This is a genomic window from Halomonas aestuarii (assembly GCF_001886615.1).
In the GTDB taxonomy this organism is placed as follows: Bacteria; Pseudomonadota; Gammaproteobacteria; order Pseudomonadales; family Halomonadaceae; genus Halomonas; species Halomonas aestuarii.
Genome location: NZ_CP018139.1, coordinates 1,856,287 through 1,969,163 on the forward strand (window position 1 = coordinate 1,856,287; position 112,877 = coordinate 1,969,163).

The window sequence follows — 112,877 nt, forward strand, 5'->3', positions numbered from 1 at the left end:
GCGCAGGGGTCGTAGAGCGCGACCTTGCCCTCGGAGTACTCGGGGTTCACCCGCAGCCCGCAGGAGACCTCACGGGGGGCCTCGGCCACGGTCCGGCGGTGGCGCTGCCACTGGGCCGGGGAGTTGAAGCTCAAGTGGTCTGCGTACTGCAGCACCACCGCCATCTCCTCCTCGCTGAAGGCCGGCGAGTAGGCATGCACCTCGCCGCCGAAGGTCTCCGCGCCCAGCCGCGCCTCGTCCTGGCCGCTGGCCGTGGTGCCCACCAGGTACTGGCGCACCAGCGGGAAGGTGTCCCACATGGCGAAGCCCTTCAGCGCCAGCAGGATCCGCGCGCCGCTCTGCTCCTGGACCTGGCGCAGCAGCTCCAGGTTGCGGCGCAGCAGGGCGTCGTCCACCACGTAGGCGGGCGAGGGGCAGGCCTCGATGTCGAAGGGGTAAGCCGTCTCGGACATCGTGGATCAGGCCAGCGGGTCGGCATCGGGGTCGAGCTCGACCATCTGCCACGGCAGGCCCATGTCGCCGATGCGCTCCATGAAGGGGTCCGGGTCGAGCTGCTCGACGTTGAACACGCCGTCGCCCTTCCACAGGCCCTCGAGCATCAGCATGGCGCCGGTCACCGCCGGCACGCCGGTGGTGAAGGAGATCGCCTGGGACTGTACCTCTCGGTAGCAGGCCTCATGGTCACAGATGTTGTAGATGTGCACCTTGCGCCGCTTGCCGTCCTTGATGCCGTCGAGGATCACGCCGATGTTGGTCTTGCCCTTGGTGCGCGGTCCCAGCGAGGCCGGGTCCGGCAGCACCGCCTTGAGGAACTGCAGCGGGGTGATCTGGCGCCCCTGGAACTCGATCGGCTCGATGCTGGTCATGCCGACGTTCTCGAGCACCTTGAGGTGGGTGATGTACTTCTCGGAGAAGGTCATCCAGAAGCGGATGCGCTTCAGGCCCTTGATGTTCTGGCTGAGGGACTCGAGCTCCTCGTGGTAGAGCAGGTAGAGGTCCTTCTCGCCGATGCCGTCGAAGTCGAAGGTGCGCTTCTCGGCCAGCGGCGCGGTCTCCTTCCACTCGCCCTCTTCCCAGTAGCGACCGTTGGCGGTGATCTCGCGGATGTTGATCTCGGGATTGAAGTTGGTGGCGAACGGGTAGCCGTGGTCGCCGCCGTTGGCATCCAGGATGTCGATGCGGTGGATCTCGTCGAACAGGTTCTTCTGGCCCCAGGCGCAGTAGATGTTGGTCATGCCCGGGTCGAAGCCGCAGCCCAGGGTGGCCATGTTGCCGGCCTTGGCAAAGCGGTCCTGGAAGGCCCACTGCTCCTTGTACTCGAACTTCGCCTCGTCCGGGTGCTCGTAGTTGGCGGTATCCAGGTAGGGCACCCCGGTGCGCAGGCAGGCCTCCATGATGGTCAGGTCCTGGTAGGGCAGGGCCACGTGGATCAGCACGTCGGGCTGGAAGGACTCGATCAGCGCGACAAGGGCCTCCACGTCATCGGCATCCACCTGGGCCGTCTGGATCGGGCGATCCAGCTGGGCCGCGATGGCGCGGCACTTGTCTTGGTTGCGGCTGGCCAGGCAGATCTCCGAGAACACCTCGGGGTGCTGGGCGCACTTGTGGGTAACGACGCCACCGACGCCGCCGGCGCCGACAATCAGGACTTTGCTCATGGGGTTTCGAATCCAGATCGAGAAATGTTCAACAATGATGGGGCCTTATCGGTGGATGGACCGCCTCGGCGAGCCCGGACCCGATGCCTCCCCGGTCGTACTCATGCGCGGGCCCGGCAGGGCAGGCACGTGTGCGCGATGATGGCGGCGAAGCGAGTCGGGGGCAAGTGCTTTTCGCGGTCGGCCTCAGACGAAAGGCTAGGGCGCGGGCCCGGTGCCCGGCCGGGAGGCCGGCATGGTGAACAGTGGGGGCAGAAACGAAAAAAGCGCCCGTAGGCGCTTGATTCGTCGACTGTTTGGTGGAGGCGGCGGGAATTGAACCCGCGTCCGCCGGCACTCACCCGTTGGCTCTACATGCTTAGTTTCGTCATTTGATTTAACGCCACTGGCTCCGACGAGCAGGATCCAGCCACGCGATTCTTCAGAGTTTTAACAACTGACGTGAAGACGCCGTCAGTCGCGATCCCATCAATCGTCGCTCGTATCCCCGCCGTGATGAATGGGCACATCACTTTGGGGCCAGGCTAGAAGCTAACAGCTGTTAGGCTGCCAGCGCGCCCTGAGCGTAGTTGTCGTCGTTTGCGACTATTTAATCATGATGTTGTATTTACGAGATACATCACGCTCTCGGCATGCACCTCAGGGATTGTCACCGGCGTCGAAACCGTGTCGCCCCCGTAACGCGCATCCTAACAGGATGTGCAGTTCTGTGACACCTCAGGCCTTGGTTTGTTCCCGCATGATGCGCCCTTTCTGGCGCTGCCAGTCGCGGTCCTTCTCGGTGGCGCGCTTGTCGTGCAGCTTCTTGCCGGTCACCAGGGCCAGCTCGCACTTCACCCGGTTGTTCTTCCAGTAGAGCTTGAGCGGCACGCAGGTGTGCCCCTTCTCCTGGGTGCGCGAGAAGATCTTGGCGATCTCCTTGCGATGCAGCAGCAGCTTGCGGGTGCGCGTCGGGTCCGCGATCTCGTGGGTGCTGGCGGTGTTGAGCGGCATGATGTGGCTGCCCAGCAGCCAGGCCTCGCCGTTCTTGACCAGGATGTAGGTGTCGGTGAGCTGCGCCTTGCCGGCGCGCAGGCTCTTCACCTCCCAGCCGGCCAGCACGAGGCCGGCCTCGAAGGTCTCGTCGATGTGATACTCGAAGCGTGCCTTCTTGTTCTGGGCGATGACGTTGCCGCCGGGCCCCTTGCTCTTGCCTTTCTTGTTGGCCATGAAACCTCGTGTCCTGTATCTGCCGGTGGCGCCTGCCCCTTCGATGTGGGGGGAAGCGTGGTACCATTCAAGGCCTGAAATAACCGCTCATGATACGCCCTGGGCACTGTGAAGTCAGCGGAGAGCTCAATGCCAACGGTCAATCGGTCCGCCATGGTGCGGCATACCCCCCAGGACATGTTCGATCTGGTCAACGACTTCGAACGCTACCCCGAATTCCTCCCGGGGTGCCGGAACGCTCGCCTGCTCGAGCGTGACGATTCCCACCTGATCGGCGAGATGACCCTGGGTCGTGCCGGCATCGAGCAGAGCTTCACCACCCGCAACGACCTGATCGAGCCCGAGCGTATCGAGATGTCGCTGGTCAGCGGTCCCTTCAAGCGCCTGCGCGGCCGCTGGCTGTTCATGCCCATGGGCGAGGGGGCCTGCAAGATCAGTCTCGAGCTGGAGTTCGAGTTCGCCAACCGCCTGCTGGGGATGGCCTTCGGCCGGCTCTTCCAGCAGGTGGCGGGGCAGCTGGTGGACTCCTTCACCCGCCGGGCGGACAGCCTCTATGGTCGCTAGCCCCCCCGGCCCGATCGAGGTCGAGGTGGCGTTCGCGCTCCCCGAGCGCCAGTGCATTGTCTCCCTCCGGGTGCCTGGCGGCACTTCCGCCCGGCAGGCCGTCACCATGGCGGGGCTGGAGGCGCGGTTCCCGGAGCTCCCGCCGACCACCTTCCTCGAGGCCGACCTCGGCATCTTCGGAAGGCGACTGCGCGACCCCGACGGCCAGCGGCTGAAGGCCGGGGATCGCGTGGAGGTCTACCGCCCCCTCGAGATCGACCCCAAGGCGGCGCGCGCCGCCCGGGCCGCCCGCGAGAAACGCTGACGCCCCGCCCGGCGAAAGCCGGCACGGGGCGTCGTCAGCCCCGACGGTGATGCCACGGGGCGAGGGGTGATGTCAGGGCCGGTCCGGGGTGACGTTGTCGAGCGGGGTGGGCTGGTCGGCCGAGGTGGCCTCGCTGTCGGGGCCGATGCCGCGCTCGTCGCCGAGCGGCGGGGCCTTCGAGAAGTCGCCCTCCCGCTCGATGTCCACGACCCGTCCGCCAGAGAAGGTCAGGGTGACGCGCCGCTGCTCCACGTCGCCGTAGGCCTCGTCGAGGCGGTAGACATAGTCCCACTGGCTGGCATCGAAGGGCGCCTCGAGCAGCGGGCTGCCCATCAGGTCGACCACCTGCCGTCGGCTCATGCCGGGCCGAAGCTGCTCGACCATGCCCTGGGTCACCAGGTTGCCCTGGGGCAGGTCGCGCTTGTACACGCCGAAGTAGCTGCAACCGCTGATCATCAGCAGGGCGATGGAAAGGATGATGATTCTGGTCAGCTTTTGCATTTGCGCCTGTTCTTCACTATCGTGGATTCGGTCGATCATAACCGACCCTACCCGATACTGCGAAGAGCGACCATGGCCGACCAGAACCATGAATTGCGCAAGGCCGGTCTGAAAGTGACCCTGCCCCGCGTCAAGATCCTCCAGATCCTCGAGAACGCCTCGGAGAAGCACCACCTGAGCGCCGAGGATGTGTACAAGACCCTGCTGGAAGCGGGCGAGGATGTGGGCCTGGCCACCGTCTATCGCGTGCTGACCCAGTTCGAGTCCGCCGGCCTCGTGATCCGCCACAACTTCGATGGCGGCCATGCGGTCTTCGAGCTCTCCCAGGAGGAACACCATGATCACATGGTGTGCCTGGAAAGCGGCGAGATCGTCGAGTTTTTCGACGAGACCATCGAGCGTCGTCAGCAGGAGATCGCCGAGGAGCACGGCTACGAGCTCGTCGATCACGCCCTGGTGCTCTACGTGAGGCCGCTGGGCTCTCGGGCGACCCGCCAGGAAGGCATCCAGAAGAAGTGATGCCCTCGGGCTGATCCTTCCCAGACACGCCGACGCGGCCCCGATCTCCGGATCGGGGCCGCGTTGCGTTGGTGGGGCCTGAGTGTCGGGCCGGGTCAGTGGTGGGCGCGCTGGCTGGCGTCGAGCATCTCCCGGGCGTGGGCCAGGGTGTGATCGGAGAGGTTCACTCCGCCGAGCATGCGCGCCAGCTCGCCGACCCGGCCGGCCTCGTCGAGCAGGGCCATGCGGGTCAGGGTGGAGGCCTCCCCGGCCTGCTTCTCGATGTGCAGGTGGTGGTGCGCCTGGGCGGCCACTTGGGGCAGGTGGGTCACCGTCATCACCTGGCCGTTCTCGCCCAGTCGGCGCAGGAGCTGGCCGACGATCTCGGCGGTGGCCCCGGAGACGCCCACGTCGACCTCGTCGAAGACCAGGCTGGCGATGGTGGAGTGCTGGGCCGCGACCACCTGGATCGCCAGGCTGATGCGCGACAGCTCGCCGCCCGAGGCCACCTTGGCCAGCGGGCGGGCCGGCTGCCCGGGGTTGGCGCTGATCAGCATGCGGGCCCCCTCCAGCCCCTCGGCGGCCTGGGTGTCACGCGGGGCGAGCTCGATTTCGAAGGTGGCCTTGTCCATGGCCAGGAAGGCCAGCTGTTCCTGCACGGCCCGGCCGAACCGGCGGGCGGCCTGGCGGCGGGCCCGGGAGATCGCCGAGGCCTGCTCCTGCCAGCTCGCCTTCAGGGCCTCGACCTCGGCGGCCAGCGTCTCGAGGTCGCCGTCGCCGCCCTCCAGGCCCTCGAGCTCGTCGGCCAGGCGGCGGTGCAGGGCGACCAGCTCCTCGGGCAGGACATGGTGCTTACGGGCGATGCGGTGGACCTCGCCGAGGCGCTCCTCGACCCAGGCCAGCCGTTCCGGGTCCAGCTCGACGCCGTCGGCGAAGTGGCCGAGCTCGCGCCCGGCCTCCTCGACCTGGATGCGCGCGTCCCCGAGCATGGTGAGGGTGTCGGCCAGGCTGCCGCGGTCGCTGCCCGGCAGCGCCGAGAGGTGCTGGATCGCCTGGTTGAGCAGCGACAGGGCGCCGCCCTCGTCGCCGTCGCAGCACTGGGCAGCGAACTGGGCCTCGCGCAGCCGCTCCTCGGCGTGGGCCAGTTCCTCCTGCTCCTCCTCGAGCCCCTTGAGCTCGCCCTCGGCTAGCGCCAGCGCCTCGAGCTCCTCCACCTGGTAGCGCAGCAGCTGCCGGCGGGCGCGGATCTCGTCGCCGTCCTCGGCCAGCCGCTCGAGGCGACGCCGGCTCGCCTGCCACTCGCGGAAGGCCACCCGCATCTCGGCCACTCGCTCGCGGTGACCCGCGAAGTCGTCGAGCAGGCGCAGGTGGGTCTCCTCGTGCATCAGCGCCTGATGGGCATGCTGGCCATGGATCTCGATGAGGTGCTCGCCCAGCGTCCGCAGGTCGGCCACCGTGGCCGGCTGACCGTTGATCCAGGCCTTGGATCGCCCGGAACGCGTCACCACACGGCGCAGCAGGCAGTCGTCCGTGGGCAGTTCGCGGGCCTCGAGCCAGGCCCGTGCCTCGGGCAGCGCCTGGAGATCGAAGCGGGCGCTCAGGTCGGCCCGTTCGCGGCCATGGCGGACGCTGGCGCTGTCGGCGCGCTCCCCCAGGCAGAGCCCCAGGGCGCCGAGCAGGATGGACTTGCCGGCGCCCGTCTCGCCGGTGATGGCGGTCATGCCGCCGGCAAGGTCCAGCTCGAGGTGGTCGACGATGGCGAAGTCGCGAATGGCGAGCTCTGTCAGCATGGTGCCTCCCGGGGCCTGTCTGGGGTCGTTCGGTACGGGGCGCGCTCGCACCGAGGTACTACTGTCTATCCATACACATATTGTGCGTTTATACAGTAGTCAACACCGCCCCACAATGCACGGTCGGATTCGTCTCGCGGTGATGCCTTGAGTTCGCCACGGCCAGCCCCATATACCCCGCAGACTGTCATTAAAGCCATCTTTCATGCCTTGCCAGCGGCCCCAGGCCGTTGATTGCCATTCAGGAGACCCACATGGCCAAAGACTCCCAGACCCCGTTGGACGACGAACTCGCTCGCGAGGAGCGGGAAGCCGAGCCGCAGGCCGAGCCCGAGACCGTGGAGGGTGAAGTGGAGGACGCCATCGAGGCTGCCGATCAGGCCGCCACGGAGGCCCAGGCCGCCGACAACCCCGAGGCCGAGGTGCTGGCCGCGCGCGTCGAGGAGCTCGAGCAGACGCTGGCCGAGACCAAGGACCAGGCGTTGCGCACCGCGGCCGAGGCCCAGAACGTTCGGCGGCGTGCCGAGCAGGAGGCCGAGAAGGCGCGCAAGTTCGCCCTGGAGAAGTTCGTCAAGGAACTGCTGCCGGTGGTCGACAGCCTGGAGAAGGCGCTGGAGTCCATGGGGGACGAGGCCAGCGAGGCGCACCTCGAGGGCGTCTCCATGACCCTCAAGATGCAGCACGACGTGCTCGCCAAGTTCGGCGTCGAGGTGGTGGAGCCCCATGGCGAGCCCTTCGACCCGCAGTACCACGAGGCCATGGCCATGGTGCCCAACCCGGACATGGAGCCCAACACCGTGATGGACGTCATGCAGAAGGGCTACCTGCTCAACGGGCGCCTGGTTCGCCCGGCCATGGTGGTGGTCAGTCAGGCCGCCGGCTGACGCCAGGCCATAGAAAAGCGGCCCTCGGGTCTTGAAATGATTCCGAGGGCCCCCAGATAGACGGCAACCCCGCGGCGAAAGCCGCACACGAATTCAACCGCTAATTCGAGGATTTCCTATGGGACGCATCATCGGTATTGACCTGGGGACCACCAACTCTTGTGTCGCCGTGCTCGACGGTGACCAGGCCAAGGTGATCGAGAACGCTGAAGGCGCCCGTACCACGCCTTCCATCATCGCCTACACCGAGGACGGTGAGACGCTGGTGGGCCAGGCGGCCAAGCGCCAGGCGGTGACCAACCCGCACAACACCCTCTACGCCATCAAGCGCCTTATCGGCCGTCGCTTCAAGGACGATGTCGTCCAGAAGGACATCAAGATGGTGCCCTACACCATCACCGAGGCCGACAACGGTGACGCCTGGGTGGAAGTGAAGGGCAAGAAGCTCGCTCCGCCGCAGGTCAGCGCCGAGGTGCTGAAGAAGATGAAGAAGACCGCGGAAGACTACCTGGGTGAGGAAGTCACCGAGGCGGTCATCACCGTGCCGGCCTACTTCAACGACAGCCAGCGCCAGGCCACCAAGGATGCCGGCCGCATCGCCGGTCTCGAGGTCAAGCGCATCATCAACGAGCCGACCGCGGCGGCGCTGGCCTATGGCATGGACAAGTCCCGTGGCGACAAGACCATCGCGGTCTACGACCTGGGCGGCGGTACCTTCGATATCTCCATCATCGAAGTGGCCGATGTCGACGGCGAGACCCAGTTCGAGGTGCTGGCCACCAACGGCGACACCTTCCTGGGCGGCGAAGACTTCGACATGCAGCTGATCAACTACCTGGTCGATCAGTTCAAGGCCGACAGCGGCATCGACCTCTCTGGCGACAACCTGGCCATGCAGCGCCTCAAGGAAGCCGCCGAGAAGGCCAAGATCGAGCTGTCCAGCGCCCAGCAGACCGACGTCAACCTGCCGTACGTCACCGCCGACAACACCGGTCCCAAGCACCTCAACGTGAAGGTGACCCGGGCCAAGCTGGAGTCGCTGGTGGAGGATCTGGTCAAGCGCTCCCTCGAGCCGTGCAAGACCGCGCTCAAGGATGCCGGCCTGTCCGGTTCCGAGATCGACGACGTCATCCTGGTCGGCGGCCAGACCCGCATGCCCATGGTGCAGAAGTCCGTGGCCGACTTCTTCGGCAAGGAAGCCCGCAAGGACGTCAACCCGGACGAGGCCGTGGCCGTGGGTGCGGCGATCCAGGGCGGCGTGCTCGGCGGTGACGTCAAGGACGTGCTGCTGCTCGACGTCACCCCGCTGACCCTGGGCATCGAGACCCTCGGCGGCGTGATGACCCCGCTGATCGAGAAGAACACCACCATCCCGACCAAGAAGACCCAGACCTTCTCGACCGCGGATGACAACCAGACCGCCGTGACCATCCACGTGCTGCAGGGCGAGCGCAAGCAGTCCAGCGGCAACAAGTCACTGGGTCGCTTCGACCTGGCCGACATCCCGCCGGCGCCGCGCGGTGTGCCGCAGATCGAGGTCGCCTTCGACCTGGACGCCAACGGCATCCTCAACGTGTCCGCCAAGGACAAGGCCACCGGCAAGGAGCAGTCCATCGTGATCAAGGCCTCCAGCGGCCTGTCCGAGGAAGAAGTCGAGCAGATGGTCCAGGACGCCGAGGCCCACGCCGACGAGGACAAGAAGTTCGAGGAGCTGGTCCAGCTGCGCAACCAGGCCGACGGCATGGTCCACGCCGCCCGCAAGACCCTCGAGGAGGCTGGCGACAAGGCCAGCGACGAGGAGAAGCAGGCCATCGAGAGCGCCGCCGCCGAGCTGGAAGAGGCGATCAAGGGTGACGACCAGGAGGACATCCAGGCCAAGCTGGACAAGCTGACCGAGGCCTCCGGCACCCTGGCGCAGAAGATGTACGCCGAGCAGGGCGACGCCGCTCAGCAGGCCGGTGAGGCCGGCAGCGAGGCTGGTGCCAAGCAGGAAGATGACGTGGTCGACGCCGAGTACGAAGAAGTCAACGACGACCAGAAAAAGCAGTAAACCACGACATCTGAACCACGGATGACGCCAGCGCGGGGGCCTGACTCCCGCGTTGGTGTTTCCGCAGAGTCACTACGGAGGCGGACAGACTCATGTCCAAGCGTGACTATTACGAAGTACTGGGCGTCGAGCGCGGTGCCGACCAGAAGGACATCAAGAAGTCCTACCGACGCCTCGCCCAGAAATTCCATCCGGATCGCAATCCGGATGATGATTCGGCGGCCGAGAAGTTCCGCGAGATCTCGGAGGCCTACGAGGTCCTGAGCGACAGCGAGAAGCGCGCCGCCTATGACCAGTTCGGCCATGCCGGCGTCGACGGTCAGGCCGGCGGCGGCGGCTTCGGTGGCGCCGGGGCCGGTGGCTTCAGCGACATCTTCGGCGATGTCTTCGGCGACATCTTCGGCGGGGGCGGTGGTCGCCGCCATCCCAACGCCCCGCAGCGCGGCAGCGACCTTCGCTACAACCTCGAGCTCGACCTCGAGGATGCCGTGGCCGGCACCAGCGTGGACATCCGCGTGCCGCGCCACGTCGAGTGCGAGCGCTGCGACGGCGGCGGCGCCGAGCCGGGCTCCAGCAAGGAGACCTGCCCGACCTGTAACGGCATGGGCCAGGTCCGCATGCAGCAGGGCTTCTTCGCCGTGCAGCAGACCTGCCCGACCTGCCACGGCAGTGGCCAGCACATCAAGGTGCCGTGCCACAAGTGCCACGGCGAGGGCCGGGTGCGCGAGACCCGCACGCTCTCGGTGAAGATCCCGGCTGGCGTGGACACCGGCGACCGCATTCGCCTCAACGGCGAGGGCGAGGCCGGCATCAACGGTGGCCCGCCCGGGGATCTCTACGTCCAGGCGGCCATCAAGCCGCACCACATCTTCCAGCGCGACGGCCGTCACCTGCAGTGTGACGTGCCGATCAACTTCGTCGACGCGGCGCTGGGCGGTGAGCTCGAGGTGCCCACCCTGGATGCCAAGGTCAAGCTGAAGATCCCGCCCGAGACGCAGACCGGCAAGGTATTCCGCCTGCGCGGCAAGGGCGTGAAGCCGGTGCGCGGCGGTCCCCCCGGCGACCTGCTGTGCAAGGTCGTGGTCGAGACCCCGGTCAAGCTCAGCGAGGAGCAGAAGGACCTGCTGCGCGCCTTCCAGGACAGCCTGGAGGGCAGCAAGAGCCACCACTCGCCGAAGAAGACCAGCTTCTTCGACGGCGTGAAGAAGTTCTTCGAGGACATGAAGCCGTAACGGCAGTCCCCGCGGAGACGGACAGGGCCCCGGCATCGTTAGATGCCGGGGCCCTGTCGTTTCTTGGCCTCCGGGTCAGCGCTGCAGGTGGTCCATTCTCCAGGCCAAGCCATCATCGTGGGGGCTGAACCGCGCGTCTCGGGGCAGTACTAGAGGCTTATTGTCCAGCCGCCATAGCCACTGATTGTCATCCTTCAGCTCATCGACACTGGGGCTGACGTGCCAATTCCGATCCGTCCCCGGTGCGATCAAGTGGTTGTCCATCGCCCAATGCAGATCCGGCGTGAGGGCCAAGCCATTGCAGGGGCGATCATCCTGACTCACAGCGAATGGAATCAGGTGGGCGGCCTCAACAAGGAAGCGAAAGTCCGGGGTGATGAATCGTCTTCGGCTGGCTGCGCAGCAATAATCGTAGGCTTCCAACACCAAGGAGCGGAAGGCTGCGGACCTAGCTTGATCCTGATCTGATTCGCGAACCTCGCCTGCCAGGAGTTCGGGGGCTTTTTCGTATTCGCCGCTGGCAAATGCCGTCTCGAGATATGCATTAAGCAGCGCATGGCTCTGCCTGTTCGAGGAAAGGTACCGGCTGCTCAGCAGCGCACAGGCTTCTCGGGCGATGGTGGTGTCCTCCAAGGCCGAGAATAGAGCCGGATCAAGCTGGGCAGCTTCGAAGCGTTGTTCAAGTTGTTTTATTGATTTCGGTTGCCCCAACTGATCTGCCACCCCCTGCACGGCCTGATGATACTCGGGGCACCAGAGCTTGCCGGTGGGGCCTTCCCGGTTTCTCAGTGCCCATATCGGCATCCATGGTCGGGCTCGGTAACGCTCTCCCGTCACTGTCTCGAAAATATCGTGGTAGCGAGCGATCAGGCGGGTATTTATCGGGATTCGTGGGGAGACGATATGGCCTGCCTGAATCTCGCAGATGATCGCCAACAAAAGGCAAGGCTGGTGCGGTGCGGGCCGTCCAGTACTCTGGTCGACCTTGAGCCGTGACAGGCAGTCAAGTCGCGTATCCATCTTTACTCCTTCTTGTTCTTGCATTCCCTTATTTACGCTGCCCCGGAACTCACTTTCTGCCTCGCCCTGCCGCTGAGTGATTGTTTATCCTATATCACTCATGTACTGGCTTGCAGACTGATGCCCTCGCTACAACCACCCGGCTCGCCGGAAGCGCTGGTAGAGCCAGCCGCAGGCGCCGCCCATCACCAGCAGGGCCAGGGGGTAGCCCAGGCGCCAGTCGAGCTCCGGCATGTGGGTGAAGTTCATGCCCCAGATGCCGGCGAGGATGGTGGCCACCGCGAAGATGGCGGCCCAGGCCGCCAGCCGCTTGTGCACCTCACCCTCGTCGATGGCCACCATCGAGAGGTTCACCTGGATCGCGGTGATGGTCATCTCGCGGACGGTATCCACCGCCGCCTCGATGCGGTTCAGATGATCGTACACGTCGCGGAAGTACTCCCGGGTCTTGTGGCACAGGGTTGGCACCCGCACGCCCGACAGGTGGCCGGCGGCCTCGCCCAGTGGCATGGCGGCATGCTTGAGCCGCATGGTCTGGCGCTTGAGCTGGTAGAGGCGTTCCAGGCTTCGGCGGGCCGTGCCCCTGATGAAGATCTGGTCCTCGATGCTCTCGAGTTCGGCCTGCAGGGCCTCGACCACCGGGAAGTAGCGGTCGACGATGGTGTCCATCAGGGCGTAGATCACGAAGGCCGGCCCATGCCGCAGCAGCGCCGGCTCCTGCTCGCAGCGCTGGCGGACCTCGGCGAAGCCACGGCCCGGGTGCAGGCGCACCGAGAGCACGTAGCCCGGGCCGGCAAACACCGCCACCTGCCCGGTCTCCAGCTGGTCGTCGCGCATCGTGATCATGTGCATGATCACGAACAGCGACTGGCCGTACTCCTCGAGCTTGGGCCGCTGGTGGCCGTTCAGGGCGTCCTCCACGGCCAGCTCGTGCAGGCCGAAGACCGCCTGGAAGCGGGCCATTTCCGCCTCGTCGGGTTCGTGCAGGGCCACCCACACGAAACGGTCCGGCTGGCCGAGGTAGTCGCCGATCTCCTCGGTCTGGATGTCGTGCAGGCGATGTCCCTTCTCGTAGGCCACGCAGTTGATGATCATTGCCGAACCCTCCCCGTGGGCGGTGGTGCCCTGTGCCACAGCATAGTGCCTGGGCGTGGTTGCCGGCCGGCCATGGCGGCTCGGCCGGCTGCCATGGCGAGCGATCGGCCGAAGCGGGGGTGGCGTTCGCGGGGGGCGTCGTCATAGGCTTGATGTTCACCCAACGAGATGCGGAGGCTGCCATGCCGATTTCACGAGCCGATATTCCCGCCGAGGATGCCAAGGGGCTGGTCGAGCGCCTTTGCCACGAGTGGGTGGACGCGCAACCGGTCGACCGGGAAGAGACCCAGGCGAGGGTGGGCTTCGACGAGGGCACCTGCCTGCTGGAGGCCCAGCCGGACCGACTGATCGTCGCCGTCGAGACGCTGGATGACGAGACCCTGGATCGGCTGGAGGGCCGGGTGAATGCCGCCCTCGAGGGGCTGACGGGCGTGACCCTGGACATCGTCTGGGAAAATTGAACGACCGCCGCTCCGTCCGTGCCGCCCACCTCGGCATGCTGCTGTGGGCGGTGCTGGTGGGGCTCTCCTTCCCCGCGGTGGGGGCGATGAGCGAGCTGCCGCCGCTCTCGCTGACCTCGCTTCGCTTCCTCATCGCCTGCGCCGGCCTGTGGTGGCTGGTCCGTCGCGCCCCGGCCTTCCTGCCCGACGGCCGCGCCCTGCCGCTCTATGCCCTGATGGGGCTCTGCCTGGCCGGTTTCTTCGGTGCCATGTTCTGGGCGGCGCACCATGCCACGGCGCTCTCCATGGCCACGCTGTTCGTGACGGTCCCCCTGCTGGCCTTCCTCATGGGGCTGCTCTTCGGCGTCGAGCGTCTGGCCTGGCGGCTGCCGGCCATCCTGGCGCTGGGCGCGGCGGGGGCGCTGGGCCTGGCCATCGCCGAATCCCTGGCGCAGGGCGGGCGCCTGCGGTTAGGCATCGGCGAGGCGGTGTTCTTCCTCGGGTGCCTCGCCACGGCGCTCTACCCCGTGCTCAGCAAGTGGGGGCTGGCCACCGGCCGCCTGCCGGAGTCGGCGGCGGTGCGTACCTTCTGGAGCCTGGGGCTGGGGGCCGTGCTGGTCGGGCTCGCGGGCCTCGCCGTCGAGCCGGTCGGGCGGCTGGCGGCCATGACCGGCCGCGACCTGCTGCTGCTGGGTTATCTCGGGCTCTTCTCCAGTGCCCTGACCTTCTGGCTGCTGCAGCGCGCCACCGCCGTGCTGACGCCGTCGGCGGTCACCGCCTACGGCTACCTGGTGCCCTTCGTCTCCATGCTGCTGCTGTTCGTCCGCGAACCCGGACGGGTCGGCTGGGTCTGGCTGCCGGGCAGCCTGCTGGTGATCGTGGCGATCGCGCTGCTGCTGCGCCATGGCCGCGGCGACGGCTAGCCGCTGCCGCCGTCGTCCTCGGTCCCGCGGGGGAAGGCGAGGCGGATCTCGTCGTGAAGGCGGCGGGTGTCGGTGATGTGTCGCCGGGAGAAGTGGAAGGGCACCAGGCGTTCCACCCCGGCGGCCGCGGCGATCTCGCCGCAGGCCCGGGCGGTCAGGTGGCCGGTGCGCCTGGCCTGCTCGGCCTCCGCCTCCAGGAAGGGGGCCTCGCAGAAGAGCACCCGGGCGCCCTGCGCCAGCGCGACCAGGCGTCGGCGATTCTCCGGCGTGTCGGCGAGGTCGGTGGCATAGACCAGTCGCTCTCCCGGCCGTGTCATCAGCAGCATCTCGGCGAGCTGGGCCGCCGTCCGGGTGGTGCCGTCCGGCAGCCGGACCCGGGCCTCGCCCTCGCCCGCCAGGACGTGATGCTTGAGCGCGCCGAGCCAGGGGCCCGGCGGCCAGCCATGGGCGTCCAGCCGCTCCTGACGCACCGTGACCTGCCGGTCGGGCTCCAGGGAAAAGGCCAGCACCGGCGTGCCGTGGTCGAGGGTCGTGGCGTGCACGCGAAAGCCGAGCTCCTCGCGCAGCAGGCCCCCGGGGGCGGGGCGTTCGGGCAGGCGCATGGCGCGCATCTCGCCGGCGACGATCCCCCAGCGCACCAGGCGCTCGCCATGCAGCTCGCCGACCTCGAAGCGGGGCGCCTTCTTGCCGACCCGGTCCCAGAGGATGCCGCGCACCAGCCCCTGCAGGTGTTCCGCCAGCCCCGGCGGGCCATAGAGCCGGCAGGGCGGATACTCGCCGATGCGCGAGCGCAGCAGCCACAGGAAGCCGCCGATGTGGTCGAAGTGGACGTGGCTGATGAAGACGTCGCTGACCTGGTGGGCGAGGCGTGCCGACAGGCGGCCGGGGTCGCCCAGGTCGAACAGCAGGCTGCGCGACTGGTGACGCAGCCGAAGGTGCAGCAGCGGGTCGCCGAAGACGCCGTTGACCAGGGTCGCGGTGACGGTGCCGAGGTCGACCCAGGGGCGCGGGCCGTCGCGATGTTCCAGGGGCTCGGGGGTATCGTCCGGCCCGGGCGTGCCGAGGGCGGAGGCGTGGGGGCGGGCGGTGCCCAGCCGTCCGTCGCGCCCGCGGAGGGCATCGCGAACCACCAGGGCATGGGGCGTGCCGGCAAGCCCGGGCGTGCGAAGCCGCAGCCGGTCGCCGTCCAGCGCCAGGATCTCCCCCAGTCCCAGGGTGTCGCCCCGCGCGTCGAGCAGTCCGACCTGGCGCCCCGCCCAGGCCTCGGGGGCATGGCGCGGCGGGGTGGTGCCGGTCAGGGCCAGCGAGGGCAGCGCGAGCACGACCTCGTCGGCCGTCGCCAGCCAGGCGTTCCAGTCGGCGCTGCGACGCTCGCGGCGCCGACGCTTTCCGGGAGGGCGGGCCCGCGGGTCCGGTGCCAGGGTGACGGTCGCCAGGCCCAGGGCGCGACATGTCTCGTGCAGCGGGAGGGGGGCGTCCTCCTCCGCCAGCAGCAGCAGGGCGCCGATGCCGGCGGCCTCCACCAGCGCCGGCAGCAGCTCGGCCCCGGCAACGCCGCGGACCACCCCGGGAGCATCCAGCAGCAGCACCCCCGCGGGGGCCTGCCCGGCCAGGCGCCGCACCGCCTGTACCAGCGGCAGCCGGAAGCGGGCGGCATCCAGGGTGGCCAGGGCGGCCAGGGCCTCGAGCCGCCAGCCCCCTGCCTGCCAGCGGCCCAGGCAGACCGCGCCGGGCGGCCCGACCCCCGGCAGCCCCGGGTCGGCGCTCAGGACGTGGCACTCCTGGCCCCGGTCGGCCAGGGTCGCGGCGGCGGCACGCACCAGGGTGCTCTTGCCGCTGCCCGGGGCGCCGGCCACCAGCACGCGGTCATGCCGCTGCAGCAGGGCCAGCAGGGGGTGGTCCGCGGGAAGGTGCTCGGTCGGTGCAGGCATGGTGACGGCCCTCGGCGTCGCTAAGCCCAGTGTGGGGGGATTGCCGTGCGGCGGCCACCCCGGGCGGTTGGCCCTCTGGTATACTGCCGCCATTCCGCAGCCATCGAATTCGCAGGAGTCCGCATGACCCGTATCGCCATTGTCGGTGTCGCCGGCCGGATGGGCCGCACCCTGGTCAACGCCGTGCAGGAGGATGCCGAGGCCTCCCTGGCCGGCGGCATCGTCGAGCCGGGCAGCTCGCTCGCCGGCGCCGACATCGGCGAGCTGGCCGGCGTCGGCAGGCTGGACGTGGCGGCGGTGGACTCGCTCGACGCCATCGTCGACGACTTCGACGTGCTGATCGACTTCACCTCCCCGCGGGTCACCCTGGCCAACCTGGCCTTCTGCGCCGAGCACGGCAAGCGCATCGTCATCGGCACCACCGGCCTCTCCGAGGACGAGCTCGTCGAGCTCGACGGCTACCGTGACCGGGTGCCCATGGTCTTCGCGCCGAACATGAGCGTGGGGGTCAACCTGACCCTCAAGCTGCTCGAGACCGCGGCCAAGGCGCTGGGCGACGAGGGGTACGACATCGAGGTGATCGAGGCCCACCATCGCCACAAGGTGGATGCGCCCTCCGGCACCGCCCTGAAGATGGGCGAGGTGGTGGCCGAGAGCCTGGGACGGACCCTCAAGGAGCACGGCGTCTTCGCCCGCGAGGGGCAGTGCGGGCCGCGCAGCGAGAAGGAGATCGGCTTCGCCACCGTGCGCGCCGGGGACATCGTCGGCGAGCACACCGTGATGTTCGCCACCGAGGGGGAGCGCATCGAGATCACCCACAAGGCCTCGAGTCGCATGACCTTCGCCAAGGGCGCGGTCCGGGCGGCGCGCTGGGTGGCCGGCCAGGGCAACGGCCGCTATGCCATGCAGGACGTGCTGGGCCTGTAAGTTGCGGGGGTAGTCGCCGGGCGCCATCTCCTGTAACATCTCCAAAATTTTGGCCGGGCGCACGGGCGAGAAGCCCTCTCGAGCGCTTGTTGTGGCGGCCCAGCATTCCGAGCGAATGACAACAAGCGGGATGAAACCGGTCTGTATCGGGTTTCGTCCCGCTTTTTTACGGGCCGACCACCGGGGCCGCGGCCCGGTGAGCAGGATTTCAAGACGCGCTAGCGCTTATACATGGGAGGACGTTGCATTGAACAGACCGGCGATACTGGCCCTGGAAGACGGAAGTGTGTTCCACGGCACGGCCATCGGTGCCGATGGACAGACCAGCGGTGAGGTGGTGTTCAATACGGCCATGACCGGCTATCAGGAAATCCTGACCGACCCCTCCTACACCAGACAGATCGTCACCCTCACCTATCCGCATATCGGCAACACCGGTGTCAACGCCGAGGACGTCGAGTCAGGCGCCATCGCCGCGGCGGGCCTGGTGATCCGCGACCTGCCCCTGATGGCCAGCAGCTTCCGCTCCGAGCAGTCGCTCTCCGACTACCTCAAGGGCCAGAACGTGCTGGGTATCGCCGACATCGACACCCGCCGCCTGACCCGGATCCTGCGCGACAAGGGCGCCCAGAACGGCGCCATCCTGGCCGGCAGCGAGGCCGAGGGAGAGGACGCCGTGGCACGCGCCCTCGAGGCGGCCAGGGCCTTCCCCGGGCTCAAGGGCATGGACCTGGCCAAGGTCGTCTCCTGCCAGTCGCCCTACGCGTGGTCCGAGGGCGAGTGGACCCTGGGCCAGGGCTATGCCGACGTCGGCGAGACCGAGCGCCCCTACCACGTCGTCGCCTACGACTACGGGGTGAAGCGCAACATCCTGCGCATGCTGGCCTCCCGCGGCTGCCGCCTGACCGTGGTGCCGGCCCAGACCCCGGCCAGCGAGGTCATGGCCATGGCCCCGGACGGCATCTTCCTCTCCAACGGCCCCGGCGACCCGGAGCCCTGCGAGTACGCCATCGTCGCCATCCGCGAGCTGCTCGAGACCGGGGTGCCGATCTTCGGCATCTGCCTGGGCCACCAGCTGCTGGCGCTGGCCAGCGGGGCCAGCTCGGTGAAGATGAAGTTCGGCCATCACGGCGCCAACCACCCGGTCCAGGACCTCGATTCCGGCAAGGTGATGATCACCAGCCAGAACCACGGTTTCGCGGCCGAGGAATCGACGCTGCCCGAGACCCTGCGGGCCACCCACCGCTCGCTGTTCGACGGCACCCTGCAGGGCATCGAGCGCACCGACCGGCCGGCCTTCAGCTTCCAGGGCCATCCGGAGGCGAGCCCGGGGCCCCGGGACGTCGCGCCGCTGTTCGACCGTTTCGTCACCATGATGAAGGAACGCCGCTAGGCACCAAGCGCCCACCATCAGATCGTCATTCATCGTTCAGCCGCGGAAACCGTCATGCCCAAGCGTACCGACATCAAGAGCATCCTGATCATTGGCGCTGGCCCCATCGTCATCGGCCAGGCCTGCGAATTCGACTACTCCGGCGCCCAGGCCTGCAAGGCGCTGCGCGAGGAGGGCTACCGGGTCATCCTGGTCAACTCCAACCCGGCCACCATCATGACCGACCCGGTGATGGCCGACGCCACCTACATCGAGCCGATCACCTGGCAGGCGGTGGAGAAGATCATCGAGGTCGAGCGCCCGGACGCCATCCTGCCCACCATGGGCGGCCAGACGGCGCTGAACTGCGCCCTGGACCTCGACAAGCATGGCGTGCTGACAAAGTTCGGCGTGGAGATGATCGGCGCCAACGCCGATGCCATCAACAAGGCCGAGGATCGCGATCTCTTCGACAAGGCGATGAAGAACATCGGCCTGGAGTGCCCCAAGGCCAAGGTGGCCCACAGCATGGAAGAGGCCTGGGAGATCCAGGCCGAGCTGGGCTTCCCGACCATCATCCGCCCCTCCTACACCATGGGCGGCTCCGGTGGCGGCGTGGCCTACAACAAGGAGGAGTTCGACGAGATCTGCCAGCGCGGCTTCGAGCTCTCGAACAACCATGAACTGCTGATCGACGAGTCGCTGCTGGGCTGGAAGGAGTACGAGATGGAGGTCGTGCGCGACAGGCACGACAACTGCATCATCGTCTGCGCCATCGAGAACTTCGATCCCATGGGCGTGCACACCGGCGACTCCATCACCGTGGCGCCGGCCCAGACGCTGACCGACAAGGAATACCAGATCATGCGCGACGCCTCCCTGGCGGTGCTGCGCGAGATCGGCGTCGAGACCGGCGGCTCCAACGTCCAGTTCGGCATGGACCCGACCACCGGGCGGATGGTGGTCATCGAGATGAACCCGCGGGTGTCGCGCTCCTCGGCGCTGGCCTCCAAGGCCACCGGCTTCCCGATCGCCAAGATCGCCGCCAAGCTGGCCGTGGGCTACACCCTGGACGAGCTGCAGAACGACATCACCGGCGGGCGTACCCCGGCGTCCTTCGAGCCGTCCATCGATTACGTGGTCACCAAGATCCCGCGCTTCACCTTCGAGAAGTTCCCCCAGGCCAACGACCGCCTGACCACCCAGATGAAGTCGGTGGGCGAGGTGATGGCCATCGGCCGGACCTTCCAGGAGTCGCTGCAGAAGGCGCTGCGCGGCCTGGAGACCGGCAACGACGGCCTCGACCCGAAGGTGACGGATTTCACCGCCGAGGCCATGGCGCACATCCAGGGCGAGCTGCAGGCCGCCGGCGCCGAGCGGATCTTCTTCGTGGCCGACGCCATGCGCGCCGGGATGAGCCTCGAGGAGGTCTTCGCCCTGACCAACATCGACCGCTGGTTCCTGGTGCAGATCGAGGACCTGGTCCGGACCGAGGCCGAGGTCGCCCGTCGCTCGCTCTCCGAGTTCACGCCTCGCGAGCTGTTCCTGCTAAAGCGCAAGGGCTTCAGTGACGCCCGCCTGGCGAGCCTGCTGGGCGTCGCCGAGAAGGAGTTCCGTCGCACGCGCCAGAAGGCCGGCATCCGTCCGGTCTACAAGAGGGTCGACACCTGCGCCGCGGAGTTCGCCTCCGATACCGCCTACATGTACTCCACCTACGAGGAGGAGTGCGAGGCCGATGTCTCCGACCGCCAGAAGATCATGGTGCTGGGTGGCGGGCCCAACCGGATCGGCCAGGGCATCGAGTTCGACTACTGCTGCGTCCATGCCGCCTTCGCCATGCGCGACGACGGTTACGAGACCATCATGGTCAACTGCAACCCGGAGACCGTCTCCACCGACTATGACACCAGCGACCGCCTCTACTTCGAGCCGGTGACCCTGGAGGACGTGCTGGAGATCGCCGACAAGGAACAGCCGGTCGGGGTGATCGTGCAGTTCGGCGGCCAGACCCCGCTCAAGCTGGCCCGCGAGCTCGAGGCCGCCGGCGTGCCGATCATCGGCACCACCCCGGACGCCATCGACCGGGCCGAGGACCGCGAGCGCTTCCAGCAGATGATCGACAAGCTGGGCCTCAAGCAGCCGCCCAACGCCACGGCGCGCAGCTTCGAGGAGGCCTTCGCCAAGGCCGAGGCCATCGGCTACCCGCTGGTGGTGCGCCCGAGCTACGTGCTCGGCGGCCGGGCCATGGAGATCGTCTATGACGCCTCCGAGCTCGAGAACTACATGACCCACGCGGTCAAGGTCTCCAACGACTCCCCGGTGCTGCTCGACCACTTCCTCAATGCCGCCATCGAGATCGACATCGATGCGGTCAGCGACGGCAGCCAGGTGGTGATCGGCGGCATCATGCAGCACATCGAGCAGGCCGGCGTGCACTCCGGCGACTCCGCCTGCGCGCTGCCGCCCTATTCGCTGCCCGCCGAGGTGCAGGACGCGATGCGCGAGCAGGTCAAGCAGATGGCCGTGGAACTCGGCGTCAAGGGCCTGATGAACGTCCAGCTGGCCTGGCAGGACGGCGAGATCTACGTCATCGAGGTCAATCCGCGGGCCTCGCGGACCGTGCCCTTCGTCTCCAAGTGCATCGGCACCTCCCTGGCCCAGGTGGCCGCGCGCTGCATGGCCGGCAAGACCCTGGCCGAGCAGGGCTTCGAGCGCGAGATCGTGCCGCACTTCTTCAGCGTCAAGGAGGCGGTCTTCCCGTTCAACAAGTTTCCGGGCGTCGACCCGATCCTCTCGCCGGAGATGAAGTCCACCGGCGAGGTGATGGGCTCGGGCGACACCTTCGCCGAGGCCTTCTACAAGGCGCAGCTGGGCGCCGGCGAGGCGATCCCGCGTCTCACCGGCGACCGCAAGGCCTTCCTCTCGGTGCGCGACCCCGACAAGGCGGGAGTTATCGAGGTGGCCCGTTCTCTGGTAACCTTGGGGTTCACACTCTGCGCGACCCGTGGCACGGCCCAGGCCCTCGAGGCCGCCGACCTGCCGGTCGAGGTCGTCAGCAAGGTCTATGAAGGCCGGCCGCATATCGTCGATCTGCTGAAGAACGACGAGATCGCCTATATCGTCAACACCACCGAGGGCCGCCAGGCCATCAACGACTCCTCGGTGATCCGCCGCACTGCACTCGCCCGCAAGGTTCCCTATGCCACGACCCTGGCAGGGGCCAATGCCGTTTGCATGGCGCTCGAGTACGGCAATGCCATTACCGTGCGGCGGCTACAGGAACTGCATGCAGGAGCTACGCAATGAACAAGGTCCCGATGACCGTCGCCGGTGAGCAGCGGCTTCGCAAGGAGCTCGAGGAGCTTAAGGGCGAGGCGCGTCCGAGGGTGATCGCCGCCATCGCCGAGGCTCGCGAGCACGGCGACCTGAAGGAGAACGCCGAGTACCATGCGGCCCGCGAACAGCAGGGCTTCATCGAGGGGCGCATCCAGGAGATCGAGGGCAAGCTCTCCAACGCCCAGGTGATCGACGTCACCAAGCTGCCCCAGACCGGCAAGGTGATCTTCGGTGTCACCGTGGGGCTGATCAACCTCGACAACGACGAGGAGGTCACCTACCGGATCGTCGGCGAGGACGAGGCCGACATCAAGGCGCGCCGCATCTCGGTCACCTCGCCCATCGCCCGAGCCCTGATCGGCAAGGAAGAGGGCGACGTGGTGGTGGTGAAGACCCCGGGCGGCGAGGTCGAGTACGAGATCTCAAGCGTCGAGCACCTGTAGCCCTTCGGGCAGCGACAAGCTGCAAGGATCAAGCTACAAGAAAGCCCCGCGGGCGAATGCCTGCGGGGCTTCTTCATCTCTGCAAGCCGGCAAGCTGTGCTTGCTCCTTGCTCCTTGCTCCTTGCTCCTTGCTCCTTGCGCGAAGCGCGTCAGAACCGCCCGTGGTGATTCTCGAAGCGCTGGATGTTGGAGAGCTTCGGGTTGACCCGGGGGTTGTGGCGGTAGAGCAGGGCCATCTTGCCGATCTTCTGGACCAGCTCGGCGCCGCTCGCCGTGACCAGCTCGTCGAGCATGGCGGCCCGATCGTCGCGGTCGGGCAGGGCGAGCTTGACCTTGACCAGCTCATGGTCGCGCAGGGCCCGGTCGAGTTCGGCCATCACGCCCTCGGAGGCACCGTTCTCTGAGACGGTGACCACGGGGTCGAGGTGGTGGCCGATGCTGCGAAATGCTTTCTTTTGTGCCTGTGACAAGCTCATGGTATCTTGCCTCTTCCCGGTTGGCGCGCAGCGCACATGGTACGGCGTATTGCCGCGCGGGGAAAGCTCGCCGCCGTGTCAGCGTGCTACCAGGCTGGCCGGGCCCGCAGGTCAGCACCCCGTCGCACTCCCACCGGGTCTTTCCGGATTCCGCTCGACTACCTGTCATTCATGGTCATTCACAGGTGATGCCGTGGCACGTTCCCATGCTTCCCGCGCCAAGGGCGCTGCCGGCAAGACGCCGGCCGGCAAGACGCCGGCCGGCAAGGCCTCTGCCAGCAAGACCAGCAAGGGCTGGCTGAAGGAACACTTCGACGACCAGTTCGTGCAGCAGCGCTGGCAGGACGGCTATCGCAGCCGGGCCAGCTACAAGCTGCTGGCGCTGGACGAGAAGGACCGCCTGCTGCGTCCCGGCATGACCGTAATCGACCTGGGCGCCGCTCCGGGGGGCTGGAGCCAGGTGGCCGCCGAGAAGGTCGGCTCGGACGGTTTGGTGATCGCCTCGGACATCCTCGAGATGGATGCTCTTGCCGATGTCGAGTTCATCCAGGGCGATTTCACGGAGGAGGCCGTGCTCGAGGCGATCCTCGACACCCTCGGCGATCGTCCGGTGGACCTTGTGATGTCGGACATGGCCCCCAATATGAGTGGTATGGCGGCCATCGACCAGCCCCAGGCCATGTACCTGGTGGAGCTGGCGCTGGACCTGGCGCGTCAGACGCTGTCCCCCGGCGGCACCTTCCTGGCCAAGGTCTTCCAGGGGGAGGGGTTCGACGAGTTCCTCAAGGAGCTGCGGGGCAGCTTCAAGCGGGTGGTGACGCGCAAGCCGGAGGCCTCCCGGGCACGCTCCAGAGAGGTCTACCTGCTGGCGGAAGGGTTCCGCGGCTGAGGCGAGGCCTCGGCCGCTTCAACGAGGCGCCGCCACGATAGGCGGAGCCTACCGGGCCGATGGCCGGACAGGGGGTCGCGACTGTGTCACAGTGGCGGTCATTTCCCACTCCGGCCGTAGGCTGGCTGAACATGTGCCGCTCATGTAGTGTCGAAGGACCAGGCATTTTCGGCCGACAGATTCTTGCAATGAGGGTAGTCCCTTGAATGATATGGCGAAGAACCTGATTCTGTGGTTGGTCATCGCGGCGGTGCTGCTGACGGTGTTCAACAACTTCAGCGTCGACAGCTCACCGCAGGCGATGAACTATTCCCAGTTCGTCCAGCAGGTGCAGAACCAGCAGGTCCGCAGCGTGACCATCGATGGGTACACCATCTCCGGCGAGCGCACGGACGGCTCCCAGTTCCGGACCATCCGCCCGGCGGCGGAGGATCCCAAGCTGATGGATGACCTGCTGGCCAACGATGTCACCGTGGTCGGCAAGGAGCCCGAGCAGCAGAGCCTGTGGATGCGCCTGCTGATCGCCAGCTTCCCGATCCTGCTGATCCTGGCGATCTTCATGTTCTTCATGCGTCAGATGCAGGGGGGTGGTGCCGGCAAGGGCGGGCCGATGAGCTTCGGCAAGTCCAAGGCCAAGCTGCTCTCCCAGGACCAGATCAAGACCACCTTTTCCGATGTCGCCGGCTGCGACGAGGCCAAGGAGGAGGTCGAGGAGCTGGTCGACTTCCTGCGTGACCCGACCAAGTTCCAGCGCCTGGGCGGTACCATCCCCCGCGGCGTGCTGATGGTGGGGCCGCCCGGTACCGGCAAGACGCTGCTCGCCAAGTCCATCGCCGGCGAGGCCAAGGTGCCGTTCTTCTCGATCTCCGGTTCCGACTTCGTCGAGATGTTCGTCGGCGTGGGTGCCTCGCGCGTCCGCGACATGTTCGAGCAGGCCAAGAAGCAGTCGCCCTGCATCATCTTCATCGACGAGATCGATGCCGTGGGCCGTTCGCGCGGCGCCGGAATGGGCGGCGGCAACGACGAGCGCGAGCAGACCCTGAACCAGCTGCTGGTGGAGATGGATGGCTTCGAGGCCAACGAGGGCATCATCGTCATCGCCGCCACCAACCGCCCCGACGTGCTCGACCCGGCGCTGCTGCGCCCGGGGCGCTTCGACCGGCAGGTGGTGGTGCCGCTGCCCGATATCCGTGGCCGCGAGCACATCCTCAACGTGCACCTGCGCAAGGTGCCGCTGGCCGACGACGTCAAGCCGTCGCTGATCGCCCGCGGCACGCCCGGCTTCTCCGGCGCCGACCTGGCCAACCTGGTCAACGAGGCCGCCCTGTTCGCCGCGCGTCGCAACAAGCGCCTGGTGGGCATGGAGGAGCTCGAGCTCGCCAAGGACAAGATCATGATGGGCGCCGAGCGCAAGTCCATGGTCATGACCGACAAGGAGAAGCTGAACACCGCCTATCACGAGTCGGGTCACGCGATCATCGGCCTGGTGATGCCGGAGCACGACCCGGTCTACAAGGTCACCATCATTCCCCGCGGTCGGGCGCTGGGCGTCACCATGTTCCTCCCCGAGGAGGATCGCTACAGCCTGTCGCGCCAGCAGATCATCAGCCAGATCTGCTCGCTGTTCGGTGGCCGGATCGCCGAAGAGATGACCCTGGGACCCAACGGCGTGACCACCGGGGCCTCCAACGACATCAAGCGTGCCACCGAGCTGGCCCACAACATGGTCGCCAAGTGGGGCCTCTCCGAGGAGATGGGGCCGATCATGTACGACGAGGACGAGTCCCATCAGTTCCTCGGCGGCCCCGGCCAGGGCGGCAAGCTCAAGTCCGGCGAGACCACCTCCAAGCTCGACAAGGAGGTGCGCAAGATCATCGACGGCTGCTACGAGCAGGCCAGGCAGATCCTCGACGAGAATCGCGACAAGCTGGATGCCATGGCCGAGGCGCTGATGAAGTACGAGACCATCGACTCCACTCAGCTCAAGGACATCATGGAAGGCCGCGACCCGCGTCCCCCCGAGGGCTGGGACGATCCGAGCAGCGGCGCCCCCACCGGTGGCGAGCCTCGCGCCGAGGCCTCCCCGGAGGCGAGCGACGAGGCCGAGGACGATGACACCCCCTCGCGTCGGCCCTCCGACCCGCTGGGTGGCCCGGCCGGCAGCTGAACCGGCCCGGCAGCAACCTCAGGCGCCCTGCGGGGCGCCTTTGCCGTTCGACCAACAGGAAGACGATGGATAACAGCACAGCGATGCACCTGCAGTGCGGCCGGCACCGCCTCGACCTCTCCTTCCCCCGCATCATGGGGATCCTCAACGTCACTCCCGATTCCTTCTCCGATGGCGGTCGCCACGCGGTGCCGGACGATGCCCTGCGCCATGCCGAGCGCATGCTGGCCGAGGGGGCCGCGATCATCGACGTGGGCGGCGAGTCCACGCGCCCCGGCGCCGTGTCGGTGCCGGTCCAGCAGGAGCTGGACCGGGTGGTGCCGGTGGTCGAGGCGCTGGTGCGCGAGTTCGATGCGTTGGTCTCGGTGGATACCAGCACGCCCGAGGTGATGCAGGCCACGGCCCAGGCCGGGGTGGGCATGATCAACGACGTGCGCAACCTGCGCCGCGAGGGGGCTCTGTCGGCGGCGATCGCCAGCGGCCTGCCGGTCTGCCTGATGCACATGCTGGGCGAGCCCGGTGACATGCAGGTCGATCCCCGCTACGACCAGCCGGTGGAGGAGGCCGTGGCCGCCTTCCTGGCGGAGCGGGTGGCGGCCTGCGAGGCCGCCGGGCTGCGTCGCGAGCGGATGCTGCTCGATCCCGGCTTCGGCTTCGCCAAGTCGGTGGAACACAACCTGCGGCTGCTCAAGCACATGGATCACCTGGCGCCGCTCGGGCTGCCGCTGCTGGTGGGCATGTCGCGCAAGAGCATGATCGGCAAGGTGCTCGGTCGCCCGGTGGAGGAGCGCCTCTCCGGCGGCCTGGCGCTCTCCGCACTGGCGGTCGAGCGCGGCGCACGCATCCTGCGCGTTCACGACGTGGGGCCCCACGTGGACGCGGTGAACATGACCTGGGCCGTACTGGAAGAAGGCTGCGCGCATGACTAGACGCTATTTCGGGACCGACGGGATCCGCGGCACCGTGGGGACCCCCCCCATCACCGCCGACTTCATGCTCAAGCTGGGCTGGGCCACCGGCCGCGTGCTGACCCAAGACAAGGGGCGGCCCCGGGTGATGATCGGCAAGGACACGCGAATCTCCGGCTACATGTTCGAGTCGGCGCTGGAGTCGGGGCTCTCCGCCGCCGGCGTCGACGTGATGCTGCTGGGGCCCATGCCCACGCCGGCCATCGCCTACCTGACCCGCACCTTTCGCGCCGACGCGGGTATCGTCATCTCGGCCTCCCACAACCCCTTCCAGGACAACGGCATCAAGTTCTTCTCCGCCGCCGGGACCAAGCTGGCCGATGAGGTCGAGGCGCGCATCGAGGCCGCGCTGGAGGAGACGCTGACCACCGTGGGGCCGGCCCGGCTGGGCAAGGCGATGCGGGTCGACGATGCCCCGGGCCGCTACATCGAGTTCTGCAAGTCGACCATTCCCGACCGGGTGAGCCTGCAGGGGCTGAAGATGGTCATCGACTGTGCCCATGGCGCCACCTACCATATCGCGCCCAGCGTGTTCCGGGAGATGGGCGCCGAGGTCAGCCTGATCGGTGCCTCGCCCGACGGCCTCAACATCAACCATGAGGTGGGCTCGACCCATCCTGCCGCCCTGCGCGAGGCGGTGCTCGAGCAGGGCGCCGACCTCGGCGTGGCCTTCGACGGCGACGGCGACCGGGTGCTGCTGGTGGATGCGGACGGCCGCGAGATCGACGGCGACGACATCCTCTACCTGATCGCCCGCGACCGTCATGCCCGCGGCGACCTGGGTGGCGGCGTGGTGGGCACCCTGATGTCCAACTTCGGGCTCGCGGCGGCCCTGGAGGCGCTCGACATCCCCTTCGAGCGCGCCAGGGTCGGCGACCGCTACGTCATGGAGCGCCTGGCGGCCAACGGCTGGCAGCTGGGCGGCGAGTCCTCCGGCCATATCGTCTGCGGCCACGTGCAGACCACCGGCGACGGTATCGTCTCGGCCCTCCAGGTGCTGGCGATCATGGTCCGCGAGGGGAAGTCGCTGGGACGCCTGCTCGCCGGCCTGGAGAAGGCCCCGCAGGCGCTGGTCAACGTGCGGCTGACGCCCGGCAGCGATGCCAGGGCGCTGCTCGAGCAGGCCTCCCTCCAGCAGGCGGTGAGCCGCCTGGAGACGGAGCTCGGCGACCAGGGGCGCGTGCTGCTGCGGGCCTCGGGCACCGAGCCGCTGATCCGGGTGATGGTCGAGGGACGGGCTCACCTGGACGTCGATGGCCTGGCCCGGCGCCTGGCCGGTGACGTCGAGGCGCTGCTCGGCTGAAGGGAGGGGCCGCGTGCCGTCGCTCTGGTTGTCTTGACGGGGTCCCTCCTATACCATTTCGCACCACCTTGAAAGAGGACGCGCCATGCGCATGCCGCTGATCGCCGGAAACTGGAAGATGAACGGCTCCCTGTCCCTGGTCGAGGAGTTCGGCCGGGCCTTCGCCAGAGCCTCCCTTCCCGTGAACGTCGAGGTGGCGCTGATGCTGCCCTTCCCCTATCTGGTGCCCGCCGGCCGGGCACTGGGCGAGACGGCCGTGACAGTGGGCGCCCAGACGCTCAGCGACCAGCCGTCCGGTGCCTTCACCGGCGAGGTCAGCGGGGCCATGCTGCGTGACTGCGGCGCCCGCCATGTGCTGGTCGGCCACTCCGAGCGTCGTTCCCTGTTCGGTGAGGGCGATGCGGCGGTCCTGGCACGGGTCAGGGCGGCACTGGGCGAGGGGCTCACCCCGCTGCTGTGCGTCGGCGAGACCCTCGAGGAGCGCGAGGCCGAGCGCACCGAAGCGGTGGTGCTGGGCCAGCTCGAGGCGGTGTTCGACGCCCTCGACGCGGCCGAGCGGCCGCGCCTGGTCGTCGCCTACGAACCCGTCTGGGCGATCGGCACCGGCCGCACGGCCACGCCCGACCAGGCCCAGTCGGTGCATGCCGCCATCCGGGGGCGCCTGGCGCGCTATGACGAGGCGCTCGCCGACGGCATGCGACTCCTGTACGGCGGCAGCATGAAGGCGGATAATGCCGCCGAACTGCTCGCCCAACCCGATATCGACGGCGGCCTGGTGGGCGGTGCCTCGCTCAAGGTCGACGATTTCCTAGCCATTTGTCAGTCAGCAGGTTGAATCCATGCAAGTTGCCATTCTCATGACCCATGTGGCGATCGCCATCGCCCTGGTCGTCCTGATCCTGCTGCAGCAGGGCAAGGGCGCCGAAGCCGGTGCCGCCTTCGGCGGCGGTGCCTCCCAGACCGTGTTCGGCTCGCGGGGGAGCGGCAGCTTCCTGGCGAAGTTCACCGGGCTGCTGGCCGCTGCCTTCTTCGCCACCTCGCTGACCCTGGCGTACTTCGCGTCCCAGGCCGGTGAGGCGCCGGAGGCCGGCATCCCCGATGCCGAGCTGATCGAGCAGCAGAATGCCGTGCCGACCCTTGACGACGGCAGCAGCGGTGTGGATAATGCTGCGCCAGCGCTGGAGGAAAGCGGCAGCTGATGCCGTGGTCCAGCCTCCCCGATGCCGAAGTGGTGGAATTGGTAGACACGCTATCTTGAGGGGGTAGTGACCTTACGGTCGTGCGGGTTCAAGTCCCGCCTTCGGCACCAACTCGAAGCAGGCGACATACGGTTCGCGACTTCGAGGCAGGATTGGCAGTATGCGGTGTTGCCGCTTGACGATCACGTCATGTGGGCTTACAATCACCGGCCTAGATTGATGCGGGGTGGAGCAGTCTGGTAGCTCGTCGGGCTCATAACCCGAAGGTCATCGGTTCAAATCCGGTCCCCGCTACCATCTTCTTGGCAGGCATGCACAAGCTTCAGGGGCATGTCGAAGAGCCGAAGTGGTATACAGGTTTCTTGTAAAAGCCCCTTCCTGTGAAGGGGCTTTTTGTTAGCAGCTTGCCAGCCGGAAATGCCGGCGGCGCTGTTCGGGCAACGCCAATCAGCCACCTGACTCTTCTCTCATCTCCCGGCCAGGTGCCTGATGCAACGGCTGTAGGAGCTTTCTTCCGTGGCAATCAAGGATGCTGCGCTGCATGCGCTGATCGAACCGGTGGTCTCGGCCATGGGGTTCGAACTCTGGGGCATCGACCATCTGTCTCAGGGAAAACATTCCCGCCTGGTGATCTATATCGACCACGAGGACGGGGTGAGCGTGGACGATTGCGCCGACGTCAGTCGTCAGGTCAGCGCGGTGCTCGATGTCGAGGACCCTGTCCCGGGCGAGTATCGACTGGAAGTCTCCTCGCCGGGCATGGACCGGCCGCTGTTCAGCCTCGACCAGTTCGAGCGCTATGCCGGCCATGTGGTGACCGTGAAGCTGCGTGTGCCCTTCGACGGCCGGCGCAAGTTCAAGGGGTTGCTGGCCGGGATCGAGAATGACGAGGTGCTGCTGCAGGTCGATGGCGAGGAGTACTGCTTTCCCATCGAGGGCATCGATCAGGCGCGGGTCGTCCCGCAGTTCACGTGATGAGCTTGGTGTATAAGGACAGGTTCACTGGCGAGGCTAAGGCATGAGTAAAGAGATTCTGGCGGTCGTCGACACGATCTCCAACGAGAAGGGGGTCTCCCGCAAGGTGATCTTCGAGGCCGTCGAGGCGGCCCTGGCCAGTGCATCGCGCAAGCGCTTCGAGGATGAGGAAGCCAGCGTGCGCGTGCACATCGATCGCGATACCGGGGATTACGAGACCTTTCGCCGCTGGGAGGTGGTCGAGGACGACGACTTCGACGGGCCCGACGCCCAGATCAAGCTCTCCTTCGCCGAGCGTCGTGATCCGCCCCTGGGGCTGGGTGACGTGGTCGAGGAGCGTATCGAGAACGCCGCCTTCGGCCGCATCGCCGCCCAGACCGCCAAGCAGGTCATCGTGCAGAAGGTGCGCGAGGCCGAGCGGGCCGAGGTGGTGCGCCAGTATGCCGAGCGTGAGGGCGAGCTGGTCGCCGGCATCGTCAAGAAGACCACCCGCGACGGCCTGATCATCGACCTCGGCGAGAACGCCGAGGCCTTCCTGCCGCGCAGCGAGATGATCCCGGGCGAGCGCTACCGCATGAACGAGCGGGTGCGCGCCTTGCTGGTCAAGGTCGATGCCGAGGCGCGCGGCGCCCAGCTGATCCTCTCGCGCACCTGCCCGGAGCTGATCATCGAGCTGTTCAGCATCGAGGTCCCGGAGATCTCCGAGCAGCTCATCGAGATCAAGGGTGCGGCGCGTGACCCCGGCTCCCGGGCCAAGATCGCGGTCAAGACCAACGACCGTCGCATCGACCCCGTGGGGGCCTGCGTCGGCATGCGCGGTTCGCGCGTGCAGGCCGTCTCCTCGGAGTTGCAGAACGAGCGCGTGGACATCGTGCTCTGGGACGACAACCCGGCCCAGCTGGTGATCAACGCCATGGCGCCGGCCGATGTCGCCTCGATCCTCGTCGACGAGGAGTCCCATGCCATGGACGTGGCCGTCGCCGAGGACAACCTGGCCCAGGCCATCGGCCGCAGCGGCCAGAACGTGCGTCTGGCGTCCGAGCTCACCGGGTGGCGTCTCAACGTCATGACCGAGGACGAGGCCGAGGCCAAGCGCGATCAGGAGATCGACAGCCTCGTCGAGCACTTCATCCAGCACCTGGACATCGACGAGGACGTGGCGCGCCTGCTGGTGGAAGAAGGCTTCACCTCCCTGGAGGAGGTCGCCTACGTGCCGGTCGAGGAGATGCTCGAGATCGAGGAGTTCGACGAGGAGACCATCGAGGAGCTGCGCGCTCGGGCCAAGGACGAACTGCTGAACCTCGCCATCGCCTCCGAGGAGGAACTCGACGGCGCCCAGCCGGCCGATGACCTGCTGGAGATGGACGGGATGGAGCGCCACCTGGCCTTCATCCTGGCCAGTCGGGGCATTGTCACCATGGAGGACCTGGCCGAGCAGTCCGTCGATGATCTGATAGACATCGAGGGTATCGACGAGGAGCGCGCCGCGGCACTGATCATGACTGCCCGTGCGCCATGGTTCGAGAACGAACAGTAAACAGGTCACGGGCTGAGGAGGGTCGTAATGTCAGAAATGACCGTTAAGGATTTTGCAGCGAAGGTGGGGCGCGACGTGCCTCGCCTGCTGGAACAGATGAAGGAAGCAGGGCTCGGCCAGAAGGCCGAGAACGACGCCGTGTCCGAGGAGGACAAGCGTCAGCTGCTCGACTATCTGACCAAGAGCCACGGCGGCAGCGGCGGCGCCGGGGCGAAGAATCGCATCACCCTGACGCGCAAGACGCGTAGCCGTATCAAGACCGGCGAGCGCGGCAAGAGCATCGAGGTGCAGGTGCGCAAGAAGCGCACCTACGTCAAGCGCGCCGAGGAAGAGACGGCCAAGAGCGAGCCCGAGGCCGATGCCGGTCCGCGCCAGCTGGTCGGCGACATGGCCGACTCCCAGCAGGCGCAGGCTGACAAGGACGCCCGCGAGGCCGAGGAAGCCAAGGCGCGTGCCGCCGAGGAGTCCGCTCGCGAGGCCGCCGCCAAGCTTGAGGCCGAGAAGGCCGTCAGCGAGCCAGAGATTCCGGTGCCGGAGCTGGAGACCCAGCCCGCCCCGGAGGAGCCCCCGGCCCCGCCGAAGGAAGGACGTCCCGAGCCGCGTCGTGCCGCGGTCAAGAAGGCCAGTGGCAAGGGCGGCAAGAAGGGCCGTGACGATCGCGACGACGATCGCGGCGACCGCGAGGAGCGTCGCCGGGGCGGCAAGAAGGTCAAGCGCGCCGAGCGCCGTGGCGGTCGCCGCGGTGGCGGCGCCCAGGGCGGCGGCAAGCATGGCTTCCAGAAGCCGACCCAGCCGATCGTCCGCGAGGTCTCCATCCCTGAGTCGATCAGCGTCGCCGACCTGGCCGACAAGATGTCGATCAAGGCGAACGAGGTCATCAAGGCCATGTTCACCATGGGCGCGGCGGTGACCATCAACCAGACCATCGACCAGGACACCGCGGCCATCGTGGTCGAGGAGATGGGCCACAAGCCCAAGCTGGTCAAGGATGATGCGCTGGAGACCGAGGTCCTCGAGGGCATCTCCTATGAGGGCGAGGAGATCACCCGCTCGCCGGTCGTCACGGTGATGGGTCACGTCGACCACGGCAAGACCTCGCTGCTCGACTATATCCGCAAGGCCAAGGTGGCCACCGGCGAGGCCGGCGGCATCACCCAGCACATCGGTGCCTACCACGTCGAGGACGACCACGGTGGCGTGACCTTCCTGGATACCCCGGGCCACGCGGCGTTCACCGCCATGCGTGCCCGTGGCGCCAAGGCCACCGACGTGGTCGTGCTGGTGGTGGCCGCCGATGACGGCGTCATGCCCCAGACCATCGAGGCCATCGAGCACTCGAAGGCGGCCGAGGTCCCGATGGTGGTCGCGGTCAACAAGATCGACAAGCCGGGCGCGGATCCGGACCGGGTCAAGAACGAGCTGTCCCAGCATGGCGTCATCTCCGAGGAGTGGGGCGGCGACACCCAGTTCGTGCACGTCTCCGCCCACACCGGGGAGGGCATCGAGGAGCTGCTGGAGTCGATCCAGCTGGTCTCCGAGGTGCTCGAGCTCAAGGCCGTCCCCGAGGCGCCCGGCAAGGGCGTGGTGGTCGAGTCTCGCCTGGACAAGGGCCGTGGCCCCGTGGCCACCGTGCTGGTCCAGAACGGCACCCTGAAGAAGGGCGACATTGTGCTCGCCGGCCTGCACTACGGCCGCGTGCGTGCGCTGACCAACGAGCTGGGCAAGCAGGTCGACGAGGCCGGCCCGTCCACGCCGGTGGAGATCCAGGGCCTGGATGGCACCCCCGAGGCGGGTGACGACTTCATGGTGCTGGCCGACGAGAAGAAGGCCCGCGAGGTTGCCAACTTCCGTCAGGGCAAGTACCGCGAGGTGCGCCTGGCGCGCCAGCAGAAGGCCAAGCTGGAGAACATGTTCAGCCAGATGGGCCAGGACGTCGCCGCCAAGCTCAATATCGTGCTCAAGGCCGACGTCCAGGGCTCCCTGGAGGCGATCAAGGGCGCCCTGGAAGAGCTCTCCACGGACGAGGTCGAGGTGGCCGTGGTCTCCTCCGGCGTCGGCGGGATCACCGGCACCGACGCCAACCTGGCGCTGGCCAGTGACGCCATCGTGGTCGGCTTCAACGTGCGTGCCGACGCCGCCGCCCGCGAGATCATCGAGCGTGAAGGGCTGGACCTGCGCTACTACAGCGTCATCTACCAGCTGGTCGACGAGGTCAAGCAGGCCATGAGCGGCATGCTGGCACCGGAGTGGAAGGAAGAGATCGTCGGCGTGGCCGAGGTCCGTGACGTCTTCCGCGCGCCGAAGATCGGCGCCGTGGCCGGCTGCATGGTGGTCGAGGGCACCGTCCATCGCAACAAGAAGATCCGCGTGCTGCGTGACAACGTGGTGATCTACGAGGGCGAGCTCGAGTCCCTGCGCCGCTACAAGGACGATGTCCAGGAAGTGCGCAACGGCATGGAGTGCGGCATCGGCGTGAAGAACTACAACGATGTCCAGGTCGGCGACAAGATCGAGGTCTTCGACCAGGTCAAGGTCGAGCGGACCCTCTAAGGCCCCCAGGAGTCGACCATGCGGGAATTCAAGCGTACCGACCGGGTCGCCGACCAGCTCCAGAAGGAGCTGGCGGTGCTCATCCAGCGCGAGGTCAAGGACCCGCGCCTGGGCATGGTCACCGTCAGCGGCGTCGAGGTCAGTCGTGACCTCGGCTACGCCGATGTCCATGTGACCCTGCTGGGCGAGCAGGAGCCCGAGCGCATCAAGGAGAACCTGGCGGTGCTCAAGCGGGCCGCCGGTTTCCTGCGCAGCCAGATCGCCCGGCGGATCAAGCTGCGCCATGTCCCGGAGCTGCGCTTCCACTACGACGAGAGCGTGGTCCGTGGGCAGCGCCTGTCGTCGCTGATCGACGAGGCCGTCGCCAGCGACCGCGACCTGAATGACGAGGCGGCGGATGACGACGCCTCCGACGGCGGGAGCGAGCGGGACTGATGGCACGGCGACGTCGCGGACTGCCGGTGAACGGCGTGCTGCTGCTGGACAAGCCCGCGGGGGCGTCCAGCAACCATGCCCTGCAGCGGGTGCGGCGCCTGTTCCAGGCCCAGAAGGCCGGCCATACCGGGACGCTCGACCCCATGGCCACCGGGCTGCTGCCGGTCTGCTTCGGCGAGGCGACCAAGTTCTCCGCCCACCTGCTGGAGGCCGACAAGGTCTACCGCACCCGGGTGGAGCTCGGCGCGGTCACCGATACCGGCGATGCCGAAGGCTCGGTGGTCGAGCGCCATGCGGTGCCCCGGCTCACCGAGGCCGACATCGCGGGCGTGCTGACGCGCTTTCGCGGCGAGATCGACCAGGTGCCGCCGATGTACTCGGCCCTCAAGCACCAGGGGCGCAAGCTCTACGAACTCGCCCGGGAGGGCAAGTCGATCGAGCGTGCAGCCCGTCGCGTGACGGTGTATGATGCTCGGCTTCTCGCCTGCCGGGACGAGGCCTTCGAGCTGGAGGTCCGCGTCAGCAAGGGCACCTACATCCGCACCCTGGCCGAGGACATCGGCCGCGCTCTGGGATGCGGGGCCCACATCAGCGCGCTGCGACGGCTGGCGACGGGGCCCTTCGAGGCCGCCGGCATGCGCGACCTCGAGTCGCTCGAGGCCCTGCATGACCAGGGCGCGCGCGAGGCCACGCTGCTGCCCGTAGACGTGCTGGTCGATCACCTGCCGCGGCTGGACGTCGATGCCGTGGCGGCTGGGCGCCTGACCCACGGCCAGGCGGCACGGGTCGACCCCCTCGGGCTGCCCGAGGGCGAGACGGCAAGACTCTATCGTGACGAGGCCTTTCTGGGTCTCGGCACGGTGACGGGGCCACAGGAGGTGGCGCCGAAGCGGCTGCTGAGCACGGCGGCCGGTTGAAGGAGAGAAGCCCGAGACTGCAAATATGCGTGGTCTCACACATTCATACCCCAGGCATATTGCTTACTGGAGAGACAGATGGCACTGACCGCTGAACAGAAGGCCGGCATCGTCAACGAATACGGCCGTGGCGACAACGACACCGGTTCCCCCGAGGTTCAGGTGGCCCTGCTGAGCGCCAACATCGATGGCCTGCAGGATCACTTCAAGACCAACAAGCAGGATCACCACTCCCGTCGTGGCCTGATCCGCATGGTCAACCAGCGCCGCAAGCTGCTGGACTACCTGAAGCGCAAGGACTTCGAGCGCTATCAGTCGCTGATCCAGCGCCTGGGCCTGCGCCGCTAAGCGACGCATCCCACGCGGTAGCGAAACGGGCAGCCTACGGGCTGCCCGTTTCTTTTTGTGGCACCGGGGGCCGGGGGTGACGAGGCCGCGTTCGGGGAGATATCGGCCGCGCCTGCTCGATGGTCCGACACTCGCCGGCTCCGCCCGGGGAATAGTGCGGCGGAAATGTCGCAGACCGGTGGTCGCGGCGGGCGTCAACCCCTAAAATGGTCGCCGAGTCAAAACGACCCAAACACAGAAAAGTAACGTTGAAGGAAGTCGCCGTGAATCCGGTCAAGAAGACATTTCAGTACGGTCGCAGCACCGTCACCCTGGAAACCGGGCGCATCGCCCGCCAGGCCACCGGTGCCGTGATGGTCACCATGGACGACACCGTGGTGCTGTGCACCGTGGTGGCCAGGAAGGAAGCCAACCCCGCACAGCCCTTCTTCCCGCTCTCCGTCCATTACCAGGAGAAGACCTACGCGGTCGGCAAGATTCCCGGCGGCTTTTTCAAGCGCGAGGGGCGTCCCACCGAAAAGGAGACTCTCACCTCGCGGCTGATCGACCGCCCGATCCGCCCGCTCTTCCCCAAGGGCTTCATGAACGAGGTGCAGGTGGTCTGCTCGGTGCTCTCCACCGACCGCAACCATGATCCGGACATCGCGGCCATGCTCGGCACCTCCGCCGCCCTGGCGATCTCCGGCGTGCCCTTCAACGGCCCGATCGGCGCCGCGCGCGTGGGCTTCACCGAGGAGAACGGCTACTTCCTCAACCCCACCGTGGAGGAGCTGGGCGACTCCGAGCTCAACATGGTGGTCGCCGGGACCGAGAAGGCGGTCCTGATGGTCGAGTCCGAGGCCAAGGAGCTGCTCGAGGACGAGATGCTGGGGGGCGTGCTCTACGCCCACCAGGAGATGCAGGTGGCCATCCAGGCCATCAACGAGCTCACCGCCGAGGCCGGCAAGCCGAAGTGGGACTGGCAGCTGCCTGCCGAGAACGCTGCCCTCAAGGGCGCCATGGCCGAGGGCTTCGAGGCGAAGGTCGGCGAGGCCTATCGCATCACCGACAAGATGGCCCGCCAGGACGCCCTGTCCGCCCTCAAGGACCAGGCGGTCGAGCAGCTCGCCGGCGAGGAAGAGGGCAAGTTCGACGCCGATGACGTCAAGGGCGCCTTTGCCGGCCTCGAGAAGCGCGTGGTGCGTTCGCGGGTGGTCAAGGGCGAGCCGCGCATCGACGGCCGCGACCACAAGACCGTGCGTCCGCTCTCCATCGAGGTCGGCACCCTGCCCAAGACCCATGGCTCGGCGATCTTCACCCGGGGCGAGACCCAGGCCATCGTGGTGGCGACCCTGGGCACCCTGCGCGACTCCCAGCTGATCGAGTCGCTGGAGGGCGAGCGCAAGGACCGCTTCCTGCTGCACTACAACTTCCCGCCCTACAGCGTGGGAGAGGCCGGCTTCATGGGCGGACCCAAGCGTCGCGAGATCGGCCACGGCCGCCTGGCGCGCCGCGGCGTGCAGGCCATGCTGCCCGACGATGCGGACTTCCCCTACACCATCCGCGTGGTGTCCGAGATCACCGAGTCCAACGGCTCGAGCTCCATGGCATCCGTGTGCGGCTCGTCCTTGGCGCTGATGGATGCCGGCGTGCCGATGAAGGCGCCGGTGGCCGGCATCGCCATGGGCCTGGTCAAGGACGATGACGGCTTCGCCGTGCTCACCGACATCCTCGGTGATGAGGATCACCTCGGCGACATGGACTTCAAGGTGGCCGGCAGCGCCGAGGGCGTCACCGCCCTGCAGATGGACATCAAGATCGAGGGCATCAACGAAGAGATCATGGAGATCGCCCTGCAGCAGGCCTACGACGCCCGCCAGCAGATCCTCGAGCAGATGAACGCCGTGATCGCCCAGAGCCGCACCGAGGTCTCCGAGAACGCGCCCTCCATGGCGACCATCAAGATCGACCCGGAGAAGATCCGCGACGTCATCGGCAAGGGCGGCGCCACCATCCGCAAGATCTGCGAGGATACCGGCGCCTCCATCGACCTGGACGACGACGGCACCGTGCGCATCTACGCCGAGGACAAGTCGGCGGCCAAGGCGGCCATCGACACCGTGCTCGCGATCACCGCCGAGCCCGAGATCGGCAAGCTCTATCGCGGCAAGGTGGTGCGCATCGCCGACTTCGGCGCCTTCGTCAACATCATGCCGGGTACCGACGGCCTGGTGCACATCTCCCAGATCGTGCCGGAGCGGGTCAACGACGTGCGGGACTTCCTCAACGAGGGGGACGAGCCCATCGTCAAGGTGCTCGACATCGACAACCGCAACCGGGTGAAGCTCACCATCAAGGAGATTACCCCGGAAGAGAAGGCCGCCTTCGAGGCCGAGGAGGCCGCCGAGCCAGCGCTGTAAGTGACCGTCTTCGGCGGGCCGCAAGCGCCAAGGAGCAAGGCGTAAGGAAAACCGCCGCCAGGGTCATGCCCTGGCGGCGGTTTTCTATTGGCAGAAAAGAAGATGCCCCGGACATAATGTCCGGGGCATGCGGTCCTGCTGGTTGTCTGGCGTGCGTGTTCGACTAGCGCTCGATGGCCAGGGCCACGCCCTGTCCGCCGCCGATGCACAGGGTCGCCAGGCCCTTCTTGGCATCGCGGGCGATCATCTCGTGCACCAGGGTCACCAGGATGCGGCAGCCGGAGGCGCCGATGGGGTGGCCGATGGCGATGGCGCCGCCGTTGACGTTGACCTTTCTGACATCCCAGCCCAGCTCCTTGTTGACCGAGAGCGCCTGGGCGGCGAAGGCCTCGTTGGCCTCGACCAGGTCGAGGTCGTCCAGGCTCCAGCCGGCCTTCTCGAGGCAGCGGCGGGTGGCCGGGGCCGGGCCGATGCCCATGATGGACGGGTCGACGCCGGCATTGGAGTAGGCGGCGATGCGCGCCAGCGGCTCGAGGCCCAGGGCCTTGGCCTTCTCGGCGGAGCAGAGCATCACCACGGCGGCGCCATCGTTGATGGAGGAGGCGTTGCCGGCGGTGACGGTGCCGTCCTTCTTGAAGGCCGGGCGCATGCCGGCGAGCTTCTCGGCGGTCACGTCACGCGGGCCCTCGTCGGTGTCGAAGACCACCGGGTCGCCCTTGCGCTGGGGGATCTCCACCGGGACGATCTGGCCCTTGAACTTGCCCTCGCGGATGGCCGCGGCGGCCTTCTGCTGGGAGGCGGCGGCGAACTCGTCCATCGCCTCGCGGGTGATGCCGTACTTCTCGGCCAAGTTCTCGGCCGTGATGCCCATGTGGTAGTTGTTGAAGGCGTCCCACAGGCCGTCGTGGACCATGGTGTCGACGGCCTTCCAGTCACCCATGCGCTGGCCGGTGCGCGAGTTGGGCAGCACGTGCGGCGAGGCCGACATGTTCTCCTGGCCGCCGGCGATGATCAGCTCGGCGTCGCCGCAGCGGATCGCCTGGGTCGCCAGGTGCAGGGCCTTGAGGCCGGAGCCGCAGACCTTGTTGATGGTCATGGCGGGAACCGCGTCCGGCAGGCCGGCCTTGATGGACGCCTGGCGGGCGGGGTTCTGGCCGACCCCCGCGGTCAGCACCTGGCCGAGCAGGACCTCGTCCACCTGGTCGCCGGCGACGCCGGTGGAGGACATGATGTCCTTGATGACATGGGCTCCGAGGTCACTGGCGGGAATGCCGGCCAGGGAGCCGCCGAAGGAGCCGACGGCGGTACGGCGTGCGGCAACGATCACCACGTCTTGCATGCGGGATACTCCTGAAGAATAGGTAGCGGACTGGCGGCCGTGTCTGGAGGACACCCTGCACGCGATGACGTCTCAGACAGAGCCGGGTCCTCCAGCATAGGGGAGTATTGTGCGTCGCGGCAATGCTTCCATGGCCGTAGGCGGGAGGGAAGCGGCACGGGCACCCCGAGACGGGGTGCCGGGGGAGGGCTCAGGCCAGCTGGACGGGGATGGCGTTGCTGGTGTGGCTGACGACATTGCCTTCCTGGAGGTAGACCAGGGCCGGCTGGTGGCGGTCGAGCTCCGCCTCGCTGTAGTGGGCGTAGCTGCAGATGATCACCCGCTGCCCCTCGGTGGCGAGGTGGGCGGCCGCGCCGTTCACCGAGATGATCCGTGAGCCTTCCTCGGCGCGGATGGCGTAGGTGGTGAAGCGCTGGCCGTTCTCGACGTTGTAGATCTGGATCTGCTCGTTCTCGCGGATCCCGGACATGTCCAGCAGCTCACCGTCGATGGCGCAGGAGCCTTCGTAGTTGAGGACGGCATGGGTGACGCGGGCCATGTGCAGCTTGGCCTTGAGCATGATGGTCTGCATGGGACGAGGGTTCCTCTGTTCTCGATGCCGCGCACTCAGCGCGGCAGGGTCAGGCTCAGGTTGTCGATCAGTCGGGTGGTGCCCAGGCGGGCCGCAGCGAGCAGCACGGCCTGCCGGGTGGTCGTCGTGACCGGGCTCAGGTCGGCGGCGCGCAGCTCCAGGTAGTCCGGGGCGAAGCCGGCCTTTTCCAGCCGGGCGAGGCCGTCGGCCAGGGCGGCGTCGGGCTCGGCGCCATCCTCCAGGGCCTCGCGCAGCGCACACAGGGTGGCGTAGAGCGCCGGTGCGATGGCGCGCTGGGACGCATCCAGGTAGCCGTTGCGCGAGGAGAGCGCCAGGCCGTCCTCGGCGCGCACGATGGGCACGCCCGCGATCTCCACCGGCAGGTGCAGGTCGGCCACCAGGCGGCGAATCACCGCCAGCTGCTGGTAGTCCTTCTCGCCGAAGCAGGCCACGTCGGGCTGCACCAGGTGGAAGAGCATGGTGACGACGGTGGCGACACCGTCGAAGTGACCGGGCCGGTCGCCGCCACACAGCCCCTCGCTGACCTCGGGCACGTAGACGCGGGTCTGGGCCTCGAGGCCGCGGGGGTAGATGGTGGCGGAGTCCGGGGCGAACAGCAGCTGGCAGCCGGCCGCCTCGAGCTTGTGCTGGTCCTCCGCGAGGGTGCGCGGATAGGCGTCGAGGTCCTCGCCGGGCCCGAACTGCATCGGGTTGACGAAGATCGTCGCCACCACCAGGTCTCCCCGCCGCCGGGCTTCCGCCACCAGGGCCAGGTGGCCCTCATGGAGGTTGCCCATGGTCGGAACCAGGGCAATGCGCAGGCCGCGGCGACGGGCGTCGTCCAGGGTCTCGCGCAGGGGCGCAATCTCGTGCAGGGTGCGCATCGTGACGGCTCCTAGAAACAGTGCGCTTCGGCGGGGAAGCGGCGGGCCTTGACGTCCTCGTGGTAGTGGCGGAAGGCGCCATGGATGTCATCGGCCTCGGCCATGAAGTTCTTTACGAAGCGTGGCGTGCGGCCATGGGTCACGCCCAGCACGTCGTGCATCACGAGGATCTGGCCGTCGGTGTCGGGACCGGCGCCGATGCCGATCACCGGCACCTCCAGTGCCTCGCTCACCGCCCGGCCCAGGCTCGCCGGCACGCACTCGAGCAGGATCACCGAGGCACCGGCCTCGACCAGGGTGCGGGCATCCTCGAGGATCTGCGTCGCCTTCTCGGCCTCGCGGCCCTGGACCTTGTAGCCGCCCAGCTGGTAGACCGACTGCGGGGTCAGCCCGAGGTGGGCGCAGACCGGGACGCCCCGGCGGGTCAGTTCGCGGATGCCGTCCGCCATCCAGGCCTCGCCCTCGACCTTGATCAGCTCGGCGCCGGCCCGCATCAGGGCTCCGGCGTCCTGCAGCAGGCGCTCGGTGCTGGAGTTGCTCATGAAGGGCAGGTCGACCATCAGCAGGCTATTGACCTTGCCGCGGGCCACGCAGCGGGTGTGGTAGCAGATTTCGTCGAGGGTCACCGGCAGGGTGCTGGCGTGTCCCTGCAGGACCATGCCCAGGGAGTCGCCCACCAGCAGCACCTCGATGCCCGACTCGCCGGCGGCCCGCGCGAAGGAGGCATCGTAGGCGGTCAGGCAGCTGAAGGGCTCACCGGCGCGCTTGAAGGCCTGCAGCGAGCTCAGGGTGACGGTTTTCATGGCATGCTCTCATCATCTGGTCATGGGAGGCCGTCGATGGGCCGTCCTCTGTGTAACCCGCGATTGTTACCCGAAACACTCGGGGTGTCGATAGGTAACAGTATGGGGCGCTCCTCAGCCTGGCGGTAACACCGGCGCCAGGCCGTCGGTCTCGATGTCGGCCGCGAGCCGGGCCAGCGGCCGACCGTCGAGCGTCATGCCCGGGGCCAGCTCGGCCAGCGGCACCAGCACGAAGGCGCGTCGGGCCATCTCCGGATGGGGAAGGGTCAGTCGCGGCAGCGCGAGCCGGCAGTCGTCGAACAGCAGCAGGTCCAGGTCCAGGGTCCGCGGGCCCCAGCGCCGGCCGCGGATTCGCCCGTGGTGCTGCTCGAGGGCCTGAAGCTGGTCGAGCAGGGCGAGCGGCGAGAGCCGCGTCTCCAGCTGCGCCACGGCATTGATGTAGTCGGGCTGGTCGGCGGGCCCCACCGGGCGGCTGGCATAGAGCCGCGAGGCCGCGACGCGGCGCGTCAGGGGCAGCCGGTCGAGCTCCTCGAGGGCGCGCTCGACATGCTCGCGCGGTCCCTCCAGGTTGCTGCCCAGGCCGACCCAGGCATGATGCCCCGGCGCGCTCATGCGTCGCTCGCGGGGCCCCGTGGCTTGCGGCGGCGCCGGCGGCGCTTGCGCGGCTGCCCGCTGCCGGCCGGGTCGGCGCCGACCTTGCCCAGCAGGCGACGCTGCTCGTGTTCGTCGGCCTGCTGGAAGGCGGTCCACCAGTCGCCCAGGCCCGGTGCGATCTCGCCGGCCCCTTCGCGCAGCAGCAGGAAGTCATAGGCGGCCCGGAACCTGGGGTGCTCGCGGGTCTGGAAGACCCGCTTGCCGCGGCGCAGCGGCAGCCGCTGCTGCAGGTCCCAGATGTCGCGCATCGGCAGGCTGAAGCGCTTGGGAATCGAGATGTGCTGGAGCTGGCGCGAGACCACCTGCTGGGAGGCCGCCTGCAGGGCGGGGATGGGCGGCATGCCCTCGGCCTCCAGGATCGCCTGGCGCTGCTGGACGGGCGCCCACAGCAGGGAGGCGAACAGGAAGGCCGGCGTCACCGGACGCTCCTCGCGGATGCGGCGGTCGGTGCTCTCCAGGGCCAGTTCGACCAGGCGCTCGGCCCAGGGCAGCTCCTCCATGGCCTCGTCGGCCTCGGGGAAGAGCATCTCGAACAGGCCGTAATGGCGCAGCAGACGGAAGGTCTCGACACCCTGGCCGGCCATGAACAGCTTGAGCACCTCGTCGAACAGCCGGGCCGGCGGAATCTGCAGCAGCAGCGGCGCGGCATCGTGGATCGGCGCCTCGGTGGCCGGATGCAGGTGGAAGTCGAGCTTGGCGGCGAAGCGCACCGCCCGCAGCATCCTCACCGGATCCTCGCGATAGCGGGTCGCCGGGTCACCGATTAGCCGCAGGGTGCGGGCCTCGATGTCCTTCACGCCATCGGCGAAGTCGTGGATCGAGAAGTCGGCGATGTTGTAGTAGAGGGCGTTGACCGTGAAGTCGCGGCGCAGGGCGTCTTCCTCGATGTTGCCCCAGACATTGTCGCGCAGCAGCAGGCCCTCGTCAGACTGCTGGGAGATATGGTCGGCATGGTCATCGTTCGGCTTGCCACGGAAGGTGGTGACCTCGATCACCTCGCGGCCGAAGCGGACGTGCACGATGCGAAAGCGCCGGCCGATGATCCGCGAGTTGCGAAACAGCTCCCGGATCTGCTCGGGCGTCGCGTCGGTGGCGACATCGAAATCCTTGGGCATGTGGCCGAGCAGCGAGTCACGGATGCACCCTCCGACCAGGAAGGCCTGGAAACCGGCATTGTGCAGGCGGTAGAGCACCTTGAGGGCAGCATCACTGAAATGCTGACGCGAGACAGGGTGCTCGGGGCGGGGAATGATGCGGGGGCCGGTGCTGCCGGCCGGCGCATCCTGAGGGCCGAACAGCGACTTGATGCGCTGGCCCGGGCTCTGCAGAAAGCGGGTAAAACCTTTGATCATGCGGCGATATCGACTCGCGGGACGCGGAAAAGCGTTGAGTGTAGCCGACCACTGACACCTTGCAAAGCGCGGCACGGTGCTGGAGGGCGGCCTGGACGCAGAAAGGGGAGGCCGTTGGCCTCCCCTGAAAGCAGGATGCTGCATCCCTGCAGCTGATTCTTCTTCGTGATGGCGCATCGCCCTGAATACGCACCACAGTCACCAAGGAGTGTTCAGGCAAGCGGTGTTCTTATGGTTGTTGATGCTCCTGACGGCAACCGTCTCGTATTCAAAACAATAGTCCAACCACGACGGCATGGAAGTATGCCTCCTCCCGGATTGTTGGCGTTGTTGCCGGGAGTGCACCTCGACGGCTCTTGTCATTGTTGGGTGGCCGTGTGTGGGTGCGTCGCGTCCTGGGCTCCGGTGCTTCGAGTCGCTTGTTGTTATTGAGGCTCGAAGGCCTTGCGCGTGCCACTGCTGTTCTTGTTGTCGGCAGGCGCCGAAGTCGTAGCGGCCCGTGTGTCTTGTTGTTGTTGGCGGGTCGGGCCCTGTCACGCCTTGCTGCCTGGTTGTTGTTGTTGGCGGCGGGTGACAACCGGGTTTGTTTTTCTTGCCCTAGAGGTAGCAGGTGGCATGCCATCAACGATAAACAGCAATGAAAACAGCGGGATGTGGTTGGTATAGCTACTTCGTGCCCGGCAGGGCCCGGGGAGTGTTACCCATCTGGCCCCGCTGTGGGGCAGTGGTTGAGTGGGAAGGTAACAAATGGTGCAGGGCACGACGGACGCCGAGCAAAATGCGCCCGCGGCTTGAGCCGCGGGCGCTTGCACTATGGTCTTATGGCCAGGGGTCGTATTGTCAGAGCTCGTATGGCCAGGGAGATCATCCCGTGGTGCGACGCGGGCCCTTCTTGCGCGGGATGCCCAGGCGCTGGCGTCGCTCCCACAGGCACTTGCGGCTGATGCCGAGCTTCTGGGCGAGCTCCGTCTCGCTCATCTGGTCCTGATGCTCCAGCACGAAGTGCTGGAAGTAGTCCTCCAGCGAGAGGTCCTCCTCCTCGGTCGCCTCCGGCTCCACTGGCGCGGCGAGGCCCGAGCCCTCGGCGACGGGCTCGGGCAACGGCCGGGGCCCCGCGGCCAGGCCCAGGTCATCGGGGTGGATAAGGTGGCCCTCGGCGAGGATGACGCCGCGCTCCAGGGCGTTCTCCAGCTCGCGCACGTTGCCGGGCCAGGGGTAGTCGCGGATGGTGCGACGGGCCGCCCGGGAGAGCCGCAGCCCCTCGCGCTCGTGGCGTCGACAGGCCTTCTCCAGCAGCACGTCGGCAATCTGGAGGATGTCATCCTCGCGTTCCCGCAGGGGCGGCAGGTCGATCTGCATCACGTTGAGGCGATAGTAGAGGTCGAGGCGGAACTCGCCGGTCTTCGACAGGCCACGCAGGTCGCGGTGGGTCGCGGCGATCAGGCGCACATCCACGTGGCGCGTCTCCACGGACCCGATCTTGCGGATCTCGCCCTCCTGCAGGACCCGCAGCAGGCGGGCCTGGGCGTCGAGCGGCAGCTCGCCGATCTCGTCGAGGAAGAGGGTGCCGCCGTCGGCGGCTTCGACCAGGCCGGTGCGCGAGGCACTGGCCCCCGTGAAGGCGCCCTTCTCGTGGCCGAAGAGCTCGGACTCGATCAGCGTCTCGGGGATGGCCGCGCAGTTGACGCAGATCAGCGGGGCACTGGCGCGACGGCTCTGCTGGTGTAGGGCCCGGGCCACCAGCTCCTTGCCGGTGCCGGACTCGCCCTGCACCAGCACGGTGACATCGGCGGGCGCCGACTTGCGGATCCGCGTGTAGACCACCTGCATGGCGGGGCAGTTGCCGATCATGGTCTGGCGCGTGCCACCCGGCTCAGTGACGTCGGGGGGCTCGCCCTGCTGGGTGGCCTGCTGGTGCAGGACCCTGGCCACCGTCTCGAGCAGCTCGTCGTGATCGAAGGGCTTGGCCACGTAGTCCACCGCGCCGAGCTTCAGGGCCTCCACGGCCGAGCGCATGCTCGCGTAGCTGGTCATGATCAGCACCGGCACGGGCGCTGCCCGGGCGATCAGGTCGGTGCCGGGCTCGCCGGGCAGGCGCAGGTCGCTGATCACCAGGTCGAAGCCCTGGGGCTCAAGGGACAGGGCCTCGGCCACCGAGCCCGCCTCGCTGACCTGGTGATCGTGGCGTTCCAGCAGTCGCTTCAGGGCGCTGCGGATGATGGCTTCGTCTTCAACGATCAGGATCCGGCTCATCGGTGCGGGTACCATGCTCTGAGTTCAGGGGCAGCCACAGGTGGATGCGGGTGCCACGGGCCTGCCCCGGGGGCGGGGAGTCGATGTCGATCTGGCCGCCGTGCTCGGCAATGATGCTGTAGACCAGCGGCAGGCCGAGTCCCGTGCCCTCGCCGGGCGGCTTGGTGGTGGTGAAGGGCTCGAACAGGTGGTCGCGCACGTGCTCGGCGATGCCGTGGCCCTGGTCGGTGACGGTGACGTGCACCCATTCGCCCTGCCGTCCGGCGTCGATGACCACCTCGTCGCCGGGGCGGCTCGCGTCGCGGGCGTTGCCGAGCAGGTTCACCAGCACCTGCAGCAGTCGCTGGGCATCGCCAATGACCTCCAGGTCGGCGGGGCAGCGGTTATGGTAGCGGATATCCTCCCCCGAGCGGGCCAGGTGGATCAAGTGCAGGGCCTCGTCGGTCACCTCGGCCAGCGAGACCGGGACGAAGGCCTGCCCCGCCACGTGGCGGCCGCCGTGAGCGAAGCCCACCAGCGACTCGACGATGCGTGAGATGCGGTCGGTGAGCTGCTGGATCTGGGTGGCGGTCTCCAGCACCTCCGGGTCGTCGGTGTCGTAGCGCAGGTTCTGCGCCAGCGAGGAGATGCCGGTGACGGGGTTGCCGATCTCATGGGCCACGCCGGCCGCCAGCTGGCCGATGGAGGCGAGCCTGGCGGCGTGGACCAGCTCGTCCTCCAGCCACTTCATCTCGCTGTGGTCCTCGATCAGGATCACGGTGCCCCCGCGCATCGCCTCGTCGGTCTCGAGCTCGGCCCTCTGCAGGCTCAGGTAGCGGGTGGCGCCGTCCAGGATCACCGGCTCCTTGTAGAGGTGGTCGTGGTGCCCGAGCAGCATTCGTCCCAGCAGGGCGTTCCAGGGGGGCGGCAGGCCGTCCCGGCGGGCGCCGACCACGCTGTCGCCGTCGATGCCGGTGAGCTCGGCGAGGGCGTCGTTCCACATCAGCAGCTCGTCGTCGACCCCGAAGGCGCACAGGCCCACCGGCAGCCGGGTGAGGATCCGTCGGTGGTAGCGGCGCAGGCCGTCGAGCTCGCGGGCCAGGCCGGTCAGCCGGGTGCGGTAGGCCTCCAGGCGGCTCTCGACGAAGTGGATGTCGTCGGTGGGCTCCAGGCTCCCGCGGCGATAGGGCAGGTGGCGGTCGACGATGTCCTGGGCCACGGAGGGGCCCATCAGCCCCGAGAGGTTGGCCTGGATGCGATCGCGCAGGCGCCGCAGGGCATAGGGGCGGCCATCCAGCGGCGAGAGGCCCAGGTCGGTCAGGGCCCGCTCGACCTCCCGGGTCGCGACCTCCTCGCCCAGGGCGCGGGCCAGGTGGAACTTGAACTCCTCGCCGTTGCCGGCGACCAAGGGCAGGCGCTTGGGGCGGATCACCGCGTCCACCGAGCAGGCCTCCGCGGCGGCCCGCTCCCCGGCGGAGGTCGGGGTGACCAGTGAGACCAGGATGAAGGTGAGGATGTTGGCCGCCAGCGAGACCAGGGTCACCACGTACCAGTCCGGCTGGCCGGCCAGCGCCTCCAGCCCCGGCGGCAGCAGCACCAGGGCCGGGAAGTCGGTCAGCAGGGGCACCCAGGTGCCGGCCAGCCACACCAGCACGCCCGCGAGGAGCCCGGTGACCATCCCCTTGCGGTTGGCGCCGGGCCAGTAGAGCAGCGCCAGCATGCCCGGCAGGCACTGGGCCATGCCGATGAACGCGGCCAGCCCCAGGGTGGTCAGGTCGTGGTTCACCCCCACCAGGCGATAGAAGAGCCAGCCGCCGAAGATCACCGCGCCGATCAGGGCTCGACGCAGCCAGCGCAGCCAGTGGTAGAGGTCCGGCTGGTCCACCGGGGGATGGGCGACCAGCACCAGGTGGTTGAGGATCATTCCCGACAGGGCCAGCGAGATGATGATCATGGTGCCGCTGGTGGCCGCCAGGCCGGCGATGAAGACCAAGCCCTGCAGCCACAGCGACTCCGAGAGGCCATAGGCCAGGTAGGCGCTGCCCAACCCTGCGGCGTCGATGCCCAGGCGCTGGGCGGCCCACAGGATCAGCGGCACCGGCAGCGCCATCAGCAGCAGGAACAGCGGCAGCGACCAGGCGGCCTGCAGCAGGGTGCGCCGCGAGAGGGTCTCGGCGAAGGTGATGTGGAACATGTGCGGCATCAGGAAGGCCGCGGCGAAGAACAGCAGCAGCAGGGTGCGCCACTGGGCCGGGTCGAGGTGATCGACGCCCGCCTGGGCCAGGCGACCGGGACCGTCGAGCCACGCCTGCAGGTCGGCCGGGCCGTTGAAGACCACGAACAGCGCGAAGGCGCCCAGCGCCAGCATGGCGACGAGCTTGACCAGCGATTCCAGGGCGATGGCCGCCAGCAGGGTGTCGTGGCGGGCATGGAGGCGTGTGTGGCGGGCGCCGAAGAGGATCGCGAACAGCGCGATCAGCCCGCAGAAGAGCAGCGCCAGCGGGGCCGGGGAGGCGGTGCCGGTCATCAGGAAGATGGTGTCGCCCAGGGTCTGCACCTGCAGGGCCAGCAGTGGCAGCACGGCGAGCAGGCTGACCAGGGTGACCAGGGTGCCGACCCACCGCGAGCGGAAGCGGAAGGCGAAGAGGTCGGCCAGCGAGGCGAGCTGGTAGGTCCGGGTCATGCGCTGGATCGGCACCAGCAGCACCGGGGCGAGCAGGAAGGCGCCGGCCACCCCCAGGTAGTAGGCCAGATAGCCGTAGCCGGCGACGCTGGCCAGTTCCAGGCTGCCGTAGATCGCCCAGGCGCTGGCGTAGGTGCCCAGTGCCAGGGTGTAGACCGCCGGATGGCGCGCGATGCGCGCGGAGATCCAGCCCCGCTCCACCGCCAGGGCGCAGAGGAAGAGCAGCAGCAGGTAGCCGCTGCCCAGGGCCAGGATGGCGCCGAGGCTAGCGTTCATCGAGCTTCCTCTTCTGCTCCAGCCACAGGGTCAGGGCGATCAGCACCCCCCAGATCACGAAGGGGCGGTACCAGGCGATATCGGGACTCGCCCAGCCGCTCATCAGCAGCGGCGAGAGCAGGTATCCGCCGAACACCAGGAAGAGCATGATGCGATAGACGTACACGACGGGCTCCTCTCAGGGGATGGTGGCGTCGGGCTGGCGATGGGCCTCGGCGCGCAGCCGGGCGACCTCCCAGTGCCCGATTGCCCACTGCAGCTGCTCGGCCACCGGTGCCGTGGCCAGCGCCGCCGGGGGCGCCTGGTCCAGCGCCGTCAGGGCCGCGTGCAGCAGCGGGCGCACGGCCTGCTCCTCCTCGGGGATGGCCGGTGCCAGGTTCTGCTTGGAGAGCTTCTGCCCGTCCTGTCCCAGGATCAGCGGCAGGTGCAGGTAGCGCGGCTCGGGGTAGCCCAGGGCGTGCTGGAGCTGGCGCTGCCAGGGGGTGTTGTCGAGCAGGTCGAAGCCGCGGACCACGTCGCTGATGCCCTGGTCGGCGTCGTCCACCACCACGGCGAGCTGGTAGGCCCAGAGGCCGTCCTTGCGCTTCAGCACCACGTCGCCGAGCTCGGCCGGGTCGAAGCGCTGCTCGCCGAACAGCCGGTCCTGCCAGACCACAGGGCGCAGCCCCAGGTCGCTGCGCAGTCGCCAGGCCACCGGCTTGCCGGGCTCGCGGACGCCGTGGCGGCACCAGCCGGGGTAGACGGGGTAGTCGCGCCACTGCTTGCGCGAGCAGCTGCAGGGGTAGGCGAGGCCCCTGGCCTTCAGGTGCTCCAACGCGGCGCCGTAGGCGTCATCGTGGTCGTGCTGCCAGGTCACCGGGCCATCCCAGTGCAGGCCGAAGGCCTCGAGCTGGCGCAGGATGGTATCGGCTGCGCCGTCCGGGCAGCGCGGCGGGTCGATGTCCTCGATGCGCAGTCGCCACTCGCCGCCCGCATGACGGGCATCGAGGAAGCTCGCCAGGGCCGCCACCAGGGAGCCGAAGTGCAGGGGCCCCGAGGGAGTCGGCGCGAAGCGGCCGCGATAGTCGCTCATCGGTGCCCTCCGCCACGGGCGGCCGACACGCAAACGGGCACCCTGAGGTGCCCGTTGCGGGGAGAGATCCGGGACATCGGCATGGCCGCGTCAGCCGCCCAGCTGCTTTTCCTTGAGCTCGGCCAGCGTCTTGCAGTCCACGCACAGGGTGGCGGTGGGACGGGCCTCGAGGCGGCGGATGCCGATCTCGACGCCGCAGGCATCGCAGAAGCCGTAATCATCCTCGTCGATCTTCTCGAGGGTCTCGTTGATCTTCTTGAGCAGCTTGCGTTCACGGTCGCGCGTCCGCAGCTCCAGGTTGAAGCCCTCTTCCTGGGTGGCCCGGTCGGCCGGATCGGCGTAGTTGTTCGCCTCTTCCTGCAGGTGGCGCACGGTGCGGTCGACCTCTTCCATGAGCTCCTGTTTCCAGCCCAGCAGGATCTTGCGGAAGTGCTCCAGCTGCTTATCGTTCATGTACTCTTCACCCGGCGCCGGCTCGTACGGGGTGAATTTCTTGGGAGCATCCATCTTCTTTTCTGCTACTGGCATGGGACTGCCTCGTTACTTGAGTGACTACTGATCAATACCCGCCGTGTGCATGGTATCTCACGCCAAAGGGGTGCTTGTTTATCGGAAAAAGGCCGACGTTGCAACCTCTTCCATCGACGGGACTGCGACGGCACGCCAAAAGTCGTAACATGCCGGTTTTGACCACCGCCCGCCGGAAAGATGCCCCGCCTGCCCCGGCGAGACGAGAGGAGCCGAGCATGTCCTGGAATGCCCGCGTGGCGCGCGTCGCCCCCTTCCGCGTGATGAGCCTGCTGGAGGCCGCCCAGGCCCGGGAGGCCGCCGGCCACGATGTCATCCACCTCGAGGTCGGGGAGCCCGATTTCGCCACCCCCGAGCCGGTCGTGGCGGCCGGCCACGCGGCCCTGGCGGCCGGCCAGACCCGCTACACCCCGGCGGCCGGCCTGCCGGCCCTGCGCGAGGCCATCGCCGGCCACTATGCCGAGCACTTCGGCGCCGCCGTCGACCCGGGGCGCATCCTGGTCACGCCCGGGGCCTCCGGGGCGCTGCTGCTGGCCAGCCAGCTGCTGGCGGGGCCCGGTGACCGGGTGCTGATGGCCGACCCCAACTACCCCTGCAACCGCCACTTCATGGCCCTGGCGGGGGCCGAGGTGGAGGCCGTGCCGGTGGACGCGCAGAGCGGCTGGCAGCTGGATGCCGACCTGGTGGCGCGCCACTGGCGTGACGACACCTCCCTGGCCATGCTCGCCACCCCCTCGAACCCCACCGGCCACATGCTCGACGCGGGGCGGCTCGCGGCGGTGGCCGACACCGTGAAGGCGCGCGGCGGCGAGCTGCTGGTGGACGAGATCTACCAGGGGCTCTGCTACGACCTCGAGCCGCTCTCGGTAGCCGCGATCACCCCGGACGCCTTCGTGGTCAACAGCTTCTCGAAGTACTTCGGCATGACCGGCTGGCGCCTGGGCTGGCTGCTGGCCCCCGAGGCGGCGGTGGAGCCGCTCACCCGCCTGGCCCAGAACGTCTTCCTGGCGCCCTCCACCCCGGCCCAGCATGCCGCCCTGGCCGCTTTCACGCCCGACACCCGCGAGATCCTCGAGGGGCGGCGCCGGGAGCTCGGCAGGCGCCGCGACGCCCTGCTGGCGGGCCTGTCGCGGCTGGGGCTGGCGCCATCGCTTCCCCCCCAGGGAGCCTTCTACCTGTGGCTCGACGTCTCGCGCTACAGCGACGACAGCGAGGCCTTCTGCCGCGCGCTGCTCGAGGAGGAGAACGTCGCCATCACCCCCGGCACCGACTTCGCGCTCACCGGGGGCGAGCGCCACGTGCGCATCGCCTTCACCACCGGCGAGGCGCGGCTAGAAGAGGCGGTGAGCCGCCTCGAGCGCTTCCTGGCGCGTCGCTGATGGAGTACCCGCCCCTGGTGCCCGGCACCCTGCTGCGCCGCTACAAGCGCTTCCTGGCCGACGTGCGCCTCGACGACGGCCGCGAGGTGGTGGCCCACTGCCCCAACACCGGCTCCATGCGGGCGGTGAACGTGCCGGGCGGCCGGGTCTGGCTCGCCGCGAGCGACAACCCCGCCCGCAAGCTGGCCTGGACCTGGGAGCTGATCGAGCTCCCGCAGCCCGATGGCCGCGTGGCGGCGGCCTCGGTGAATACCGGCCGGGCCAACCGCATCGTTGAGGAGGCGCTGCACGAGGGTCGGGTGGAGGAGCTGGCGGGCTACGCCACGCTCCGGCGCGAGGCACGGGTCGAGGGGCAGGTCGATGGGAAGGGCCACGATCGCACACGACTGGACTTTCGCCTCGAGGATCCCCGGCACGGCACGGCCTTTGTCGAGGTCAAGCAGGTTACGCTGAAGGAGGCCGATGGCCACGGCTACTTCCCCGACGCGGTGAGCGAGCGGGGGCGCCGGCACCTGGAGGCCCTGGCGGCCCTGGTGGCCCGGGGCCATCGGGCCGTGCTGCTCTTCTGCGTGGCCCACGAGGGCATCGACGACGTGGCGCCGGCGCTCCACCTGGATCCCGCCTATGCCTCGACCCTGCGGGAGGTGGCCTCCCGCGGCGTGGAGGTGCTGGCGCGGCGCTGCGAGCTCACCCGCGCGCAGGGGGTGCCGACGGGGATCCGTCTGGGGCGCGGGCTCCCGGTCTCACTCACCCGCGAGGTGGATCCTTCCGTGGTCGTCGATTGAGACGGGGATCTCCCGCAGGTGGCGGCCCTGGCAGGGGCCGAACACGCATTCGCCATCCTCGGGCAGGAAGAGCGCCCCGTGCATGGCGCACTGGATCAGCTCGCCACCGGGTTCCAGGAAGCGGTCCGGCTCGGCCTCTAGCGGCACGCCCTGGTGGGGGCAGCGATTCTCGAAGGCGCTGACCCGGCCGTGCACCCTCACCAGCAGGGCGTCGCGGCCGTCGGGCAGGCGCACTCCCCGGGCCGAGGTGGCCTCGAGCTCGGCGAGATGGGCGATGGGCGGGGCGGTCACGGCCGAGGGGCCGTCATCGGGCCGTGTGGTCATCGGTCGATGTAGAAACGCTGGATGAAGCTCACCTCGGCGGGCTCGGCATTGCGGTCGTAACGCACGCGAAGGTCGAAGCGCATCGGCTCGTCCTCGCGGATGCGGAAGACCGCGACCTGGGACGGCGCGTCGCCGATGCGCAGGCTGCGGAAGGCCAGCGGCGTGCTGTCGTCGCCGTCGAGCGCGCCGCTGCGCCCCTCGACCGAGGCCATGACGGGACGGGTCGAGCCATCCTCGAGCTCCTCCAGCACGCTGACGTTGAGCAGGGCCATGACCTGGCTGCGCTGGATGCCGTTCTCCCGGGCCACCGATTCCGGCAGGAAGCTGGTGTTCACGGCGCTGTAGTGGATCTGGAAGTCCCCCACCTGCTCGAACTGCTGGGCCTGGGCCGGCAGGGTCGCCAGCAGCATCAGGCCCATGGCCAGGGCCATCAGGCTGTGTCGCGTCATCGTCGGTTCTCCCTCTGGGCTTCGTGACAGGGCCCTTCCGGGCTCACGCTCGGCGGGCGACCCGGAAGATGGCGATCTCGCCGAACAGGTTGGGTCACCACCGCGAGGTCCAGTGGCCCTCGTGGTCGCCGATGCCCACTGCCCGGTCGACAATGCTCAGACCCTTGTCGCGGCGCAGGCGTTCAACCTCGTTGAAGATCAACGGCTGGAGCAAGCGCTCTTGACCGTGTCCACGCTTTCGAATGCTCGAGGAAGGGTCGAAAATGTTCCTGACCTACCTGTCAGACGACGATCCGCATCCCCCAGTCCTGAAAGGGGCGTAAAACAGGGTCATGTACTGGTGTGTCGGTGACCAGCATATCGATCTGTCCCGGATCGCAATACTTGACGCGGCTGACTTTTCCCAGCTTCGTGTGATCGACCAGCAGCACACTTTCACTGGCTTGTTCCATCATGGCCCCCGCCACGCTTGCTTCGTGCAGATCGAAGTCGAATGCGCCTTTTTCACTGTCCAGGGCAACCGGGGCCACGAAAGTCAGATCGACGTGAAAGCGGCGGATTTCCGCAAGCGTGAGCTCGCCGTAGGTGGCGGGAACATCGCTGATAATGCCGCCCCCCAGCAGTATAAGATCGATTTTCGTTTCAGCACTTTGGACCGTGGTGGCGATATCTATCGAGTTGGTAATGACGGTGATACCGCTGATTTTCGCGAGTTCGTGCGCGAACACCGAAGTCGTCGTTCCCGCATCCACGAGAATGGTCTGTCCCGGCAACACCAGGCCGGCGGCTTTGCGAGCGATATCACGCTTTGCCCTGATCTGTTCGACCTGGCGCTTCCGGAAGGGGGGTTCGGTTTGAGCCTGCGAAAGCAACGCACCGCCATGGACCCTGGTGATCAGCCCCTCCGCCCCAAGTTCGACAAGATCACGCCGCACCGTTTCCCGCGACACGCCGAGCATGCTGGCAAGATCATTCGCGCTGATCTTTCCCTTGGTTTCTAGCACACTCAGGATACGTTTGTGCCGTTCCCTGGACCACATGTTATGGATTAACCTGCTGTATTAAAAGGTTTTTTTCGGCGATAATAGGCCAGCATTCCCTTCATGCCCAGCAATGCTGCCATGACGACAGCCATCAGGCAGGTAGAGAAGGCAGCAGCCTGAGAGGTGAGCCCGGCATCGTCGAGCCGCATGATGGTCACGGCGGCAACGTTGAGCTCCGGGGTAGTGAGAAACACGACAGCCGAGAGTGTGACCATGGAGCGCATGAAGATGAAAAAGAAAACCGAGATCAGCATGGGCGCGATGAAAGGCGCGACCACGTTGATGGCAATGCGCCCCATGCCCGCCCCCAGGCTGCTGGCCGCTTCCTCATAGGCGCCGGGGAGTTGCCGAAATCCGGTCATCGTCGTCAGGAAAGCCTGCGTGTGGTAGTGGTAGAAGTTCACGATGGCGATCAACGCGGCCGTGCCATAAAGCAGATAGAGCGGTGTCGCCGTGGAATTGAAGGTGAGAATATACGCCAGCCCCAAGACCATGCCCGGCACAGCGGCCGGCATTGCCGCCAGCACCTGCAGCGTGCGCGCCACCCTGCCGGCGATGCGGCGCATCCCCAGACCGAGAAGGAACACGGCCAGTGTCCCCCCGGTCGCTGACATCACGGAAATGACAATGGTGATCCAGAGTGACGAATATCCGCCCGCCAGGGTGATGTCGTAGTGTCGCAGGCTGAGCGAGTAATTGTAGGGCCATAGATGCACGAAACTGGCGAAGATCATGACGCCGATGACTGCCACGATAGCCGTACACGCCGCAAAGCAAAGTCCAGCCATGGGAATGTCGCGCAGTGGCCTGAAGCGCGGTACGAAAGGCAGCGTATCCCCGGCTTTAGTGCCCTGTTGGCGCTTCATTGCCTGGCGCTCAATGAAATAGGCCGCCACGGTGGGCAACAAGAGCATGATCCCCACGACCGCGCCCATGTTGAAATTGCGCTGACCGATAACCTGAGCGTAGATTTCAGTGGCAAGCACCGAATAGTCCCCGCCGATCACCGCGGCGTTGCCGAAATCGGTAATGGTGATGATGAACACCACGAAGGCAGCATTCAATACGCCGAAACGCGAAGCCGGCAGTGTCAGATCCCGGAACTGCTGCCAGGGTGTCGCGCCGGTCACCTCGGCGGCCTCGTAGGTGCGTGCGTCGAGCAATACCAGCGACGCACCGATGATCATCACGGCCTGCGGTAGGGCATACAGGGTGTTGGCGATCATCAGGCCCCAGAACCCGTAGATGTCCAGTTCCAGGCCGAAAAAGCGATTGACCAGCCCATTGCGTCCCAGAAGAAAGATCAGGCCGAGCCCTTGGACCAGCGACGGCGCCAGAAGTGGCAGGACGATGGCTCCCCTGATCAGCCATTTCCCCCGGAATGCACAGCGATGGAGTCCGTGCGCGATGATAAACCCCAGGATCACACTGATCACCGTGGTCGAGAGTCCCATGACCATGGAGTGGCGGGCGGCGCGCCAGAAACCGGTGGAATTCAGAACCTCGACATAGTTGTCCAGGGTATAGACGCCATCGAGGTTCGTAATCGATTTAACGAACACGATGAGCATGGGATAGACGAAGAACAGCAAAAGACCGAGCGAAGGCAGGCCCAGACAGATCCATGCCAGCGCGCGGTCTCCATCCATGAGCCCGGCCACACCGCGCCCCGCGTTGAGGCCGCTGAGAGTGATCATGACGCCGCCTCGGTGATATCGTCAGCGACCCACGTACACCGCTTGCGTGGTATGGAGACGTCAACCGTCTCGCCCTCGCGATAGCTCTCTGCCCCATGGGTTTCTACGGTCAGCAAACCGAGGGGGGCGTCAACTTCGATACGACACATGTTGCCCAGGAAGGTGACCGAGCGAACGGTCGCCCGTCCATTGGCATCGGGTTTCAGGATGATGTGCTCGGGACGAATACAGGCGACATAGGTGGCATCCGGCCCCTCGGGGCGTGATTCCAGCAGATCTGGCTGAACCTCGCGCACCCGCGCGGTTTCGACAAGGTTGCTTGTCCCTATGAAATCCGCCACGAACCGTGTGGCAGGCCGATTGTAGAGATCCTCGGGGCTGCCTGACTGCACCACCGTGCCCTGGTTCATGCAGATAATCTTGTCGGCAAGCGCCAGCGCTTCTTCCTGGTCATGGGTGACCATGAGGGTGGGAATGCCCAGTTGGCGCTGCAGGCGCGAAATTTCACTGCGCAGTTCGCCGCGTACCTTGGCATCGAGCGCCGACAGTGGCTCATCGAGCAGCAAGACGCGCGGTTCCACGGCAATGGCCCTTGCCAATGCGATGCGCTGTTGCTGTCCGCCCGAGAGCTGTCCGGGGAACTTGTCGGCAGCCTGCGGCAACTTGATGAGCTCCAGAAGCTCCGCAACCCGCGAGGCGATGTGGGCCTCAGCGGTATGGCGGATTTTCAGGCCATAGCCGATATTTTCAGCGATCGTCATGTTCGGGAAGAGCGAATAGGATTGGAAGACGATGCCGAACCCCCTCTTGCGTGCGGGGGTCTGCGACAGGTCTTCCTCCTCCAGACGAATATCGCCCTCGTCCAGGTCGGCCAGTCCGGCGATCAGACGCAACAGCGTTGTCTTACCGCATCCGCTGGGCCCTAGCAGGCATACGAATTCGCCGTGCGCTATGGAAATCGATACATTGTCCAGTGCCGTGAAGCTGCCGAATTTCTTGGTGACGTTTCGGGCTGTAAGATACATGTCCGGGGGGTCTCTCTCTCGAGGGCGCAGTGGCTGGTGCCGCTACCGGCGCCAGCCACACTCGGCATGGGTCCTCGCAAGATCACCTTGCACCACGCATCCTGGTCAACGCCCGAACCTTTCCTTCCAGGCCTTCTTGATCTCCGTCTGTCGTTCGGCAGAGGCGGTAAAGTCTATATCGGCAAGGATCTCACCAATGTCGTCGGGCATTCCCATCTCGGGGGTCGCGGCCTTGCTCTTGACGCCCGGGATAGTGATCAGCGCCTTGTAGTCGCTGTATAAGGCCGTGGCCTCGTCCGACAGGGTCCAGTCGAGGAATTTCCGGGCGTCGTCCTTGTTGTCACTGCTGGCCATCAGGCCGGAGGCTTCCAGCTCGTAACCGACGCCACCTTCGGGAAATACCATGGCGAGAGGATATCCCTCCTCGATGGATTGCATCGCGGTGAAGGCCAGCGAGATGCCGACGGTATATTCCCCCACACGCGCCGACTTGCACGGCTTCGAACCCGAAGAGGTGTATTGGGCCATGTTGGGATCCACGGCCTCGAGCTGTGCCCAACCGGCTTCGTCCCCCATGGATTGCAGGACGGCGTTGACGTGCAGATAGCCCGTGCCGGAAGAGTTCGGATCAGGCATCAGAATTTCGTCTTTGAAGGCAGGGTCTTCGAGATCCTCCCAGCTGGAGGGCATCGGCAGTCCCTCCTCCTCGAGGCGCGCGGTGTTAACGCAAAACGCCCCCATGTAGCCGATCGGCGCAAACCAACGGTCCTCGGGGTCGCGGTACCTGTCGCCCAGCACCTCGACTCCCTTGGCCTTGTAAGGCTCGAGCATGTCCAGAATGCGCGGGTCCATCATCGCGGTCACGGCCCAGCCCCAGATGACATCGGCCTGGGGGTTGTCGGCCTCGGCCAAAATTCGCGCGCCCAGCTTGCCGGTCGATAGCCGCAACACGTTGAGCTCGACATCCGGCAGGGCCTTTTCAGCGGCAGCCACGTACCCTGCCACCTCTTCTTCTTCCAGCGCGGTGTAAACCGTGATTGACCCGGCCGATGCCGTCGTCGCCACGCCCATGGCAAGGGCAGACAACCCAAGGGTGTAAAGGCATTTGTTCATCTTTCCCTCTCCCGGTCGATCCTCTGTCCGTCTGGCCGACCATGTGCCTGCGGCCCTGGCAGTCAGATGACCCATTGTTGTTGTATTGCCCCTCTCGCATGCCGCAGCGGCAAGGCAATTTGGGGATATTTGTGTAGTCTTGCGTATTTTTGCGTTTTGTCTACTGTTTTTTTAAGCCCTCCTGATGGCGGGGGAGCCGATGTCAGCATTGAGGAAACATCATGCGGTCAGGTACAGAGCAGACGGAGTACGGTGGTTTGGCAAGTTTCGCGTGCAGGCTCGTCGAACTGGCGCGGCCCATGGCGATGGCGCATTTTCGACGGAACATCCCCGTGGAACAGAAGGCGGACATGTCGCCGGTAACGCATGCGGACAGAGCCATCGAAGCGGCCATGCGCGCGCTGATCGAGGAAACCTATCCCGGCCACGGGATCCTCGGCGAGGAGCATGGCACGAGCAACCTGGACAGTGCGCATGTCTGGGTTCTCGACCCGATTGACGGCACGAAGTCCTTCGTCACCGGCATGCCGACCTTCGGCACCCTGATTGCGCTGCTTGAAGACGGGCGACCCACTCTGGGCGTGATCTCGATACCGCCCACGGGTGAGCTGTGGATCGGTCGCGACGGCGAAGCGACGATGTTCGACGGGGTCGCCTGCCACACCAGTGCCTGCTCGCGATTGGCCGACGCGTTGGCCTATACCACCTCACCCGACAACTTCGATGAAGCCGGTCTGAAGGTTTTCGACCACGTCAGCAGTCTGGCTGCCATGCGCCGCTATGGGGGGGATTGCTATTGTTACGGTTTGCTGGCGTCGGGCCACATCGACGCCGTCATGGAAATGAACCTGCAGCCCTACGACTTCATGGCGTTGGTGCCTGTCATCGAAGGGGCGGGGGGCGTCATCACCGACTGGCAGGGACAGCACCTGCATCTCGGCTCGGATGGCCATGTGGTGGCTGCCGCGACACCGGAACTTCATGCGGAAATTCTCGAGGCGGTGCGCGCATAGGCGAAAGGTGCTTACCACACTCTTCCGGCGAGGCCTGGTCTCTTACCTCGCCGCCACCGGTGGTCCACCAAGATACGAACCACGCCGAGGATAAATGTGATCCATTCGCCGGTGGCAGGGCGCTTTCCCTGGCTTTCGGTGCATGACGCACCAACCCTTGCCTCAGGGCGGACTCTCTCTGTCCTCGTCGAGCCCGCTGCTGCCTCCGGTGACCGATGCCGTGACGAGCCATCCCTGCAGGCTCATGAACAGGGCTTGCGCATCATCCTCGTGGGCAGCGTGACCCGTGCTCTTCCGGGCTCACGCTCGGCGGGCAACCCGGAAGATGGCGATCTCGCCGAACAGGTTGGGCCACCACCGCGAGGTCCAGTGGCCCTCGTGGTCGCCGATGCCCACCGCCCGGTCGACAATGCTCAGACCCTTGTCGCGGCACAGGCGTTCAAAGTCGTTGAAGGTCGACAGGTGGATGTTGGGCGTGTCGTACCAGGCATGGGGCAGTGACCGGGAGACCGGCATGTAGCCCTTGAAGCCCAGGTAGGCGCGATGGCGCCAGTAGGCGAAGTTGGGGAAGGTGATGATGCATTCCCCGGCGACGCGCAGCATCTCGTCGAGCATCAGGTCCGGGCGGCGCAGGGCCTGCAGTGCCTGGGTCATGACCACCAGGTCGCAGGCGTCGTCCTCGAAGTTGGCCAGCCCCTCGTCGAGGTTCTGCTCGATGACGTTGACGCCCTTGGCCAGGCAGGCGGTGATGCCGTCCGGGTCGATCTCCAGGCCATAGCCGGTGACCCGCTTGTCGCGGGCCAGCGCCGCCAGCAGCGTGCCCTCGCCGCAGCCGAGGTCCAGCACCCGGGCGCCTTCGGGGATCCACTCGTGGATCAGCGTGAGGTCGGCGCGCATCATGATTGGCCCTCCAGGCCGAGGTCCCCGGCCACGCGGTTCATGAAGGCGGCGAACACCGCCTGATAGCGGGGCTCGGGCATCAGGAAGGCATCGTGGCCGTGGGACGAGTCGATGTTGACGTAGCTGACCGACTTGTCGGCGCGGACCAGGGCATTGACCAGCTCCTTGGAGCGCGGCGGCGGGAAGCGCCAGTCGGTGGTGAAACTGACCACCAGGAACGGGCAGGCCGCCGGTGCCAGGGCCCGGGCAAGGTCGCCGTCATGGGGCGCGGCCGGGTCGAAGTAGTCCAGGGCCTTGGTCATCAGCAGGTAGGTGTTGGCATCGAAGGAGGTGGAAAAGGTGTCACCCTGGTAGCGCAGGTAGGACTCCACCTGGAACTCCACGTCGAAGCCGAAGTTGAGGTCGGTCGTGCGCAGGTCTCGGCCGAACTTGCTGCCCATGGCGTCCTCGGACAGGTAGGTGATGTGACCCACCATGCGGGCGAGCTTGAGGCCGCGGCGCGGCGCCGTGCCATGATCCGCGTACCAGCCGTCGTGGAAGTCGGGGTCCGAGCGGATCGCCTGGCGGGCCACCTCGTTGAAGGCGATGTTCTGGGCCGACAGCTTCGGCGTCGCCGCGATGACCCCGGCGTGGGCGATGCGCTCGGGATAGGAGAGCGTCCACTGCAGCACCTGCATGCCGCCGAGGCTGCCGCCGATCACCGCGGCGAAGCGTTCGATGCCCAGTCGGTCGGCCAGTCGCGCCTGGCTGTGCACCCAGTCGCCCACCGTCATGATCGGGAAGTCCGGCCCCCACTGGCGTCCCGTCTCCGGGTTCTCGCTGGTGGGGCCGGTACTGCCGTGGCAGCCGCCAAGGTTGTTCACCGAGACCACGAAGAAGCGGTCGGTGTCGATCGACTTGCCGGGACCGATGTGCGCGTCCCACCAGCCGGGCTTGCGCTCGTCCGTCGAGTGGAAGCCGGCGGCGTGATGGTGCCCGGAGAGGGCATGGCAGATCAGGATGGCATTGGTGCGCTCGGCGTTGAGCGTGCCGTAGGTCTCGTAGACCAGGTCGTAGGCCGGCAGCGTCCTGCCGCAGGCCAGGGCCAGGGGGTCGTCGAAGTGCGCCGTCTGCGGCGTCACCAGGCCGACCGAATCGGAGGGAAACTCGGGCATCGGTCTGTCGTGTCCAGTCGTGGTGGTGGGCCAGCGTCAGAGGCCGACCAGGGCCCCGGCGATGCCGGCGGCGCGGGTCAGCGAGGTCACCACGATACCATCGATCAGACTGATGGCGATGAACACCACGATGGGCGACAGGTCGATCATGCCCAGCGGCGGGATCACCCGGCGCACCGGCGCCATGATCGGCTCCACCAGCTGCATCACCAGCATGGCGCCCGGGTGGTTGGCCTGCGGGGCCACCCAGCTAAGGATGATCATCACGATCAACGCGAAGAAGTAGATCTTGAGGATGGCGTTGGCGATGGCGGCCACCGAGCCGATCGCCACCCCGGCGATCGGGGCCATGCCGAAGCCGGCGATCTGCAGGATCAGGAAGATGCTGACCGCCTTGATCACGAAGGCCGTGGCCAGGGTGGCGAGGTCGAAGCGGCCCATCACCGGCCCCAGGAAACTCTGGAAGGGGCGCACCGCCGGCTGGGTGATCCTGACCACCGACTGGCTGATGGGATTGTAGTAGTCGGCCCGGGACGCCTGCAGCAGGAAGCGCAGCATCAGCAGGAAGATGTAGATGTTGATCAGGGTGTTCACCAGCAGCAGGCCGGCACTTCCCAGTTGGCTGCCCATCGGGGCTCCTCCATGTCCTTGAAACGTGGTCGTGTTCGCACCGGCACGGGCCGGCCCGTCGGGTCAGCGCTTGCCGAGTTCCTCGGCCATCTCGCCGGCGCGGTCGGCGCAGGCGGTCATGGCCTCCTCCATGATGCGACGCAGGCCGGCATCCTCGAGGTGGGAGATGGCGCGTTCGGTGGTCCCGCCCGGCGACATCACGTTGCGCTTGAGCTCGGCCGGCGGCTTGTCGCTTGCCAGCGCCATCTTCGCCGCCCCCAGCGCCGTCTGCATGGCCAGGCGCCGTGCGGTGTCGGCGGGCAGCCCGAGCTTCACGCCGGCCTCCTCCATGGCCTCGAACATCAGGAAGAAGTAGGCCGGGGCGCTGCCCGAGACGGCGGTCACCGCGTCGAGCAGGGCCTCTTCCTCGACCCACTCCACCAGGCCCACGGCCTCCATCAACTCGGTCGCGAGGCGGCGCTGGGCCTCGTCGACCTTCGCGTTGGCGTAGAGGCCCGCGGCGCCGGCGCCGACCAGGGCGGGGGTGTTGGGCATGCAGCGCACCAGCGGCAGGTCGCCGCCGAGCCAGTGCTCGAGGGTCTCGGCCGGCAGGCCCGCCGCCACCGAGACGATCAGCGGCCGACGGGCCTGGACGGCATCGCGCATCTTCTCGCACACCTCGCGCATGATCTGCGGCTTTACCGCCAGCACCACCACGTCGGACTGGGCCACGGCCGCATCGTTGTCGGTATCGGTGCGGATGCCCAGCCGCTCGCGCAGCGGGGCGAGGAAGTCGTCGCTGGGCGCGGTGGCCGTGATGTCCTGGGGCGCGAAGCCGCTCTCGATCATGCCGCCGATGATGGCGCCGGCCATGTTGCCCGCGCCGATGAAGGTGACTTTGCTGGCCATGGAATCTGTCCTTCTGGTCGTGGAAAGCCTCGGCCGTCAGCCGCCGAGGGCAGGGTTATCGGTGAGCGCGTGCACCGAAGATGGCAGTGCCCAGGCGTACCAGGGTGGCACCCTCCAGCACGGCGGCCTCCAGGTCGTCGCTCATGCCCATGGAGAGGGTGTCCAGCGGCGCCTCGGGGAAGCGCTCGCGAAGCCCCTCCAGTGCCTCCCGCAGCCGGGCGAAGGGCGCGCGCTGGGCCGCCAGCCCCTCGGCCGGCGCAGGGATCGCCATCAGCCCCCGCAGGCGGAGCCTGGGCATCGACAGCACGGCCTCGGCCAGCGCCGGCAGCTCGTCGAGGGAGAGGCCGGACTTGCTCGCCTCGTCGCTGATGTTGACCTGCAGGCAGATGTCCAGCGGCCCCAGGGCCTCGGGGCGTTGATCGTTCAGCCGTCGGGCAATCCTCTCACGGTCTACGCTATGCACCCAGGAGAAGTGTTCGGCCACGTCGCGGGTCTTGTTGGATTGCAGCGGCCCGATGAAATGCCAGACGATGGGGTCCAGGTCCGCCAGCTCGGCCTGCTTGTCGAGGGCCTCCTGGACGTAGTTCTCGCCGAACTCGCGCTGGCCTTCGTGCCAGGCTTCGCGGATCAGCTCGGCCGGCTTGGTCTTGCTGACGGCCAGCAGCCGGGCGTCGTCGGCGGGACGGCCCGCGGCGCGGAGCGCCTCCTCGAGTCGGGCGCGGACGGCGGTCAGCGACTCGGAAAGTACCAGGTCCGTCATGTCGTAGGGTCTGTCATACTGGTCATACAGAAGGGAACCTTATCCCGGGAGCAGGGGAAACGCATGGATATTACCGAACTGCTGGCATTCTCGGCAAAACAGAACGCCTCGGACCTCCACCTCTCGGCGGGCCTGCCGCCGATGATCCGTGTCGATGGCGATATTCGCCGGCTCAACGTGCCGGCCATGGAGGACCGCGAGGTCCGCAAGCTGATCTACGACATCATGGCGGACCGCCAGCGTCGCGACTACGAGGAGTTCTACGAGACCGACTTCTCTTTCGAGGTGCCGGGGGTCTCGCGCTTCCGTGTCAACGTCTTCAACCAGGCCCGCGGCGCCGGGGCGGTGTTCCGGACGATCCCCACCGAGGTGCTGACCATGGAGGACCTGGGCATGGGCCCGGTGTTCCGCCAGCTCTCGATGCTGCCCCGTGGCCTGGTGCTGGTGACCGGCCCCACCGGGTCGGGCAAGAGCACGACCCTGGCGGCGATGATCGACTACATCAACGACAACCGCTTCGAGCACATCCTCACCATCGAGGACCCGGTGGAATTCGTCCACCGCAGCAAGCGCTGCCTGGTCAACCAGCGCGAGGTGCACCGCGATACCCACGGCTTCGCGCCGGCCCTGCGCAGCGCCCTGCGCGAGGACCCGGACATCATCCTGGTCGGCGAGCTCCGCGACCTGGAGACCATCCGTCTCGCCCTCACCGCGGCCGAGACCGGCCACCTGGTGTTCGGCACCCTGCACACCACCTCGGCGGCCAAGACCATCGACCGGATCATCGACGTCTTCCCGGGCGAGGAGAAGTCCATGGTGCGCTCGATGCTCTCCGAGTCGCTGCAGGCGGTGATCTCCCAGACCCTGCTCAAGCGGCAGGGCGGCGGCCGGGTGGCGGCCCACGAGATCCTGGTGGCCACGGCGGCGGTGCGCAACCTGATCCGCGAGGACAAGGTGGCGCAGATCTACTCGGCGATCCAGACCGGCGGCAACCTCGGCATGCAGACCATGGATTCCGCACTGGCGAGGCTGATCAGCGACAACACCGTGGCGCGCGACGAGGCCCAGGCAAAGGCCAAGGGCGTACTGGCCTGAGGACGGGACAACACAAGGAGGGCAGGGACATGACGGCGAAAGAGTGGCTTCACCAGTTGCTGGACATCATGGTGCAGAAGGAGGCGTCGGATCTGCTGATCTCGGTGAACGCGCCGCCCACCCTGAAGATGGCCGGTCAGCTCACCCCCCTGGGCGACCAGGGGCTCAGCGTGGCGCAGGTCACGGAACTGGTCGGCGTCGCGATTCCCGAGGCGCTGCTGGAGCGCTTCAAGACCGAGCACGAGGCCAACTTCGCGCTGAGCCTCAAGGACAAGGGGCGCTTTCGCGTCAGCGCCTTCCAGCAGCGCAACCAGATGGCCATGGTGATCCGGCGCATCGGCTTCGACATCCCCCACCTGGAGGAGCTGTCGCTGCCCGCCACCCTCGGCGAGCTGGCCAACAACAAGCGCGGCCTGGTGTTCGTGGTCGGTGGCACCGGCACCGGCAAGTCGACCACCCTGGCGTCGATGATCCAGCAGCGCAACGAGACCCTGGGGGGCCACATCATCAGCGTGGAGGACCCCATCGAGTACGTGCACCCGCACCGCAAGGCGATCATCAATCAGCGCGAGGTGGGCATCGACACCGAGTCCTTCGAGGTGGCCCTGAAGAACACCCTTCGCCAGGCGCCGGACGTGATCCTGATCGGCGAGGTGCGGACCCGGGAGACCATGGAGCACGCGCTGACCTTCGCCGAGACCGGCCACCTGTGCCTGGCCACCCTGCACGCCAACAACGCCAACCAGGCCCTGGACCGCATCATCAACTTCTTCCCCATCGAGCGTCACTCCCAGGTGTGGCTCGACCTCTCGCTCAACCTGCGGGCCATCGTCGCCCAGCAGCTGCTGCCCACGGTGGACGGCGGGCGCTGCCCGGCGATCGAGATCATGCTCAAGTCACCGCTGATCGGTGACCTGGTGCGCAAGGGCGAGGTCAGCGAGATCAAGAACATCATGTCGCGCTCGCGGGATCTCGGCATGCAGACCTTCGACCAGGCGCTCTACGACCTCTTCAAGGCCGGCAAGATCACCGAGGAGGTGGCGCTGGTGCATGCCGACTCGGCCAACGACCTGCGCATGATGATCAAGTACGGCGACGAGGGCAGCGAAGGGGTGGCCGGGGCCAAGGAGGCCGCCAGCCACCTCTCCCTGCGCGGCCAGGACGACTTCTAGCGGCTCGTCCCGGTTGTCAGGAGTGCCTCAGGGGGCGTAGAGCCCGCCCAGCACGCGGGGGCCGGCGGCGCCGGTCACCGAGGGCAGGTTGCCCGGCTGGCCGGCCAGCCGTCGTGCGGCCAGCCAGGCGAAGGCCCCGGCCTCCAGCCAGTCGGCGGGCCAGCCCCAGTCGTCGCCCGCCACCAGCGGGGTTTCGGGCAGCCGGCGGGCCAGTCGCGCCAGCAGGTCCGGGTTGTGGGCGCCGCCGCCACAGGGGATCAGCAGCGCGGCCGGCGGGGCCGCGAAGCGCTCCCGGGCCATCTCCACGCTTAGCGCCACGCTGGCGGCGGTCAGCTCGGCCAGGGTGGCCTGCACGTCCGCCGGCGCCTCTCCCCCCTCGAGATGTCCCTCCAGCCAGTCCAGATGGAACACCTCGCGGCCGGTGCTGCGGGGCGGCGGGCGGTGAAAGAAGGGCTCGCTCAGCAGGCGCTCCAGCAGCGCCTCGTCGAGGCGTCCCGAGGCCGCCCAGGCGCCGCCGGCATCGAAGCGTCCCCCGCGATGGCGGGCATGCCAGGCATCCATCAGGGCATTGGCCGGGCCGGTGTCGAAGCCCAGGGGCGGGCGCCGGTCCCCGGTGGGCGGCAGCAGCGACAGGTTGGCGAAGCCACCGAGGTTGAGCACCAGGCGCCACTCCTCGGCGGAGCGGAACAGCGCCTCGTGGAAGGCCGGCGCCAGCGGTGCGGCCTGGCCGCCGGCGGCCAGGTCCCGGCGGCGGAAGTCGGCGACCACAGCGCAGCCGGTCAGCTCGGCGAGCAGGCTGGGATTGTCGAGCTGCAGCGAATAGGCCGGGCCGCCATCATGGCCCCAGGGAGCGTGCTCGATGGTCTGCCCGTGGCTGCCGATGGCGGCGACGGCTCCCCGTGCCACGCCACTCGAGGCCATCAGCGCCTCCACGGCGGCGGCCTGCAGGCGGCAGAAGGTGTCCTCGGCGGCCGCCAGTTCGGCAAAGGCCACCCGGTCGGCATGGCAGAGTCGCCACAGCAGGTCCCGCAGGGCGTCGGGCATCGGCTCGGCATGGGTGCCGACCAGGCGCGGCGCTCCCTCCGCGGGGATGTCGACGAGGGCGGCATCGATACCGTCGAGGCTGGTACCGGACATCAGGCCGATGAAGAGGCTCATGGGGACTCCCGGGCGGGCTCAACCGTGGGTGGTCGGACATGGTAACATCCCCGACCATTCGAACATCGACGCCCGCCGGTAGCGGGCCGCCTGCTGAGTGGAGAGGAGACAATGACCGATGTAGCTGGCGCCCTGGCGCTGCTCAAGCGCGGGACCCACGAGATCCTGCTCGAGGACGAGCTGGAAAAGAAGCTGGCCTCCGGGCGCAAGCTGCGCATCAAGGCGGGCTTCGATCCCACGGCGCCGGACCTGCACCTCGGGCACAGCGTCCTGCTGACCAAGATGCGCCAGTTCCAGGACCTGGGCCATGAGGTCATCTTCCTGATCGGCGACTTCACCGGGCGCATCGGGGACCCCACCGGCAAGAACGTGACGCGCAAGCCGCTCACCGAGGAGGAGGTCAAGGCCAACGCCCAGACCTACAAGGAGCAGGTGTTCAAGATCCTCGATCCCGATAAGACCGAGGTGCGCTTCAATGCCGAATGGTTCTCGGCCATGAGTGCGGCCGACATGATCGAGCTCGCCGGCCAGAGCACGGTGGCGCGCATGCTCGAGCGGGACGACTTCGACAAGCGCTACAGTGCGGGCCAGCCGATCTCCATCCACGAGTTCCTCTATCCCCTGGTGCAGGGTTACGACTCCGTGGCGCTGGAGGCCGACGTGGAGCTCGGTGGCACCGACCAGAAGTTCAACCTGCTCATGGGCCGCGAGGTCCAGAAGCATTTCGGCCAGTCGCCCCAGGTGGTGATCACCATGCCGCTGCTCGAGGGGCTCGACGGCGTGCAGAAGATGTCCAAGTCGCTGGGCAACTACGTCGGGGTCGACGAGTCGCCGGGCGCGATGTTCAACAAGCTGGTCTCCATGCCCGACAGCCTGATGTGGCGTTACTTCGAGCTGCTCTCCCTCAAGGCCAACGAGGAGATCGAGGCGCTCAAGCGGGAGGTCGAGGCCGGTGCCAACCCGCGTGACATCAAGATGATCCTCGCCCGCGAGCTGATCGGCCGCTACCACGGCGAGGAGGCGGCCGCCAATGCGCACCGCAGCGCCGGCAACCAGCTGGCCGAGGGAGAGTTGCCGGAGGATTTGCCCGAGGTCGAGGTCGACTTCGAGGGCAGCGCCCAGGCGCCCATCGCCGCGGTGCTCAACCGGTCGGGACTGACCAACAACAGTGCCCAGGCCAAGGACATGCTCGGCAATGGCCGGGTGAAGGTGGATGGCGAGGTGGTCCAGCGTGACCACATGCTCGAGACTGGCAGGAGCTATGTCATCCAGGCGGGCAAGAAGCGCTATGCCCGCGTGACCATCGGCTGAGCCGGCCCGCCGATGTCCTCCACGAACGCCCGCCCCGCGCGGGCGTTCGTGTCTCCGGGGGCGTCGATCTATCCACAAGGGGTGAGGAAAATCCGGCTGTGGATAGCCTGATCTCAAGCGTCGTGATCATCGCCCTGAGAGGGCATCGACACGCCGCCGAGATTTTTCTCCCGCGAGGCCTTGCACCACTCCGGGGAAATCCGTAAAGTACGCATCCGCTGCCGGCGACGGGCACACGTTGCAGGCGGTGGTAAGTGGGTGAAGTGCTTGTTTCCACTTGGGTTTTTCGAAGCGTCTTTGGAAATTCCCGCTTGACGAACAGGCCGCATTCGGTAGAATGCGCACCACGCTTTACGGAGACCCGCGGAGGGCTCCATCGGCACTCGAATCGCTTGAGCGAATCGAGGGTTCGGCCACCCGGATCGCTTCCTTCGGAACGCATCGCAGGGTTGACACGACACGCCGATCACGTAGAATACGCCTTCCTCGCAGGGCGCCGGCGAGACCGCCGCTTCACGGAAGTGAGCCGGGCACGACGGCAACAGCGAGAGCTCTTTAACAATCGATCAGGTAATTCATGTGGGCGCTTGTCGGGATGTCGGTGACCAGTCACTGAAACATTCAAGGCAAGCGACTCGTCAAATGAGACGTTTGAACCTTGAGCCAGGTTTGGTTCCACCTTAGGAACTATCAGACTTTAAACTGAAGAGTTTGATCATGGCTCAGATTGAACGCTGGCGGCAGGCCTAACACATGCAAGTCGAGCGGAAACGATCCTAGCTTGCTAGGAGGCGTCGAGCGGCGGACGGGTGAGTAATGCATAGGAATCTGCCCGATAGTGGGGGATAACCTGGGGAAACTCAGGCTAATACCGCATACGTCCTACGGGAGAAAGCAGGGGATCTTCGGACCTTGCGCTATCGGATGAGCCTATGTCGGATTAGCTTGTTGGTGAGGTAATGGCTCACCAAGGCGACGATCCGTAGCTGGTCTGAGAGGATGATCAGCCACATCGGGACTGAGACACGGCCCGAACTCCTACGGGAGGCAGCAGTGGGGAATATTGGACAATGGGCGAAAGCCTGATCCAGCCATGCCGCGTGTGTGAAGAAGGCTTTCGGGTTGTAAAGCACTTTCAGTGAGGAAGAAAGCCTTGGGGCTAATACCCCCAAGGGACGACATCACTCACAGAAGAAGCACCGGCTAACTCCGTGCCAGCAGCCGCGGTAATACGGAGGGTGCGAGCGTTAATCGGAATTACTGGGCGTAAAGCGCGCGTAGGCGGCTTGATAAGCCGGTTGTGAAAGCCCCGGGCTCAACCTGGGAACGGCATCCGGAACTGTCAGGCTAGAGTGCAGGAGAGGAAGGTAGAATTCCCGGTGTAGCGGTGAAATGCGTAGAGATCGGGAGGAATACCAGTGGCGAAGGCGGCCTTCTGGACTGACACTGACGCTGAGGTGCGAAAGCGTGGGTAGCAAACAGGATTAGATACCCTGGTAGTCCACGCCGTAAACGATGTCGACTAGCCGTTGGGGTCCTAGAGACCTTTGTGGCGCAGTTAACGCGATAAGTCGACCGCCTGGGGAGTACGGCCGCAAGGTTAAAACTCAAATGAATTGACGGGGGCCCGCACAAGCGGTGGAGCATGTGGTTTAATTCGATGCAACGCGAAGAACCTTACCTACCCTTGACATCGTGCGAACTTTCCAGAGATGGATTGGTGCCTTCGGGAGCGCACAGACAGGTGCTGCATGGCTGTCGTCAGCTCGTGTTGTGAAATGTTGGGTTAAGTCCCGTAACGAGCGCAACCCTTGTCCCTATTTGCCAGCGATTCGGTCGGGAACTCTAGGGAGACTGCCGGTGACAAACCGGAGGAAGGTGGGGACGACGTCAAGTCATCATGGCCCTTACGGGTAGGGCTACACACGTGCTACAATGGCCGGTACAATGGGTTGCAAAGCCGCGAGGTGGAGCTAATCCCACAAAGCCGGTCTCAGTCCGGATCGGAGTCTGCAACTCGACTCCGTGAAGTCGGAATCGCTAGTAATCGTGAATCAGAATGTCACGGTGAATACGTTCCCGGGCCTTGTACACACCGCCCGTCACACCATGGGAGTGGACTGCACCAGAAGTGGTTAGCCTAACTTCGGAGGGCGATCACCACGGTGTGGTTCATGACTGGGGTGAAGTCGTAACAAGGTAGCCGTAGGGGAACCTGCGGCTGGATCACCTCCTTAAACGACGAATCATCGACACTCGGCAAGTGTCCACAATGAATTACCTGATCGACCAGAGCAAAGACTGTTTGGGTCGCGGACCCAGTGGTTTGTAGCCGGGTCTGTAGCTCAGTTGGTTAGAGCGCACCCCTGATAAGGGTGAGGTCGGCAGTTCGAGTCTGCCCAGACCCACCAATTTGCAGGATCAGAGGGGCCTTAGCTCAGCTGGGAGAGCGCCTGCCTTGCACGCAGGAGGTCAGCGGTTCGATCCCGCTAGGCTCCACCATCCTTCCCGACAGTCCAGAACAGAGACCAGCGGCAAGCCAGACGGCTTTCCACTGTTCTCTGAACAGTGCTCTTTAACAATGTGAATCATGCTGACAAACGTTACCTTCCGAGAGGAAGGTGACACGAGATACGTCTCAAGCGTATCCGGCAATTGTCGATTGTCATCGCGGACCAGACCTCTTGGGGTTATATGGTCAAGCGATGAAGCGCACACGGTGGATGCCTAGGCAGCCAGAGGCGATGAAAGACGTGGAAGCCTGCGATAAGGCTCGGCGAGGTGGCAAACAACCTGTGACCCGGGCATTTCTGAATGGGGAAACCCACCCACGGTAACGTGGGTATCCTGCACTGAATACATAGGTGTCAGGAGGCGAACCGGGGGAACTGAAACATCTCATTACCCCGAGGAAAAGAAATCAACCGAGATTCCCCTAGTAGCGGCGAGCGAACGGGGACCAGCCCTTAAGCACCATGACCGATAGACGAAGTGGTTGGGAAACCACGCGATACAGGGTGATAGCCCCGTAGTCGAAATCTGATTGGTGTGAAATCGAGTAGGTCGGGGCACGAGAAACCTTGACTGAAGACGGGGGGACCATCCTCCAAGGCTAAATACTCCTGGCTGACCGATAGTGAACCAGTACCGTGAGGGAAAGGCGAAAAGAACCCCGGAGAGGGGAGTGAAATAGATCCTGAAACCGTGTGCGTACAAGCAGTGGGAGCAGACTTGTTCTGTGACCGCGTACCTTTTGTATAATGGGTCAGCGACTTATTTTCAGTGGCGAGCTTAACCGTATAGGGGAGGCGTAGGGAAACCGAGTCTTAACTGGGCGACCAGTCGCTGGGAATAGACCCGAAACCGGGCGATCTATCCATGAGCAGGTTGAAGGTTGAGTAACATCAACTGGAGGACCGAACCAGGATCTGTTGAAAAAGATTTGGATGACTTGTGGATCGGAGTGAAAGGCTAATCAAGCCCGGAGATAGCTGGTTCTCCTCGAAAGCTATTTAGGTAGCGCCTCACGTATCACCGCCGGGGGTAGAGCACTGTTTCGGCTAGGGGGTCATCCCGACTTACCAACCCGAGGCAAACTCCGAATACCGGTGAGTGCAAGCGTGGGAGACACACAGCGGGTGCTAACGTCCGTTGTGAAAAGGGAAACAACCCAGACCGTCAGCTAAGGTCCCGAAATCCTGGTTAAGTGGGAAACGATGTGGGAAGGCTCAGACAGCTAGGAGGTTGGCTTAGAAGCAGCCATCCTTTAAAGAAAGCGTAATAGCTCACTAGTCGAGTCGGCCTGCGCGGAAGATGTAACGGGGCTCAAACCAGGTACCGAAGCTACGGGTTCGTCGAATGACGAGCGGTAGAGGAGCGTCGTGTACGCCGATGAAGGTGGATTGAGAAGTCTGCTGGAGGTATCACGAGTGCGAATGCTGACATGAGTAACGACAAGGGGAGTGAAAAACTCCCCCGCCGGAAGACCAAGGGTTTCTGTTCGACGCTAATCGGAGCAGAGTGAGTCGGCCCCTAAGGCGAGGCCGAAAGGCGTAGTCGATGGGAAACGGGTCAATATTCCCGTACCTCACTGTATTGCGATGGGGGGACGAAGAAGGCTAGGTGAGCCAGGCGTTGGTTGTCCTGGTGAAAGTCAGTAGGCTGGGGAATCAGGCAAATCCGGTTCCCTGAGGCCGAGAGACGAGACGAACAGACTACGGTCTGGAAGTCATCGATGCCACGCTTCCAGGAAAAGCCTCTAAGCTTCAGATACAGTGGGACCGTACCCCAAACCGACACAGGTGGTCAGGTAGAGAATACCAAGGCGCTTGAGAGAACTCGGGTGAAGGAACTAGGCAAAATGGTGCCGTAACTTCGGGAGAAGGCACGCCGCGTTAGTGTGAAGGCCCTGCGGCCGGAGCACGAGGCGGTCGAAGATACCAGGTGGCTGCAACTGTTTATTAAAAACACAGCACTCTGCAAACGCGCAAGCGGACGTATAGGGTGTGACGCCTGCCCGGTGCCGGAAGGTTAAGTGATGGTGTTAGCTTCGGCGAAGCTCCTGATCGAAGCCCCGGTAAACGGCGGCCGTAACTATAACGGTCCTAAGGTAGCGAAATTCCTTGTCGGGTAAGTTCCGACCTGCACGAATGGCGTAATGATGGCCACGCTGTCTCCACCCGAGACTCAGTGAAATTGAAATCGCAGTGAAGATGCTGTGTACCCGCGGCTAGACGGAAAGACCCCGTGAACCTTTACTATAGCTTCACACTGGACGCTGATGTTGCTTGTGTAGGATAGCTGGGAGGCTTGGAAACTGTGGCGCCAGCCACGGTGGAGCCAACCTTGAAATACCAGCCTGGCATCATTGGCGTTCTAACTCAGGTCCATGATCTGGATCGAGGACCGTGTGTGGTGGGTAGTTTGACTGGGGCGGTCTCCTCCCAAAGCGTAACGGAGGAGCACGAAGGTACCCTCAGCACGGTTGGAAATCGTGCATTGAGTGCAAGAGCATAAGGGTGCTTAACTGCGAGACAGACACGTCGAGCAGGTACGAAAGTAGGTTCTAGTGATCCGGTGGTTCTGTATGGAAGGGCCATCGCTCAACGGATAAAAGGTACTCCGGGGATAACAGGCTGATACCGCCCAAGAGTTCACATCGACGGCGGTGTTTGGCACCTCGATGTCGGCTCATCACATCCTGGGGCTGAAGTCGGTCCCAAGGGTATGGCTGTTCGCCATTTAAAGTGGTACGCGAGCTGGGTTTAGAACGTCGTGAGACAGTTCGGTCCCTATCTGCCGTGGGCGTTGGATGTTTGAGAAGTGCTGCTCCTAGTACGAGAGGACCGGAGTGGACGCACCTCTGGTGTTCCGGTTGTCACGCCAGTGGCATTGCCGGGTAGCTATGTGCGGACGGGATAACCGCTGAAAGCATCTAAGCGGGAAGCCCCCTTCAAGATGAGACATCCCCGAGGCCTTGAGCCTCCTGAAGGGCCCAGCGAGACCAGCTGGTTGATAGGTCGGATGTGGAAGCGCTGCAAGGCGTTGAGCTAACCGATACTAATGGCCCGTGAGGCTTGACCATATAACACCCAAGCGGTCTGCCGATGGCGACCGACATGACGGATACGATGAGACGATCTCGTCAGCATGATTCACCGTTTTTCGCCTGACGACCATAGCGTGCGGGAACCACCTGATCCCTTGCCGAACTCAGCAGTGAAACCGCTCAGCGCCGATGGTAGTGTGGGGCCTCCCCATGCGAGAGTAGGTCATCGTCAGGCACCTATTCCGAGAAAACCCCGAGTTCATTGAGCTCGGGGTTTTTTCATGTCTGAGGATCAGGTCATGTCAGGGGAAAGGTCAGGGCCTCCCCCTGGAGCGTAGCGGCGCGCCGCCCCCCGGAGCCCGGCCGATCCTCGTCAGGCACCTATCCCGAGAAAACCCCGAGCTCACACGAATTCGGTTTTTTTGCGCGTGTTCGGTTGTCAGGGAGACCTACCCCGACAGGTCGGGCCAGCGACGACCGTTTCCTCTGCCGCGGCTCTCTCCGACGGAACATGCATTACCGGCCGTGTGCGGCGAAATAAAGCGCCCCGCTTGCCTAGCAAGCGGGGCGGTTGCGTCCAAGTTTGTCGCCGAGAGTTTCCCCCACCCCGTTTTCGCTACGGCGGCGGAGCCACGGTGCCGCGTTCCACCAGATGGGTGGAGAAGCAGAGCGGACCTTCCCAGGGCGCGTGATCGACCATGGAGATCACCCGGCTGCCGGCCGATTGCGCCATCCGGTCCACAGGGACGTGCACCGACGTCAGCCCCGGAGTGACGTAGTGGGCATAGACCTCATCATCGAAGCCCACTAGGGAGACATCCTCGGGGACGCGCAGGCCGAGCTCCTTGAGGTGCAGCATGGCGCCGATGGCCATGTCGTCGTTGCCCACTGCCAGGGCCGTGAATGGCAGGCCACGTCGCCGCAGGATATCCACGGCTTCGCGCCCGCTCGACTCCTGCCAGGTCCCTTCCACCACGGCCGCGTCCGGCACGGACAGTCCGGCCTCTTCCATCGCCTGGTGATAGCCCGCCAACCGCTGAGTGGCGTCCTGCTTCCAGCGCGGGCCGGAGATGCAGGCGATGTGCCGGTGGCCCTGTTCGATCAGGTGGCGAGTGGCGAGATAGCCGCCCTGCCGGTTGTCGACGTAGCTGCACTGACCCTCAAGCCCGGGCACCTGGCGGTTGATGATGACCAGCGGAATCTGCGCGGCCAGCGCGACCAGGGCGTCATCGTGCAGGCGGTCCGACTGGACCAGGAGGCCGTCGCAGCGACGCGACATCAGGAAGTCGATCGACTCCTGCTCCCGGATCAGCTCGTTGTGTCCCGAGGCCACCAGCAGCGACTTGTTGCGCAGGCGGAGCGCCTCTTCCAGGTTCACCATCAGCGTGCCCATGAAGGGGCCGGCGAGGTGGGAGATGACCAGACCGATGCAATCCGAGCGGTTGGAGGCCAGCGACCGAGCGAAGGAGTTGGGGCGGTAGCCCAGGCGTTGCATCGCGTCCTCGACCCGCCGAAGTGTCTGTTCTGCCACGGGCACTTCGCCATTCATGACGCGGGAGACCGTGGCGGGGGAGACCCCTGCAAGGCTCGCAACCTCCTTGATGGTGGACATGTATGCTCCTGTTGCTCTTCGATGTGTAGCTCTGGAGAAGGGCACCTCTGAGGCGCCGTCGGTTCCGTACAGCCAGTAATGTCAGCAAACATTATAGGCAGTAATGTAATCGCTTTCATGCTTATTGCTTTTATCGTGCGAGGCCCTGCCTGCGCTCGATGGCGGTCTCGGCATTCATCTAGGTGTGATCTCTCGGTAGGTTGTTCATCCGGAGCCTGCCCGGAAAGCTGGGAGTGCGAACCAAACCAACCTCCAGGAGGCCCGGATGAACACCCGTAAGAATGCCCGTCTCACTCCGCATGGTCGAGCCCTGCTGGTCGCCCGCGTCATCGATGAAGGATTACGGCCAAGGGAGGTGGCACAGGCCCAGGGTGTCAGTGTGAGAACGGTCTACAAGTGGGCCCGCCGTTTCCGTGAAGAGGGCCACGCCGGCCTTCAAGACCGTACGTCGAGCCCTGAACGAAGCCCCTTCGCGACAGATGCGGCTACCGTGGAGCAGGTCATCGAACGTCGGCAGCAGCGCCAGATCTATCGTCAGATTGCCCTGGCACTGGGAATCTGCCAGAGCACGGTGGCGTGTCTTCTCAGGCGTGAGGGGCTGAACCGCCTCGCCGCCCTGTCACCGGCAAGGCCCGACAATCGCTATGAGCACGACGCCCCTGGGGGGCTCTTGCACTTGGATATCAAGAAGCTGAGACGCTTCGAGCGTCCGGGGCATCGGCTGACCGGAGATCGACAGCAGAACACGCCTGGCGCGGGATGGGAGTATGTTCATGTGGCCATCGATGATCACTCGCGACTGGCCTTCAGCAGCCTTCATCCGGACGCAAGATCGCCGCTTTTTTGGCTTCTGCGTCTGAGTTTTTAGTGTCGATGTCATTGCCGAAGATCGAGGAGTCCGGTGACTGGCTGTTGTTGGCGTCGAGGTTAAGCTCTGCGTCGCCGCCGAAGGACAGGGAACAGCTCTCGGTTTTATATGTCATGCCGGCGGTGGCGGCGCCCGCTAGGGTCAGTGAGATGGGGGCAGTGGGAGCAGGGCAAAGTGCCATGAACCGAAACAAAGGAGCCCGCTTGCAAGCAGGCTCCATGGCAGCGAGATGGATTTCACTTCAGTGCATGGTTACCACCACATGTCGGCTTGAACGCCCACGAGGATGTCGCTCTCGTCGCGCTGATCACCATCCAGATAGGTGGCGAGGAAACGAATCTCCGGCGTCGGACCAAAACCGGTGTCGACTTTAAGTTTGGGTCCTACCGTCAGTTTGTAATCGTAACTGCTTGACGTTACACCTGAAGCATCTTTTTCATGGTTATACTGATAGCCGGCTTCCGTGACAAAATCCAGGTTGTCGCTGATGGGAAAGGTGGGACGAACCATCGCGGACGCCCAGCTGTCCGTGCTTCCATTCTCCTTGTCGTTATATTGCCCCTGAAGAGAATGGAACACGTTGACACCGTTATCGAAGAAGTATCCACCCCAGACCAGCGCACGCGTGGACATATCTCCGCTTTCCACTGCTTTCACGCATGAGGTTCCGCAGTCGGTTCCCGTGATCTTGTTGCCTGTTACGTTACTTCCGGGCGCGTAAGTGTTGTACGTTGTCAGCGTGCCACCCAGCAACTGCCCGGACCCCAGCCCTTGACCCACCTGACCGATGTAGTTGGTAAAGCCCTTTTCGGAAAGGCCATAGACACTCTCCGAATGAACGATGGCAGTAAGATCATAGCCACTGGAGGCATACTCATTGGCTACACCGTCTTCTTCAACGATGTTATCGGGCAGGTGCTTGCCCATGGCGTGCAATTCGACACCTCCCAGGTCAACACCGACATGCACTGCATGCATGACATTGTTGCTGTCTCCCCAGAACCCCGTATCCCCGGAGTCATCACTGGCGATATACGCAAAATCCCACTTGTTGCCGCCCAGCTCGATCCCTTCAACACCCGCACCAGTGCCTGACATATCTGTGTAGAAGAAGTCGGTCATGAAGATGTAATTGTCTTTGCCATAAAAACGCTTACCGCCCCATACAGTGCCGGTCTCCGTATAACCATCGAACTCGACATACGTCTCGATCATGCCGATTTCGCTGTTTGTCGCATCGGCATTGGCACCCAACTGGTTGGTGGCATATTGCGCGTTATCTGCACCGGCTCGCGTTTTTATACGAACCTGCTGGCCCCTGTCGTTTTCAAAATTCTTCTGAAGGGCCAGCTCAAAGTGATTGTCCGACTCGATACCCAGCCGCCCCAGACGCTCTTTTGAGCCGGGAAATTTTGAACGCTTGAAATCGTCGTTTGCATCAAACAGAACGCCCGCTCGAAAGTATCCGTGGAATTCGAAGCCCTCCGACTTTTCTGCGTAAGTCGACATGGAGGTCATGCCCGTCGACACTGCGAGAAAAGCGAGAGACATTTTTGTTAGTTTCATGGTAGCTCCACTAAGTTTAGGGCATAAGAAAATGAAAGCGATTTCATTTGAGGACTGACTATAGCCAGTGGCTGCCCTTATGATGATCATGAAATCGGTTTCATGAGGGAATTAGACATTCGTCTTCTGTATAAGCCTTCAGCGACCAGGAGGTGCTTCTGGCGGCAGGTTACGGCAGCGGCCGGACCGGATATTTAGCCATCATGCCATTCCCTTCGACGGTGTATCGGCATGATCATCCTGCCTCCACCGTGTGACCAAAGTGCTGCGGTTATTATATGAATTCAGGCGTGTCATTGTTGCCCTTGTCGATCCAGGTTTGTTGTATCTTGGTTCGATACCGTCAGCTTCTCAGTGGGCTGTCGTCACTGATTCGGGTGGACGCCCGTCCGCGCATCGTTCCGGCATGCTGGGCGTCACAAGCGTTGGGTCGAGTGGCCTCGATCATTCGTACAGGTAGCAGCGCACGAAGTGGTCCTTGGCGATCCGGGTGACCTCCGGCAGGCGAGTGCTGCATTCCGCCCGGGCATGGGGGCAACGCTGTGCGAAGGGGCAGCCGGTACTCTCGGGCTGCCACATGGGGATGTCGGCCTTGTGCTGGTACTGGCTCATGTCCCGATGCTTCTGCGCGCCGGGTTGGGGAACGGCGGCGAGGAGCAGCTGGGTGTAGGGATGTTGGGGGTTCTGGGTGACGGCATCGCTGTTGCCCCACTCCACCATGTGGCCGACATACATCACCGCCGTGCGCTCGGCGAAGTAGCGGGCCGTGGCGATGTCGTGGGTGATGTACATGAAGGCGATGTCGTGCTGGTCCTTCAGGTCCATCATCAGGTTGAGGATGCCGAGTCGGATCGAGACGTCCAGCATCGAGATCGGCTCGTCGGCCAGGATGACGTCGGGTTCCACCGCCAGGGCGCGGGCGATCGCCACCCGCTGACGCTGTCCGCCACTGAGCTCGTAGGGAAACTTGTCGGCGGTCTCGGCGGCTGGCGTCAGGCCCACGGTCTCCAGCAGCTCGATCACCCGCGCCCGCAGGGCCGCCTTGCCGCGGACCTTGCCATGGATCTGCAGGGGGCGGGCGATCTGGTAGAAGATGCGATGCACCGGGTTGAGGCTGCCGAAGGGGTCCTGGAAGATCATCTGCACGCGGCTGGCGAAGCCCCGCTTGCCGCCTTGGGCGATCAGCTCATGCATCGGCTGGCCGCGATAGGTCACCTCACCCGACGAGGCCTCGTGGACCTGGGACAGGATGCGTGCGCTGGTGCTCTTGCCGCTGCCCGACTCGCCGACGATGGCCAGGGCCTCCCCGGAGTAGAGGTCGAACGACACGGCATTCAGGGCACGCATGGTGGTGCGCTCCAGCAGCGATCCGCCGAGGGTGAAGTCCTTGGTCAGGTCTCGCGCCGACACGATGGGGGCGTTGGCCTCGTTGGTCATGGTCATCCCGCGGTCCTCTCGGCAAGTTCGTGGCAGGCGGCCCGGTGAGTGGACGACACCGGGATCATCTCCGGGTCATGCGTCCGGCAGGGGGAGAAGCAGCGCTCGCAGCGGTCCTGGAAATAGCAGCCCTCAGGGGCCTCGAGGAGGTTGAGCGGATTGCCGGGGATGCCATATAGCCGCTCCCTGGGGCCGTGGATGGTCGGGAAGGAGTTGAGCAGGCCCCGGGTGTAGGGATGCTGGGGGTGGTAGAAGACCTCGTCGGCGCTGCCCAGCTCGACCAGCTTGCCGGCATACATGATGCCGATGCGGTCGGCGATCTCGCCCATGAGGCTGAGGTCGTGGCTGATGAACAGGATAGAGAAGCCGAACCTGTCCTTGAGCTGGTACAGCTCATCCATGATCTCCCGCTCCACGACCACATCCAGGGCCGTGGTCGGCTCGTCCATGATGATCAGGCGGGGCCTGAGTGCCAGGGCAATGGCAATCACCACCCGTTGGCGCATTCCGCCACTGAGCTGATGGGGAAAGCTGTCCATGCGGCTGGCATGCAGTCCCACGGTCTGGAGGAGTTCCTCTCCCTGGCGCCAGGCCTCCTTCTTGCGGACCTTGCAGTGGGCCAGGATGACATCGGTGATCTGCTCGCCGATCGTGATGACTGGGTTGAGGGAGTTCATCGCGCTCTGGAAGACCACGCTGACCTCGTTCCAGCGGAACTGACGCAGGGTGCGCTTGTTCATGCTCAGCACGTCACGCCCGCGGTAGCGGATCTCGCCCTCGGAGATGAGCGCCGGGGCCTTGTGCAGGCGGGCGATGGAGAAGGCCAGGGTCGACTTGCCGCAGCCCGACTCGCCGGCCAGGCCCAGGGTCTCCCCCGGGCGAATGCTCAGGCTGACGTCGTTGACGGCCCGGACCATGCCCTTGGGCGAGACATAGTCGACACACAGGTGGCGGATCTCCAGCAGCTCGCCGGTGTCCTCGTCGGTGGCGGGTTGAAAGGCTTGGATCGCCATCAGGAAGCACCTCGCTGGCGTTTGGCTTGAATGATGCGGTTGAGCTTGCGCCAGCGCTTGATGTGCGGGCCGGTCTTGAGCTTGGGGTTGCTGACCTGGTCGATGGACATGTTGATCAGCGCCATGGCGCCGCCGACCAAGGCAATGGTCACGGCGGGCACGATCATCTCCCACCAGCCACCCGTGTAGAGCGCGGCGGACGACTGTGCCCAGTACAGCATGGTGCCCCAGGTCACCACGGTGGGATCCCCCAGTCCCAGGAACTCGAGGCCGGCCTCGTTGATCAGGGCGTACATGACCACCCCGACGAAGCTGCCGGCGACGATCGAGATCAAGTTGGGCAGGATCTCGACCAGGACGATGCGCAGGCGGCTCTCGCCCATGCACTCCGCCGCGAGGATGAACTCCTTCTGGCGGATGGCCATGGTCTGCGATCGCACGACGCGGGCCCCCCAGGGCCAGCTGGTGATGCCGATCAGCAGGGCGATCACCACGGGCCCCACCTGTCCTAGGAAGGCCGCCAGCACGATCAGCAGGGGCAGCTGAGGAAACACCAGGACCACGTTCATGGCGAAGTTCAACCACTGGTCGATGCGCCCGCCGAAGTAGCCCGCGGAGATGCCCACCAGGATCGAGATGACCGTGGAGATGGCCCCGGCGATGAAGGCCACGCTCAGCGAGGCGCGGCCGCCATGCAGCAGCTGGCTGAACACGTCACGCCCCTGGCGGGTCGTGCCGAGCACGTGTTCGGCATTGGGCTCGACGTGGGGGCGGGCGACGCGTTCGTCGGGAGCATGGGCGGTGAAAAAGGGGCCGATCAGGCAGGCCACGATCACCAGCGCCATCACGCCGCCGCCGATGGAGGCGGACATGTTGCCCTGGAAAAAAGCTGCGATGTTGCGCAGTAGTTGCCGGAGGCGTGAAGGCACCATGGGAGTCTTCCTGGAGGAGGCAATTGGCAGGGAGGTGTCAGTCATCGGTAAGCCCTTCGGTTACTTGCGCAGACGCGGGTCGAGCCAGAGATAGGTGAGATCGGCGATGAAGTTACCGATCAGCACGAAGGCGACAATCAACAGCAGGAGGGCCTGCACCAGGGGGTAGTCGCGCGCGTTGATCGCCTTGAGCAGGGTGTTGCCCACGCCCGGGTAGTTGAAGACGATCTCGATGAAGATCTGGCCGGCGACGGCGAAGCCCAGACCCATGGCCACCGAGGTCACCACCGGCAGCACGGCGTTGCGCGAGGCGTAGCGCAGCATGATGCGGCTCTGGCTGAGGCCCTTGGCCTCGGCCATGGTGATGATGTCCTCGCCGAGCACGTTGATCATGGCGTTGCGCATGGTCATCACCCACTGGGCGAGACTGACCAGCACGATCACCAGCAGGGGCAGTACGGCATGCCGGGCGACGCTGCCGAGGTACTCGGCCGTCCAGGCGGGGGCCAGGGAGGGGTCGGCCGCATAGCTCATGGGAAACCACTGCAGCTTGAGGCCGAAGAGGTAGAAGACCAGCAGGGCGGTGACGACGGCCGGCATCGAGGAGAGCACCGCGGCCATCGGCGGAAACAGGGAGGCGAACCAGTTGCCTCGCTTGTAGGCGGCGATGGTTCCCAGGATCAGGCCGAGGATGATGGCGGTCGTGACCCCCAGCCCGATCAGGAACAGGGTCCAGGGGAAGGTGAAGCCGAGCACGGTGGTCACGTCGGTCGGGTACATCAGGACGGAGGGGCCCAGGTCGCCGGTGAAGACGCTCTTCACGTACTGGAGGTACTGCGACCACAGCGGCCCCTCGGAGAAGCCATACATGGCGCGGATGGCATCCATCTGGGACGGGTCCAGCTGCCCTGCGGAGCCGGCGAAGAGTGCATCGACGGGATCGCCCGGCATGATGCGAGGCAGCAGGAAATTGAAGGAGATGGCGATCAGGAACGCGACGAAATAGAACAGGAATCGACTGGTGATATACCGCATGGGGATCGCCTCTGGATCGGGTTCGACGAGGAGCCGGAGCGGGTCCGGCTCCCCTCACGCTTCGGGTCGGTTACTTCTTGTGGAGGTGGTTGAAGATCAGGGTGTTGTTACCCGTGGAGTAGAACACCGGGTGCACGTAGGGGTCCTCCGCGTTTGGCCAGCCCACGAACTCGCTGGTGTTGTACTGGAACCAGGTGGCGTTGGAGAACAGCGGGACGAACGGCAGCTTCTCGGCGGTGAAGCGCTGCAGCTGGTCGAGGGTGTCCTGCTTGGCGTCGGCGTCGGTCAGGGAGCCGAAGTCCTCGATCAGTTCGTCGACGCGCTCCGAGTGCACGCCGTGCCCGGCGTGCCAGGTCTGGCCGACGCGGCTGGTGTGGTAGTACTCCTTGAAGGTCTGGATGGGGTGCGTCGAGAGCAGCGACCAGTTGATGGCGGCCTGGTAGTCGCCCTCCTTGAGTGACTGGTCGTAGACCCCCCACTCGACGGCATTGACGTTGGCCTCGATGCCCACGTCCTGGAGGTACTCGGTGATCATCAGCACGGTCTGTACCCAGTCGGTCCAGCCGTTCACGACCTGAATGTCGAACGATAGCTCAGAGCCGTCGGGAAGCTCACGCTGGCCGTCACCGTCGACATCCTGGTAACCGGCCTCGTCCAGCAGCTGGCGGGCCCTGTCCGGATCGTACTGGGTCAGCCAGCCGTACTCCTCCATGAGCGACTCATCCATGTAGTCGGCGTAGTAGTCGCCAATGCCCCCGGGGAAGAAGTTCGCCGTAGGGTATCCGTAGGCGGCCAGGTCGACGATCGCCTCACGGTCCAGTGCCACGGACACCGCCTGGCGGAACGCCAGGTCGTCGAAGGGCGCCTGCCTGGTGTTCAGGTAGAGATGGATGGCGTCGTTGGCCGGGTACCAGTAGTGGTGATTCTCGGGATCGGCGGCGACATAGGTCTTCTCTACGTCGGCGATGAAGTTGGACCCCCAGTCGATCTCGCCATTCATCAGGGCCGGTTGGATCTGGGAGTTGTCATTGAAGGCGCGATAGCGGACGCAGTTCAGGTAGGGCCGGTCTTCCTGGTAGTAGTGCGGGTTGCGGCAGATCTCCATCTGCTGGGGCCGCACGTACTCGATTTCCGTCACCGGACCCGAGCCGATCGCCTCGGGGTTGGTGAAGGTGGCGGGGTCGCTTGCCTGCTCCCAGACATGCCGTGGAAGGGGCATGTAGCGGTTCAGGTCCCAGTGCACTGTGCTGTCGGGCTTCGCCAGGTCGAAGCGGATCTCGCGGTCGGACACCCGGGTGACCTCGGTGACCAGCCCGCTGGCCAGGACGCCGGCGAGGTCGTAGACGGGCACCTCGCGGGCCAGCTCGAAGGTGTAGACGACGTCGTCGGCGGTCAGCGGCTTTCCGTCGGACCACGTGAGGTCCTCGCGAAGCGTATAGGTGATGCTGCGGTAGTCCTCCGCGTACTCGTAGCCTTCGGCCAGCCGCAGGCTGGTTTCCCCCTGCATGACGTTGGTGAAGGCCAGGGTCTCGAAGATCATCCCGCCGACGACGTTGAGGTTGTCGATGTAGGGATTGAAGCTCTTGGTAAAGGCCGTGGCGATGACGGGCACGGTCAGGGTGCCGCCCTTGCTGGGGGCGGCCATCGCGGGGGAGGAGGCGGCGGCCACGGCGGCGGCCAGTGCCATCATGGAGAGCGTTTTCATTGGCGTTACCTTTACTTGTCTATTGTTGTGGTGGTGATGCTGTCGTCGTGAGCGTGGGTAGCGGGCTCAGCGCCCGGCCTTTCGTGTCCAGAGGAAGTCGGCAAACGCCCTGGCACTGTCCTTGAGCGTGCGCTGCTGGGTCTCGTAGTCGATGTACACCATGCCGAAGCGCTTGCTGTAACCTTCCGCCCACTCGAAGTTGTCCATCAGGCTCCAGGCGAAGTAGCCCCGGACATCGACGCCCTCCTCGATGGCATCGTGGACGGCATTGAGGTGGCTGTTGAGGTAGCGGCAGCGCTGCTCGTCATGGACCTCTCCCTCAACCAGGTGGTCGTCACCGGCCATGCCGTTCTCGGTCACCATTAGGGGCGGCAGCCGGTACTGGGCGTTCAGGTCGACCAGCAGGTCGGTCAGGCCTTGCGGATAGACCTCCCAGCCGAAGTCCGTGACCTCCACGTCCCCGGGCGGGTGGTTCCTGACCAGGCTCTCCTCGTCGTAGGAGACGACGCCGCGCGTGTAGTAATTGATGCCGACGAAGTCCACCGGCTGGGAGATCAGCGCCATGTCACCCGGCAGCACCTGGGGCGCCTGCTCCGGATAGAGACGGGTGTAGAGCGCCGGGTAGCGGCCCTCGAGCACCGGCTCCAGGAACCAGTGGTTCATGCTCGCCTCGCCCACCAGGGCGGCCACGCGGTCGTCGTAGCGACGGCTGTGGGGCGTGTTCGGGCCCATGTTGAGCACCAGGCCGGCCTGGGCGTCGGGGGCGTTGGCCCGCAGGGTCTGCATGCCCAGGCCATGGGCCAGCAGGAGGTGGTGCCCGGCCTGGCGGGCGAGGCGGGCGTCCTCCAGCCCCGGCGCGTGGATGCCGACCTCGTGGCCCAGGATCGCGCTGACCCAGGGCTCGTTGAGGGTGGCATAGGAGTGGACCCGGTCACCGAGCTCGCGGGAGACGAGGTCGGCGTATTCCTGGAAGCGATAGGCCGTGTCCCGGTTCACCCAGCCGCCGCGCTCCTGCAGGTGCTGGGGAAGGTCCCAGTGGTAGAGCGTCACGAAGGGCGTGATGTCCCGCTCCCGCAGGCTGTCCAGGAGGCGCTTGTAGAAATCCAGCCCTCGGACATTCGCCCGGCCGTCCTCGGTCATCACGCGCGGCCAGGCGATCGACAGGCGGTAGGCGTCCACGCCCAGGCCCTGGATCAGCTCCAGGTCCTCCTGCCAGCGATGGTAATGGTCGCAGGCGGGCATGCCGCTGTCACCGTTCTTGACGCGACCCTCGAGGGCGCAGAAGTGGTCCCAGATCGACGGCAGGCGGCCATCGGCCTCCGTGGCCCCCTCGACCTGGAAGGCCGCCGTCGCGACGCCGAAGGTGAAGTCCGGGGTAAGCAGTCGTGACGAGTTCGGCAGTTCGATTCGTTGCATGGAGAGGCATCTTCCTTGGTGGGGCCGTGAGCGTTGGGTGCCATGGTCATGAAACCGATTTCATAAAAATATACGACTTTGGTCGCGGGGTTGCCGAGCACGCGTGAAACCGGTTTCATTTCAATCGTTTCAGGCCCGATCTCTCAACCATTGCCCCAGGAGCCGATGCCATGTCGCTTACAGGATTCCAGACCACCGCGGATGATCCGCTGATGCACCGCTGCGAGCCCGGCGAGGCGCCGGACGGGCACGAGGAGCACCCCGGCATTCGCCTGAACCCGGCGGTGCGCTATCAGCGCTACCTCGGCACGGGCGGGGCCTTTACCGAGGCGGCGGCGATCAACTATTCGCGGCTCGATGAGGCCGAGAAGGCCCGATTCCTCGAGGGCTACTTCTCGCCGGATGACGGCCACGGCTACTCCCTGTGCCGGCTCCCCATGAACAGCTGCGACTTCAGCCTGGGCAACTGGGCCTGCCAGCCCTCGCCGGACGCGCCGTTCTCCCTGGCGCGCTATCGGGAGCACCTCTTCCCGATGCTCCGCGAGGCCGAGGCGACCCTGGGGCGCCCCATCGACCTGCTGGTGTCGCCCTGGAGTCCGCCCGCCTGGATGAAGACCAGCGGCGAGATGAACCACGGGGGCCGGCTGCGGCAGGAGTGCCGGGCTCAGTGGGCGCAGTCCTTCGTGCAGTTCGTTCAGGCGCTGCGCGAGGAGGGGTTCTCGGTGTGGGGCGTGACCGTGCAGAACGAACCCGAGGCGGCCCAGGCCTGGGACTCCTGCCTGTACTCGGCCACGGAAGAGCGAGACTTCATCCGCCAGCACCTGGGGCCGGCGCTCGCCGAGGCCGGGCTCGGCGAGGTGCGCATCGTCTGCTGGGATCACAATCGCGACAATCTGTATGAGCGGGCGCAGACGATCCTCGGCGACCCCGAGTCCGCCCGCTTCGTCTGGGGGGCTGGCTACCACTGGTACATGGAGGAGTGCTTCGACAACGTCCAGGCCGTGCATGACGCCTTCCCCGACAAGGGGCTGCTGTTCACCGAGGGGTGCCAGGAGGGCGGGCCGCATTCCGGCGAGTGGGCTGTGGCCGAGCGCTATGCCCGGTCGATGATCCATGACCTGCGCCGCTGGTGTCAGGGCTGGATCGACTGGAACCTGGCGCTGGACACCTCGGGCGGACCCAATCACGTCGACAACCTCTGTTCGGCCCCCGCGCTGGTGGATCCCCGGCAGGGGCGGTTCGAGTGGCAGCCGTCCTTCCACGCCCTGGGCCACGTCGCGCGCTTCGTGCCGCCCGGCAGCGTGAGGATCCTCTCGGCCGCCGCGACGGATCGTCTCGACCACGTGGCCTTCGCGCGGGAGGACGGCACCTGCGTGCTGGTGGTGCTGAATGCCAGCGAGGCGGCGGTCGACTGGTCGCTGCGCCTCGGCGAGGCCGCCCATGCCGTGACGACCCCGCCCCATGCGCTGCAGACCTGGGTGTTGTCCGGCAGATGAGCCGACCCGATGGACGGTCACCCAAGCCGCCGCCCGCCTAGCGAATTGGTCGAGGCGATTTCCGGGGCGCGGCGCCATCCGCTAGAATGGCCCTTTTGCGGCGGGAAGGTGTGCATGACCATCGGGGACCTGATCCGCCTGTTGAGCGATGGCGAGTTCCACTCCGGCGAGCGGCTGGGCGAGCAGCTGGGCGTCTCGCGGGCGGCCGTGTGGAAGCAGTTACAGAAACTGGAATCCCTGGGCATCCCCCTGGAGGCGGTGAAGGGCCAGGGATACCGCCTGGCCGAGCGCCTGGAGCTGCTCGACGGCCGCGCCATCGTGGCGGGCCTCTCGCCCGCGTCCCGCCCCCACCTCGCGCGGCTGTTCGTCGAGGAGACCCTGCCCTCCAGCAACGCCTACCTGCGCGAGCGCTTCGCCCAGGGAGCCGGGCATGGCGAAGTCTGCCTGGTGGAGCAGCAGAGCGACGGGCGGGGCCGCCGGGGGCGCACCTGGGTCACGCCCTGGGGCCGCACCCTGATGCTGTCGATCGGCTGGCGGGTCGAGTCGGGCGTGGCCGCCCTGGAGGGGCTGAGCCTGGCGCTCGGCGTGGTGCTCGCCAGGGTGCTCGAGCGCCACGGCGCCAGGCCACGGCTCAAGTGGCCCAACGACGTGCTGCTGGAGGGCCCCGGCGGGGAGCTGGGCAAGCTGGCGGGCATCCTGGTCGAGATCAGCGGCGACGCCTCCGGCCCCTGCGAGGTCGTGGTCGGCATGGGCATCAACGTCGAGCTGCCCCCGACCTTTCGCGAGGGCATCGGCCAGGCCGTCGCCGCGGTCCACGACAAGGTGCCGGGCCTCTCGCGCAATGCCCTGGCCGTGGAGCTGCTGGACGAGCTGCTGCCGCTGCTGGTGAGCTTCGAGCAGCAGGGGTTCGCGGCCTGGCAGGAGGCCTGGAACGCACGACACGCCTTCGCCGGCTGCGAGGTGGACATCCTGCAGGGGGGCGAGCGCGAGCCGGCCGTCGCCGGCGACGTGGATGCCGCCGGCAACCTCTGGGTACGCCAGGGCGAGCGGGAGCGGCGGCTGGCCGGTGGTGAAATCAGCGTGCGGAGACGGGCATGATCCTCGACCTGGATATCGGCAACACCCTGTCGAAGTGGCGACTCAAGGATGCCGACAGCAGCGAGATCCGTTCACGCGGGGCGGTCTGGACCCGCGAAGAGTGGCGACCGGGCGCCGATATCCCCGACCTCGACGTGGTCGAGGCGGTGCGCATCTCCAGCGTGGCGCGCAAGGCCGTCCTGCAGGAGACCGTGGGCCTGCTGCGCCGCCGGGTCGGCACCGTCCACGTGGCCCGCTCCACCCACGAGGCGCTGGGCGTCTCCAACGGCTACGAGGAGCCGGGCAAGCTCGGGGTGGATCGCTGGATGGGGGCCCTGGCGGGCTACCAGCTGGCGGGGGGTTGCTGCGCGGTTGATTGCGGCAGCGCCATCACGGTGGACTTCGTGCTGCCCGGCGGCCGGCATCTCGGGGGCTACATCATCCCGGGGCTGCGCCTGATGAAGGAGAGCCTCAAGCTCGGCACCCGCAACGTGGCCATCGACCCGGACAGCGAGGCGGAGGAGCTGCTCGAGCCGGGCCGGCGCACCGTGGAGGCGGTCAACCACGGCATCTACATGGCGGCGGTCAGTGCGGTCAATCGCATCTACAGCGAGGTGTGCGACCAGCAGGACGTCGCGCTGCCGATGCTGCTGACCGGCGGCGATGCCCGGGTGGTGTCGCGGGGGATCCAGGTGCCCCATGCGGTCTGGCCGGACATGGTCTACGGTGGGCTCGAGGCCTGCTTCCCGCTGACGGCGGCCGAGCGGGCGGGGCGCCTGTCAGGGGCGCCACGGGTCCCCTCGCCCGTCGCGATGGAAAAGATACGTGCCGCCCTTGCATTCTCGATGCTGCTTTGACAAAATGCGCCGCGTTCCGGGAAGGCGGGTCGGCACGCGTGTCACGCCCGATCAAGATCCTGTTAAAACAGAGACTTGACACCGGAAGCAGAGGCGGTAGAATGCACCGCCAGTTGGAGGGGTTCCCGAGTGGCCAAAGGGAGCAGACTGTAAATCTGCCGCGAAAGCTTCGAAGGTTCGAATCCTTCCCCCTCCACCAGTTTCAGCCGCTCCCGATGCGTCGGTTGCCGGCAGCAAGAGTGGGTCGGCGGGCATAGTTCAATGGTAGAACCTCAGCCTTCCAAGCTGATGATGCGGGTTCGATCCCCGCTGCCCGCTCCAGGTATCACGCGCTGATACCATCAGTTGTGCTCATGTAGCTCAGGGGTAGAGCACACCCTTGGTAAGGGTGAGGTCGACGGTTCAAATCCGTCCATGAGCTCCATATCGAGAAGGCGAGCCGCGGCTCGCCTTCTCTTTTTCTTCTCCGGGGCCATGTCGTGCCGGGAAGGGGTTGCCAGGCGACAGGGCTTTCGCTATCATGGCGCCCGCTGTCGTGCAGGCCGCCTGCAAAGGGTGGTCGCGGAAGCAGATACAGGCCAGTAGCTCAATTGGCAGAGCAGCGGTCTCCAAAACCGCAGGTTGGGGGTTCGATTCCCTCCTGGCCTGCCAGTCTTCCCCAGGCTGGCGAGATCTCATATACTTTCATGTTTCGATTGCCGCACCCTGAGGAGTCTCGTTTTCATGAAGCATAACGCCGAGGTGCAGGAGTCGCGCCACGACGGACTCAAGTGGGCGGTTATCGTCACTTTGCTGGTCCTTGCCGTGGTCGGCAATACCTATTTTGCCGATCAGGCACTTCTCTATCGTGTGCTCGGTGTCGTCGCGCTCAGCGTGGCGGCGGCACTGGTGGCGCTGACCACGGCCAAGGGTCGTGATCTGCTCGAGCTCGCCAGGAGTGCGAAGAAGGAAATTCAGCGCGTCGTCTGGCCGACACGGCCCGAGACCATTCAGACCACCGCCATCGTGCTGGTGGCCGTGCTCGTGGTCGGGCTGATGCTCTGGCTCATCGACACCCTTCTTGGCTGGGCGATGTCCGGCGTCATCGGTTAGGAGTTTTCATGTCCAAGCGTTGGTATGTCGTCCACGCCTACTCCGGCTTCGAGAAGCATGTCATGCGCTCGCTCATCGAGCGCGTGAAGATGTATGGCATGGAGGACCGCTTCGGCGAGATCCTGGTGCCGACCGAAGAAGTCGTCGAGGTGCGTGACGGCAAGCGCCGCAAGAGCGAGCGCAAGTTCTATCCCGGCTACGTGCTGGTCGAGATGGAGATGGATGACGAGACCTGGCACCTGGTCAACGAGACCCCGCGTGTCATGGGGTTCATCGGCGGCACCAAGGAGAAGCCGGCCCCCATCACTCAGCGCGAGGCGGACGCGATCCTCAGCCGGGTGAAGGACGGTACCGACAAGCCGCGGCCCAAGACGGTGTTCGAGCCGGGGCAGTCGGTCCGCGTCATCGACGGGCCCTTCGCCGACTTCAACGGGGTCGTCGAGGAGGTCAATTACGACAAGAGCCGCGTCCAGGTCAGCGTGCTCATCTTCGGTCGTTCCACGCCCGTCGAGCTGGAGTTTGCCCAGGTCGAGAAGGAGTAACCTTCCGGCCGCACTGTTTTCGTGGCGGCCACCCGCGGGTGGCCGTGTAACCCGGGGAGCCGAAAGGCGCTACTACCCAACTGGAGTCCATCATGGCCAAGAAAGTACAGGCTTACATCAAGCTGCAGGTCGCAGCTGGCAAGGCCAACCCGAGTCCCCCCGTGGGTCCCGCGCTGGGTCAGCACGGTGTCAACATCATGGAGTTCTGCAAGGCCTTCAACGCCGCGACCCAGGACATCGAGCCGGGTCTGCCGACGCCCGTGGTCATCACCGTCTATTCCGACCGCAGCTTCACCTTCATCACCAAGACCCCGCCCGCGGCGGTCCTGCTGAAGAAGGCGGCTGGCATCAAGTCTGGCTCCGGCGAGCCGAACAAGAAGAAGGTCGGTACCGTGACCCGCGAGCAGCTCGAGGAGATCGCCAAGACCAAGGAGCCCGATCTGACGGCTGCCGACCTCGACGCCGCGGTGCGTACCATTGCCGGTAGCGCCCGCAGCATGGGCCTGAACGTGGAGGGTCTCTGATCATGGCCAAGCTTACCAAGCGCGCACAGCAGATTCGCGAGAAGGTTGACGCCAACAAGGCCTACTCCCTCGACGAGGCCGTGGCCCTGCTCTCCGAGCTGTCCACCGTCAAGTTCAAGGAGTCCCTGGACGTCGCCATCAACCTGGGCGTCGACCCGCGGAAATCCGACCAGGTCGTGCGTGGCGCCACCGTCATGCCCAACGGTACCGGCAAGGACGTGCGTGTCGCCGTCTTTACCCAGGGTGCCAACGCCGATGCCGCCAAGGAAGCCGGTGCCGACATCGTCGGCATGGACGACCTGGCCGAGCAGGTCAAGAAGGGCCAGCTGGACTTCGACGTGGTCATTGCCTCGCCGGACGCCATGCGCGTCGTCGGCCAGCTGGGCCAGATCCTCGGTCCGCGCGGCCTGATGCCGAACCCCAAGGTCGGCACCGTGACTCCGGACGTGGCCACCGCGGTCAAGAACGCCAAGGCCGGTCAGGTGCGCTTCCGTACCGACAAGAACGGCATCATCCATACCACTCTGGGCAAGGTCGACTTCGACGCTGCCGCCATCCAGGGCAACCTGGAGGCGCTGGTCGCCGACCTGAAGAAGCTCAAGCCGAGCACGTCCAAGGGTATCTATCTGAAGAAGGTCACCCTGTCCACCACCATGGGCCCGGGTCTGACCATCGATCATTCCGCCCTGGTCTGACCGGGCGGCGATCGAGACGATTGCAGGAACTTTGCGGTCCCCGTGCCGGGCTATCCTCGCCGGCGGGGCACCGTCAAAGACCGCAGGCGCCGCTCCTCCCCGGAAGAGCGGCTTAATCTTCCCCCGGGAAGGCCTGCGCAGATGGTGTGGCCGCCAGATCTCTGGTGAGCACCATCACCCAGGACTCCCGACCTCCGGTCGGGAGAGATGGTAACCACCGGAATCCTCTCGCGAGGTTCCGGCACGAAGGAGTGATCACTGTGCCACTAGCACTCGAAGGCAAGAAGGCAATCGTTGCCGAGGTCAGTGAAGCGGCCAAGGATGCACTCTCCGTCGTAGTTGCCGATTCTCGCGGCGTCGCGGTCAGCGCGATGACCGACCTGCGCAAGCAGGCCCGCGAGAATGGCGTGCAGATCCGTGTTGTCCGCAACACCCTGGCACGCCGCGCCCTGTCTGGAACTCCCTGGGAGATTCTGGACGAGACCTTCTCCGGTCCGACCATGCTGGCTTTCTCCTACGAGCATCCGGGCGCTGCCGCCCGCCTGTTCAAGGAGTTCGCCAAGGGTCAGAAGGAGTTCGAGGTCAAGGCGCTGGCCTACGAAGGCGAGCTGATCCCGGCAAGCGACATCGACCGTCTGGCAACCCTGCCGACCTACGATGAGGCGATCGCCAAGCTGATGTCCGTCATGAAGGAAGCTTCTGCCGGCAAGCTGGTCCGTACCCTTGCGGCGCTGCGCGACCAGAAGCAGGAAGAGGCCGCCTGAACGGCAAACTCTTGCGCTCAGCCTGAATCGAACATTGAATCCCCGAGCCATCGCGATGCCGAGGCTCCCGCAAAGTTAGGAATCTAGACAATGGCACTGACCAAAGAAGACATCATCAACGCCGTCGCCGACATGTCCGTGATGGAAGTGGCCGAGCTGATCGAGGCCATGGAAGAGAAGTTCGGTGTCTCTGCCGCCGCTGCCGTCGTGGCCGGCCCGGGTGGCGGCGAAGCCGCCGTCGAGGAAGAGCAGACCGAATTCGACCTGGTGCTGACCGGCGCTGGCGACAAGAAGGTCAACGTGATCAAGGCCGTCCGCGAGATCACCGGCCTGGGCCTGAAGGAAGCCAAGGGTGCCGTCGACGGCGCACCGGCGACCATCAAGGAAGCCATGTCCAAGGACGACGCCGAAGCAGCGAAGAAGAAGCTGGAAGAAGCCGGCGCGAGCGTGGAGCTCAAGTAACCCTTGTGCCCATGGCTTCACGCGCTGCGTAAGCTTCCACGGCTGGTGGCGGGACACCCGCTGCCGGCCTTTTTCTGTTGTCACTAGACGGTTGCCCTCGGGCCACCGCTAGCCGAATTCCGACGGCGAGCCTCCTGGTGGAGGCTTGCCGTCAGCGCCTGACGGAGCCGTACCCGTCGGGTGACGCCGACACGCATCGGTCACCCATGGTGAACAAGCTGGGGAATACAGATGGCTTACTCATACACTGAGAAAAAACGCATCCGCAAGGATTTCGGCAAACTGCCCCAAGTGATGGATGTGCCTTACCTGCTGGCCATCCAGCTTGATTCCTACTACGAGTTTCTCCAGCAGGATCGCTCACCCGAAGAACGCATGGAGATCGGCCTGCACGCCGCCTTCAAGTCGGTCTTCCCGATCGCGAGCTTCTCCGGCAATGCTGCCCTGGAGTATGTCAGCTACCGTTTCGGCACTCCGGCCTTCGACGTCAAGGAGTGCCAGCTGCGTGGCGTCACCTATTCGGCCCCCCTGCGCGTCAAGGTCCGCCTGATCATCTACGACAAGGATTCGTCGAACAAGGCGATCAAGGACATCAAGGAGCAGGAAGTCTACATGGGGGAGATCCCCCTGATGACCGAGAACGGTACCTTCGTCATCAACGGTACCGAGCGGGTCATCGTCTCCCAGCTGCACCGCTCCCCGGGCGTGTTCTTCGACCATGACAAGGGCAAGAGCCACTCCTCCGGCAAGCTGCTCTATTCCGCCCGCGTGATTCCCTACCGCGGCTCCTGGCTCGACTTCGAGTTCGACCCCAAGGACAGCGTCTTCGTGCGCATCGACCGTCGCCGCAAGCTGCCGGCCACGGTGCTGCTGCGCGCCCTGGGCATGAGCGCCGAGGAGATCCTCGCCGAGTTCTTCGAGTTCAGCACCTTCCACATCGAGAAGTCCGGCTTCTCCGTGGAGCTGGTGCCGTCGCGCCTGCGCGGCGAGACCGCCACCTTCGACATCAAGGATGGCGAGGGCAACGTGATCGTCGAGGAGGGCCGCCGGGTCACCCAGAAGCACATCCGCCAGCTGGACAAGGCCGGCCTCGAGCGCCTCGACGTGCCGATGGACTACCTCTTCGGCAAGACCCTGGCCAAGGATCAGGTCGACCCGAACACCGGCGAGCTGATCTGCCCCTGCAACGCCGAGATCACCCCGGAGCTGCTGGAGAAGCTCGGCCAGGCCGGCATCACCACCCTCGAGACCCTCTACACCAACGATCTCGACTGTGGTCCCTTCATCTCCGACACCCTCAAGCTGGACACCACCGGGTCCCGCCTCGAGGCGCTGGTCGAGATCTACCGCATGATGCGCCCCGGCGAGCCGCCCACCAAGGAGGCCGCCGAGACGCTGTTCAACAACCTGTTCTTCAGCGAGGACCGCTACGACCTGTCGGGCGTGGGTCGCATGAAGTTCAACCGTCGCCTGCGTCGCGACAGCGACACCGGTTCCGGCGTCCTCGACCAGGGCGACATCCTCGACGTGCTGCGCGAGATGATCGCCATCCGTAACGGCTTCGGCGACGTCGACGACATCGACCACCTGGGCAACCGGCGCATCCGCTGCGTCGGCGAGATGGCCGAGAACCAGTTCCGCGTGGGCCTGGTGCGCGTCGAGCGCGCCGTCAAGGAGCGCCTCTCCATGGCGGAGAGCGAGGGCCTGATGCCCCAGGACCTGATCAACGCCAAGCCCGTCGCGGCGGCGGTCAAGGAGTTCTTCGGGTCCAGCCAGCTTTCGCAGTTCATGGACCAGAACAACCCGCTCTCCGAGGTCACCCACAAGCGCCGCGTCTCCGCGCTCGGCCCGGGCGGCCTGACCCGAGAGCGGGCCGGCTTCGAGGTGCGTGACGTTCACGCCACCCACTACGGCCGCCTCTGCCCGATCGAGACGCCGGAAGGCCCGAACATCGGGCTGATCAACTCGCTGGCCACCTACAGCCACACCAACAGCTACGGCTTCCTCGAGACGCCGTACCGCAAGGTCGTGGACAGCCAGGTGACCGACGACGTGGTGCACCTCTCGGCCATCGAAGAGGGCGACTTCGTCATCGCCCAGGCCTCCGCGACCGTGGACGAGTCCGGCAAGCTGGTCGACGACCTGGTGCAGGTCCGCCATCGCGGCGAGACCACCTTCATGCGTCCCGAGCAGGTGACCCTGATGGACGTGTCGCCGCGCCAGGTGGTCTCCGTGGCCGCGGCCCTGATCCCGTTCCTCGAGCACGATGACGCCAACCGCGCCCTGATGGGGGCAAACATGCAGCGCCAGGCGGTGCCGACCCTGCGTGCCGACAAGCCCCTGGTGGGCACCGGCATGGAGCGCTTCGTCGCCCGCGACTCCGGTGTCTGCGAGGTGGCCCGTCGTGGCGGGGTGATCGACTCGGTCGACGCCAAGCGCATCGTGGTGCGGGTCAGCGAGGACGAGATCATCGGCGGCGAGGCCGGCGTCGACATCTACAACCTGACCAAGTACCTGCGCTCGAACCAGAACACCTGCCAGAACCAGCGCCCGATCGTGCGCCCGGGTGACCGGGTGAGCCGCGGCGACATCCTGGCGGACGGTCCCTCCGTGGACATGGGCGACCTGGCCCTGGGCCAGAACATGCGCATCGCCTTCATGCCCTGGAACGGCTACAACTTCGAGGACTCCATCCTGCTCTCCGAGCGGGCGGTCCAGGAAGATCGCTTCACCACCATCCACATCCAGGAGCTGACCTGCGTCTCCCGCGACACCAAGCTGGGGCCGGAGGAGATCACCTCCGACATCCCCAATGTCGGCGAGTCGGCGCTCGGCAAGCTGGACGAGGCCGGGGTGGTCTACATCGGGGCCGAGGTCGGCGCCGGCGACATCCTGGTCGGCAAGGTCACGCCCAAGGGCGAGACCCAGCTGACGCCGGAAGAGAAGCTGCTGCGCGCGATCTTCGGCGAGAAGGCCTCCGACGTGAAGGACACCTCCCTGCGTGCCCCCACCGGCATGAAGGGCACCGTCATCGACGTTCAGGTCTTCACCCGTGACGGCGTGGAGAAGGACTCGCGGGCGCTGTCCATCGAGCAGATGCAGCTCGACGAGGTCCGCAAGGACCTGCAGGAGACCTACCGCATCGCCGAGGACGCCACCTTCGAGCGTCTGAAGCGCACCCTCTCCGGCCAGGTCGTCAATGGCGGTCCGAAGCTGAAGAAGGGCGACGTGCTCTCCGACAGCTACCTCGAGGAGCTGCCGCGTCAGCAGTGGTTCAAGCTGCGCATGCAGGACGAGACCTTCAACGAGCTGCTGGCCCAGGCCGACGAACAGCTCGAGAATCGTCGCAAGGAGATGGACGAGCGGTTCGAGGACAAGAAGCGCAAGCTGACCCAGGGCGACGACCTGGCGCCGGGCGTGCTGAAGATCGTCAAGGTCTACCTGGCGATCAAGCGCCGCCTGCAGCCGGGCGACAAGATGGCCGGCCGTCACGGCAACAAGGGCGTCATCTCCGCGATCATGCCGATCGAGGACATGCCCTTCGACGACAACGGCGAGCCCATCGACGTGGTGCTCAACCCGCTGGGCGTGCCGTCGCGGATGAACGTCGGTCAGATCCTCGAGACCCACCTGGGCATGGCCGCGCGCGGCCTCGGGGTCAAGATCGAGCACATGCTGCGCGACGCCCGGGAGCAGCAGGTCGGCCAGATCCGCGAGTTCCTGGGTCAGGTCTACAACGCCAGCGAGGGAACCCGCGTCGAGGACATCGACTCGCTCTCCGACGACGAGGTGATCGCCCTGGCGAAGAACCTCAAGGGCGGCGTACCGATGGCCACGCCGGTGTTCGACGGTGCCCAGGAGGGCGAGATCAAGCACCTGCTGCGCCTCGCCGACCTGCCGGATTCCGGCCAGATGACGCTCTACGACGGGCGTACCGGCGATGCCTTCGACCGTCCGGTGACGGTGGGCTACATGTACATGCTCAAGCTGAACCACCTGGTGGATGACAAGATGCACGCGCGTTCCACCGGCTCCTACTCGCTGGTCACCCAGCAGCCGCTGGGCGGCAAGGCGCAGTTCGGGGGCCAGCGTTTCGGGGAGATGGAGGTCTGGGCCCTGGAGGCCTACGGCGCGGCCTACACGCTCCAGGAGATGCTCACCGTCAAGTCCGACGACGTGGAGGGTCGCACCAAGATGTACAAGAGCATCGTGGACGGCGACCACACCATGCAGGCGGGCATGCCGGAATCCTTCAACGTGCTGGTGAAGGAAATCCGCTCGCTGGGCATCGATATCGAGCTGGAGAGCTGAGGCTGCACCGCCTGCGCTTCACAGAATGACGGTCCGCGGGGGCGGCAACGCCCCCGCCCATGACAACTCCGCAACGGAGCCGACCCCATGAAAGATTTGGTGAAAGTCCTCAAATCGCAGTCTCAGTCCGAAGAGTTCGACGCGATCAAGATCACGCTGGCGTCGCCGGACATGATTCGCTCCTGGTCCTACGGCGAGGTCAAGAAGCCGGAGACCATCAACTACCGCACCTTCAAGCCGGAGCGGGACGGCCTGTTCTGCGCCAAGATCTTCGGTCCGGTGAAGGACTACGAGTGCCTGTGCGGCAAGTACAAGCGCATGAAGCACCGCGGCATCATCTGCGAGAAGTGCGGCGTCGAGGTCACCAAGGCCGCGGTGCGCCGCGAGCGGATGGGCCACATCGAGCTGGCGAGCCCGGTCGCCCACATCTGGTTCCTCAAGTCGCTGCCGTCCCGCATCGGCATGTTCCTGGACATGACCCTGCGTGACATCGAGCGGGTGCTCTACTTCGAGAGCTTCATGGTCATCGATCCGGGCATGACCACCCTCGAGCGCGGCCAGCTGCTCAACGACGAGCAGTACTTCGAGGCCCTCGAGGAGTTCGGTGACGACTTCGACGCCCGCATGGGCGCCGAGGCGGTCCAGGCGCTGCTCAAGGACATCGATCTCGAGGAGGAGATCGGTCGCCTGCGCGAGGAGATCCCGCAGACCAACTCCGAGACCAAGATCAAGAAGCTCTCCAAGCGGCTCAAGCTGCTCGAGGCCTTCCAGGGCTCGGGCAACGATCCGGCGTGGATGGTCATGGAGGTGCTGCCGGTGCTGCCGCCGGACCTGCGCCCGCTCGTCCCGCTGGACGGCGGCCGCTTCGCGACCTCCGATCTCAACGACCTCTATCGTCGCGTGATCAACCGCAACAACCGCCTCAAGCGGCTGCTCGACCTCAATGCGCCTGACATCATCGTGCGCAACGAGAAGCGCATGCTGCAGGAGTCGGTGGACGCGCTGCTCGACAACGGTCGTCGCGGCCGGGCCATCACCGGTTCCAACAAGCGCCCGCTGAAGTCGCTCGCCGACATGATCAAGGGCAAGCAGGGGCGTTTCCGCCAGAACCTGCTGGGCAAGCGCGTGGACTACTCCGGCCGCTCGGTCATCACCGTCGGCCCGACCCTGCGCCTGCACCAGTGCGGCCTGCCGAAGAAGATGGCGCTGGAGCTATTCAAGCCGTTCATCTACTCCAAGCTGCAGTCCCTGGGCTATGCCTCCACCATCAAGGCCGCCAAGAAGATGGTCGAGCGCGAGCTGCCGGAGGTGTGGGACATCCTCGCCGACGTCATCCGCGAGCACCCCGTGCTGCTCAACCGCGCTCCGACCCTGCACCGCCTCGGCATCCAGGCCTTCGAGCCGCTGCTGATCGAGGGCAAGGCGATCCAGCTGCACCCGCTGGTGTGTGCCGCCTACAACGCCGACTTCGACGGTGACCAGATGGCGGTCCACGTGCCGCTGACCCTGGAAGCCCAGCTCGAGGCCCGCGCGCTGATGATGGCCACCAACAACGTGCTGTCACCGGCCAACGGCGAGCCGATCATCGTGCCGTCCCAGGACGTGGTGCTGGGGCTGTACTACATGACTCGCGAGCGCATCAACGCCAAGGGCGAGGGTATGGTGTTCTCCGGCCTCGACGAGGTGGAGCGCGCCTTCGGCACCCAGAGCGTGTCGATGCACGCCCGCGTCAAGGTGCGCCTGGACGAGGTCGAGTTCGACGAGGAGACCGGCGAGGAGCGCCATCAGCGTCGCATCTACGACACCACCGTCGGCCGTGCGCTGCTGTTCCGCATCCTCCCCGACGGCGTGCCCTTCGAGCTGGTCGACCAGCCGATGAAGAAGAAGGCCATCTCCAGGCTGATCAACGAGGTCTATCGCCGCGCCGGCCTCAAGCCGACGGTGATCTTCGCCGACCAGCTGATGTACACCGGTTTCCGCCTGGCCACCTGGTCCGGCGCCTCCATCGGCGTCAACGACTTCGTCATCCCGGACGAGAAAGCCGAGATCGTCGAGGCGGCCGAGGACGAGGTGAAGGAGATCGAGGACCAGTTCTCCTCCGGTCTCGTCACCGCTGGCGAGAAGTACAACAAGGTCATCGATATCTGGGCCCGGGCCAACGACCAGGTGGCCAAGGCGATGATGACCGGGATCTCCAAGGAGACCGTGGTGGACCGCGAGGGCAAGGAGGTCGAGCAGGACTCCTTCAATAGCGTCTTCATCATGGCCGACTCCGGCGCCCGGGGTAGTGCCGCCCAGATCCGCCAGCTGGCGGGCATGCGCGGCCTGATGGCCAAGCCGGACGGCTCGATCATCGAGACGCCGATCGTCGCGAACTTCCGCGAGGGCCTGAACGTCCTGCAGTACTTCATCTCGACCCACGGCGCGCGGAAGGGCCTGGCGGACACGGCACTCAAGACCGCCAACTCCGGTTACCTGACCCGTCGCCTGGTCGACGTGGCCCAGGACATGGTCATCACCGAGCCGGACTGCGGCACCGAGAAGGGCCTGACCCTGCACCCGGTGATCGAGGGCGGCGACATCATCGTCTCCCTGGCCCAGCGCGTGCTCGGCCGTGTGGTCGCCCAGGACGTGGTGGACCCGGCCAGCGAGGACGTGCTGATCCCGCGCGGCACCCTGCTCGACGAGGCCTGGTGTGCCGAACTCGACACCATGGGCGTCGACGAGATCGTGGTGCGCTCGACCATCACCTGCCAGACCGCCCACGGCGTCTGCTCGGCCTGCTACGGCCGTGACCTGGCGCGCGGTCACCAGGTGAACATCGGCGAGTCCGTGGGCGTCATCGCCGCCCAGTCCATCGGCGAGCCGGGCACCCAGCTGACCATGCGGACTTTCCACATCGGCGGGGCGGCCTCTCGTGCCTCCGCGGTGGACAGCGTCCAGGTCAAGCACGGCGGCAAGGTGCGCCTGCACAACATCAAGCACGTCGAGCGCAGCGACGGCAAGCTGGTGGTGGTCTCCCGCTCCAGCGCCCTGGCCGTCGCCGACGACCACGGCCGCGAGCGCGAGTACTACAAGCTCCCCTACGGGGCCGAGCTGGACGTCCGCGATGGCGACAGCGTCGAGGCCGGCCAGTCCGTGGCCAAGTGGGATCCGCACACCCACCCGATCATTGCCGAGGCCGAGGGCCAGGTGCAGTACGCCGACCTCGACGAGGGCGTCACCATGCACCGCAGCGTGGACGAGATGACCGGTCTCTCCTCCATCGAGGTGATCGAGTCGGCGGCACGTCCCATGGCGGGCCGTGATAAGCGTCCGCTGATCATGCTGACCGACGCGGCCGGCAAGTCGGTCACCGTCACCGGTTCCGACACCCCGGTGCAGTACCCGCTGCCCGGCAAGGCCATCATCACCGTCGACAACGGCGCGCACATCGGCATCGGCGAGGTCGTCGCCCGCATCCCGGTCGAGGCCACCGGCAACAAGGACATCACCGGCGGTCTGCCGCGTGTCGCCGACCTGTTCGAGGCGCGCAAGCCGAAGGAGCCGGCCATCCTCGCCGAGATCAGCGGCGTGATCAGCTTCGGCAAGGAGACCAAGGGCAAGCGTCGTCTGACGATCACCCCGGAAGACGGCGATCCCTTCGAGATGCTGATCCCGAAGTGGCGCCAGATCGCGGTGTTCGAGGGCGAGTCGGTCGAGAAGGGCGAGGTGATCTCGGACGGCCCGAGCAACCCGCACGACATCCTGCGCCTGCTGGGCATCGCCGAGCTGGCCAAGTACATCACCGCCGAGGTGCAGGACGTCTACCGCCTGCAGGGCGTGGGCATCAACGACAAGCACATCGAGGTGATCGTGCGTCAGATGCTGCGCAAGGTGGAGATCACCGATGCCGGCGACAGCGACTTCATCCCGGGCGACCAGGCCGAGCTGGTCCGCGTGCTCGAGCAGAACGCCCGGCTGGAGCAGGAAGAGAAGTTCCCGGCCAAGTACCAGCGGCTGCTGCTGGGTATCACCAAGGCGAGCCTCGCCACCGAGTCGTTCATCTCCGCGGCCTCCTTCCAGGAGACCACGCGGGTGCTGACCGAGGCGGCGGTGACCGGCAAGCGTGACTACCTGCGTGGCCTCAAGGAGAACGTGGTGGTGGGGCGCCTGATCCCGGCCGGTACCGGCCTCACCCACCACGCGGAGCGTCGCCGCAAGCGTGAAGACGCCGAGCGGATGCTCCACCCGTCGGCCTACGACGTCGAGCAGGAGCTGGGCGCCCAGCTCACCGCGCTGGACTCGGACGACGACGAGATCTGACGCCCGCGTCCCTGCCCGCGCCTTCCCCGGAAGGCGCGGGCTTGACGACGCGCCCCGTCAGCCATTAGAATGCGCAGCCTTTAACAGTGGGGCGGGTGCGCCCGCACCTGCTGGAAAAGGCAAGGCAACCCATTGGAGTCAGCTACACACCATGGCAACGATCAATCAGCTCGTGCGCAAGCCGCGCAAGCGCCAGGCCGCCAAGAGCGACGTGCCTGCGCTGCAGGCCTGCCCGCAGAAGCGCGGCGTCTGCACCCGCGTCTACACCACCACCCCGAAGAAGCCGAACTCCGCACTGCGTAAGGTGTGCCGTGTTCGCCTGACCAACGGCTACGAGGTCTCCTCGTACATCGGCGGTGAAGGCCACAACCTCCAGGAGCACTCCGTGGTCCTGATCCGTGGCGGTCGTGTGAAGGACCTTCCCGGTGTGCGTTATCACACCGTGCGCGGCGCCCTGGACACCTCCGGCGTGCAGAACCGCAAGCAGGGCCGTTCCAAGTACGGCACCAAGCGTCCGAAGGTCTGACCGGCCTCGTACGCAGCAGTCACCCCATTTTGACCACGGTCTGATAAGAGTAAGGTCGAGCGCTGCCGTCGGCAGGAGTCTCGGGTTTACCTGAAGGATCCTTTGATGAGGGCTTATCATGCCTAGAAGAAGAGTTGCGGCCAAGCGCGAGATCCTGCCGGATCCCAAGTTCGGAAGTGAGCGCCTGGCGAAGTTCATGAACCACCTGATGATCGGCGGCAAGAAGTCCGTAGCTGAGCGCATCGTCTACGGTGCGCTGGACAGGGTTGCCGAGCGCAGCAAGGAAGAGCCGCTGGAGATCTTCGACAAGGCGCTGGAAGCCATCCAGCCCATGGTCGAGGTCAAGTCCCGCCGCGTCGGCGGCGCGACCTATCAGGTGCCCGTGGAAGTTCGCCCCTCGCGCCGTCATGCGCTGGCCATGCGCTGGCTGGTCGATGCGGCCCGTCGCCGTGGCGAGAAGACCATGGTACTGCGCCTCGCCGGCGAGATGCTCGATGCCGCCGAAGGCAAGGGCTCGGCCGTCAAGAAGCGTGAAGACGTGCATCGTATGGCAGAAGCCAACAAGGCCTTCTCTCACTACCGCTTCTAAGTGCGCCGTTTCCAGCGCATCGCCAACCAACGGGGAGTTCCAACGTGGCTCGCAAGACTCCGCTAAAGCGCTACCGCAACATCGGTATCGTTGCACACGTCGACGCCGGCAAGACCACCACCACCGAACGCGTCCTGTTCTACACCGGCCTGTCCCACAAGGTCGGCGAGGTCCATGAGGGCGCCGCCACCATGGACTGGATGGAGCAGGAGCAGGAGCGTGGCATCACCATCACCTCCGCGGCGACCACCTGCTTCTGGCAGGGCATGAACAAGCAGTTCGATGAGCACCGCATCAACATCATCGACACGCCCGGGCACGTCGACTTCACCATCGAGGTGGAGCGCTCCCTGCGCGTGCTCGACGGTGCCGTCGTCGTCCTGTGTGGCTCGTCCGGTGTCCAGCCGCAGACCGAGACCGTCTGGCGCCAGGCCAACAAGTACGAAGTTCCGCGCATGGTGTTCGTCAACAAGATGGACCGCACCGGCGCCGACTTCTTCATGGTGGTCGACCAGCTCAAGCAGAAGCTGGGTGCCAACGCCGTGCCGATCCAGATCAACTGGGGCACCGAGGACGAGTTCAAGGGCGTCATCGACCTCATCCAGATGAAGGCCATCCTCTGGGACGAGGCCAACTTCGGGATGAACTACGACCTGGTGGACATTCCGGCCGAGCTCCAGGAGACCGCCGAGAAGTACCGCGAGGAGATGGTCGAGGCCGCCGCCGAAGCCTCCGAAGAGCTGATGGACAAGTACCTCGAGGAGGGCGAGCTCTCCATCGAGGAGATCAAGGCCGGCCTGCGTCGTCGTACCCTCGACAACGAGATCGTCCTGGTCACCTGCGGCTCCGCGTTCAAGAACAAGGGCGTGCAGGCCGTGCTGGATGGCGTCATCGAGTACATGCCGTCACCCACCGAGGTCAAGGCCATCGAGGGTGAGCTGGACGACAAGGATGGCACCATCGCCACCCGCGAGGCGGACGACAGCGCGCCCTTCGCCGCCCTGGCGTTCAAGATCGCCACCGACCCCTTCGTGGGCACCCTGACCTTCATCCGCGTCTACTCGGGCGTGCTGAAGTCGGGCGACAGCGTCTACAACTCCGTCAAGGAGAAGAAGGAGCGCGTCGGCCGTATCGTCCAGATGCACGCCAACTCCCGCGAGGAGATCAAGGAAGTGCTGGCCGGCGACATCGCCGCCTGCATCGGCCTGAAGGACGTCACCACCGGTGACACCCTGTGCGACCTGAACGACAAGATCGTGCTGGAGCGCATGGAATTTCCGGATCCGGTCATCTCCGTGGCCGTCGAGCCGAAGTCCAAGGCTGACCAGGAGAAGATGGGCGTGGCCCTCGGCAAGCTGGCCCAGGAGGATCCCTCCTTCCAGGTCCGCTCCGACGAGGAGACCGGCCAGACCATCATCTCCGGCATGGGCGAGCTGCACCTCGACATCCTCGTCGACCGCATGCGTCGCGAGTTCAAGGTCGATGCCAACATCGGCAAGCCGCAGGTGGCCTATCGCGAGACCATCCGTCACAAGGTCGAGCAGGAAGGCAAGTTCGTCCGCCAGTCCGGTGGTCGCGGCCAGTACGGTCATGTGCATCTGCGCATCGAGCCGCTGACCGCCGAGGACAAGGGCGAAGACGAGGACATGCACTTCAAGTTCGCCTCGGAAATCGTTGGCGGCGTGGTTCCCAAGGAATACGTGCCGGCCGTCGAGAAAGGGGCCTACGAGCAGCTGCAGAACGGTGTCATCGCGGGCTACCCGATGATTGACGTCAAGGTCACGCTGTTCGACGGTTCCTACCATGACGTGGACTCGAACGAGACCGCGTTCAAGGTTGCCTCTTCCATGGCAGTGAAGGAAGGTGCCAAGAAGGCGAAGGCCGTGCTCCTCGAGCCGGTGATGAAGGTCGAGGTCGTGACCCCCGAGGAGTTCATGGGTGATGTCATGGGTGACCTGAACCGCCGTCGTGGCCTCGTCCAGGGCATGGATGACTCCTCCATGGGCAAGGTCATCCGCGCCACGGTACCTCTGGCTGAGATGTTCGGTTATGCGACCGACCTGCGCTCTCAGACCCAGGGCCGCGCAAGCTACGTCATGGAGTTTGCGAACTACGAAGAGGCGCCGTCCAGCGTCGTTGAAGCCGTCATCAACCAGAACGGTTAACCGTTAGCTAACGTAAAGAGGTTATAGCAGTGGCTAAGGAAAAATTTGAACGTTCCAAACCGCACGTCAACGTCGGTACCATCGGTCACGTCGACCACGGCAAGACCACGCTGACTGCGGCCCTGACTCGCGTTTCCGCCGAGGTGTTCGGTGGCGACTGGAGCGAGTTCGACGCCATCGACAATGCTCCGGAAGAGCGTGAGCGCGGTATCACCATCGCCACCTCTCACGTGGAGTATCAGTCCGAGACGCGTCACTACGCGCACGTGGACTGCCCGGGGCACGCCGACTACGTCAAGAACATGATCACCGGTGCCGCCCAGATGGACGGCGCGATCCTGGTCGTGTCTGCCGCTGACGGCCCCATGCCGCAGACTCGCGAGCACATCCTGCTGTCTCGCCAGGTCGGCGTCCCGTTCATCGTCGTGTTCCTGAACAAGGCCGACATGGTCGACGACGAGGAGCTCCTGGAGCTGGTCGAGATGGAAGTCCGCGAACTCCTCGACGAGTACGACTTCCCGGGTGACGACACCCCGATCATCACCGGTTCCGCCCTGATGGCCCTGGAAGGCAAGGACGACAACGGCATGGGTACCACCGCCGTTGCCAACCTTATCAAGGCCCTGGACGAGTACATCCCGGAGCCGGAGCGTGCCATCGATCAGCCGTTCCTGATGCCGATCGAGGACGTCTTCTCCATCTCCGGTCGCGGTACCGTGGTCACCGGCCGTGTCGAGCGTGGCGTGGTCAAGGCCGGCGAGGAAGTCGAGATCGTCGGTATCAAGGACACCGTCAAGACCGTCGTCACCGGCGTCGAGATGTTCCGCAAGCTGCTCGACGAAGGTCGTGCCGGTGAGAACGTCGGCGCCCTGCTGCGCGGCACCAAGCGTGACGACGTCGAGCGTGGTCAGGTCCTGGCCAAGCCGGGCACCATCACCCCGCACACCGAGTTCGAGGCCGAGGTGTACGTGCTGAGCAAGGACGAGGGTGGTCGTCACACTCCGTTCTTCAAGGGCTACCGTCCGCAGTTCTACTTCCGTACCACCGACATCACCGGTACCTGTGAGCTGCCGGAAGGCGTCGAGATGGTCATGCCGGGCGACAACGTCAAGATGGTTGTCACCCTGATCGCTCCGATCGCCATGGATGACGGCCTGCGCTTCGCCATCCGCGAAGGTGGCCGCACCGTCGGCGCCGGCGTCGTGGCCAAGATCATCAAGTAAGCGTTTCGCTGCTTGATCGATCGAAGGGGGCTCCGCCAGGAGCCCCCTTTCTGCGCACCGGAAGTGAGTGTTTGACTCTCACTGCCGGCGTGCCTATAATGCGCATCCTTTGAATGCGTGGGTTGACGGCTCGCGCCGTCAGAATCCATTGGAGTTAGGGCAAATGCAGAACCAGAAGATTCGCATTCGGTTGAAGGCCTTCGACCATCGCCTGATCGACCAGTCCGCCGCGGAGATCGTAGATACCGCCAAGCGTACCGGCGCCCAGGTCCGTGGTCCGATTCCTCTGCCGACCAATCGCGAGCGTTACACCGTGCTGATCTCTCCGCACGTCAACAAGGACGCGCGCGACCAGTACGAGATTCGTACCCACAAGCGGGTGCTCGATATCGTCGAGCCCACCGAAAAGACCGTTGACGCCCTGATGAAGCTCGACCTCGCCGCCGGCGTGGACGTGCAGATCAAGCTCGACTGATACCACACTAGACACTCGCGGCCCAGCGTTCGCCCGCTCCACAGGAAGGCGTCCAGCAGCCGCCGCGCCGGGATGGCGCCACACAACGTGCTAGTGGAATGCTCTGGAAAGGGCAGCCATAGCGGGTGATAGCCCCGTACACTATAGGAGACTGAGAATGACTATCGGTTTAGTCGGTAGGAAGGCCGGTATGACCCGCGTCTTCACCGAAGACGGCGCTTCCGTGCCCGTGACCGTGATCGAGGTTGAGCCTAACCGTGTGACTCGCGTGAAGTCTGTCGAGTCCGACGGCTATGCCGCGGTTCAGGTGACAACTGGCTCCCGCAAGGCCAAGCATCTGTCGAAAGCCCAAGCCGGGCAGTTCGCCAAGGCAGGTGTCGAGGCCGGTCGTTCACTGATGGAGTTCCGCCTGAGCGAAGGCGACGAGGCTCCGGAAGTGGGCGGCGAACTCACCGTATCCCTCTTCGAAGCTGGTCAGATGATCGACGTGACCGGCACCTCCAAGGGCAAGGGTTTCCAGGGCGCCGTCAAGCGCTGGAACTTCCGCACCCAGGACAACAGCCACGGTAACTCCCTGTCGCATCGCGCGCCGGGTTCCATCGGCATGTGCCAGACTCCGGGCCGCGTGTTCAAGGGCAAGAAGATGGCCGGCCAGATGGGCAATGTGCGCTGCACCGTGCAGAGCCTGGAAGTCGTCCGTGTCGACGCCGAACGCAATCTGCTGCTGATCAAGGGTGCCGTGCCTGGCGCCACCGGCAGTGATGTCATCGTGCGCAGCGCCGTCAAAGCAGGCTGAAGGGGAACTTACCGATGAATCTGAATCTTGCAGGTGCAGGCGCCGGTACTGTCGAAGTATCCGATGCCACCTTTGGCAAAGAATTCAATGAGGCCCTGGTGCACCAGGTTGTCACCGCCTATCTGGCCGGTGGTCGCCAGGGTACCCGTGCCCAGAAGAATCGTTCCGACGTGCGTGGCGGTGGCAAGAAGCCGTGGCGCCAGAAGGGCACCGGTCGTGCCCGTGCCGGTACCATCCGCTCGCCGATCTGGCGCAGCGGCGGCGTGACCTTTGCGGCGCGTCCGCAGGACCATTCCCAGAAGGTCAACCGCAAGATGTACCGTGCGGCCATGCGCTCGATCCTCTCCGAGCTGGTCCGTCAGGAGCGTCTGGTGGCGGTCGATGCGTTCGCCGTCGAGGCCCCCAAGACCAAGCAGCTGGCCGCCAAGCTCGCCGAGCTGGACCTGGAGAAGGTGCTGATCGTCACCGAAGAGGTCGACGAGAACCTGTACCTCGCCGCCCGCAACATCCCGAACGTGGATGTGGTGGACGTCGCCGCCGCTGATCCGGTGAGCCTGGTCGCCTTCGACAAGGTGCTGGTCACCGTCTCCGCTCTGCGTAAATTCGAGGAGAAGCTGGCATGAACCAGGAGCGTGTATTCAAGGTTCTGCTCGGTCCGCACGTGACCGAGAAGGCCGCCATGGCCGCCGAGCGCAACCAGTACGTGTTCAAGGTGGCAAGCGACGCGACCAAGCCCGAGATCAAGGCTGCCGTTCAGGAGCTGTTCGGCAAGAAGGTCGACCGTGTTCAGGTGCTGAACATGAAGGGCAAGACCAAGCGCACCGCGCAGGGTCTGGGTCAGCGCAAGGGTTATCGCAAGGCGTACGTGACACTGGCCGCCGGCGAGACGCTTGAAGACTTCTCTGGCGCCGAATAAGGGCAGGAGTACGGATCATGGCAATCGTCAAGACTAAACCCACATCCGCCGGTCGTCGCCACGTCGTCAAGATCGTTGGTGAGGAACTGCACAAGGGCCGCGCCTACGCGCCGCTCCTCGAGAAGCAGTCCAAGTCCGGTGGCCGTAACAACTACGGTCGCATCACCACCCGCCACGTGGGCGGTGGTCACCGTCATCACTATCGGATCATCGACTTCAAGCGCACCAAGGATGGCATCCCGGCCACCGTCGAGCGCCTGGAGCATGACCCGAACCGCAGCGCACACATTGCCCTGCTCAAGTACCTCGACGGCGAGCGTCGCTACATCATCGCCCCCCGTGGCGTGAGTGCCGGCGACCGTCTCGAGTCCGGCGTCAACGCGCCCATCAAGAAGGGCAACGCGCTGCCGCTGCGCAACATCCCGCTGGGTTCCACCGTGCACTGCATCGAGCTCAAGCCCGGCAAGGGCGCCCAGCTTGCTCGCAGCGCCGGCACCAGCGCCCAGCTGGTCGCCCGCGAAGGCAACTACGCCACCCTGCGTCTGCGCTCCGGCGAGATGCGCAAGGTGCTGGCCGAGTGCCGCGCGACCCTGGGGGAAGTGAGCAACTCCGAGCACAGCCTGCGTCAGCTTGGCAAGGCCGGTGCGAAGCGCTGGAGAGGGGTGCGCCCGACCGTTCGCGGCGTGGCCATGAACCCGGTGGATCACCCGCACGGCGGCGGCGAAGGCCGCAGCAGCGGCGGGCGTCACCCGGTGTCTCCGTGGGGTATCCCCACCAAGGGCCACAAGACCCGCAAGAACAAGCGCACCGACAAGCTGATCATCCGTCGCCGCAAGGCCCGGAAATAAGATCCAACGCCAAGACATCAAGAGGTAACGGCTGTGCCACGTTCACTGAAGAAAGGTCCTTTTATTGACCTTCATCTGCTGAAGAAGGTTGAGACTGCAGTGGAGAAGGGCGACCGCAAACCGATCAAGACCTGGTCGCGTCGCTCCATGATCCTGCCCAACATGGTCGGGCTCACCATTGCTGTCCATAACGGTCGCCAACACGTCCCGGTGCACGTCTCCGAGGAAATGGTTGGCCACAAGCTGGGCGAATTCGCTGCTACCCGCCTTTATCGCGGTCATGCGGCGGACAAGAAAGCCAAACGGTAAGCCAGAGAGGATTGAGAGATGGAAGTCACAGCAAAGCTGCGTGGCGCTCGTTTATCCGCCCAGAAGGCCCGTTTGGTGGCTGACCAGGTGCGCGGTAAACCGGTCGCCGAGGCACTCGACCTGCTGACCTTCTCACCGAAGAAGGCCTCCAAGCTGGTCAAGAAGGTGCTGCAGTCCGCCATCGCGAACGCGGAAGAAAACAACGGCATGGATATCGACGAGCTGCGTGTCTCGACCATCTGCGTCGATGAGGGCATGACGCTCAAGCGCATCCGTCCGCGCGCCAAGGGCCGTGCGGATCGCATTCTGAAGCGCACCTGCCACATCACCGTCAAGGTAGCCGAGAAGTAGGAGTCGACCAGATGGGTCAGAAAGTCAATCCAACAGGCATTCGCCTGGGTATCGTCAAGGACCATACCTCGGTGTGGTATGCCGAGCGCGGCGCCTATGCCGACAAGCTGAACAGCGATCTCGAAGTGCGTCGCTTCCTGGAAGAGCGTCTGAAGAACGCCTCCGTGAGCAAGATCACCATCGAGCGCCCGGCCAACAACGCCCGCATCACCATTCACACTGCCCGTCCGGGCATCGTGATCGGCAAGAAGGGCGAAGATGTCGACCGTCTGCGTCGTGACGTCACCGCGATGATGGGCGTGCCCGTGCACGTCAACATCGAGGAAGTCCGCAAGCCGGAACTCGACGCCAAGCTTGTCGCGCAGAACATCGCCGGCCAGCTCGAGCGCCGCGTGATGTTCCGTCGTGCCATGAAGCGTGCCGTCCAGAACGCCATGCGTCTCGGCGCCGGCGGCATCAAGGTGCAGCTCTCCGGTCGCCTCGGCGGCGCGGAAATTGCCCGCACCGAGTGGTACCGCGAAGGTCGCGTCCCGCTGCATACGCTGCGCGCGGACATCGACTACGCCACCTACGAGGCCAAGACCACCTACGGCATCATCGGTGTCAAGGTCTGGGTCTTCAAGGGTGAAATCCTCGGGGGCATCGAGGAGGTCCGTGCCAAGGCGAAGCAGCCGCAGGCCGCACCCTCCAAGAAGAAAGGTTCCAGGTAAGGGGAGAGCGAGTCGATGTTACAACCTAAGCGCATGAAGTTCCGCAAGGTGCAGAAGGGCCGCAATCGTGGCCTGGCACACCGCGGAAGCAAGGTGAGCTTCGGCGAGTATGGCCTCAAGGCCACTGGCCGGGGCCGTGTCACCGCCCGTCAGATCGAGGCCGGTCGTCGTGCGATCACCCGTCACGTCAAGCGTGGCGGCAAGATCTGGATCCGTGTCTTCCCGGACAAGCCGATTTCCAAGAAGCCGCTGGAAGTCCGCATGGGTAAGGGCAAGGGCTCCGTCGAGTACTGGGTCGCCCAGATCCAGCCGGGTCGGGTCCTGTACGAGATCGAAGGCGTTTCCGAGGAGCTGGCTCGCGAGGCATTCGCCCTGGCTGCCCAGAAGTTCCCGGTCTCCACCACCTTTGTGAAACGGACGGTGATGTGATGAAAGCCCAGGAAATTCGTGAAAAGTCAGCAGAGCAGCTCCAGGAGCAGCTTTTCGAACTCCTCCGCGAGCAGTTCAACCTGCGCATGCAGAAGGCCACCGGTCAGCTGAGCCAGACTCATCTGCTCAAGCAGGTTCGTCGGGATATCGCCCGCGTGAAGACTGTGCTCAACGAGAAGGCAGGTGACTGAGATGGTCGAAGAAAAGAAAGCCCGTACGCTCACCGGCAAGGTGGTGAGCGACAAGATGGACAAGTCCATCGTTGTGATGATCGAGCGTCGTGAGCGCCACCCGATCTACGGCAAATACGTCAAGCGCTCCACCAAGCTGCACGCCCATGACGAGTCGAACCAGGCCAAGGCCGGCGACACGGTCTCCATCCAGGAGTGCCGTCCGCTGTCGAAGAACAAGTCCTGGACCCTGATCGAAGTCGTCGAACAGGCCAAGGGTTGATCGGCGAAGGCCGGTCAATCCAGTGCAGTCAGATTAGGTTTGGAGAAAACCGATGATTCAGACTCAGACAATGCTGGATGTCGCCGACAACAGCGGAGCGCGCCGGGTGCAGTGCATCAAGGTGCTGGGCGGTTCACACCGTCGCTATGCCCGCGTCGGTGACGTCATCAAGGTCACGGTGAAGGAAGCCATTCCGCGTGGCAAGGTCAAGAAGGGCCAGGTCCTCAAAGCGGTGGTGGTTCGCACCCGTAGTGGCGTCCGTCGTAACGACGGTTCGCTGATCCGCTTCGATGGAAATGCGGCTGTGTTGTTGAACAACACCAACGATCAGCCGATCGGTACCCGTATCTTCGGGCCGGTGACGCGTGAGCTTCGTAACGAGAAGTTCATGAAGATCATTTCCTTGGCGCCTGAAGTGCTGTAAGGAGCGAGGCGGATATGCAAAAGATCAAACGTGACGATGAAGTGATCGTCATCGCCGGCAAGGACAAGGGCAAGCGCGGCACCGTCAAGCGGGTTCTCGAAAACCGCTTCGTGGTGTCCGGTGTGAACATGATCAAGCGTCACACCAAGCCCAACCCGATGGCTGGCAACCAGGGCGGTATCGTCGAGCGCGAGGCACCGATTCACGCGTCCAACGTGGCCATCTTCAACCAGGAGACCGGCAAGGCGGATCGCGTCGGCTTCCAGGTTCAGGAAGACGGTACCAAGGTACGTATCTACAAGTCGACGCAGTCGCAGATCGACGCCTAACGCGAGTCGGATAGCAAAATGGCGAACTTGAAAGAACGTTATCAGAACGAGGTGGTGGCTAAACTCCAAGAGCAGTTCAGCTACGCCAACGTGATGCAGGTACCCCGGGTCACCAAGGTGACCCTGAACATGGGTATCGGCGAAGCGACCAGCGACAAGAAGCTGATCGACAATGCCATCGGCGACCTGGAGAAGCTCTCCGGTCAGAAGCCGCTGGTGACCAAGGCACGCAAGTCCATCGCGGGCTTCAAGGTGCGTGAAGGCTGGCCGATCGGGATCAAGGTGACCCTGCGCTCCGAGCGCATGTGGGACTTCCTCGATCGCCTGGTGAATATCGCGATCCCCCGCGTTCGTGACTTCCGTGGTCTCAACCCGAAGTCCTTCGACGGTCGTGGCAACTACTCCATGGGGGTGCGTGAGCAGATCATCTTCCCGGAGATCGAATAT

The 112,877-nt window shown here is 65.7% G+C and carries 100 protein-coding genes, 8 tRNA genes, 3 rRNA genes, 1 other RNA gene and 2 pseudogenes (2 of these 114 only partly in view); 72 read left to right on the forward strand and 42 right to left on the reverse strand.

Annotated elements, in window-relative coordinates; genetic code table 11:
• From nspC to smpB, 4 genes are all read right to left on the reverse strand, one after another.
• A protein-coding gene (gene nspC / locus BOX17_RS08560; protein ID WP_071943603.1) for a carboxynorspermidine decarboxylase crosses the window boundary here: on the reverse strand, positions 1-452 show its beginning. The gene continues 706 nt to the left of window position 1, outside the view; 452 of the gene's 1,158 nt are visible here — the first part of the coding sequence; it begins with the start codon at positions 450-452; its stop codon lies beyond the left edge, outside the window.
• A 6-nt stretch (positions 453-458) separates the two neighbouring features.
• Positions 459-1,658: a saccharopine dehydrogenase family protein gene (locus BOX17_RS08565; RefSeq protein WP_071943606.1), complete on the reverse strand. Its 1,200-nt coding sequence runs from the start codon at positions 1,656-1,658 to the stop codon at positions 459-461.
• Positions 1,659-1,955: 297 nt separating this feature from the next.
• Positions 1,956-2,335, reverse strand: a transfer-messenger RNA (tmRNA) gene (gene ssrA, locus BOX17_RS08570).
• A 40-nt stretch (positions 2,336-2,375) separates the two neighbouring features.
• The gene (gene smpB, locus BOX17_RS08575; protein ID WP_071943608.1) at positions 2,376-2,867 is read right to left on the reverse strand and encodes an SsrA-binding protein SmpB; all 492 of its coding nucleotides are present in this window, start codon (positions 2,865-2,867) and stop codon (positions 2,376-2,378) included.
• Positions 2,868-2,996: 129 nt separating this feature from the next.
• Between smpB and BOX17_RS08580 the strand changes: the two genes are divergently transcribed.
• The gene (locus BOX17_RS08580; protein WP_071943610.1) at positions 2,997-3,431 is read left to right on the forward strand and encodes a type II toxin-antitoxin system RatA family toxin; all 435 of its coding nucleotides are present in this window, start codon (positions 2,997-2,999) and stop codon (positions 3,429-3,431) included.
• Positions 3,421-3,735: an RnfH family protein gene (locus BOX17_RS08585; RefSeq protein WP_071943612.1), complete on the forward strand. Its 315-nt coding sequence runs from the start codon at positions 3,421-3,423 to the stop codon at positions 3,733-3,735. Before BOX17_RS08580 ends, BOX17_RS08585 begins: the two co-directional genes overlap by 11 nt.
• 72 nt (positions 3,736-3,807) lie before the next feature.
• Here BOX17_RS08585 and BOX17_RS08590 read toward each other — a convergent pair whose 3' ends face one another.
• Positions 3,808-4,236, reverse strand: a complete 429-nt coding sequence (locus BOX17_RS08590) for an outer membrane protein assembly factor BamE (protein WP_071943614.1) — start codon at positions 4,234-4,236, stop codon at positions 3,808-3,810.
• 72 nt (positions 4,237-4,308) lie between these two features.
• Between BOX17_RS08590 and fur the strand changes: the two genes are divergently transcribed.
• Entirely contained in the window at positions 4,309-4,755 is a 447-nt protein-coding gene (gene fur / locus BOX17_RS08595) for a ferric iron uptake transcriptional regulator (RefSeq protein WP_071943616.1), read from the forward strand.
• Between the two features lie 95 nt (positions 4,756-4,850).
• On the opposite strand, the gene recN is transcribed toward fur, so the two are convergent.
• Positions 4,851-6,524 (reverse strand): DNA repair protein RecN, encoded by a 1,674-nt coding sequence (recN, locus tag BOX17_RS08600; RefSeq protein ID WP_071943618.1) that lies wholly within the window; start codon positions 6,522-6,524, stop codon positions 4,851-4,853.
• A 254-nt stretch (positions 6,525-6,778) separates the two neighbouring features.
• On the opposite strand from recN, the gene grpE reads away from it, so the two are divergent.
• From grpE to dnaJ, 3 genes are all read left to right on the forward strand, one after another.
• Positions 6,779-7,408: a nucleotide exchange factor GrpE gene (grpE, locus tag BOX17_RS08605; protein WP_071943620.1), complete on the forward strand. Its 630-nt coding sequence runs from the start codon at positions 6,779-6,781 to the stop codon at positions 7,406-7,408.
• 118 nt (positions 7,409-7,526) lie between these two features.
• Positions 7,527-9,458 (forward strand): molecular chaperone DnaK, encoded by a 1,932-nt coding sequence (gene dnaK / locus BOX17_RS08610; RefSeq protein WP_071943622.1) that lies wholly within the window; start codon positions 7,527-7,529, stop codon positions 9,456-9,458.
• A gap of 92 nt (positions 9,459-9,550) precedes the next feature.
• Complete coding sequence (gene dnaJ / locus BOX17_RS08615) at positions 9,551-10,690, forward strand: molecular chaperone DnaJ (RefSeq protein WP_071943624.1); 1,140 nt, start codon at positions 9,551-9,553, stop codon at positions 10,688-10,690.
• Between the two features lie 75 nt (positions 10,691-10,765).
• On the opposite strand, the gene BOX17_RS08620 is transcribed toward dnaJ, so the two are convergent.
• Together BOX17_RS08620 and corA are read right to left on the reverse strand one after the other, a co-directional pair.
• A complete protein-coding gene (locus tag BOX17_RS08620) occupies positions 10,766-11,710 on the reverse strand; it encodes an HNH endonuclease (protein WP_071943626.1) in 945 nt (314 codons plus the stop codon).
• A 129-nt stretch (positions 11,711-11,839) separates the two neighbouring features.
• Entirely contained in the window at positions 11,840-12,805 is a 966-nt protein-coding gene (gene corA / locus BOX17_RS08625) for a magnesium/cobalt transporter CorA (RefSeq protein WP_071943628.1), read from the reverse strand.
• Positions 12,806-12,987: 182 nt separating this feature from the next.
• Here corA and BOX17_RS08630 point away from each other — a divergent pair, with 182 nt between their 5' ends.
• Entirely contained in the window at positions 12,988-13,266 is a 279-nt protein-coding gene (locus BOX17_RS08630) for a DUF2218 domain-containing protein (protein WP_071943630.1), read from the forward strand.
• On the forward strand, positions 13,263-14,168 hold the full coding sequence (locus BOX17_RS08635; RefSeq protein ID WP_244272121.1) for a DMT family transporter: 906 nt from the start codon (positions 13,263-13,265) through the stop codon (positions 14,166-14,168). Before BOX17_RS08630 ends, BOX17_RS08635 begins: the two co-directional genes overlap by 4 nt.
• On the opposite strand, the gene BOX17_RS08640 is transcribed toward BOX17_RS08635, so the two are convergent.
• Positions 14,165-16,099, reverse strand: a complete 1,935-nt coding sequence (locus BOX17_RS08640) for an MBL fold metallo-hydrolase (RefSeq protein ID WP_071943632.1) — start codon at positions 16,097-16,099, stop codon at positions 14,165-14,167. The genes BOX17_RS08635 and BOX17_RS08640 overlap by 4 nt on opposite strands.
• A 123-nt stretch (positions 16,100-16,222) precedes the next feature.
• Here BOX17_RS08640 and dapB point away from each other — a divergent pair, with 123 nt between their 5' ends.
• The 4 genes from dapB (at position 16,223) to greA (ending at position 22,177) form a co-directional block, all read left to right on the forward strand.
• Positions 16,223-17,026: a 4-hydroxy-tetrahydrodipicolinate reductase gene (gene dapB, locus BOX17_RS08645; protein ID WP_071943634.1), complete on the forward strand. Its 804-nt coding sequence runs from the start codon at positions 16,223-16,225 to the stop codon at positions 17,024-17,026.
• Positions 17,027-17,273: 247 nt separating this feature from the next.
• Positions 17,274-18,419, forward strand: coding sequence for a glutamine-hydrolyzing carbamoyl-phosphate synthase small subunit (gene carA / locus BOX17_RS08650; protein WP_071943636.1), 1,146 nt, complete (start codon positions 17,274-17,276; stop codon positions 18,417-18,419).
• A gap of 54 nt (positions 18,420-18,473) precedes the next feature.
• Complete coding sequence (carB, locus tag BOX17_RS08655) at positions 18,474-21,704, forward strand: carbamoyl-phosphate synthase large subunit (protein ID WP_071943638.1); 3,231 nt, start codon at positions 18,474-18,476, stop codon at positions 21,702-21,704.
• Positions 21,701-22,177 (forward strand): transcription elongation factor GreA, encoded by a 477-nt coding sequence (greA, locus tag BOX17_RS08660; RefSeq protein WP_071943640.1) that lies wholly within the window; start codon positions 21,701-21,703, stop codon positions 22,175-22,177. Before carB ends, greA begins: the two co-directional genes overlap by 4 nt.
• 149 nt (positions 22,178-22,326) lie before the next feature.
• On the opposite strand, the gene yhbY is transcribed toward greA, so the two are convergent.
• Complete coding sequence (gene yhbY, locus BOX17_RS08665; RefSeq protein ID WP_071943642.1) at positions 22,327-22,653, reverse strand: ribosome assembly RNA-binding protein YhbY; 327 nt, start codon at positions 22,651-22,653, stop codon at positions 22,327-22,329.
• 193 nt (positions 22,654-22,846) lie between these two features.
• Between yhbY and rlmE the strand changes: the two genes are divergently transcribed.
• The 15 genes from rlmE (at position 22,847) to pnp (ending at position 38,340) form a co-directional block, all read left to right on the forward strand.
• Complete coding sequence (gene rlmE / locus BOX17_RS08670; protein ID WP_071943644.1) at positions 22,847-23,542, forward strand: 23S rRNA (uridine(2552)-2'-O)-methyltransferase RlmE; 696 nt, start codon at positions 22,847-22,849, stop codon at positions 23,540-23,542.
• 202 nt (positions 23,543-23,744) lie between these two features.
• Complete coding sequence (gene ftsH / locus BOX17_RS08675; protein ID WP_071943646.1) at positions 23,745-25,709, forward strand: ATP-dependent zinc metalloprotease FtsH; 1,965 nt, start codon at positions 23,745-23,747, stop codon at positions 25,707-25,709.
• A 65-nt stretch (positions 25,710-25,774) separates the two neighbouring features.
• Positions 25,775-26,638 (forward strand): dihydropteroate synthase, encoded by an 864-nt coding sequence (gene folP / locus BOX17_RS08680; RefSeq protein WP_083582120.1) that lies wholly within the window; start codon positions 25,775-25,777, stop codon positions 26,636-26,638.
• Entirely contained in the window at positions 26,631-27,980 is a 1,350-nt protein-coding gene (gene glmM / locus BOX17_RS08685) for a phosphoglucosamine mutase (protein WP_071943650.1), read from the forward strand. Before folP ends, glmM begins: the two co-directional genes overlap by 8 nt.
• Positions 27,981-28,065: 85 nt before the next feature.
• Positions 28,066-28,815: a triose-phosphate isomerase gene (tpiA, locus tag BOX17_RS08690; RefSeq protein WP_071943652.1), complete on the forward strand. Its 750-nt coding sequence runs from the start codon at positions 28,066-28,068 to the stop codon at positions 28,813-28,815.
• 4 nt (positions 28,816-28,819) lie between these two features.
• Complete coding sequence (secG, locus tag BOX17_RS08695; RefSeq protein WP_071943654.1) at positions 28,820-29,179, forward strand: preprotein translocase subunit SecG; 360 nt, start codon at positions 28,820-28,822, stop codon at positions 29,177-29,179.
• A gap of 23 nt (positions 29,180-29,202) precedes the next feature.
• Positions 29,203-29,289 (forward strand) — tRNA-Leu (locus BOX17_RS08700).
• Positions 29,290-29,399: 110 nt separating this feature from the next.
• Positions 29,400-29,476: transfer RNA gene (locus BOX17_RS08705), tRNA-Met, on the forward strand.
• A 219-nt stretch (positions 29,477-29,695) separates the two neighbouring features.
• On the forward strand, positions 29,696-30,154 hold the full coding sequence (rimP, locus tag BOX17_RS08710; protein ID WP_071943656.1) for a ribosome maturation factor RimP: 459 nt from the start codon (positions 29,696-29,698) through the stop codon (positions 30,152-30,154).
• A 43-nt stretch (positions 30,155-30,197) separates the two neighbouring features.
• Entirely contained in the window at positions 30,198-31,691 is a 1,494-nt protein-coding gene (nusA, locus tag BOX17_RS08715) for a transcription termination factor NusA (protein ID WP_071943658.1), read from the forward strand.
• 27 nt (positions 31,692-31,718) lie between these two features.
• Positions 31,719-34,241, forward strand: coding sequence for a translation initiation factor IF-2 (infB, locus tag BOX17_RS08720; RefSeq protein WP_071943660.1), 2,523 nt, complete (start codon positions 31,719-31,721; stop codon positions 34,239-34,241).
• Positions 34,242-34,259: 18 nt separating this feature from the next.
• Entirely contained in the window at positions 34,260-34,676 is a 417-nt protein-coding gene (rbfA, locus tag BOX17_RS08725) for a 30S ribosome-binding factor RbfA (protein ID WP_071943662.1), read from the forward strand.
• On the forward strand, positions 34,676-35,593 hold the full coding sequence (gene truB, locus BOX17_RS08730) for a tRNA pseudouridine(55) synthase TruB (RefSeq protein WP_071943664.1): 918 nt from the start codon (positions 34,676-34,678) through the stop codon (positions 35,591-35,593). Before rbfA ends, truB begins: the two co-directional genes overlap by 1 nt.
• Positions 35,594-35,671: 78 nt before the next feature.
• Positions 35,672-35,941: a 30S ribosomal protein S15 gene (gene rpsO / locus BOX17_RS08735; protein WP_071943666.1), complete on the forward strand. Its 270-nt coding sequence runs from the start codon at positions 35,672-35,674 to the stop codon at positions 35,939-35,941.
• Between the two features lie 263 nt (positions 35,942-36,204).
• Positions 36,205-38,340 carry a polyribonucleotide nucleotidyltransferase gene (gene pnp, locus BOX17_RS08740; protein ID WP_208858055.1) on the forward strand — a complete coding sequence of 712 codons (2,136 nt, stop codon included), beginning with the start codon at positions 36,205-36,207 and terminating at the stop codon, positions 38,338-38,340.
• A gap of 163 nt (positions 38,341-38,503) precedes the next feature.
• On the opposite strand, the gene BOX17_RS08745 is transcribed toward pnp, so the two are convergent.
• The 11 genes from BOX17_RS08745 to dksA form a co-directional block, all read right to left on the reverse strand.
• Positions 38,504-39,679, reverse strand: a complete 1,176-nt coding sequence (locus BOX17_RS08745; RefSeq protein WP_071943670.1) for an acetyl-CoA C-acetyltransferase — start codon at positions 39,677-39,679, stop codon at positions 38,504-38,506.
• Between the two features lie 190 nt (positions 39,680-39,869).
• Positions 39,870-40,250: an aspartate 1-decarboxylase gene (panD, locus tag BOX17_RS08750; protein WP_071943672.1), complete on the reverse strand. Its 381-nt coding sequence runs from the start codon at positions 40,248-40,250 to the stop codon at positions 39,870-39,872.
• Positions 40,251-40,285: 35 nt separating this feature from the next.
• On the reverse strand, positions 40,286-41,134 hold the full coding sequence (gene panC / locus BOX17_RS08755; RefSeq protein WP_071943674.1) for a pantoate--beta-alanine ligase: 849 nt from the start codon (positions 41,132-41,134) through the stop codon (positions 40,286-40,288).
• A gap of 11 nt (positions 41,135-41,145) precedes the next feature.
• A complete protein-coding gene (gene panB, locus BOX17_RS08760) occupies positions 41,146-41,937 on the reverse strand; it encodes a 3-methyl-2-oxobutanoate hydroxymethyltransferase (protein ID WP_071943676.1) in 792 nt (263 codons plus the stop codon).
• A gap of 114 nt (positions 41,938-42,051) precedes the next feature.
• Positions 42,052-42,549 (reverse strand): 2-amino-4-hydroxy-6-hydroxymethyldihydropteridine diphosphokinase, encoded by a 498-nt coding sequence (gene folK / locus BOX17_RS08765; protein ID WP_071943678.1) that lies wholly within the window; start codon positions 42,547-42,549, stop codon positions 42,052-42,054.
• Positions 42,546-43,943, reverse strand: a complete 1,398-nt coding sequence (gene pcnB, locus BOX17_RS08770; protein ID WP_071943679.1) for a polynucleotide adenylyltransferase PcnB — start codon at positions 43,941-43,943, stop codon at positions 42,546-42,548. The genes folK and pcnB overlap by 4 nt, the downstream gene beginning before the upstream one ends.
• A gap of 864 nt (positions 43,944-44,807) precedes the next feature.
• Positions 44,808-46,196, reverse strand: a complete 1,389-nt coding sequence (locus tag BOX17_RS08775) for a sigma-54-dependent transcriptional regulator (protein ID WP_071943681.1) — start codon at positions 46,194-46,196, stop codon at positions 44,808-44,810.
• Positions 46,174-49,134 (reverse strand): ATP-binding protein, encoded by a 2,961-nt coding sequence (locus BOX17_RS08780; protein WP_071943683.1) that lies wholly within the window; start codon positions 49,132-49,134, stop codon positions 46,174-46,176. Before BOX17_RS08780 ends, BOX17_RS08775 begins: the two co-directional genes overlap by 23 nt.
• Positions 49,124-49,300 (reverse strand): hypothetical protein, encoded by a 177-nt coding sequence (locus BOX17_RS16965; protein ID WP_164508631.1) that lies wholly within the window; start codon positions 49,298-49,300, stop codon positions 49,124-49,126. The genes BOX17_RS08780 and BOX17_RS16965 overlap by 11 nt, the downstream gene beginning before the upstream one ends.
• 12 nt (positions 49,301-49,312) lie before the next feature.
• A complete protein-coding gene (gluQRS, locus tag BOX17_RS08785) occupies positions 49,313-50,206 on the reverse strand; it encodes a tRNA glutamyl-Q(34) synthetase GluQRS (protein WP_071943685.1) in 894 nt (297 codons plus the stop codon).
• 90 nt (positions 50,207-50,296) lie between these two features.
• Positions 50,297-50,734 carry an RNA polymerase-binding protein DksA gene (gene dksA, locus BOX17_RS08790; protein ID WP_071943687.1) on the reverse strand — a complete coding sequence of 146 codons (438 nt, stop codon included), beginning with the start codon at positions 50,732-50,734 and terminating at the stop codon, positions 50,297-50,299.
• 218 nt (positions 50,735-50,952) lie between these two features.
• Between dksA and BOX17_RS08795 the strand changes: the two genes are divergently transcribed.
• Positions 50,953-52,113 (forward strand): pyridoxal phosphate-dependent aminotransferase, encoded by a 1,161-nt coding sequence (locus BOX17_RS08795; protein ID WP_071943689.1) that lies wholly within the window; start codon positions 50,953-50,955, stop codon positions 52,111-52,113.
• Positions 52,113-52,898, forward strand: coding sequence for a DNA/RNA nuclease SfsA (gene sfsA / locus BOX17_RS08800; RefSeq protein WP_071943691.1), 786 nt, complete (start codon positions 52,113-52,115; stop codon positions 52,896-52,898). The genes BOX17_RS08795 and sfsA overlap by 1 nt, the downstream gene beginning before the upstream one ends.
• Here sfsA and BOX17_RS08805 read toward each other — a convergent pair.
• The 7 genes and pseudogenes from BOX17_RS08805 to BOX17_RS08830 form a co-directional block, all read right to left on the reverse strand.
• Positions 52,857-53,222, reverse strand: coding sequence for a Rieske (2Fe-2S) protein (locus BOX17_RS08805; protein ID WP_071943693.1), 366 nt, complete (start codon positions 53,220-53,222; stop codon positions 52,857-52,859). The genes sfsA and BOX17_RS08805 overlap by 42 nt on opposite strands.
• On the reverse strand, positions 53,219-53,671 hold the full coding sequence (locus BOX17_RS08810; protein ID WP_071943695.1) for a DUF4426 domain-containing protein: 453 nt from the start codon (positions 53,669-53,671) through the stop codon (positions 53,219-53,221). The genes BOX17_RS08805 and BOX17_RS08810 overlap by 4 nt, the downstream gene beginning before the upstream one ends.
• Positions 53,672-53,765: 94 nt before the next feature.
• Positions 53,766-53,867: pseudogene (locus tag BOX17_RS16760) on the reverse strand (methionine biosynthesis protein MetW); the annotation flags it as partial.
• Positions 53,868-53,952: 85 nt separating this feature from the next.
• Positions 53,953-54,711: a DeoR/GlpR family DNA-binding transcription regulator gene (locus BOX17_RS08815; RefSeq protein WP_071943697.1), complete on the reverse strand. Its 759-nt coding sequence runs from the start codon at positions 54,709-54,711 to the stop codon at positions 53,953-53,955.
• Positions 54,712-54,719: 8 nt separating this feature from the next.
• Entirely contained in the window at positions 54,720-56,411 is a 1,692-nt protein-coding gene (locus tag BOX17_RS08820) for an ABC transporter permease subunit (protein ID WP_071943699.1), read from the reverse strand.
• Positions 56,408-57,436 carry an ABC transporter ATP-binding protein gene (locus tag BOX17_RS08825; RefSeq protein ID WP_071943701.1) on the reverse strand — a complete coding sequence of 343 codons (1,029 nt, stop codon included), beginning with the start codon at positions 57,434-57,436 and terminating at the stop codon, positions 56,408-56,410. Before BOX17_RS08825 ends, BOX17_RS08820 begins: the two co-directional genes overlap by 4 nt.
• A gap of 105 nt (positions 57,437-57,541) precedes the next feature.
• Entirely contained in the window at positions 57,542-58,549 is a 1,008-nt protein-coding gene (locus tag BOX17_RS08830) for an ABC transporter substrate-binding protein (protein ID WP_071943703.1), read from the reverse strand.
• Positions 58,550-58,770: 221 nt separating this feature from the next.
• Between BOX17_RS08830 and hisN the strand changes: the two genes are divergently transcribed.
• Positions 58,771-59,562, forward strand: coding sequence for a histidinol-phosphatase (gene hisN, locus BOX17_RS08835; RefSeq protein WP_071943705.1), 792 nt, complete (start codon positions 58,771-58,773; stop codon positions 59,560-59,562).
• A gap of 300 nt (positions 59,563-59,862) precedes the next feature.
• Here the strand turns inward: hisN and metW are convergent, their stop codons facing one another.
• From metW to BOX17_RS08860, 5 genes are all read right to left on the reverse strand, one after another.
• Positions 59,863-60,459 carry a methionine biosynthesis protein MetW gene (gene metW / locus BOX17_RS08840; RefSeq protein ID WP_071946779.1) on the reverse strand — a complete coding sequence of 199 codons (597 nt, stop codon included), beginning with the start codon at positions 60,457-60,459 and terminating at the stop codon, positions 59,863-59,865.
• Positions 60,459-61,616 (reverse strand): homoserine O-succinyltransferase MetX, encoded by a 1,158-nt coding sequence (gene metX, locus BOX17_RS08845; RefSeq protein WP_071943707.1) that lies wholly within the window; start codon positions 61,614-61,616, stop codon positions 60,459-60,461. The genes metW and metX overlap by 1 nt, the downstream gene beginning before the upstream one ends.
• 36 nt (positions 61,617-61,652) lie before the next feature.
• Entirely contained in the window at positions 61,653-62,246 is a 594-nt protein-coding gene (locus BOX17_RS08850; RefSeq protein WP_071943709.1) for a YggT family protein, read from the reverse strand.
• A gap of 63 nt (positions 62,247-62,309) precedes the next feature.
• Positions 62,310-63,134, reverse strand: a complete 825-nt coding sequence (gene proC / locus BOX17_RS08855) for a pyrroline-5-carboxylate reductase (protein WP_071943711.1) — start codon at positions 63,132-63,134, stop codon at positions 62,310-62,312.
• Positions 63,135-63,189: 55 nt separating this feature from the next.
• Positions 63,190-63,894 carry a YggS family pyridoxal phosphate-dependent enzyme gene (locus tag BOX17_RS08860; RefSeq protein WP_071943713.1) on the reverse strand — a complete coding sequence of 235 codons (705 nt, stop codon included), beginning with the start codon at positions 63,892-63,894 and terminating at the stop codon, positions 63,190-63,192.
• A gap of 63 nt (positions 63,895-63,957) precedes the next feature.
• On the opposite strand from BOX17_RS08860, the gene BOX17_RS08865 reads away from it, so the two are divergent.
• The gene (locus BOX17_RS08865) at positions 63,958-64,989 is read left to right on the forward strand and encodes a type IV pilus twitching motility protein PilT (protein ID WP_071943715.1); all 1,032 of its coding nucleotides are present in this window, start codon (positions 63,958-63,960) and stop codon (positions 64,987-64,989) included.
• A gap of 29 nt (positions 64,990-65,018) precedes the next feature.
• Complete coding sequence (locus BOX17_RS08870; protein WP_071943717.1) at positions 65,019-66,161, forward strand: PilT/PilU family type 4a pilus ATPase; 1,143 nt, start codon at positions 65,019-65,021, stop codon at positions 66,159-66,161.
• A gap of 27 nt (positions 66,162-66,188) precedes the next feature.
• Here BOX17_RS08870 and BOX17_RS08875 read toward each other — a convergent pair whose 3' ends face one another.
• Complete coding sequence (locus tag BOX17_RS08875) at positions 66,189-67,319, reverse strand: anhydro-N-acetylmuramic acid kinase (protein ID WP_071943719.1); 1,131 nt, start codon at positions 67,317-67,319, stop codon at positions 66,189-66,191.
• Positions 67,320-67,430: 111 nt separating this feature from the next.
• On the opposite strand from BOX17_RS08875, the gene tyrS reads away from it, so the two are divergent.
• From tyrS to rrf, 6 genes are all read left to right on the forward strand, one after another.
• On the forward strand, positions 67,431-68,630 hold the full coding sequence (gene tyrS, locus BOX17_RS08880; protein WP_071943721.1) for a tyrosine--tRNA ligase: 1,200 nt from the start codon (positions 67,431-67,433) through the stop codon (positions 68,628-68,630).
• A gap of 699 nt (positions 68,631-69,329) precedes the next feature.
• Positions 69,330-70,867 (forward strand): 16S ribosomal RNA (locus tag BOX17_RS08885).
• Between the two features lie 97 nt (positions 70,868-70,964).
• Positions 70,965-71,041, forward strand: a tRNA-Ile gene (locus BOX17_RS08890).
• A gap of 15 nt (positions 71,042-71,056) precedes the next feature.
• Positions 71,057-71,132, forward strand: a tRNA-Ala gene (locus BOX17_RS08895).
• Positions 71,133-71,326: 194 nt separating this feature from the next.
• A 23S ribosomal RNA gene (locus tag BOX17_RS08900) occupies positions 71,327-74,214 on the forward strand.
• An 83-nt stretch (positions 74,215-74,297) separates the two neighbouring features.
• Positions 74,298-74,413, forward strand: a 5S ribosomal RNA gene (gene rrf / locus BOX17_RS08905).
• Together the 16S, 23S and 5S rRNA genes with 2 tRNA genes alongside form the textbook arrangement of a ribosomal RNA operon.
• A 381-nt stretch (positions 74,414-74,794) precedes the next feature.
• Here rrf and BOX17_RS08910 read toward each other — a convergent pair.
• On the reverse strand, positions 74,795-75,790 hold the full coding sequence (locus BOX17_RS08910) for a LacI family DNA-binding transcriptional regulator (protein ID WP_071943723.1): 996 nt from the start codon (positions 75,788-75,790) through the stop codon (positions 74,795-74,797).
• Between the two features lie 265 nt (positions 75,791-76,055).
• Between BOX17_RS08910 and BOX17_RS08915 the strand changes: the two are divergent.
• Positions 76,056-76,616, forward strand: a pseudogene (locus BOX17_RS08915) (leucine zipper domain-containing protein); the annotation flags it as partial.
• A 294-nt stretch (positions 76,617-76,910) separates the two neighbouring features.
• On the opposite strand, the gene BOX17_RS08920 reads toward BOX17_RS08915, so the two are convergent.
• The 7 genes from BOX17_RS08920 to BOX17_RS08950 all read right to left on the reverse strand — a co-directional run bounded on the left by BOX17_RS08920 (position 76,911) and on the right by BOX17_RS08950 (position 85,762).
• Positions 76,911-78,224: a carbohydrate porin gene (locus BOX17_RS08920; protein WP_071943727.1), complete on the reverse strand. Its 1,314-nt coding sequence runs from the start codon at positions 78,222-78,224 to the stop codon at positions 76,911-76,913.
• Positions 78,225-78,668: 444 nt separating this feature from the next.
• Positions 78,669-79,667 carry an ABC transporter ATP-binding protein gene (locus tag BOX17_RS08925; protein WP_071943730.1) on the reverse strand — a complete coding sequence of 333 codons (999 nt, stop codon included), beginning with the start codon at positions 79,665-79,667 and terminating at the stop codon, positions 78,669-78,671.
• Positions 79,664-80,674, reverse strand: coding sequence for an ABC transporter ATP-binding protein (locus BOX17_RS08930; RefSeq protein WP_071943733.1), 1,011 nt, complete (start codon positions 80,672-80,674; stop codon positions 79,664-79,666). Before BOX17_RS08930 ends, BOX17_RS08925 begins: the two co-directional genes overlap by 4 nt.
• A complete protein-coding gene (locus BOX17_RS08935) occupies positions 80,674-81,606 on the reverse strand; it encodes an ABC transporter permease (protein WP_244272122.1) in 933 nt (310 codons plus the stop codon). The genes BOX17_RS08930 and BOX17_RS08935 overlap by 1 nt, the downstream gene beginning before the upstream one ends.
• A gap of 60 nt (positions 81,607-81,666) precedes the next feature.
• Positions 81,667-82,641, reverse strand: coding sequence for an ABC transporter permease (locus tag BOX17_RS08940; protein WP_071943738.1), 975 nt, complete (start codon positions 82,639-82,641; stop codon positions 81,667-81,669).
• Between the two features lie 70 nt (positions 82,642-82,711).
• Positions 82,712-84,346, reverse strand: a complete 1,635-nt coding sequence (locus tag BOX17_RS08945) for an ABC transporter substrate-binding protein (RefSeq protein WP_071943741.1) — start codon at positions 84,344-84,346, stop codon at positions 82,712-82,714.
• 66 nt (positions 84,347-84,412) lie between these two features.
• Positions 84,413-85,762, reverse strand: coding sequence for a GH1 family beta-glucosidase (locus BOX17_RS08950; RefSeq protein WP_071943744.1), 1,350 nt, complete (start codon positions 85,760-85,762; stop codon positions 84,413-84,415).
• 170 nt (positions 85,763-85,932) lie between these two features.
• Between BOX17_RS08950 and BOX17_RS08955 the strand changes: the two genes are divergently transcribed.
• The 33 genes from BOX17_RS08955 to rplE form a co-directional block, all read left to right on the forward strand.
• Positions 85,933-87,258: a glycoside hydrolase family 30 protein gene (locus BOX17_RS08955; RefSeq protein ID WP_071943747.1), complete on the forward strand. Its 1,326-nt coding sequence runs from the start codon at positions 85,933-85,935 to the stop codon at positions 87,256-87,258.
• 114 nt (positions 87,259-87,372) lie between these two features.
• Positions 87,373-88,356 carry a biotin--[acetyl-CoA-carboxylase] ligase gene (locus BOX17_RS08960; protein ID WP_071943750.1) on the forward strand — a complete coding sequence of 328 codons (984 nt, stop codon included), beginning with the start codon at positions 87,373-87,375 and terminating at the stop codon, positions 88,354-88,356.
• Positions 88,353-89,192, forward strand: coding sequence for a type III pantothenate kinase (locus BOX17_RS08965; protein ID WP_071943752.1), 840 nt, complete (start codon positions 88,353-88,355; stop codon positions 89,190-89,192). Before BOX17_RS08960 ends, BOX17_RS08965 begins: the two co-directional genes overlap by 4 nt.
• A gap of 115 nt (positions 89,193-89,307) precedes the next feature.
• Positions 89,308-89,391 (forward strand) — tRNA-Tyr (locus BOX17_RS08970).
• A 48-nt stretch (positions 89,392-89,439) separates the two neighbouring features.
• A tRNA-Gly gene (locus BOX17_RS08975) sits at positions 89,440-89,513 on the forward strand.
• 28 nt (positions 89,514-89,541) lie between these two features.
• Positions 89,542-89,616, forward strand: a tRNA-Thr gene (locus BOX17_RS08980).
• A gap of 151 nt (positions 89,617-89,767) precedes the next feature.
• Positions 89,768-89,843, forward strand: a tRNA-Trp gene (locus BOX17_RS08985).
• Between the two features lie 72 nt (positions 89,844-89,915).
• Positions 89,916-90,284 (forward strand): preprotein translocase subunit SecE, encoded by a 369-nt coding sequence (gene secE / locus BOX17_RS08990; protein ID WP_071943755.1) that lies wholly within the window; start codon positions 89,916-89,918, stop codon positions 90,282-90,284.
• Between the two features lie 8 nt (positions 90,285-90,292).
• Complete coding sequence (nusG, locus tag BOX17_RS08995; protein ID WP_071943758.1) at positions 90,293-90,826, forward strand: transcription termination/antitermination protein NusG; 534 nt, start codon at positions 90,293-90,295, stop codon at positions 90,824-90,826.
• A 92-nt stretch (positions 90,827-90,918) separates the two neighbouring features.
• Positions 90,919-91,350, forward strand: coding sequence for a 50S ribosomal protein L11 (rplK, locus tag BOX17_RS09000; RefSeq protein WP_071943762.1), 432 nt, complete (start codon positions 90,919-90,921; stop codon positions 91,348-91,350).
• A gap of 2 nt (positions 91,351-91,352) precedes the next feature.
• A complete protein-coding gene (gene rplA, locus BOX17_RS09005; protein WP_071943765.1) occupies positions 91,353-92,045 on the forward strand; it encodes a 50S ribosomal protein L1 in 693 nt (230 codons plus the stop codon).
• Between the two features lie 260 nt (positions 92,046-92,305).
• A complete protein-coding gene (gene rplJ, locus BOX17_RS09010) occupies positions 92,306-92,809 on the forward strand; it encodes a 50S ribosomal protein L10 (RefSeq protein WP_071943769.1) in 504 nt (167 codons plus the stop codon).
• Positions 92,810-92,899: 90 nt separating this feature from the next.
• Positions 92,900-93,271, forward strand: a complete 372-nt coding sequence (gene rplL / locus BOX17_RS09015; RefSeq protein WP_071943773.1) for a 50S ribosomal protein L7/L12 — start codon at positions 92,900-92,902, stop codon at positions 93,269-93,271.
• Between the two features lie 231 nt (positions 93,272-93,502).
• Positions 93,503-97,582 (forward strand): DNA-directed RNA polymerase subunit beta, encoded by a 4,080-nt coding sequence (rpoB, locus tag BOX17_RS09020; RefSeq protein ID WP_071943777.1) that lies wholly within the window; start codon positions 93,503-93,505, stop codon positions 97,580-97,582.
• Between the two features lie 87 nt (positions 97,583-97,669).
• Entirely contained in the window at positions 97,670-101,887 is a 4,218-nt protein-coding gene (rpoC, locus tag BOX17_RS09025; protein WP_071943780.1) for a DNA-directed RNA polymerase subunit beta', read from the forward strand.
• 151 nt (positions 101,888-102,038) lie between these two features.
• Positions 102,039-102,413 (forward strand): 30S ribosomal protein S12, encoded by a 375-nt coding sequence (rpsL, locus tag BOX17_RS09030; protein ID WP_071943783.1) that lies wholly within the window; start codon positions 102,039-102,041, stop codon positions 102,411-102,413.
• 118 nt (positions 102,414-102,531) lie between these two features.
• Entirely contained in the window at positions 102,532-103,002 is a 471-nt protein-coding gene (gene rpsG / locus BOX17_RS09035) for a 30S ribosomal protein S7 (RefSeq protein WP_040183143.1), read from the forward strand.
• Positions 103,003-103,046: 44 nt separating this feature from the next.
• Positions 103,047-105,167 (forward strand): elongation factor G, encoded by a 2,121-nt coding sequence (gene fusA, locus BOX17_RS09040; RefSeq protein ID WP_071943786.1) that lies wholly within the window; start codon positions 103,047-103,049, stop codon positions 105,165-105,167.
• A gap of 29 nt (positions 105,168-105,196) precedes the next feature.
• Positions 105,197-106,390, forward strand: a complete 1,194-nt coding sequence (tuf, locus tag BOX17_RS09045) for an elongation factor Tu (protein ID WP_071943789.1) — start codon at positions 105,197-105,199, stop codon at positions 106,388-106,390.
• A 163-nt stretch (positions 106,391-106,553) separates the two neighbouring features.
• Positions 106,554-106,865 carry a 30S ribosomal protein S10 gene (rpsJ, locus tag BOX17_RS09050; protein ID WP_010626466.1) on the forward strand — a complete coding sequence of 104 codons (312 nt, stop codon included), beginning with the start codon at positions 106,554-106,556 and terminating at the stop codon, positions 106,863-106,865.
• Positions 106,866-107,022: 157 nt separating this feature from the next.
• Complete coding sequence (gene rplC, locus BOX17_RS09055; RefSeq protein ID WP_071943792.1) at positions 107,023-107,661, forward strand: 50S ribosomal protein L3; 639 nt, start codon at positions 107,023-107,025, stop codon at positions 107,659-107,661.
• A gap of 14 nt (positions 107,662-107,675) precedes the next feature.
• Positions 107,676-108,284, forward strand: a complete 609-nt coding sequence (rplD, locus tag BOX17_RS09060; protein WP_071943795.1) for a 50S ribosomal protein L4 — start codon at positions 107,676-107,678, stop codon at positions 108,282-108,284.
• Positions 108,281-108,577, forward strand: coding sequence for a 50S ribosomal protein L23 (gene rplW / locus BOX17_RS09065; protein ID WP_040183135.1), 297 nt, complete (start codon positions 108,281-108,283; stop codon positions 108,575-108,577). The genes rplD and rplW overlap by 4 nt, the downstream gene beginning before the upstream one ends.
• 17 nt (positions 108,578-108,594) lie before the next feature.
• Complete coding sequence (gene rplB, locus BOX17_RS09070) at positions 108,595-109,425, forward strand: 50S ribosomal protein L2 (protein WP_071943798.1); 831 nt, start codon at positions 108,595-108,597, stop codon at positions 109,423-109,425.
• A 33-nt stretch (positions 109,426-109,458) separates the two neighbouring features.
• A complete protein-coding gene (gene rpsS / locus BOX17_RS09075; RefSeq protein ID WP_071943800.1) occupies positions 109,459-109,734 on the forward strand; it encodes a 30S ribosomal protein S19 in 276 nt (91 codons plus the stop codon).
• Positions 109,735-109,752: 18 nt separating this feature from the next.
• Complete coding sequence (gene rplV / locus BOX17_RS09080) at positions 109,753-110,085, forward strand: 50S ribosomal protein L22 (RefSeq protein ID WP_013330997.1); 333 nt, start codon at positions 109,753-109,755, stop codon at positions 110,083-110,085.
• Positions 110,086-110,096: 11 nt separating this feature from the next.
• Positions 110,097-110,795 (forward strand): 30S ribosomal protein S3, encoded by a 699-nt coding sequence (gene rpsC / locus BOX17_RS09085; protein ID WP_071943803.1) that lies wholly within the window; start codon positions 110,097-110,099, stop codon positions 110,793-110,795.
• 15 nt (positions 110,796-110,810) lie between these two features.
• Positions 110,811-111,224 carry a 50S ribosomal protein L16 gene (rplP, locus tag BOX17_RS09090; protein WP_071943806.1) on the forward strand — a complete coding sequence of 138 codons (414 nt, stop codon included), beginning with the start codon at positions 110,811-110,813 and terminating at the stop codon, positions 111,222-111,224.
• Positions 111,224-111,415, forward strand: coding sequence for a 50S ribosomal protein L29 (rpmC, locus tag BOX17_RS09095; RefSeq protein WP_040183129.1), 192 nt, complete (start codon positions 111,224-111,226; stop codon positions 111,413-111,415). The genes rplP and rpmC overlap by 1 nt, the downstream gene beginning before the upstream one ends.
• 1 nt (position 111,416) lies before the next feature.
• Complete coding sequence (gene rpsQ / locus BOX17_RS09100; RefSeq protein WP_071943809.1) at positions 111,417-111,677, forward strand: 30S ribosomal protein S17; 261 nt, start codon at positions 111,417-111,419, stop codon at positions 111,675-111,677.
• 52 nt (positions 111,678-111,729) lie between these two features.
• Positions 111,730-112,101 (forward strand): 50S ribosomal protein L14, encoded by a 372-nt coding sequence (gene rplN, locus BOX17_RS09105; RefSeq protein WP_071943813.1) that lies wholly within the window; start codon positions 111,730-111,732, stop codon positions 112,099-112,101.
• Positions 112,102-112,115: 14 nt separating this feature from the next.
• Complete coding sequence (rplX, locus tag BOX17_RS09110; protein ID WP_040183125.1) at positions 112,116-112,430, forward strand: 50S ribosomal protein L24; 315 nt, start codon at positions 112,116-112,118, stop codon at positions 112,428-112,430.
• A gap of 18 nt (positions 112,431-112,448) precedes the next feature.
• On the forward strand, positions 112,449-112,877 hold the 5' portion of the coding sequence (rplE, locus tag BOX17_RS09115) for a 50S ribosomal protein L5 (protein ID WP_071943816.1). The gene runs 111 nt beyond the window's last position; only the first 429 of its 540 coding nucleotides appear in the window; the start codon lies at positions 112,449-112,451; its stop codon lies beyond the right edge, outside the window.

Coding starts and splice junctions, on each gene's coding strand:
- BOX17_RS08565 (WP_071943606.1), bottom strand. CDS start 1,658: ATGAGCAAAGTCCTGATTGTCGGCGCCGGCGGCGTCGGTGGCGTCGTT.
- smpB (WP_071943608.1), bottom strand. CDS start 2,867: ATGGCCAACAAGAAAGGCAAGAGCAAGGGGCCCGGCGGCAACGTCATC.
- BOX17_RS08580 (WP_071943610.1), top strand. CDS start 2,997: ATGCCAACGGTCAATCGGTCCGCCATGGTGCGGCATACCCCCCAGGAC.
- BOX17_RS08585 (WP_071943612.1), top strand. CDS start 3,421: ATGGTCGCTAGCCCCCCCGGCCCGATCGAGGTCGAGGTGGCGTTCGCG.
- BOX17_RS08590 (WP_071943614.1), bottom strand. CDS start 4,236: ATGCAAAAGCTGACCAGAATCATCATCCTTTCCATCGCCCTGCTGATG.
- fur (WP_071943616.1), top strand. CDS start 4,309: ATGGCCGACCAGAACCATGAATTGCGCAAGGCCGGTCTGAAAGTGACC.
- recN (WP_071943618.1), bottom strand. CDS start 6,524: ATGCTGACAGAGCTCGCCATTCGCGACTTCGCCATCGTCGACCACCTC.
- grpE (WP_071943620.1), top strand. CDS start 6,779: ATGGCCAAAGACTCCCAGACCCCGTTGGACGACGAACTCGCTCGCGAG.
- dnaK (WP_071943622.1), top strand. CDS start 7,527: ATGGGACGCATCATCGGTATTGACCTGGGGACCACCAACTCTTGTGTC.
- dnaJ (WP_071943624.1), top strand. CDS start 9,551: ATGTCCAAGCGTGACTATTACGAAGTACTGGGCGTCGAGCGCGGTGCC.
- BOX17_RS08620 (WP_071943626.1), bottom strand. CDS start 11,710: ATGGATACGCGACTTGACTGCCTGTCACGGCTCAAGGTCGACCAGAGT.
- corA (WP_071943628.1), bottom strand. CDS start 12,805: ATGATCATCAACTGCGTGGCCTACGAGAAGGGACATCGCCTGCACGAC.
- BOX17_RS08630 (WP_071943630.1), top strand. CDS start 12,988: ATGCCGATTTCACGAGCCGATATTCCCGCCGAGGATGCCAAGGGGCTG.
- BOX17_RS08640 (WP_071943632.1), bottom strand. CDS start 16,099: ATGCCTGCACCGACCGAGCACCTTCCCGCGGACCACCCCCTGCTGGCC.
- dapB (WP_071943634.1), top strand. CDS start 16,223: ATGACCCGTATCGCCATTGTCGGTGTCGCCGGCCGGATGGGCCGCACC.
- carB (WP_071943638.1), top strand. CDS start 18,474: ATGCCCAAGCGTACCGACATCAAGAGCATCCTGATCATTGGCGCTGGC.
- greA (WP_071943640.1), top strand. CDS start 21,701: ATGAACAAGGTCCCGATGACCGTCGCCGGTGAGCAGCGGCTTCGCAAG.
- yhbY (WP_071943642.1), bottom strand. CDS start 22,653: ATGAGCTTGTCACAGGCACAAAAGAAAGCATTTCGCAGCATCGGCCAC.
- folP (WP_083582120.1), top strand. CDS start 25,775: ATGGATAACAGCACAGCGATGCACCTGCAGTGCGGCCGGCACCGCCTC.
- glmM (WP_071943650.1), top strand. CDS start 26,631: ATGACTAGACGCTATTTCGGGACCGACGGGATCCGCGGCACCGTGGGG.
- tpiA (WP_071943652.1), top strand. CDS start 28,066: ATGCGCATGCCGCTGATCGCCGGAAACTGGAAGATGAACGGCTCCCTG.
- secG (WP_071943654.1), top strand. CDS start 28,820: ATGCAAGTTGCCATTCTCATGACCCATGTGGCGATCGCCATCGCCCTG.
- nusA (WP_071943658.1), top strand. CDS start 30,198: ATGAGTAAAGAGATTCTGGCGGTCGTCGACACGATCTCCAACGAGAAG.
- infB (WP_071943660.1), top strand. CDS start 31,719: ATGTCAGAAATGACCGTTAAGGATTTTGCAGCGAAGGTGGGGCGCGAC.
- rbfA (WP_071943662.1), top strand. CDS start 34,260: ATGCGGGAATTCAAGCGTACCGACCGGGTCGCCGACCAGCTCCAGAAG.
- truB (WP_071943664.1), top strand. CDS start 34,676: ATGGCACGGCGACGTCGCGGACTGCCGGTGAACGGCGTGCTGCTGCTG.
- rpsO (WP_071943666.1), top strand. CDS start 35,672: ATGGCACTGACCGCTGAACAGAAGGCCGGCATCGTCAACGAATACGGC.
- BOX17_RS08745 (WP_071943670.1), bottom strand. CDS start 39,679: ATGCAAGACGTGGTGATCGTTGCCGCACGCCGTACCGCCGTCGGCTCC.
- panD (WP_071943672.1), bottom strand. CDS start 40,250: ATGCAGACCATCATGCTCAAGGCCAAGCTGCACATGGCCCGCGTCACC.
- panC (WP_071943674.1), bottom strand. CDS start 41,134: ATGCGCACCCTGCACGAGATTGCGCCCCTGCGCGAGACCCTGGACGAC.
- panB (WP_071943676.1), bottom strand. CDS start 41,937: ATGAAAACCGTCACCCTGAGCTCGCTGCAGGCCTTCAAGCGCGCCGGT.
- folK (WP_071943678.1), bottom strand. CDS start 42,549: ATGAGCGCGCCGGGGCATCATGCCTGGGTCGGCCTGGGCAGCAACCTG.
- pcnB (WP_071943679.1), bottom strand. CDS start 43,943: ATGATCAAAGGTTTTACCCGCTTTCTGCAGAGCCCGGGCCAGCGCATC.
- BOX17_RS08775 (WP_071943681.1), bottom strand. CDS start 46,196: ATGAGCCGGATCCTGATCGTTGAAGACGAAGCCATCATCCGCAGCGCC.
- BOX17_RS08780 (WP_071943683.1), bottom strand. CDS start 49,134: ATGAACGCTAGCCTCGGCGCCATCCTGGCCCTGGGCAGCGGCTACCTG.
- gluQRS (WP_071943685.1), bottom strand. CDS start 50,206: ATGAGCGACTATCGCGGCCGCTTCGCGCCGACTCCCTCGGGGCCCCTG.
- dksA (WP_071943687.1), bottom strand. CDS start 50,734: ATGCCAGTAGCAGAAAAGAAGATGGATGCTCCCAAGAAATTCACCCCG.
- BOX17_RS08795 (WP_071943689.1), top strand. CDS start 50,953: ATGTCCTGGAATGCCCGCGTGGCGCGCGTCGCCCCCTTCCGCGTGATG.
- sfsA (WP_071943691.1), top strand. CDS start 52,113: ATGGAGTACCCGCCCCTGGTGCCCGGCACCCTGCTGCGCCGCTACAAG.
- BOX17_RS08805 (WP_071943693.1), bottom strand. CDS start 53,222: ATGACCACACGGCCCGATGACGGCCCCTCGGCCGTGACCGCCCCGCCC.
- BOX17_RS08810 (WP_071943695.1), bottom strand. CDS start 53,671: ATGACGCGACACAGCCTGATGGCCCTGGCCATGGGCCTGATGCTGCTG.
- BOX17_RS08815 (WP_071943697.1), bottom strand. CDS start 54,711: ATGTGGTCCAGGGAACGGCACAAACGTATCCTGAGTGTGCTAGAAACC.
- BOX17_RS08820 (WP_071943699.1), bottom strand. CDS start 56,411: ATGATCACTCTCAGCGGCCTCAACGCGGGGCGCGGTGTGGCCGGGCTC.
- BOX17_RS08825 (WP_071943701.1), bottom strand. CDS start 57,436: ATGTATCTTACAGCCCGAAACGTCACCAAGAAATTCGGCAGCTTCACG.
- BOX17_RS08830 (WP_071943703.1), bottom strand. CDS start 58,549: ATGAACAAATGCCTTTACACCCTTGGGTTGTCTGCCCTTGCCATGGGC.
- hisN (WP_071943705.1), top strand. CDS start 58,771: ATGCGGTCAGGTACAGAGCAGACGGAGTACGGTGGTTTGGCAAGTTTC.
- metW (WP_071946779.1), bottom strand. CDS start 60,459: ATGCGCGCCGACCTCACGCTGATCCACGAGTGGATCCCCGAAGGCGCC.
- metX (WP_071943707.1), bottom strand. CDS start 61,616: ATGCCCGAGTTTCCCTCCGATTCGGTCGGCCTGGTGACGCCGCAGACG.
- BOX17_RS08850 (WP_071943709.1), bottom strand. CDS start 62,246: ATGGGCAGCCAACTGGGAAGTGCCGGCCTGCTGCTGGTGAACACCCTG.
- proC (WP_071943711.1), bottom strand. CDS start 63,134: ATGGCCAGCAAAGTCACCTTCATCGGCGCGGGCAACATGGCCGGCGCC.
- BOX17_RS08860 (WP_071943713.1), bottom strand. CDS start 63,894: ATGACGGACCTGGTACTTTCCGAGTCGCTGACCGCCGTCCGCGCCCGA.
- BOX17_RS08865 (WP_071943715.1), top strand. CDS start 63,958: ATGGATATTACCGAACTGCTGGCATTCTCGGCAAAACAGAACGCCTCG.
- BOX17_RS08870 (WP_071943717.1), top strand. CDS start 65,019: ATGACGGCGAAAGAGTGGCTTCACCAGTTGCTGGACATCATGGTGCAG.
- BOX17_RS08875 (WP_071943719.1), bottom strand. CDS start 67,319: ATGAGCCTCTTCATCGGCCTGATGTCCGGTACCAGCCTCGACGGTATC.
- tyrS (WP_071943721.1), top strand. CDS start 67,431: ATGACCGATGTAGCTGGCGCCCTGGCGCTGCTCAAGCGCGGGACCCAC.
- BOX17_RS08910 (WP_071943723.1), bottom strand. CDS start 75,790: ATGTCCACCATCAAGGAGGTTGCGAGCCTTGCAGGGGTCTCCCCCGCC.
- BOX17_RS08920 (WP_071943727.1), bottom strand. CDS start 78,224: ATGAAACTAACAAAAATGTCTCTCGCTTTTCTCGCAGTGTCGACGGGC.
- BOX17_RS08925 (WP_071943730.1), bottom strand. CDS start 79,667: ATGACCATGACCAACGAGGCCAACGCCCCCATCGTGTCGGCGCGAGAC.
- BOX17_RS08930 (WP_071943733.1), bottom strand. CDS start 80,674: ATGGCGATCCAAGCCTTTCAACCCGCCACCGACGAGGACACCGGCGAG.
- BOX17_RS08935 (WP_244272122.1), bottom strand. CDS start 81,606: ATGGTGCCTTCACGCCTCCGGCAACTACTGCGCAACATCGCAGCTTTT.
- BOX17_RS08940 (WP_071943738.1), bottom strand. CDS start 82,641: ATGCGGTATATCACCAGTCGATTCCTGTTCTATTTCGTCGCGTTCCTG.
- BOX17_RS08945 (WP_071943741.1), bottom strand. CDS start 84,346: ATGAAAACGCTCTCCATGATGGCACTGGCCGCCGCCGTGGCCGCCGCC.
- BOX17_RS08950 (WP_071943744.1), bottom strand. CDS start 85,762: ATGCAACGAATCGAACTGCCGAACTCGTCACGACTGCTTACCCCGGAC.
- BOX17_RS08955 (WP_071943747.1), top strand. CDS start 85,933: ATGTCGCTTACAGGATTCCAGACCACCGCGGATGATCCGCTGATGCAC.
- BOX17_RS08960 (WP_071943750.1), top strand. CDS start 87,373: ATGACCATCGGGGACCTGATCCGCCTGTTGAGCGATGGCGAGTTCCAC.
- BOX17_RS08965 (WP_071943752.1), top strand. CDS start 88,353: ATGATCCTCGACCTGGATATCGGCAACACCCTGTCGAAGTGGCGACTC.
- secE (WP_071943755.1), top strand. CDS start 89,916: ATGAAGCATAACGCCGAGGTGCAGGAGTCGCGCCACGACGGACTCAAG.
- nusG (WP_071943758.1), top strand. CDS start 90,293: ATGTCCAAGCGTTGGTATGTCGTCCACGCCTACTCCGGCTTCGAGAAG.
- rplK (WP_071943762.1), top strand. CDS start 90,919: ATGGCCAAGAAAGTACAGGCTTACATCAAGCTGCAGGTCGCAGCTGGC.
- rplA (WP_071943765.1), top strand. CDS start 91,353: ATGGCCAAGCTTACCAAGCGCGCACAGCAGATTCGCGAGAAGGTTGAC.
- rplL (WP_071943773.1), top strand. CDS start 92,900: ATGGCACTGACCAAAGAAGACATCATCAACGCCGTCGCCGACATGTCC.
- rpoB (WP_071943777.1), top strand. CDS start 93,503: ATGGCTTACTCATACACTGAGAAAAAACGCATCCGCAAGGATTTCGGC.
- rpoC (WP_071943780.1), top strand. CDS start 97,670: ATGAAAGATTTGGTGAAAGTCCTCAAATCGCAGTCTCAGTCCGAAGAG.
- rpsL (WP_071943783.1), top strand. CDS start 102,039: ATGGCAACGATCAATCAGCTCGTGCGCAAGCCGCGCAAGCGCCAGGCC.
- rpsG (WP_040183143.1), top strand. CDS start 102,532: ATGCCTAGAAGAAGAGTTGCGGCCAAGCGCGAGATCCTGCCGGATCCC.
- rpsJ (WP_010626466.1), top strand. CDS start 106,554: ATGCAGAACCAGAAGATTCGCATTCGGTTGAAGGCCTTCGACCATCGC.
- rplC (WP_071943792.1), top strand. CDS start 107,023: ATGACTATCGGTTTAGTCGGTAGGAAGGCCGGTATGACCCGCGTCTTC.
- rplD (WP_071943795.1), top strand. CDS start 107,676: ATGAATCTGAATCTTGCAGGTGCAGGCGCCGGTACTGTCGAAGTATCC.
- rplW (WP_040183135.1), top strand. CDS start 108,281: ATGAACCAGGAGCGTGTATTCAAGGTTCTGCTCGGTCCGCACGTGACC.
- rplB (WP_071943798.1), top strand. CDS start 108,595: ATGGCAATCGTCAAGACTAAACCCACATCCGCCGGTCGTCGCCACGTC.
- rplV (WP_013330997.1), top strand. CDS start 109,753: ATGGAAGTCACAGCAAAGCTGCGTGGCGCTCGTTTATCCGCCCAGAAG.
- rpsC (WP_071943803.1), top strand. CDS start 110,097: ATGGGTCAGAAAGTCAATCCAACAGGCATTCGCCTGGGTATCGTCAAG.
- rplP (WP_071943806.1), top strand. CDS start 110,811: ATGTTACAACCTAAGCGCATGAAGTTCCGCAAGGTGCAGAAGGGCCGC.
- rpmC (WP_040183129.1), top strand. CDS start 111,224: ATGAAAGCCCAGGAAATTCGTGAAAAGTCAGCAGAGCAGCTCCAGGAG.
- rpsQ (WP_071943809.1), top strand. CDS start 111,417: ATGGTCGAAGAAAAGAAAGCCCGTACGCTCACCGGCAAGGTGGTGAGC.
- rplN (WP_071943813.1), top strand. CDS start 111,730: ATGATTCAGACTCAGACAATGCTGGATGTCGCCGACAACAGCGGAGCG.
- rplX (WP_040183125.1), top strand. CDS start 112,116: ATGCAAAAGATCAAACGTGACGATGAAGTGATCGTCATCGCCGGCAAG.